Origin of the sequence: Pseudaquabacterium terrae (assembly GCF_013266755.1) — a bacterium.
Taxonomy (GTDB): Bacteria; Pseudomonadota; Gammaproteobacteria; order Burkholderiales; family Burkholderiaceae_C; genus Pseudaquabacterium; species Pseudaquabacterium terrae.
Genome location: NZ_JABRWJ010000002.1, coordinates 396,361 through 507,112 on the forward strand (window position 1 = coordinate 396,361; position 110,752 = coordinate 507,112).

Annotated in this window: 104 protein-coding genes and 1 pseudogene (2 of these 105 running past the window's edge); 67 read left to right on the forward strand and 38 right to left on the reverse strand. The window is 70.1% G+C overall.

Translation table 11 applies throughout. The features are described from left to right. Positions 1-1,752 carry the 3' portion of a diguanylate cyclase domain-containing protein gene (locus HLB44_RS06910; RefSeq protein WP_173121817.1) on the forward strand. 693 nt of this gene lie to the left of the window's left edge, so 1,752 of the gene's 2,445 nt are visible here — the last part of the coding sequence; the start codon falls outside the window, past its left edge; its stop codon occupies positions 1,750-1,752. Here HLB44_RS06910 and glmU read toward each other — a convergent pair. After that, positions 1,736-3,121 carry a bifunctional UDP-N-acetylglucosamine diphosphorylase/glucosamine-1-phosphate N-acetyltransferase GlmU gene (gene glmU / locus HLB44_RS06915; protein ID WP_173121818.1) on the reverse strand — a complete coding sequence of 462 codons (1,386 nt, stop codon included), beginning with the start codon at positions 3,119-3,121 and terminating at the stop codon, positions 1,736-1,738. The two genes, HLB44_RS06910 and glmU, sit on opposite strands and share 17 nt — an antisense overlap. A 13-nt stretch (positions 3,122-3,134) precedes the next feature. Here glmU and HLB44_RS06920 point away from each other — a divergent pair, with 13 nt between their 5' ends. Then, positions 3,135-3,992, forward strand: coding sequence for a DUF6279 family lipoprotein (locus HLB44_RS06920; RefSeq protein WP_173121819.1), 858 nt, complete (start codon positions 3,135-3,137; stop codon positions 3,990-3,992). Positions 3,993-4,031: 39 nt separating this feature from the next. Here the strand turns inward: HLB44_RS06920 and HLB44_RS06925 are convergent, their stop codons facing one another. From HLB44_RS06925 to HLB44_RS06940, 4 genes are all read right to left on the reverse strand, one after another. Beyond that, complete coding sequence (locus tag HLB44_RS06925) at positions 4,032-4,643, reverse strand: DUF4136 domain-containing protein (protein WP_173121820.1); 612 nt, start codon at positions 4,641-4,643, stop codon at positions 4,032-4,034. Positions 4,644-4,675: 32 nt separating this feature from the next. Continuing rightward, a complete protein-coding gene (gene ttcA, locus HLB44_RS06930; RefSeq protein WP_173121821.1) occupies positions 4,676-5,605 on the reverse strand; it encodes a tRNA 2-thiocytidine(32) synthetase TtcA in 930 nt (309 codons plus the stop codon). An 85-nt stretch (positions 5,606-5,690) separates the two neighbouring features. Continuing rightward, a complete protein-coding gene (locus tag HLB44_RS06935; RefSeq protein ID WP_173121822.1) occupies positions 5,691-6,089 on the reverse strand; it encodes a dihydroneopterin aldolase in 399 nt (132 codons plus the stop codon). Position 6,090: 1 nt separating this feature from the next. Beyond that, a complete protein-coding gene (locus tag HLB44_RS06940; protein WP_173121823.1) occupies positions 6,091-6,891 on the reverse strand; it encodes an SDR family oxidoreductase in 801 nt (266 codons plus the stop codon). 19 nt (positions 6,892-6,910) lie between these two features. Here HLB44_RS06940 and HLB44_RS06945 point away from each other — a divergent pair, with 19 nt between their 5' ends. Continuing rightward, positions 6,911-8,011 carry a class I SAM-dependent methyltransferase gene (locus HLB44_RS06945; protein WP_173121824.1) on the forward strand — a complete coding sequence of 367 codons (1,101 nt, stop codon included), beginning with the start codon at positions 6,911-6,913 and terminating at the stop codon, positions 8,009-8,011. Positions 8,012-8,027: 16 nt separating this feature from the next. Beyond that, complete coding sequence (locus HLB44_RS06950; RefSeq protein ID WP_173121825.1) at positions 8,028-8,219, forward strand: DUF2905 family protein; 192 nt, start codon at positions 8,028-8,030, stop codon at positions 8,217-8,219. Between the two features lie 4 nt (positions 8,220-8,223). Here HLB44_RS06950 and HLB44_RS06955 read toward each other — a convergent pair whose 3' ends face one another. From HLB44_RS06955 to HLB44_RS06975, 5 genes are all read right to left on the reverse strand, one after another. Beyond that, complete coding sequence (locus tag HLB44_RS06955) at positions 8,224-9,456, reverse strand: multifunctional CCA addition/repair protein (RefSeq protein WP_173121826.1); 1,233 nt, start codon at positions 9,454-9,456, stop codon at positions 8,224-8,226. Between the two features lie 12 nt (positions 9,457-9,468). Then, positions 9,469-10,368: a complex I NDUFA9 subunit family protein gene (locus HLB44_RS06960; RefSeq protein WP_173121827.1), complete on the reverse strand. Its 900-nt coding sequence runs from the start codon at positions 10,366-10,368 to the stop codon at positions 9,469-9,471. An 83-nt stretch (positions 10,369-10,451) separates the two neighbouring features. Next, positions 10,452-12,515, reverse strand: a complete 2,064-nt coding sequence (locus HLB44_RS06965) for a lytic transglycosylase domain-containing protein (RefSeq protein WP_173121828.1) — start codon at positions 12,513-12,515, stop codon at positions 10,452-10,454. Positions 12,516-12,617: 102 nt separating this feature from the next. Further along, complete coding sequence (locus HLB44_RS06970; RefSeq protein WP_173121829.1) at positions 12,618-13,304, reverse strand: glutathione S-transferase N-terminal domain-containing protein; 687 nt, start codon at positions 13,302-13,304, stop codon at positions 12,618-12,620. An 88-nt stretch (positions 13,305-13,392) separates the two neighbouring features. Continuing rightward, the gene (locus HLB44_RS06975) at positions 13,393-14,385 is read right to left on the reverse strand and encodes a LysR substrate-binding domain-containing protein (RefSeq protein WP_173121830.1); all 993 of its coding nucleotides are present in this window, start codon (positions 14,383-14,385) and stop codon (positions 13,393-13,395) included. A 123-nt stretch (positions 14,386-14,508) separates the two neighbouring features. Between HLB44_RS06975 and HLB44_RS38320 the strand changes: the two are divergent. Next, a pseudogene (locus tag HLB44_RS38320) lies at positions 14,509-14,691 on the forward strand (DUF2917 domain-containing protein); the annotation flags it as partial. A 62-nt stretch (positions 14,692-14,753) separates the two neighbouring features. Here HLB44_RS38320 and HLB44_RS06980 read toward each other — a convergent pair. Then, positions 14,754-15,194 carry a TfoX/Sxy family protein gene (locus HLB44_RS06980; RefSeq protein WP_173121831.1) on the reverse strand — a complete coding sequence of 147 codons (441 nt, stop codon included), beginning with the start codon at positions 15,192-15,194 and terminating at the stop codon, positions 14,754-14,756. Between the two features lie 42 nt (positions 15,195-15,236). On the opposite strand from HLB44_RS06980, the gene HLB44_RS06985 reads away from it, so the two are divergent. Beyond that, the gene (locus HLB44_RS06985) at positions 15,237-15,836 is read left to right on the forward strand and encodes a 5-formyltetrahydrofolate cyclo-ligase (protein ID WP_173121832.1); all 600 of its coding nucleotides are present in this window, start codon (positions 15,237-15,239) and stop codon (positions 15,834-15,836) included. A 7-nt stretch (positions 15,837-15,843) separates the two neighbouring features. On the opposite strand, the gene HLB44_RS06990 is transcribed toward HLB44_RS06985, so the two are convergent. The 14 genes from HLB44_RS06990 to mpl form a co-directional block, all read right to left on the reverse strand. Next, positions 15,844-16,752: a carbohydrate kinase family protein gene (locus tag HLB44_RS06990; RefSeq protein ID WP_173121833.1), complete on the reverse strand. Its 909-nt coding sequence runs from the start codon at positions 16,750-16,752 to the stop codon at positions 15,844-15,846. Positions 16,753-16,793: 41 nt separating this feature from the next. After that, on the reverse strand, positions 16,794-17,717 hold the full coding sequence (locus HLB44_RS37070; protein WP_246312109.1) for a zinc-ribbon and DUF3426 domain-containing protein: 924 nt from the start codon (positions 17,715-17,717) through the stop codon (positions 16,794-16,796). A 7-nt stretch (positions 17,718-17,724) separates the two neighbouring features. Further along, positions 17,725-18,642 (reverse strand): 50S ribosomal protein L11 methyltransferase, encoded by a 918-nt coding sequence (gene prmA / locus HLB44_RS07000; protein WP_173121834.1) that lies wholly within the window; start codon positions 18,640-18,642, stop codon positions 17,725-17,727. Positions 18,643-18,660: 18 nt separating this feature from the next. Next, positions 18,661-20,010, reverse strand: coding sequence for an acetyl-CoA carboxylase biotin carboxylase subunit (gene accC, locus HLB44_RS07005; protein WP_173121835.1), 1,350 nt, complete (start codon positions 20,008-20,010; stop codon positions 18,661-18,663). 7 nt (positions 20,011-20,017) lie between these two features. Continuing rightward, complete coding sequence (gene accB, locus HLB44_RS07010; protein WP_173121836.1) at positions 20,018-20,482, reverse strand: acetyl-CoA carboxylase biotin carboxyl carrier protein; 465 nt, start codon at positions 20,480-20,482, stop codon at positions 20,018-20,020. A 205-nt stretch (positions 20,483-20,687) separates the two neighbouring features. After that, the gene (locus HLB44_RS07015) at positions 20,688-21,206 is read right to left on the reverse strand and encodes a TlpA family protein disulfide reductase (RefSeq protein WP_173121837.1); all 519 of its coding nucleotides are present in this window, start codon (positions 21,204-21,206) and stop codon (positions 20,688-20,690) included. After that, on the reverse strand, positions 21,203-21,799 hold the full coding sequence (locus HLB44_RS07020) for a hypothetical protein (RefSeq protein WP_173121838.1): 597 nt from the start codon (positions 21,797-21,799) through the stop codon (positions 21,203-21,205). The genes HLB44_RS07015 and HLB44_RS07020 overlap by 4 nt, the downstream gene beginning before the upstream one ends. Positions 21,800-21,839: 40 nt before the next feature. Next, the gene (gene mtgA, locus HLB44_RS07025) at positions 21,840-22,601 is read right to left on the reverse strand and encodes a monofunctional biosynthetic peptidoglycan transglycosylase (protein WP_173121839.1); all 762 of its coding nucleotides are present in this window, start codon (positions 22,599-22,601) and stop codon (positions 21,840-21,842) included. After that, positions 22,592-23,467 (reverse strand): shikimate dehydrogenase, encoded by an 876-nt coding sequence (aroE, locus tag HLB44_RS07030; protein WP_173121840.1) that lies wholly within the window; start codon positions 23,465-23,467, stop codon positions 22,592-22,594. The genes mtgA and aroE overlap by 10 nt, the downstream gene beginning before the upstream one ends. 14 nt (positions 23,468-23,481) lie before the next feature. Beyond that, a complete protein-coding gene (locus tag HLB44_RS07035) occupies positions 23,482-24,345 on the reverse strand; it encodes an energy transducer TonB (protein WP_173121841.1) in 864 nt (287 codons plus the stop codon). Between the two features lie 15 nt (positions 24,346-24,360). Further along, positions 24,361-26,409 carry a ribonuclease catalytic domain-containing protein gene (locus HLB44_RS07040; RefSeq protein WP_425500773.1) on the reverse strand — a complete coding sequence of 683 codons (2,049 nt, stop codon included), beginning with the start codon at positions 26,407-26,409 and terminating at the stop codon, positions 24,361-24,363. Then, complete coding sequence (locus HLB44_RS07045; protein ID WP_173121842.1) at positions 26,406-27,482, reverse strand: PLP-dependent cysteine synthase family protein; 1,077 nt, start codon at positions 27,480-27,482, stop codon at positions 26,406-26,408. Before HLB44_RS07045 ends, HLB44_RS07040 begins: the two co-directional genes overlap by 4 nt. Further along, a complete protein-coding gene (locus HLB44_RS07050; protein WP_173121843.1) occupies positions 27,479-28,057 on the reverse strand; it encodes a YqiA/YcfP family alpha/beta fold hydrolase in 579 nt (192 codons plus the stop codon). The genes HLB44_RS07045 and HLB44_RS07050 overlap by 4 nt, the downstream gene beginning before the upstream one ends. Next, complete coding sequence (mpl, locus tag HLB44_RS07055; RefSeq protein ID WP_173121844.1) at positions 28,057-29,430, reverse strand: UDP-N-acetylmuramate:L-alanyl-gamma-D-glutamyl-meso-diaminopimelate ligase; 1,374 nt, start codon at positions 29,428-29,430, stop codon at positions 28,057-28,059. The genes HLB44_RS07050 and mpl overlap by 1 nt, the downstream gene beginning before the upstream one ends. 34 nt (positions 29,431-29,464) lie before the next feature. Here mpl and HLB44_RS07060 point away from each other — a divergent pair, with 34 nt between their 5' ends. Both HLB44_RS07060 and HLB44_RS07065 read left to right on the forward strand, forming a co-directional pair. Next, on the forward strand, positions 29,465-29,881 hold the full coding sequence (locus HLB44_RS07060) for a hypothetical protein (protein WP_173121845.1): 417 nt from the start codon (positions 29,465-29,467) through the stop codon (positions 29,879-29,881). Between the two features lie 18 nt (positions 29,882-29,899). Continuing rightward, the gene (locus tag HLB44_RS07065; protein ID WP_173121846.1) at positions 29,900-30,370 is read left to right on the forward strand and encodes a DUF6152 family protein; all 471 of its coding nucleotides are present in this window, start codon (positions 29,900-29,902) and stop codon (positions 30,368-30,370) included. Here HLB44_RS07065 and HLB44_RS07070 read toward each other — a convergent pair whose 3' ends face one another. From HLB44_RS07070 to thiD, 3 genes are read right to left on the reverse strand one after another with little or no spacing between them, the layout of a single operon-like run. Further along, complete coding sequence (locus HLB44_RS07070; protein WP_173121847.1) at positions 30,371-31,204, reverse strand: D-hexose-6-phosphate mutarotase; 834 nt, start codon at positions 31,202-31,204, stop codon at positions 30,371-30,373. After that, the gene (gene hemL, locus HLB44_RS07075) at positions 31,201-32,502 is read right to left on the reverse strand and encodes a glutamate-1-semialdehyde 2,1-aminomutase (protein WP_343051244.1); all 1,302 of its coding nucleotides are present in this window, start codon (positions 32,500-32,502) and stop codon (positions 31,201-31,203) included. Before hemL ends, HLB44_RS07070 begins: the two co-directional genes overlap by 4 nt. Then, a complete protein-coding gene (gene thiD / locus HLB44_RS07080) occupies positions 32,492-33,451 on the reverse strand; it encodes a bifunctional hydroxymethylpyrimidine kinase/phosphomethylpyrimidine kinase (protein ID WP_246312110.1) in 960 nt (319 codons plus the stop codon). The genes hemL and thiD overlap by 11 nt, the downstream gene beginning before the upstream one ends. A 182-nt stretch (positions 33,452-33,633) precedes the next feature. On the opposite strand from thiD, the gene HLB44_RS07085 reads away from it, so the two are divergent. The 16 genes from HLB44_RS07085 (at position 33,634) to HLB44_RS07160 (ending at position 53,238) form a co-directional block, all read left to right on the forward strand. Further along, entirely contained in the window at positions 33,634-33,786 is a 153-nt protein-coding gene (locus HLB44_RS07085) for a rubredoxin (protein ID WP_173122248.1), read from the forward strand. 86 nt (positions 33,787-33,872) lie between these two features. After that, positions 33,873-34,271 (forward strand): response regulator, encoded by a 399-nt coding sequence (locus tag HLB44_RS07090; RefSeq protein WP_173122249.1) that lies wholly within the window; start codon positions 33,873-33,875, stop codon positions 34,269-34,271. Positions 34,272-34,310: 39 nt separating this feature from the next. Then, the gene (locus HLB44_RS07095; protein ID WP_173121849.1) at positions 34,311-34,676 is read left to right on the forward strand and encodes a response regulator; all 366 of its coding nucleotides are present in this window, start codon (positions 34,311-34,313) and stop codon (positions 34,674-34,676) included. Between the two features lie 16 nt (positions 34,677-34,692). Then, positions 34,693-35,220 carry a chemotaxis protein CheW gene (locus HLB44_RS07100; RefSeq protein WP_173121850.1) on the forward strand — a complete coding sequence of 176 codons (528 nt, stop codon included), beginning with the start codon at positions 34,693-34,695 and terminating at the stop codon, positions 35,218-35,220. 73 nt (positions 35,221-35,293) lie between these two features. Next, complete coding sequence (locus tag HLB44_RS07105; RefSeq protein ID WP_173121851.1) at positions 35,294-37,621, forward strand: methyl-accepting chemotaxis protein; 2,328 nt, start codon at positions 35,294-35,296, stop codon at positions 37,619-37,621. 22 nt (positions 37,622-37,643) lie between these two features. Beyond that, the gene (locus HLB44_RS07110; RefSeq protein WP_173121852.1) at positions 37,644-44,444 is read left to right on the forward strand and encodes a hybrid sensor histidine kinase/response regulator; all 6,801 of its coding nucleotides are present in this window, start codon (positions 37,644-37,646) and stop codon (positions 44,442-44,444) included. Positions 44,445-44,481: 37 nt separating this feature from the next. Continuing rightward, on the forward strand, positions 44,482-45,510 hold the full coding sequence (locus HLB44_RS07115) for a GGDEF domain-containing protein (protein ID WP_173121853.1): 1,029 nt from the start codon (positions 44,482-44,484) through the stop codon (positions 45,508-45,510). 141 nt (positions 45,511-45,651) lie between these two features. Continuing rightward, on the forward strand, positions 45,652-46,551 hold the full coding sequence (locus tag HLB44_RS07120; RefSeq protein WP_217283558.1) for an alpha/beta hydrolase family protein: 900 nt from the start codon (positions 45,652-45,654) through the stop codon (positions 46,549-46,551). A 51-nt stretch (positions 46,552-46,602) separates the two neighbouring features. Beyond that, on the forward strand, positions 46,603-47,181 hold the full coding sequence (locus HLB44_RS07125) for a YqgE/AlgH family protein (protein WP_173121855.1): 579 nt from the start codon (positions 46,603-46,605) through the stop codon (positions 47,179-47,181). Continuing rightward, positions 47,178-47,585: a Holliday junction resolvase RuvX gene (gene ruvX, locus HLB44_RS07130; RefSeq protein ID WP_173121856.1), complete on the forward strand. Its 408-nt coding sequence runs from the start codon at positions 47,178-47,180 to the stop codon at positions 47,583-47,585. Before HLB44_RS07125 ends, ruvX begins: the two co-directional genes overlap by 4 nt. Beyond that, on the forward strand, positions 47,582-48,088 hold the full coding sequence (pyrR, locus tag HLB44_RS07135; protein WP_173121857.1) for a bifunctional pyr operon transcriptional regulator/uracil phosphoribosyltransferase PyrR: 507 nt from the start codon (positions 47,582-47,584) through the stop codon (positions 48,086-48,088). The genes ruvX and pyrR overlap by 4 nt, the downstream gene beginning before the upstream one ends. Beyond that, on the forward strand, positions 48,088-49,050 hold the full coding sequence (locus HLB44_RS07140; RefSeq protein WP_173121858.1) for an aspartate carbamoyltransferase catalytic subunit: 963 nt from the start codon (positions 48,088-48,090) through the stop codon (positions 49,048-49,050). Before pyrR ends, HLB44_RS07140 begins: the two co-directional genes overlap by 1 nt. After that, positions 49,047-50,351: a dihydroorotase gene (locus tag HLB44_RS07145; protein ID WP_173121859.1), complete on the forward strand. Its 1,305-nt coding sequence runs from the start codon at positions 49,047-49,049 to the stop codon at positions 50,349-50,351. The genes HLB44_RS07140 and HLB44_RS07145 overlap by 4 nt, the downstream gene beginning before the upstream one ends. Before the next feature lie 12 nt (positions 50,352-50,363). Further along, positions 50,364-51,137: a lysophospholipid acyltransferase family protein gene (locus tag HLB44_RS07150; protein WP_173121860.1), complete on the forward strand. Its 774-nt coding sequence runs from the start codon at positions 50,364-50,366 to the stop codon at positions 51,135-51,137. Continuing rightward, positions 51,134-52,042 (forward strand): ribose-phosphate diphosphokinase, encoded by a 909-nt coding sequence (locus tag HLB44_RS07155; RefSeq protein ID WP_173121861.1) that lies wholly within the window; start codon positions 51,134-51,136, stop codon positions 52,040-52,042. The genes HLB44_RS07150 and HLB44_RS07155 overlap by 4 nt, the downstream gene beginning before the upstream one ends. A gap of 62 nt (positions 52,043-52,104) precedes the next feature. Beyond that, on the forward strand, positions 52,105-53,238 hold the full coding sequence (locus tag HLB44_RS07160) for an HD-GYP domain-containing protein (protein ID WP_173121862.1): 1,134 nt from the start codon (positions 52,105-52,107) through the stop codon (positions 53,236-53,238). A 6-nt stretch (positions 53,239-53,244) separates the two neighbouring features. Here the strand turns inward: HLB44_RS07160 and gpmA are convergent, their stop codons facing one another. Then, positions 53,245-53,988, reverse strand: coding sequence for a 2,3-diphosphoglycerate-dependent phosphoglycerate mutase (gene gpmA / locus HLB44_RS07165; protein WP_173121863.1), 744 nt, complete (start codon positions 53,986-53,988; stop codon positions 53,245-53,247). Positions 53,989-54,066: 78 nt separating this feature from the next. Between gpmA and HLB44_RS07170 the strand changes: the two genes are divergently transcribed. The 4 genes from HLB44_RS07170 (at position 54,067) to HLB44_RS07185 (ending at position 56,479) form a co-directional block, all read left to right on the forward strand. Continuing rightward, positions 54,067-54,474, forward strand: a complete 408-nt coding sequence (locus tag HLB44_RS07170; protein WP_173121864.1) for a rhodanese-like domain-containing protein — start codon at positions 54,067-54,069, stop codon at positions 54,472-54,474. Positions 54,475-54,570: 96 nt separating this feature from the next. Beyond that, positions 54,571-54,831, forward strand: coding sequence for a glutaredoxin 3 (gene grxC / locus HLB44_RS07175; protein WP_173121865.1), 261 nt, complete (start codon positions 54,571-54,573; stop codon positions 54,829-54,831). Between the two features lie 87 nt (positions 54,832-54,918). Continuing rightward, positions 54,919-55,389, forward strand: coding sequence for a protein-export chaperone SecB (secB, locus tag HLB44_RS07180; protein ID WP_173121866.1), 471 nt, complete (start codon positions 54,919-54,921; stop codon positions 55,387-55,389). An 82-nt stretch (positions 55,390-55,471) separates the two neighbouring features. Then, positions 55,472-56,479 (forward strand): NAD(P)H-dependent glycerol-3-phosphate dehydrogenase, encoded by a 1,008-nt coding sequence (locus HLB44_RS07185; RefSeq protein ID WP_173121867.1) that lies wholly within the window; start codon positions 55,472-55,474, stop codon positions 56,477-56,479. Here HLB44_RS07185 and HLB44_RS07190 read toward each other — a convergent pair. Together HLB44_RS07190 and HLB44_RS07195 are read right to left on the reverse strand one after the other, a co-directional pair. Continuing rightward, on the reverse strand, positions 56,461-56,931 hold the full coding sequence (locus HLB44_RS07190; RefSeq protein WP_173121868.1) for a tRNA (cytidine(34)-2'-O)-methyltransferase: 471 nt from the start codon (positions 56,929-56,931) through the stop codon (positions 56,461-56,463). The two genes, HLB44_RS07185 and HLB44_RS07190, sit on opposite strands and share 19 nt — an antisense overlap. A 19-nt stretch (positions 56,932-56,950) precedes the next feature. Further along, positions 56,951-57,688, reverse strand: a complete 738-nt coding sequence (locus tag HLB44_RS07195; protein WP_173121869.1) for a ComF family protein — start codon at positions 57,686-57,688, stop codon at positions 56,951-56,953. A 23-nt stretch (positions 57,689-57,711) separates the two neighbouring features. Between HLB44_RS07195 and HLB44_RS07200 the strand changes: the two genes are divergently transcribed. The 8 genes from HLB44_RS07200 to HLB44_RS07230 all read left to right on the forward strand — a co-directional run bounded on the left by HLB44_RS07200 (position 57,712) and on the right by HLB44_RS07230 (position 64,077). Then, positions 57,712-58,617 carry a class I SAM-dependent methyltransferase gene (locus tag HLB44_RS07200; protein WP_173121870.1) on the forward strand — a complete coding sequence of 302 codons (906 nt, stop codon included), beginning with the start codon at positions 57,712-57,714 and terminating at the stop codon, positions 58,615-58,617. Between the two features lie 100 nt (positions 58,618-58,717). Then, positions 58,718-59,299 (forward strand): DUF2244 domain-containing protein, encoded by a 582-nt coding sequence (locus HLB44_RS07205; RefSeq protein ID WP_173121871.1) that lies wholly within the window; start codon positions 58,718-58,720, stop codon positions 59,297-59,299. A 53-nt stretch (positions 59,300-59,352) separates the two neighbouring features. Beyond that, entirely contained in the window at positions 59,353-60,477 is a 1,125-nt protein-coding gene (gene coxB, locus HLB44_RS07210) for a cytochrome c oxidase subunit II (RefSeq protein ID WP_246312148.1), read from the forward strand. 34 nt (positions 60,478-60,511) lie between these two features. Continuing rightward, on the forward strand, positions 60,512-62,146 hold the full coding sequence (ctaD, locus tag HLB44_RS07215) for a cytochrome c oxidase subunit I (RefSeq protein WP_173121873.1): 1,635 nt from the start codon (positions 60,512-60,514) through the stop codon (positions 62,144-62,146). Positions 62,147-62,158: 12 nt separating this feature from the next. After that, positions 62,159-62,281 carry a cytochrome oxidase small assembly protein gene (locus HLB44_RS36730; protein ID WP_217283559.1) on the forward strand — a complete coding sequence of 41 codons (123 nt, stop codon included), beginning with the start codon at positions 62,159-62,161 and terminating at the stop codon, positions 62,279-62,281. A 35-nt stretch (positions 62,282-62,316) separates the two neighbouring features. Then, positions 62,317-62,907, forward strand: a complete 591-nt coding sequence (locus tag HLB44_RS07220) for a cytochrome c oxidase assembly protein (protein WP_173121874.1) — start codon at positions 62,317-62,319, stop codon at positions 62,905-62,907. A gap of 8 nt (positions 62,908-62,915) precedes the next feature. Then, on the forward strand, positions 62,916-63,146 hold the full coding sequence (locus HLB44_RS07225; protein WP_173121875.1) for a DUF2970 domain-containing protein: 231 nt from the start codon (positions 62,916-62,918) through the stop codon (positions 63,144-63,146). Between the two features lie 46 nt (positions 63,147-63,192). After that, positions 63,193-64,077, forward strand: a complete 885-nt coding sequence (locus HLB44_RS07230; RefSeq protein ID WP_173121876.1) for a cytochrome c oxidase subunit 3 — start codon at positions 63,193-63,195, stop codon at positions 64,075-64,077. A 79-nt stretch (positions 64,078-64,156) separates the two neighbouring features. Here HLB44_RS07230 and HLB44_RS07235 read toward each other — a convergent pair whose 3' ends face one another. Next, positions 64,157-64,378, reverse strand: coding sequence for a DUF2909 domain-containing protein (locus HLB44_RS07235; RefSeq protein WP_173121877.1), 222 nt, complete (start codon positions 64,376-64,378; stop codon positions 64,157-64,159). A gap of 30 nt (positions 64,379-64,408) precedes the next feature. On the opposite strand from HLB44_RS07235, the gene HLB44_RS07240 reads away from it, so the two are divergent. Genes HLB44_RS07240 through HLB44_RS07260 form a run of 5 tightly spaced genes read left to right on the forward strand, consistent with a single transcriptional unit; the run spans position 64,409 to position 68,343 of the window. Continuing rightward, positions 64,409-65,137 (forward strand): SURF1 family protein, encoded by a 729-nt coding sequence (locus HLB44_RS07240; protein WP_173121878.1) that lies wholly within the window; start codon positions 64,409-64,411, stop codon positions 65,135-65,137. Next, positions 65,094-65,792 carry a hypothetical protein gene (locus HLB44_RS07245; protein ID WP_173121879.1) on the forward strand — a complete coding sequence of 233 codons (699 nt, stop codon included), beginning with the start codon at positions 65,094-65,096 and terminating at the stop codon, positions 65,790-65,792. Before HLB44_RS07240 ends, HLB44_RS07245 begins: the two co-directional genes overlap by 44 nt. Before the next feature lie 6 nt (positions 65,793-65,798). Further along, complete coding sequence (locus tag HLB44_RS07250; RefSeq protein WP_173121880.1) at positions 65,799-66,824, forward strand: COX15/CtaA family protein; 1,026 nt, start codon at positions 65,799-65,801, stop codon at positions 66,822-66,824. 17 nt (positions 66,825-66,841) lie between these two features. Beyond that, the gene (cyoE, locus tag HLB44_RS07255) at positions 66,842-67,747 is read left to right on the forward strand and encodes a heme o synthase (RefSeq protein WP_173121881.1); all 906 of its coding nucleotides are present in this window, start codon (positions 66,842-66,844) and stop codon (positions 67,745-67,747) included. Then, positions 67,744-68,343, forward strand: a complete 600-nt coding sequence (locus HLB44_RS07260) for an SCO family protein (protein WP_173121882.1) — start codon at positions 67,744-67,746, stop codon at positions 68,341-68,343. Before cyoE ends, HLB44_RS07260 begins: the two co-directional genes overlap by 4 nt. A gap of 51 nt (positions 68,344-68,394) precedes the next feature. Here the strand turns inward: HLB44_RS07260 and rpoH are convergent, their stop codons facing one another. From rpoH to ychF, 3 genes are all read right to left on the reverse strand, one after another. Then, positions 68,395-69,318 carry an RNA polymerase sigma factor RpoH gene (rpoH, locus tag HLB44_RS07265; protein ID WP_173122250.1) on the reverse strand — a complete coding sequence of 308 codons (924 nt, stop codon included), beginning with the start codon at positions 69,316-69,318 and terminating at the stop codon, positions 68,395-68,397. Between the two features lie 144 nt (positions 69,319-69,462). Continuing rightward, on the reverse strand, positions 69,463-72,645 hold the full coding sequence (locus tag HLB44_RS07270) for a CHASE domain-containing protein (protein ID WP_246312111.1): 3,183 nt from the start codon (positions 72,643-72,645) through the stop codon (positions 69,463-69,465). Between the two features lie 75 nt (positions 72,646-72,720). Then, on the reverse strand, positions 72,721-73,815 hold the full coding sequence (ychF, locus tag HLB44_RS07275) for a redox-regulated ATPase YchF (protein WP_173121884.1): 1,095 nt from the start codon (positions 73,813-73,815) through the stop codon (positions 72,721-72,723). Positions 73,816-73,907: 92 nt separating this feature from the next. On the opposite strand from ychF, the gene HLB44_RS07280 reads away from it, so the two are divergent. Genes HLB44_RS07280 through HLB44_RS07305 form a run of 6 tightly spaced genes read left to right on the forward strand, consistent with a single transcriptional unit; the run spans position 73,908 to position 80,022 of the window. Continuing rightward, positions 73,908-75,014: an FAD-dependent monooxygenase gene (locus tag HLB44_RS07280; protein WP_173121885.1), complete on the forward strand. Its 1,107-nt coding sequence runs from the start codon at positions 73,908-73,910 to the stop codon at positions 75,012-75,014. A gap of 9 nt (positions 75,015-75,023) precedes the next feature. Further along, on the forward strand, positions 75,024-75,758 hold the full coding sequence (locus HLB44_RS07285; RefSeq protein WP_173121886.1) for a DsbC family protein: 735 nt from the start codon (positions 75,024-75,026) through the stop codon (positions 75,756-75,758). 48 nt (positions 75,759-75,806) lie between these two features. After that, the gene (locus HLB44_RS07290) at positions 75,807-76,259 is read left to right on the forward strand and encodes a DUF3429 domain-containing protein (RefSeq protein ID WP_173121887.1); all 453 of its coding nucleotides are present in this window, start codon (positions 75,807-75,809) and stop codon (positions 76,257-76,259) included. Positions 76,260-76,262: 3 nt separating this feature from the next. Further along, on the forward strand, positions 76,263-77,993 hold the full coding sequence (locus tag HLB44_RS07295) for a M61 family metallopeptidase (RefSeq protein ID WP_173121888.1): 1,731 nt from the start codon (positions 76,263-76,265) through the stop codon (positions 77,991-77,993). After that, positions 77,986-79,191 (forward strand): DUF3108 domain-containing protein, encoded by a 1,206-nt coding sequence (locus HLB44_RS07300; RefSeq protein ID WP_173121889.1) that lies wholly within the window; start codon positions 77,986-77,988, stop codon positions 79,189-79,191. Before HLB44_RS07295 ends, HLB44_RS07300 begins: the two co-directional genes overlap by 8 nt. A 42-nt stretch (positions 79,192-79,233) precedes the next feature. Further along, positions 79,234-80,022 carry an enoyl-CoA hydratase gene (locus HLB44_RS07305; RefSeq protein WP_173121890.1) on the forward strand — a complete coding sequence of 263 codons (789 nt, stop codon included), beginning with the start codon at positions 79,234-79,236 and terminating at the stop codon, positions 80,020-80,022. Positions 80,023-80,032: 10 nt separating this feature from the next. Here the strand turns inward: HLB44_RS07305 and HLB44_RS07310 are convergent, their stop codons facing one another. Then, a complete protein-coding gene (locus tag HLB44_RS07310; protein WP_173121891.1) occupies positions 80,033-80,584 on the reverse strand; it encodes a pyridoxamine 5'-phosphate oxidase family protein in 552 nt (183 codons plus the stop codon). Beyond that, complete coding sequence (gene lysS, locus HLB44_RS07315; RefSeq protein WP_173121892.1) at positions 80,581-82,095, reverse strand: lysine--tRNA ligase; 1,515 nt, start codon at positions 82,093-82,095, stop codon at positions 80,581-80,583. Before lysS ends, HLB44_RS07310 begins: the two co-directional genes overlap by 4 nt. Between lysS and HLB44_RS07320 the strand changes: the two genes are divergently transcribed. Genes HLB44_RS07320 through HLB44_RS07375 form a run of 12 tightly spaced genes read left to right on the forward strand, consistent with a single transcriptional unit; the run spans position 82,094 to position 94,071 of the window. Then, the gene (locus HLB44_RS07320; protein ID WP_246312112.1) at positions 82,094-82,753 is read left to right on the forward strand and encodes a Uma2 family endonuclease; all 660 of its coding nucleotides are present in this window, start codon (positions 82,094-82,096) and stop codon (positions 82,751-82,753) included. The two genes, lysS and HLB44_RS07320, sit on opposite strands and share 2 nt — an antisense overlap. 42 nt (positions 82,754-82,795) lie before the next feature. Beyond that, positions 82,796-83,857: a Gfo/Idh/MocA family protein gene (locus HLB44_RS07325; protein ID WP_173121893.1), complete on the forward strand. Its 1,062-nt coding sequence runs from the start codon at positions 82,796-82,798 to the stop codon at positions 83,855-83,857. Between the two features lie 7 nt (positions 83,858-83,864). Beyond that, positions 83,865-84,458 carry an acyltransferase gene (locus tag HLB44_RS07330; protein ID WP_173121894.1) on the forward strand — a complete coding sequence of 198 codons (594 nt, stop codon included), beginning with the start codon at positions 83,865-83,867 and terminating at the stop codon, positions 84,456-84,458. Then, entirely contained in the window at positions 84,440-85,555 is a 1,116-nt protein-coding gene (locus tag HLB44_RS07335) for a DegT/DnrJ/EryC1/StrS family aminotransferase (protein ID WP_173121895.1), read from the forward strand. Before HLB44_RS07330 ends, HLB44_RS07335 begins: the two co-directional genes overlap by 19 nt. 6 nt (positions 85,556-85,561) lie before the next feature. Further along, the gene (locus HLB44_RS07340; protein ID WP_173121896.1) at positions 85,562-86,791 is read left to right on the forward strand and encodes an oligosaccharide flippase family protein; all 1,230 of its coding nucleotides are present in this window, start codon (positions 85,562-85,564) and stop codon (positions 86,789-86,791) included. After that, the gene (locus HLB44_RS07345) at positions 86,791-87,381 is read left to right on the forward strand and encodes an acyltransferase (protein WP_173122252.1); all 591 of its coding nucleotides are present in this window, start codon (positions 86,791-86,793) and stop codon (positions 87,379-87,381) included. Before HLB44_RS07340 ends, HLB44_RS07345 begins: the two co-directional genes overlap by 1 nt. After that, positions 87,378-88,478, forward strand: coding sequence for a glycosyltransferase (locus tag HLB44_RS07350; protein WP_173121897.1), 1,101 nt, complete (start codon positions 87,378-87,380; stop codon positions 88,476-88,478). The genes HLB44_RS07345 and HLB44_RS07350 overlap by 4 nt, the downstream gene beginning before the upstream one ends. After that, positions 88,475-89,692 carry a glycosyltransferase family 4 protein gene (locus HLB44_RS07355; protein WP_173121898.1) on the forward strand — a complete coding sequence of 406 codons (1,218 nt, stop codon included), beginning with the start codon at positions 88,475-88,477 and terminating at the stop codon, positions 89,690-89,692. Before HLB44_RS07350 ends, HLB44_RS07355 begins: the two co-directional genes overlap by 4 nt. Then, complete coding sequence (locus HLB44_RS07360) at positions 89,689-90,381, forward strand: class I SAM-dependent methyltransferase (protein WP_173121899.1); 693 nt, start codon at positions 89,689-89,691, stop codon at positions 90,379-90,381. Before HLB44_RS07355 ends, HLB44_RS07360 begins: the two co-directional genes overlap by 4 nt. Beyond that, positions 90,378-91,544 carry a DegT/DnrJ/EryC1/StrS family aminotransferase gene (locus HLB44_RS07365; protein WP_173121900.1) on the forward strand — a complete coding sequence of 389 codons (1,167 nt, stop codon included), beginning with the start codon at positions 90,378-90,380 and terminating at the stop codon, positions 91,542-91,544. The genes HLB44_RS07360 and HLB44_RS07365 overlap by 4 nt, the downstream gene beginning before the upstream one ends. 8 nt (positions 91,545-91,552) lie before the next feature. After that, positions 91,553-92,149 (forward strand): sugar transferase, encoded by a 597-nt coding sequence (locus HLB44_RS07370; protein WP_173121901.1) that lies wholly within the window; start codon positions 91,553-91,555, stop codon positions 92,147-92,149. Further along, the gene (locus tag HLB44_RS07375) at positions 92,146-94,071 is read left to right on the forward strand and encodes an SDR family NAD(P)-dependent oxidoreductase (protein WP_173121902.1); all 1,926 of its coding nucleotides are present in this window, start codon (positions 92,146-92,148) and stop codon (positions 94,069-94,071) included. The genes HLB44_RS07370 and HLB44_RS07375 overlap by 4 nt, the downstream gene beginning before the upstream one ends. 21 nt (positions 94,072-94,092) lie before the next feature. Here the strand turns inward: HLB44_RS07375 and HLB44_RS07380 are convergent, their stop codons facing one another. Continuing rightward, positions 94,093-94,875 (reverse strand): Crp/Fnr family transcriptional regulator, encoded by a 783-nt coding sequence (locus tag HLB44_RS07380; RefSeq protein ID WP_173121903.1) that lies wholly within the window; start codon positions 94,873-94,875, stop codon positions 94,093-94,095. Between the two features lie 53 nt (positions 94,876-94,928). Here HLB44_RS07380 and HLB44_RS07385 point away from each other — a divergent pair, with 53 nt between their 5' ends. The 8 genes from HLB44_RS07385 to HLB44_RS07420 form a co-directional block, all read left to right on the forward strand. Further along, positions 94,929-96,257 (forward strand): FecR family protein, encoded by a 1,329-nt coding sequence (locus tag HLB44_RS07385; RefSeq protein WP_173121904.1) that lies wholly within the window; start codon positions 94,929-94,931, stop codon positions 96,255-96,257. Positions 96,258-96,387: 130 nt separating this feature from the next. Then, positions 96,388-98,442 (forward strand): CHASE2 domain-containing protein, encoded by a 2,055-nt coding sequence (locus HLB44_RS07390; protein ID WP_281375129.1) that lies wholly within the window; start codon positions 96,388-96,390, stop codon positions 98,440-98,442. Positions 98,443-98,495: 53 nt separating this feature from the next. Continuing rightward, positions 98,496-99,875, forward strand: a complete 1,380-nt coding sequence (locus HLB44_RS07395) for a hypothetical protein (protein WP_173121906.1) — start codon at positions 98,496-98,498, stop codon at positions 99,873-99,875. A 380-nt stretch (positions 99,876-100,255) separates the two neighbouring features. Next, a complete protein-coding gene (locus HLB44_RS07400) occupies positions 100,256-105,019 on the forward strand; it encodes a beta strand repeat-containing protein (RefSeq protein WP_173121907.1) in 4,764 nt (1,587 codons plus the stop codon). A gap of 221 nt (positions 105,020-105,240) precedes the next feature. Beyond that, entirely contained in the window at positions 105,241-105,894 is a 654-nt protein-coding gene (locus HLB44_RS07405; protein WP_173121908.1) for a hypothetical protein, read from the forward strand. Beyond that, positions 105,891-107,696 carry a type I secretion system permease/ATPase gene (locus HLB44_RS07410; RefSeq protein ID WP_173121909.1) on the forward strand — a complete coding sequence of 602 codons (1,806 nt, stop codon included), beginning with the start codon at positions 105,891-105,893 and terminating at the stop codon, positions 107,694-107,696. Before HLB44_RS07405 ends, HLB44_RS07410 begins: the two co-directional genes overlap by 4 nt. Further along, on the forward strand, positions 107,693-109,474 hold the full coding sequence (locus tag HLB44_RS07415) for a type I secretion system permease/ATPase (protein ID WP_173121910.1): 1,782 nt from the start codon (positions 107,693-107,695) through the stop codon (positions 109,472-109,474). The genes HLB44_RS07410 and HLB44_RS07415 overlap by 4 nt, the downstream gene beginning before the upstream one ends. After that, positions 109,471-110,752, forward strand: the 5' portion of a protein-coding gene (locus HLB44_RS07420; RefSeq protein WP_173121911.1) for an HlyD family type I secretion periplasmic adaptor subunit. Its footprint extends 83 nt past the window's final position; only the first 1,282 of its 1,365 coding nucleotides appear in the window; its start codon is at positions 109,471-109,473; the stop codon falls past the right edge of the window. The genes HLB44_RS07415 and HLB44_RS07420 overlap by 4 nt, the downstream gene beginning before the upstream one ends.

Genomic DNA, 110,752 nt, shown 5'->3' on the forward strand with positions numbered 1-110,752 from the left:
GGCCATCCGTTCGGTGCCTTCGTGCTGATCAGCGACATCACGCGGCACCGCGAGGCCGAGGCGGCCGTGCGCGAGAGCGAAGAGCGCATGGCCAAGTTCATGCAGGCCAGCGTCGAGGGCATCGTGTTCCACCACGCCGGCCTGATCACCGACCTGAATGCGCCGATGGCCGCGCTGGTCGGCGGCACGCGCGAGCAATTGCTCGGCCGCCATGTGCTCGACTTCATCGCCCCGCGCCAGCTGGCCCGCGTGCAGCAGGTGATGGCGCAGGGTGCCGAGCTGAGCTACGAGACCGAGATCGTCGACCTGCAGGGCCGCGCCATCCCGGTCGAGTTCATCGTGCGCACGCTGCAGCGTGGCGACGACCAGCTGCGCATGACCATCGTGCGCGACCTGCGCGACCGCCAGGCGGCGCAGGAACGCATCCGCCAGCTGGCGCACCACGACACCTTGACCGGCCTGCTGAACCGCGGCGCCTTCGTCGAGCGGCTGGAAGCAGAGCTTGCGCATCCGCCGGCCGACGGCCGGCCGATCGCGCTGCTGTTCATCGATCTCGATCACTTCAAGCGCATCAACGATTCGCTGGGCCATGGTGCAGGAGACGCGCTGTTGCGCGCGGTCGGCGCGCGCATCGCCGATGCGCTGCCGCCGCAGGGTGCGGCGGGTCGCTTCGGCGGCGATGAATTCGTCGTGCTGCTGCCCGGCGTCGCCGACCGCCGTGAGGCGGCGCTCGCCGCCGAGCGGCTGCGCGCCGCGGTGCAGGCGCCGGTGCACTTCGGCGGCCGCCAGCTCGCGGTGACGCCGACCGTCGGCGTGGCGCTGTTCCCCGAGCACGGTCGCGACGCCGACACGCTGCTGCGCCATGCCGACGCGGCGCTCTACGCCGGCAAGGCCGCCGGGCGCGACGCCGTCACGGTGTTCGAGCCGGCGCTGGGCGTGGCGATCGACGAGGGATTGCGCCTCGAAGCCGAGCTCGCCGCGGCGCTGGAGCGCGGTGAGTTCGAGCTGCGCCTGCAGCCGCGCCTGGCCGCCGCCGATGGCCGGCCGGCGGCGATCGAGGCGCTGCTGTGCTGGCGCCATCCGCAGCGCGGGCTGCTCGCGCCGGCAGCGTTCGCCGGCCGCGTCGCGCAGCCGCGACTGCTGCAGCCACTGGCGGCGTGGGCGCTGCGCGAGGCGCTGCGCGTGCAGCGCGGCTGGCGCGACGCCGGTCATCCGGCGCTGCCGGTGCTGCTGTCGCTGGCCAGCCTGCAGCTCGATGGACCCGCGCTGCTGGCCGCGCTCGGCGAGGCCCTGGCGGCGCAGGCGCCGGCGCACGGCGCGCTGCTGCTGGCGCTCGACGAACGCCAGTGCGCCGACGAGGGTGCGCGGCTGCCGCGGCTGCTGGCCGGCCTGCAGCGTCTGGGTGTCGCGGTGCTGCTCGAAGGGCTCGGCCGCGGCGGCCTGGCGCTGACGCGGCTGCGCGAGCTGCCGCTCGCCGGCTGGAGCCTGGACCCCACGCTGATCGATGCGCTGCCCGACGACGCGGCCGCCGCTGCCGTCGTGCGTTCGCTGATCGGCCTGGCGCACGGCCTCGGCCGCTGCGTCGCCGCCACCGGCGTGCACGCCGCCGCGCAGCGCGACTGGCTGATCGCTGCCGGCTGCACGCAGCTGCAGGGTGATGCGGTCGAGCCGGCGCTGGCGCCGGCGGCGCTGATGCAGTGGCTCGCCGCGGGCGCCGCCGATGCGGCGCTGCCGGCTACTTCTTCGCCTTGACCGGCCGCGTCCAGCCCGCAATGCTGACCTGGCGCGCACGCGCCACCGTCAACTGGCCGGGCGGCGTGTCCTTGCTGACCGTGCTGCCGCCGCCGACCGTGGCGCCGTCGCCGATCGTCACCGGCGCGACCAGCACGCAGTTCGAGCCGATGTGCACGTCGTTGCCGATCACCGTGCGGTGCTTGTTGGCGCCGTCGTAGTTCGCGGTGATGCTGCCGGCGCCGTAGTTGACGCGCTCGCCGACCGTCGCATCGCCGAGGTAGGCGAGGTGGTTGGCCTTCGCACCCCTGCCCAGCGTCGAATTCTTGACCTCGACGAAGTTGCCGATGTGCACCTCGGCGCCCAGCGCGGCCCCCGGGCGCAGCCGCGCGTACGGGCCGACCAGCGCACCGTCGCCGACGCTCGCGCCTTCGATGTGGGTGAACGGATGGATCACCGCCCCGGCGCCGATCGTCGCGTCGCGGATCACGCAGTGCGCGCCGATGCGGGCACCGTCGCCGATCACGATGCGGCCTTCGAAGACGCAGCCGACGTCGATCTCCACGTCCTGGCCCGGCTCGAGCGTGCCGCGCAGGTCGAAGCGCGCCGGGTCGGCCAGGCGCACGCCGGCTTCCATCAGCGCCTCGGCCTGGCGGCGCTGCAGGCGGCGTTCCAGGTCCGCGAGCTGCACCGGGCTGTTGACGCCGAGCACTTCGGTCTCGTCGTGGGCCGATATCGCGATCACCGGCACGCCGTCGGCCACCGCCAGCGCGACGATGTCGGTCAGGTAGTACTCGCGCTGCGCGTTGTCGTTGGTCAGCGCCATGACCCAGCGCTTCAGCAGCGCCGTCGGCGCGGCCATCAGGCCGGTGTTGACCTCGTTGATCGTGCGCTGCTCGGGGCTGGCGTCCTTGTGCTCGACGATGCCGAGCACGCGTGCGCCGCCATCGGCACTGCGCAGGATGCGGCCGTAGCCGGTGGGGTCGTCAAGTGTCAGCGTGAGCACGGCGAGGCAGCTGCCGGCACAGGCGTCGACCAACGCGCGCGCGGTCGCCGGCTCGATCAGCGGCACGTCGCCGTAGAGGATCAGCGTGGTGTCCTCGGCGCCGGGCGCGGCCGCCAGGTGCGGCACGGTGAGCTGCATCGCATGGCCGGTGCCGAGCTGCGGCTCCTGCCGAACGCAGATCGCGCCGCTGCCGGCGATCGACTGCTCGACGTCGGCCGCACCATGGCCCGTGACCACCAGACTGCGGGCTTCGCCCAAGGCGGCCGCAGTGTCCAGCACATGTTGCAGCAAGGTTCGGCCTGCCAGCCGATGCAACACTTTGGGCAGCCGCGACTTCATGCGGGTACCCTTGCCGGCAGCCATGATGACGATGTCGAGTGCCATGAGATCGAGTGTGTTGTCGCGTATCGGGACCTGGATTATCGCGACGCTGCTGTTGCTGCTCGGCGGCTGCAGCGCGCTGCGGCTGGGTTATGCCCAGGGCCCCGTGCTGGCCTACTGGTGGCTGGACGGCTACGTCGACTTCAGCGGCGAGCAGACGCCGCTGGCCAAGGCCGCGCTGGCCGACTGGTTCGCCTGGCACCGCCAGACGCAACTGCCGGAATACGCCACCTGGCTCGCCAGCCTGCAGTCGATGACGACCGAGGCGGCGACGCCGCAGGCGATGTGCCAGATCACCGAGGGTGCGCAGCGCCGCATGGAAATGGCCTATGCACACGCCGTGCCGGCGATGGCCGAGATCCTGCGCAGCTTCACGCCGGCGCAGCTCGATCACCTGGCGAAGCGCTACGCGCGCAAGAACCAGGAAGTCCAGCGCGACTACCTGCAGCCCGATCCGGCCGAGCGTGCCGAGGCCAACTTGAAGCGCACCGTCGAGCGCGCCGAGATGCTCTACGGCGCGCTCGACGAATCGCAGCGCCGGCTGCTCGCCGCCGGGCTGGCGGCGTCACCTTTCGATGCGCAGCGCTGGCTCGACGAGCGGCGCGCGCGCCAGCAGGAGATCGTGCGCAGCCTGCGCGCACTGCTGGCCGAGCGCGCCGAGCCGGCCGCCTTCCAGGCGGCGCTGCGCCGCCTCGCCGCCGACGCGGTGAATTCGCCGCGTGCCGACTACCGCGCCTATCGCCAGCGCTTGCTCGATGCCAACTGCGCGCTCGCCGCGCAGCTGCACAACAGCATGAAGCCGGCGCAGCGCCAGCACGGCGCCGACAAGCTCAAGGGCTGGGAAGAAGACTTCCGCGCGCTGGCGAACGACTGAGCCCGGCGCGCTGCCCTCCCGCAGCGTCGACAGGCCCGATCAGGACAAGGGCACCGTGACGCGGCGCGGATTGACCACGCCGACGGCCGGGAAGTCGTACAGCGCCGCATCGAACAGCGGCTTCAGCAGCGATTCGACGCTGCCGTAGTTGCCTTCGCTGCTGGCCCGCGCTTCGTACAGCGGCTTGCCGCTGACGCGGTCGCGGATCAAGAGCGCAACCTCGCGGTCGTAGCGCGGCGATTCGTAGCGCCAGCTCGCGCCGAGCGACCAGTACGGCCCGCGCCACGGACCATGCCGCCAGCGGCCGAAGCCCCCGTGCCACCACAGCGGGTCGTCCCAGGGCGAGCGGTCGGTGCGCGTGATGCGGGCGCCGAGCTGCACCAGCACGTCGGGCTCGGCATTGCCCGCGACCGGGCGGAAACCGTGCTTCTGCAGCGCCAGGCCTGCCGCGCCCTCGAGATGCTGCTGGACCTCCGGACTCTGCTGCTGCGATGGCAGCCGCTCGAAGGCGAAGCTCGCGCCGCGCCGCGCCGCCGGCCATTCGCCGAAGGTCGATACCTCCGCCGAGACCTGGTTCATCGCCGCGCAACCGCCGAGCCACAGGGCCGGGCCGCCGATCGCGGCACCGACGATCATCGAACGTCGTTTCATCGCTGATGCTCCTCGAAACGCATGCGGCCCGTTCAGCCATCGAGCGCGAGGCGCACGACCGCAGCAGCGCCCTGCGGCGTCGCGCAGTCCTCGTCCTCGTCGAAGGCCTTGTCGCCCGCGGGGTCGGCCACGCCTGTCGGTCTGATCGTGGCGAACGGGAACAGGTTCCGATCCATCATGTGGGACAGCGTGATGTGGCCCATCGCGTTGAACATGTTGTCGATGCGGCCGGGGTACTGGCGCTCCCAGTCGCGGATCATCTTCTTGACCTGCACGCGCTGCAGGTTGTCCTGGCTGCCGCACAGCGTGCACGGGATGATCGGGAACTGCCGGTGCTCGGCCCAGCGCTCGAGGTCGTCTTCAGCGACATAGGCCAGCGGCCGGATCACCGTGTGGCGGCCGTCGTCGCTGACCAGCTTCGGCGGCATGCCCTTCATGCGGCCGCCGAAGAACATGTTCATCAGCAGCGTGACCACCATGTCGTCGCGGTGATGGCCGAGCGCGATCTTCGTCGCGCCGAGCTCCGAGGCCACGCGGTACAGGATGCCGCGCCGCAGCCGCGAACACAGCGAGCACATCGTCTTGCCCTCGGGCACCAGCCGCTTGACGACCGAGTAGGTGTCCTGCGCCTCGATGTGGAAGGGCACGCCGCGCTGCGCCAGGTACTCGGGCAGCACGTGCTCGGGAAAGCCGGGCTGCTTCTGGTCGAGGTTGACCGCGACGATGTCGAAGCGGATCGGCGCTCGCAGGCGCAGCGACATCAGGAGGTCGAGCAGCGCGTAGCTGTCCTTGCCGCCGGACAGGCAGACCATCACCTTGTCGCCGTCCTCGACCATGTTGAAGTCGCCGATGGCCTGGCCCACCAGCCGGTGCAGCCGCTTGCTGAGCTTGTTGGCCTCGAAGGCCTGCTTCTTCGCGGCCTTGTCGTCGGCCACGATGCCGGTGTCGACGACGCTGTTCATTGGGTAACCTCCGTGCTTCGCACTGCGGTGCGAGCCCCACGGCCCGTCAGGGCCCCTTCGGGTCCGGGAACGGCCGGGCGGTGTCTCATGCGCGCTCCTTCATGCCGAAGACTTCGCAGCCGACCGCTTCGCAATCGGGATAGACGTCGGGCTTCTCGGTCGACACCCGCGCCGCCCGAACGCTGGGGTGGGCGAGCATCAGCTTCAGCACGTCGTCGGCCAACGTCTCCTGCAGGTGCACGTGGCCTTGCTGCACACGCTGCGCGATCGAACGGCGGATGAAGTCGTAGTCGAGCACCTCTTCGAGCTGGTCGTGCCGCGGCGTCGACACCGCCAAGGGCACGTAGAGGTCGACATTGATCAGCACGCGCTGCTCGCCCTTCTTCTCGAAGTCGTGCACGCCGATGTTGATCCACACCTCGTAGTCGCGCAGGAACAGCCGCCGGCAGTCCATCAGGCTGGGGTTGGTGAGCAGGGACTGCATGTCAGCTTTCGTTCTTCTGGGACAGGAACATCACGTCGCGGGGTTGCGGCAGCAGGTGCTGGCCGCCGTCGACCAGCAGCGTGGTGCCGGTGATCGCCGGCGATTCGAGGATGAAGCGCACCGCGCGCGCCACGTCTTCCGGCGTCGACGAACGCTCGAGCGGCGTCATGCGGTGCGAGCGCGCGAACTCATCGGCCGACATGCTGCCCGACAGCAGCGTGACGCCCGGCGACACGCCGCAGACGCGCAGCACGGGCGCCAGCGCCTGCGCGAGCATCGTCGTCGCTGCCTCGAGCGCGGCCTTCGACAGCGTGTACGACAGGTAGTCCGGGTTCGGGTTGGCCAGCTTCTGGTCGAGCAGGTTGACCACGCAGCCGCGGTTGTCGGTGCCGCGCTCGCACAGGTGCTCGTGCAGCGCGCGCGCCAGCAGGATTGCCGGCGCGGTGTTGGCGCGCCAGTGGTGCTCCATCGCCGAGACGGTGAAGCTGGCGACGTCGTCGTACTCGAACAGCGAGGCGTTGTTCACCACCGCGTCGAGCCGGCCGCAGCGCAGCAGCACGGCGGGCACCAGCGCTTCGCAATCGGCTGAGTCGGCGAGGTTGGCCTGGAACACCTCGGCGCGCGCGCCGGCGGCCTCGGCCTCGGCGGCAGTGGCGTCGGCATCGGCGCGCGAGCTGCGGCAATGCAGGGCGATGTCCCAGCCGGACTCGGCCAGCGCCAGCACGATCGCGCGGCCGATGCGGCGCGCGCCGCCGGTGACCAGCACGACCGGGCGGGAAGAGGTTGCGGTGGGCTTCGGCATGCTTCCTACAATGCCACGGATGGACGCGGCGAGCGAACCCGACAGTGTATCCAGCCGACTTCGCCTGCTGCTGCGCGAAGCCATCCTCGCCGCCGGCGGCTGGCTGCCGTTCGACCGCTACATGGCCATCGCGCTCTACGAACCGGGCCTCGGCTACTACGCGCACGGCTCGCCGAAGTTCGGCACGATGCCGGCCTCGGGCAGCGACTTCGTCACCGCGCCCGAGCTCTCGCCGCACTTCGGCCGCGCGCTGGCGGTGCAGTTGCGGCAGGCGCTGCAGGCCGGCGAGGCGACGACGGTCTACGAGTTCGGTGCCGGCTCGGGCGCGCTCGCCGAGCAACTGCTCGAGGCCCTCGGTGCCGCGGTCGAGCGCTATCGGATCGTCGACCTCTCCGGCTCGCTGCGCGCTCGCCAGGCCGCGCGGCTGCAACGTTTCGGCGATCGGGTGCAGTGGCTCGACCGCCTGCCCGACGCGATGCACGGTGTCGTGATCGGCAACGAAGTGCTCGACGCGATGCCGGTGCAGCTGCTGCACTGGGACGGCGACGCCTGGCTCGAGCGCGGCGTGGTGATGAAGCAGGGCGCCTTCGCCTGGGCCGACCGCGCCAGCGCGCTGCATCCGCCGCTCGACGGTCCGTTCGTGCCGGGCACCATCACCGAGATCCACCCGCAGGCCGAAGCCTTCGTGCGCAGCGTGGCCGACCGGCTGCAGCGCGGCGCCGCTTTCTTCATCGACTACGGCTTTCCCGAGGCCGAGTACTACCACCCGCAGCGCCATGGCGGCACGCTGATGTGCCACCGCGGCCACCGCGCCGACAGCGATCCGCTGCAGGACCCCGGCAGCAAGGACATCACTGCGCACGTCAACTTCACCGGCATCGCGCTCGCCGGCCAGGAGGCCGGGCTCGAGGTGCTGGGCTACACCTCGCAGGCGCGCTTCCTGCTCAACTGCGGGCTGCTGCCGCTGCTCGAAAGTGCGACGATCGCCGAACGCGCGATGGCCCAGAAGCTGATCACCGAGCACGAGATGGGCGAGCTGTTCAAGGTCATCGGTTTTGCGAAGGGCTGCAGCTTCGATGCGCTGGGCTTCGCCTCCGGCGACCGCAGCCACCGCCTCTGAACGAAGGGTTGCGCGCATGCGCTGGCTGATCGTCTTCCTGCTCGCCTCGCTGGTCTTCAGCGGGTTGCGCGGTTGGCTGCAGAAGATCGGCCTCGGCCGGCTGCCGGGCGACTTCGAGCTGCGGATTCGCGGCCGTGCGATCTACGTGCCGCTGGCGTCGAGCCTGCTGCTGAGCCTGCTGGCGATGTTGATCGGCGCGCTGATCTGAACGCTCATTGCGCGAGGCCGCGGTCGCGCAGAGCCTGCGCCCGCGCCTGCGCGATCGCGGCACCGATGGCCGGGCCCTGCTGACCCGGTTCGGCCGCTGCCGCCGCGACGGCCGCGGTGTCGATCGCCCGCGCCGCCTGCAGCGCCGCCCACAGCCGCGGCCGCGGCGGGTAGGCCTCATCCTCGCGACCGAGCCGGCCGCGCGCATCGCACTCGCAGGCCAGCAGCAGGCCGGCGAAACGATCGGGCCGGCGCCAGGCATCGCAGCGGTCGAACAGGCGCACCAGCGCCGTCGCGTTCAGGCTGTCGCTGCGGTGGATGTTCCCGTGCTCGCGCGCCGCCAGCTCGGCCAGCTCGCGGCAGTCGACCGGCACGCGCCAGCGTTCGCAGACCTGCTGCGCCAGCTCGACGCTGCGTGTCTCGTGTGCGATGTGGCGCGGCAGCGCTTCAGCCGGCGTCGTGCCCTTGCCGAGGTCGTGGCACAGGCAGCCGAAGCGCACCGGCAGGGTGGCATCGAGCCGTGCGCACATGCGCAGCACCAGCAGCAGGTGCGCGCCGGTGTCGATCTCGGGGTGATGGGCCTCGGGCTGCGGCACGCCCCACAGCCGGTCGACCTCGGGCAGCAGCCGCGCCAGCGCGCCGCACTCGCGCAGCACCAGCAGCATGCGGTCGGGGCGCGCTTCCATCAGCCCGCGCGAGAGCTCCTGCCAGACCCGCTCGGGCACCAGCGCGTCGACCTCGCCGGCCTCGACCATGCGGCGGCACAAGGCGGTCGTCTCCGGCGCGACGCTGAACTCGGTGAATCGCGCCGCCAGCCGCGCCAGGCGCAGCAGCCGCACCGGGTCGTCGGCGAAGGCCTCGGAGACATGGCGCAGCACGCGCTGCTCGATGTCACGCCGGCCCCCGTGGGGATCGATCAGCTCGCCGCTGTCGGGATCCTCGGCGATCGCGTTGATCGTCAGGTCGCGGCGCGCCAGGTCCTGCTCCAGCGTGACCTCGGGTGCGGCCTGGAACTGGAACCCGTGGTAGCCGCGGCCGGATTTGCGCTCGGTGCGCGCCAGCGCGTACTCCTCGTGCGTCTGCGGATGCAGGAAGACCGGGAAGTCGCGGCCGACCGGCATGTAGCCGAGGGCCAGCATCGCTTCGGGCGTGCTGCCGACGACCACCCAGTCGTGGTCGTTGACCGGCAGGCCGAGCAAGCGGTCACGCACCGCACCGCCAACGACATAAGCTTTCATGCGCGGCGGCTGCTAACGCGCAAAGTGCGCGCCCAGGATGTCGATCGTCGCCGGCCGCAGGCCGAGCTCGGCGAGCCCCGGAAGCGCGCCGCTGGCAACGTTCGGCACGCGCATCGACAGCAGGTTGTCGGCCGACATCAGCGGCGTGCCGGGCAACAACGCCATCAGCGCCGCCTGCACGCGGCCGATCGCCTCGGGCAGCGGCAGCACCGGTCGTTCGCAGCCGGCCAGGCGCCCGACGTGCTGCACGATCTGCTTCAGGCTCAGCACCTCGGGTCCGGCGATCTCGACGATGCCGCCCGCCGGGGCCGGCCGGTCGACGCTGGCGACGATGGCGCGCGCGACATCGCTGACCCACACCGGCTGGAACAGCGCATCGGCGCCGGCCAGCGGCAGCACCGGAAACAGCCGCTGCAGGCGCACGAACAGGTTCGTGAAGCGGTCCTCGGCGCCGAAGATCACCGACGGGCGCACGATCGTCACGTCGAGACCGCTGTCGCGCCAGACCGCTTCACCGGCGGCCTTGCTGCGCAGGTAGGCCGACGGTGCATCGGTCGCGACGCCGAGCGCGCTGACATGCACGACGCGCTGCACGCCGGCGGCGCGGCAGGCGGCCGCCAGCTTGCGCGGCAGCGCCACATGCACCTGCTCGAACGCCTGCGCAGTGCCGTGCAGGATCGCGACCAGGTGGATCAGCGTGTCGGCGCCATCGAACACGGCCGCCAGCTGCTGCGGCTCGTGCACGTTGCAGCGCACCAGCTCGACCGTCGGCAGCATGCGGATCACGTTGCCCCGCGGCAGCTGGCGCGTCGGCACGACGATGGCGGTGCCGGCATCGCGCTCGAACAGGCGCTCGCAGACGACGCGGCCGACGAAGCCGGTGCCTCCGGTGACGACGATGCGCCGGGCCATCAGCCGGCGCCGGGCCGTTCCCAAGGCGGCTGAACGCCCCTCGGGGGCCGCGAACGTAGTGAGCTAGGGGCTGACATCTCTCATCAGGGCAGCTCGCCGTTGACCGGCGTGGTGCTGTCCCGGGGACCGATCGGCGGGCCGAGGCGGGCCTTCAGCACCGCCGGCTGTCGGGTCAGCAACGCGGCATACAACGCGCTGTTGGCGAGCACCTTCTTGACGTAGTCGCGCGTCTCGTTGAACGGCACGTTCTCGGCCCAGGCCGCGGCTTCGAGCGACGGGCCCTCGCGCCAGCGCCGCGGCCGCCCAGGGCCGGCGTTGTAGGCGGCGGCGGCCAGCGGCATCGAGCCGGAGAGGTCGTCGAGCACCATCTTCAGGTAGCGCGTGCCGAGCTTCAGGTTCAGCGCCGGCTCGTACAGCTGCTCGATGCGCGCCGGGTTGAAGTCGATGCCGATCTTCTTCGCGACCCAGCGCGCAGTGTTCGGCATCAGCTGCATCAGTCCCGACGCACCGGCGTGCGAGCGCAGCGTCGCCATGAAGCGGGTCTCCTGGCGGATCAGGCCGAAGACGAAGGCCGGCTCGAGTCCGGCGGCGGTGGCGGCCTGGTGGATCTCGTTCGAATACGGCATCGGGTAGCGCGACGCCAGGTCGAACTCGGTGCGCGTGCGATCGCTGGTGTTGATGCACAGCTGCCAGTCGGCGACCTCGCAGGCCCAGCGCGCGGCGGCCAGCAGCTCGCGATCCCCGAGGCCGCGCAGCGTGAAGTTCCATTCGCGCCGGGCCTCGTCGCGCAGCCCGAGCGTGGCCAGGTGCATCGAACGCACGAAGCCGGGTGTCGCGCGCGTGGTCTCGCGTTCGGCCGGCGTCGTCGGCGCGGCCGACGCGGGCAGCTGCAGCGGTTGGCCCAGGTCTTCCATCGCCAGCTGGCCATAGAAGTGCAGCGGGCTGGCCAGCTCTTCGAGCGCGCGCTTCGCCTCGGCGCGTTGTGGATCGCCGTCGCCCCCTTCGCGGGCAGTGCCCGCCAGCGCGCGCGCCTTCCAGTAGGCCCAGGCGGGGTCGGTCAGCGTCGAGGGCGCCATCGCGGCGATCGGCTTCAGCACCAGCGTCCAGCGGTCGCGCGCCTGCGGCGCACGCAGCGCGGCGCGGGCGCCCCAGACGAGGGTCTCCTCGCTCCAGCCGGGCTGCGCGGCTTCGGCCGCCGGCAGCAGCGACCAGGCGCGCCGGTAGTGCGCGACGGCATCGGTCGAGAGCTTGAACGCCGCTTGCCGGCCGGTGAAGGCCCAGCCCCAGGCGGCCTGCGACGGCGTGAAGCCGTGCTGGCGGCGATCCTCGAGCAGGCCGGCGGCCACGTCGGCATCGTTCTGCGCCACGCGCATCAGCGCCAGCAGCCGCAGCTCCTGGCGCTGACGGTTCGACGGTGCAGGACGGCGCAGGTAGTGCAGCGGGTTGTCGAGCGCCTCGCCGAGCTCCTTGGCGTCGAGCTTGTCGAACAGACCGACCGCGACCTTCGCGGCCGCCGGCCGGTTGGCCTCGACCGCCAGCCGAGCCTTGCGCCAGACATCGTCGGCGCCGAGGCGCTTGGCCTCGAACAGCGTCGCGGCCAGCGTCTGGCAGCCGTCGTCGAGCTCGCGCTGGGCGAACCAGGCCGCGCGTGCGGCGTCGCGCACGTCGCGGCCGGCCTGGTGCTCGGTCAGCAGCCACCAGCACGTGACCTCGCGGTCGTCGTTCATCTTGAAGCGCGGGTAGTCGCGCGCGATGGCCGCCCAGTCGCGACGCCGCCCGAGCTCGAGCAGCCAGTCGTTGCGCAGCCGGTCTTCGAGGTAACTGCCGGGCCAGCGCGCGTGGAAGGCCTCGATCTCGTCGGCGCGCACTTCGTACAGGCGGTTCAGCAGCTCCCAGTATTCGACCCAGCTGGCGAGCGGGTGCTGCGCCGCCTGCACCGCGGCGCGCGCGGCGGCCAGGCGCTGGCGGTCGCGCTTGCGCAATGCTTCGCGGGCTTCGACGACCGTGTCGTCGGCCGCGCTGCGGGCGTTGGCCGCTGCGTTCGCTGGTTGGGGGGAGGGGGCGGCATGCGGACCGCCGCAGGCCAGCACGCTGCAGGCGAGCAGCAGCGTGCGAAGGGAGGAGAAGAGTGAAAGGCGGCCGGGCATCACGGGGGCGAGGCGCGCGGCGGCGGCCTCGCAAAGACACTGTAACGCAGGGGCCGCGCGCGGCGCCGACCGGATCGATGCGCGCGGCGCCGCTTTTCGCGCCTAGTCGCGGCTGCTGCGGTACGGTTCCTCGAAGTCGAGGAATTCCTTTTCGGCGAGCGCGTCGCGCACCCAGGCCGCCATGCCGGGATTCGTGTACTGGCGCTCGATGTAGGCCTCGATCGCCGCGGGCACCGGCAGCGCATAAGTGCGCAGCCGCGCGCAGATCGGCGCGAAGTAGGCATCGGCGATGCTGAAGCCGCCGAAAAGGTAGGGGCCGCCGCTGGCCTCGAGCGCCTCGGTCCACATCGCGACGATGCGGGCCAGGTCGGTGCCGACGGCCGGCTGCTCGGCGAGCACCTTGGCGCCGATCTGCGGCAGCGCGGCTTCGATGTTCATCGGGCAGGCGCTGCGCAGCGCGCCGAAGCCCGAGTGCATCTCGGCGCACAGGCTGCGCGCGCGGGCACGCTGCAGGCGGTCGGCCGGCCAGAGCGGGCGCTCGGGAAACTTGTCGGCCAGGTATTCGGCGATGGCCAGCGTGTCCCAGACCGCGAAGCCGTCGTCGACGAGCAGCGGCACGCGCGCGGTCGGCGACAGCCTGGAGATCGCCTGCTTGAAGCGCGAATCGGGCGTGAAGCCGTCGAAGCGCAGCATCACCTCCTCGAAGGGCAGCTCGAATTGGGTCATCAGCACCCACGGGCGCATCGACCAGGACGAGTAGTTCTTGTTGCCGACGTAAAGCTGCATCACGCGGATTCTCCTGATTCCTCGAAAGCCCTCCTCGGGCGGGTCAACGATCGTAGGGGCTCGGCGGGCGATGTGGTGTGCAAGTGCCGCATCAATCCGATGCGCCGGGCGCATCGGCGGCCGTGCCGGGCTGTTCGGCGATCGCCGCCCGCGTGCGCGCCGCCTCGTCGCGTACCCAGTCGGCGAAGGCGCGCAGCGCCGGACGCATGCGCGCCTGCGGCAGCAGGATCAGCCAGTAGCAGGTCTCGCCGGGAATGCGCGCGGCCGGGCCGAAGGGCTCGACCAGCTCGCCGCGCTCGACCAGGTCGTGCACCAGCGGCAGGCGCGCCAGCGCGACGCCCTGGCCGGCGACGGCGCCCTGCACCTGCTGGTGGGTGTAGTTCAGATAGACCCAGCGCCGCGGCTCGAGCTGCGGCTGGCCATGCAGCTTGAGCCAGCGGCGCCAGCTCAGGAAGGCGGCGCTCGGGCGGTGATCATCCTCCTCGAGCAGCGCGTGGGCGGCCAGGTCGGCCGGCGCGGCCAGCGGCGGCGCGCGGCCGCTGCGGCCCTGCTCCAGCAGCCAGGGGCTGGCCATCGGCGACAGCGTTTCGCCGAACATCAGCTCGGCGTGCGGCGGCACGTTGCGCTGGAAGTCGTAGCGCAGCACCAGGTCGACTTCAGGATCGTCGAGCTCGACCAGCTTGTCGGAAGCCGACAGCCGGATGTCGATGTCCGGATGCAGCTGCTGGAAGTGGGTCAGCCGCGGCATCAGCCACAGCGTGGCAAAGGAGGCGAAGGTCGAGACGTTGACGTGCTCGCGGCCGCGCTGCACGCGCAGCTGGCGCACCGTGCGGTCGATGCGTTCGAGCGCCGGCACCACCGCCTGCTGCAGCGCGATGCCGGCGGTCGTCAGCTCGACGCGGCGCGTGCCGCGGTTGAACAGGCTCCCACCGAGCTCTTGCTCGAGCGATTTGATCTGCCGGCTGACGGCCGACTGCGTCAGGTACAGCTCGTCGGCCGCGGCGCTGAAGGACAGGCGCCGGGCCACCGCTTCGAAGGCCCGCAGGCCATCCAGCGAGAGCGGGCGCCGCGGCGGAGTATTCATGCCTGAAACGCATCAATGAGGTGGAGGGATTGCATTGGACCACAGAGGTTCGAATGCCGATCATTGCGGGTAACTACTGAGGAGTACGCAATGAGCAAGCTGCATCAATCGACGAGCTGGCAGATGTTGGACCGGACGCCGCGCCGGCTGCGCCTGGATGCCGCGACGCGGCTGCAGACTCAGCGTGACGGCTGGCTGGCGGTGCACGAAGGCCGGGTCTGGATCACGCGCGACGGCGGTGGGCTGGACCACGTGCTGCAGCCGGGCGAGCGCTTCTGGCTGCGCGCCGGCGACGGCCTGGTGATCGAGCCCTGGCGGCGTGGCGAGATGAGCTGCCTCGGCTGGCAACTGCCGGCGCAGGCCCCGGCTCAGCGCTTGGCGGCCCGACCGGCCTTGCGCGCCGACGCCGGCTTCAGCGCTGCCGCTTGGGGCGCCGTGGCGCGGGCCTTGCGCGGCGCGGCCGAACGTTTGCTGGCCGCCGCCCGCAGCGCCGATGCGATGGCCAGCCGTGCCCAGGGCAGCATCAGGGCCGGTGACTCCATGGCTTCCTGCGGCGCGCTCCAGTAAGCCATCACGATGCGCTGCCCGTCGCGGGTGGCGTAGTCGAAGGGCACGCAGCCGGCGGCGCGAAAGACCTCGCGCGTCGGCTCGTCGGTGCGCAGGTACAACGTGTCGGCGATCAGCAGCGCGACGAACTGGTCGTCGACGTACAGCCCGTGGCCGCCGAACATCCGGCGCGCCCGGCTCGGTCCGGCGGCGCCGAGCAGTTCGAGGCAATGGGTGACGAATTCAGCGTCGGAAGCGGTCATCGCATCAGTGTGCCGGCCGCGCCGACGCCGCACAATCGGCGGATGGATACGCCCCTCGGCTTCAGCCTCGAACCGTCGCGCGACAAGGCGCAGCTGCGCAAGCAGCTCCAGGCCGAGCGCCAGTCGATGCACGACCGCCACCAGCGCGCGGTGCACCTGCAGGAGGTGCTGCGGGTCTGGCTGGTGTCGCGCTTCGAGCAGACCATCGGCGCCTACTGGCCGATCAAGGGTGAGTTCGATGCGCTGCCGGCGCTGTTTCGCTGGACCGAGGCCGATCCGGCGCGGCGCATCGGGCTGCCGGTGATCAACCGCGAGACCAAGCAACTGCGCTTTCACGTCTGGTTCCCGGGCTGCCCGATGGAAGAGGACGCCTACGGCATCCCGAAGCCCAAGGACACCGAGGCCTTCGAGCCGGCGCTGTTGCTGGTGCCCTGCGTCGGTTTCGGGCCGAAGGGTGTGCGGCTGGGTTACGGCGGCGGCTTCTATGACCGCACGCTGGCGGCGCTGCAGCCACGGCCAGTGACGGTCGGCGTCGGTTACGCCCACGGCTTCATCCCCTGGCTCGAGGGTGAGCCGCACGACGTGCCGCTCGACGCCATGCTGACCGAGGACGGCGTGGTCTGGCAGAAGGACCGCGCTTAAGCCGCGCTCAAGCGTCGGTGGCGTCCGGCACCGGGTGGTTCTGGCCGCCGCGGTGGCTGATCTTCAGTGCGCCGACGCGGTTGCCGAGGCGAATGCAGCGCTCCAGCGTCCAGCCCTTCGCCAGCCCGAACAGCAACGCGCCGCGGAAGGCGTCGCCGCAGCCGGTCGGGTCGACGATCTCGCCGGCTTGCACACCGGGAATGTGCTGGCGCTCGCCGTCCTGCCACAGCTCGCTGCCCTCGGCGCCGAGCGTGACGACGACGCCGGCGATCTGCGGCTGGCGCGACAGCTCGGCCAGCGTGGTACCCATGCGCTCGCACAGCATGCGGCCCTCGTAGTCGTTGACGGCGATCCAGCGCGCCAGCGTGACGAAGCGCTGCAGCTCGGCGCCATCGAACATCGGCAGCTGCTGGCCCGGATCGAAGATGAACGGGATGCCGGCGGTGGCGAGCTGCTCGGCATGGCTGAGCATGGCGTCGCGGCCGTCCGGCGCGATGATCGCCAGCTGGATGTCGCTGCGATCGCGCGGCACCACTGTTTCATGCGCCTGCTGCATCGCACCCGGGTGGAAGGCGGTGATCTGGTTGTTGTCGAGGTCGGTGATGATGATCGCCTGCGCGGTGTAGGCGTCGGCCGAGCGCAGCACCAGCGAGGTGTCGCAGCCCCACGAGGCGAAGCGCTCGAGGTATTCGCCGCCGTCGTTGCCGAGCGCGGCCATCACCAGCGGCGCACCGCCGAGCTTGTGCAGCGTGTAGGCGATGTTGCCGGCGCAGCCGCCGAACTCGCGCCGCAGCGTAGGCACCAGGAACGAGACGTTCAGGATGTGCACCTGGTCGGGCAGGATCTGCTGCGCGAAGCGGCCAGGGAAGTTGGTGATCGTGTCGAAGGCCAGCGAGCCGGAGATCAGGACGGACATGGTGCAGCGGGCCGGGGCACGGCCAGGTTCGTTGGCGAAAGTCAGGGGTAGAAGAGCTCGACGGTGTAGCCGCTGACGCGGCGTTCACCGGTCGACAGCAGGGCCTGCAGCGGCAGCTCGGCGCCGGCATCGATCACCGGCGGCAGGCCGAGCTCCGCGGCCAGCAGCACTTTACGAGCGACCAGCTTGCCGCTGCCGTCGGTCAGCGACAGGTCGACCGCGGGTGCCGCCAGCGCGGTGTCGCCGCGGTTGTGCAGCACCACCGACAAGCGGTACAGCGCCGCGCTTTCCAGCCGCGTCAGGCCGCTGGAGTCGACCGACAGCCGGTCGATGCGCTTCAGCGGCTCGATGCTGCAGCCGGTGACGGCGCAGCCCGCCGCCAGCAGCGGGCGCATGCCCGGCAGGTGCGCGGCCAGCAGGTCGCGGCCGGCCAGCGCCAACTGGGCGAGCAATGCGACCGCCAGCAGCAGTGACAGCGTTGCGAGGCCGGCGCGCACCGGGGTGCGGCGCCACAACGCCGCGCGGTCGGCGGCGCGCACGAAGCGGGGGGCTTCGACGCTCGGAGCGGGTACCGCTGGCGGCGGTGGCGCCCCCGACTCGTCCGGCGCCGACTCGCTGCTGAACGAGACGATCGCTGCCGGCAGGTCGTCGTCCTCGAGCATCGACTCGGTCACCGGACCGGTGGCCGGGAAGCTGGTGGTCGGCGCGGAGTTGTCGGTGAGCGTGCTGGAGAAGTCGTCCTCCGCATGACCGCGCGATGCGGCCGGCGCCTGCCAGCCGGCATCGGCCTGCTCGGCGGCGGCATGCTCGACGGCCGGTTCGCCGTCGAGCTCGCACAGGTTCTCGAGCGCGTTGAACACCGCCGAGCAGCGGCCGCAGCGCACCCAGCCTTCGGAGATCTTCAATTGATCCTGGACGACACGGAACACCGTGCCGCACTCCGTGCAGCGAGTCGCCAGGCTCATGCGGGAATCATGCCACGCCGCTGGCGTGGTCTTTTCGCGCGGTCATCAGGATCCAGCCGTCTTCGCTGTCGCTCACTTCGAGCGCTAGCCACGGGGCGTAGGCGGCCTTCAGCTCGTCGGCCTGGCGTTCCAGGATGCCGGCGAGCACCAGGTCGCCGCCGGCGGCGACGTGCCCGCACAGCAGCGGCGCGAGCAGCTTCAGCGGTGTCGCCAGGATGTTGGCGAGCACCAATGGGTACGCGCCGGATGCCGCCTCGGGCCGGCCGGCGTTCAACGTGACGCCGTTGGCGGCGGCGTTCGCCTGCGTCGACTCGACCGCCGCGTCGTCGATGTCGACCGCGTCGACGCCTCGAGCGCCGTGCAGCGCGGCGCCGATCGCCAGGATGCCGGAGCCGCAGCCGTAGTCCAGCACGCGCGCCCACCCTGGGGATGTGCCCGCGGCGTGGCGGGCAATCCAGCGCAGGCACATGCGCGTCGTCGGGTGCGTGCCGGTGCCGAAAGCGAGTCCCGGGTCGAGGCGAATGACACGTTCTGCGGCCGCCGGCGCTTCATGCCAGCTCGGCACGATCCAGAACGTCGGCGTGATCTCGACCGGCGCGAACTGCGATTGCGTCAGCCGCACCCAGTCCTGCTCGGCGACCTCGCGCAGCGCCGCGACCTTCAGCCCGGTCGACCAGTCCTGCGCCAGCAGCAGCGTCACCGCCTCGGTGGCGGCGGCTTCGGTCTCGAACAGCGCCGTCAGCGTCGAATGTTCCCAGCCCGGACGGGGCGCCGGCAGGCCGGGCTCGCCGAACAAGGCCTGCTCGGCCGCGGTGCCGGCATCGGCATCCTCGACCGAGACCGACAACGCGTCGAGCTCGTCGGCGAGCGCCTCGGAGACCGTCTCGACCAGCGCCTCGGGGACGTGCAGGACCAGCTCGTGCATCGCAGGCTCCGGTGCCGGTCAGCGTTTGTGGCGGCCGAGCCAGCCTTCGAGGTAGTGGATGCTGGTGCCGCCCTCGATGAACTTGGCGTCGACCATCAGCTCGCGGTGCAGCGGGATGTTGGTCTGGATGCCCTCGACGACGCACTCCGACAAGGCGGTGCGCATGCGCGCCAGCGCCTGCTCGCGCGTGTCGCCGTGCACGATGATCTTGCCGATCATCGAGTCGTAGTTCGGCGGCACGAGGTAGTTCGTGTAGGCGTGCGAATCGACGCGCACGCCCGGGCCGCCCGGCATGTGCCACATCACGATGCGGCCCGGCGACGGCGTGAACTTGTAGGGGTCCTCGGCGTTGACCCGGCACTCGATCGCGTGGCCGCGCAGCTCGATGTTGCGCTGGGCGAACGGCAGCCGCTCGCCGGCGGCGATGCGGATCTGCATCTGCACGATGTCGATGCCGGTGACCCATTCGGTCACCGGGTGCTCGACCTGCACGCGCGTGTTCATCTCGATGAAATAGAACTCGCCGTTCTCGAACAGGAACTCGAAGGTCCCGGCGCCGCGGTAGCCGATCTTCTTGCAGGCGGCGGCGCAGCGCTCGCCGATCTTCTCGATGACGCGGCGCGGCACGCCCGGCGCCGGCGCTTCCTCGATGATCTTCTGGTGGCGGCGCTGCATCGAGCAATCGCGCTCGCCGAGCCAGACCGCGTTCTTGTGCTGGTCGGCCAGGATCTGGATCTCGATGTGGCGCGGGTTCTCGAGGAACTTCTCCATGTACACGGCCGGGTTGCCGAAGGCGGCGCCCGCCTCGCTGCGCGTGGTCTGCACCGCGTGCAGCAGAGCCGCCTCGGTGTGCACGACGCGCATGCCCCGGCCACCGCCGCCGCCCGCGGCCTTGATGATCACCGGATAACCGACCGCCCGCGCCGTCTGCACGATCACCTTCGGATCGTCGGGCAGAGCGCCTTCCGAGCCCGGCACGCAGGGCACGCCGGACTTGATCATCGCCTGCTTGGCGGCGACCTTGTCGCCCATGATGCGGATCGACTCGGGCGTCGGGCCGATGAAGGTGAAGCCGCTCTTCTCGACGCGCTCGGCGAAGTCGGCGTTTTCGGACAGGAAGCCGTAGCCGGGATGGATCGCCTCGGCGTCGGTGACCTCGGCGGTCGAGATGATCGCCGGCATGTTCAGGTAGCTCTGGCCCGATGGCGGCGGGCCGATGCAGACCGCCTCGTCGGCGAGCTTGACGTACTTGGCCTCGCGGTCGGCCTCGGAATAGACGACGACCGACTTGATGCCCATCTCGCGGCAGGCGCGCTGAATCCGAAGTGCGATTTCACCTCGGTTGGCAATGAGAATCTTCTTGAACATCGGCCGGTCACTCGATCACGAAGAGCGGCTGGCCGAACTCGACCGCCTGGCCGTTCTCGACCAGGACCTTGGTGATCGTGCCGGCGTGGTCGGTCTCGATCTCGTTCATGATCTTCATCGCCTCGATGATGCAGATCGGCTCGCCTTCCTTGACCTGCTGGCCGACGTCGGCCAACGGCTTGGCGCCCGGGCTGGAGGCGCGGTAGAAGGTGCCGACCATCGGCGACTTGACGATGTGACCGGTCTCGACCGGCGCGGCAGGGGCCGCCGGTGCAGCGGCGGCGCCGGCGGCGACCGGCTGCTGCGGCGCCGGCATGGCGTGCATCATCATCGGGGCGGCCGAGTGCATCACCTGGGGCCGTGCGTCGGCCTTGACGATGCGCACCTTGCCGTCGGCCTCGGTGATCTCGAGCTCGGAAATATTCGACTCGGAGACCAGGTCGATCAAGGTCTTCAGCTTGCGCAGGTCCATACGACGCACTCCAGTTCTTCGGGTTTCTTGCCGGCTGCAGAATGGGATCTGCGTTCAACGGCTGCGAAAGGCGCGCGATTGTGGCACAACGTGCCGACGGCGCGGCAATCCCTGCGATGAATTCTTCGCAACGGCCTTATCCGCACACTTCGAATCTTTTGACGGATTTTGCCGGCTCGTTGTCCGACAAAGAGGCTGAATCGCGTCAGAGCTTACGCGACCACGACTGCAGCTCGTCGTAGCTGGTCTCGCCCATCTTGCGCTGCGCAATGGTGCCCTTGGGGCTGATCATCACGGTGAACGGCAAGGCGCCCTGCAGGTTGCCGAGCTGATGCACCAGGTCGGTCCCGTCGAGGCCGCCGAGGCCGATCGGGAAGCCGATCTTGACGCGGCCGAGGAACTCGCGCACCGGTTTCGGACCGTCGATCGCGACGCCGATGACCTGGCCTTGCCGCTTCGAGAAGTCGCGGTAGAAGCGATCGATCTCGGGCATTTCGCGCAGGCAGGGCGCGCACCATGTGGCCCAGAAGTTGATCAACAGCGGCTTGCCGCGCAGCGAGGCCATCGCCAGCTCGCCCCCTTCGGGGCGCTCGAAGCGCATCAGCCACATCGCCGCCAGCGGATCGCCGGCATCGGCCTGGCGGTGCCACCACGCGAAGCCCGCGCCGCCGAGCGCGGCGGCCCCGGCGACGGCGCCGGTCAGGATCTGGCGGCGCCGGGTCATGTCGCGCCCTCGGTAAGGCGGCGGCGCAGCGCTTCGGTATCGCCGCGCCAGCTGCGGCCCTGCGCATCCGGCTTCAGAGCGCCGCGCAGCGCGTCGTGATCGAGCACCGTCAGGTGCAGCGTCACGTGGTCGGCCAGCGCTTGCGAGCGCACGGTAACGATCAACACCGTCGCTTCGCCGCCATGGCCGTCGGGCCGCGTTGCGCTGTCGTAGTCGATGCCGCGATTGATCAGCGCGATCTCCGCCGACTTGGCGTCGTCGCAGTACAACTCGAGCTGAACCGCCGACAGCCGTGTCGCGGTGCCGCGCCAGACGGCGCCGGCCACGTGCGGCCGGAATTCGGCCAGGCGCTCCATCCAGCCCAGCGCCAGCTCGCGCAGCGCGCGCAGCTCGGCCGGCTGGGTGTCGGCGCAGAACAGCGCCAGGTGGGCACGCACTTCGTCTTCCACGGCTTCGTTGCTCGGCAGGAGCGTGGGCCGGTTCTGGCCGAGCGCGCGGGCGGCCTTGCGCTTCGCGGCGCCGTACTCCATGCCTTCCTCGACCACCAGGCGGGCGGCGGAAGCGGCGATCTCGGCGGTCATCGGGGCAGCCATGTGTTGAATTGTAGGAAGTGCTGGCTGGCCGACGGGCAGACTACGGCAATTCGACTGCCGGCATGCGCGCCACGATGGTCGCCGCGCGGCCTTGCACATAACCCGAGCCGGGGTTCTTCTCGAAGCGTTTCGGCGCCGGCAGCATCACCGCCAGGCGCGCCGCGGCATAGGTGTCGAGCCGGCTGGGATCGGTGCGGAAGTAGTGGCGCGCCGCGGCGTGGGCGCCGAACAGGCCCTCGCCCCACTCGACGCTGTTCAGATAGATCTCGAGGATGCGGCGCTTCGTCAGCAGCGTTTCGAGCGCGAAGGTCAGCACCAGCTCCTGCGTCTTGCGTGCGAGCGTGCGCTCGCCGGACAGGAACAGGTTCTTCGCCAGCTGCTGGCTGATCGTCGAGCCGCCGATCACCTTCGGCGGCCGCCGCGCGGCCTTCGATTGCGGCGCCGCCGCGGCGATGCGCTGCGCGCGCGTTTCGTTGCGGACATTCTTGTCCCAGGCCTTCTCGATCGCATCCCACTCGATGCCGCTGTGCTCGGCGAAGCCGGCGTCCTCGCTGGCGATCACCGCGCGCTTCAGGTTCGCCGACAGGCGCTCGTCGTCGACCCATTGCTGGCTCCACTCGATGCGCTGCTTCTCGACCAGCAGGCGCCACACTTCGCTGCGCTGGAAGGTCGTCGATTGCGGGGCGATCAGCGTCATCAACGCGATGCGCAGCACGAAGTACAGCTGCAGTGCGACGGCGCACAGCAGCAGCAGCGCGAGCGGCCGCAGCAGCGCCCGCAGGGCCGGCGACTTCAGCTGCATGTCGCCGCCAGGCGCGCCGCCAGCGCCGCGAGCACCGGCGCCGTCTGCGGCCGCACGCCACGCCACAGCCAGAAGGCCTCGGCCGCCTGCTCGACCAGCATGCCCAGGCCGTCGCGCCCGCGCGCGTCATGGGCGGTGGCCCAGGCCAGGAAGGGCGCGGCGGCCGGGCCGTACATCATGTCCAGCGCCAGCGCGCCCGGGGCCAGCGTCTGCGCCGTGACCGGCACCGCGGCGCCGGCCAGGCTGCTGGCGCTGCTGTTGAGCAGCACGCCGTAGTGCTCGCCGCAGTCGGCCAGGCCGCGCGCTTCGAGCCCGACGCCGCGCTGCTCGGCGAGCGCGCGGTGGCGTTCGACCAGCACCACGGCGCGCTCGGCGGTGCGGTTGGCGACGACGACCAGCGCCGGCCCGGCTTCGATCAACGGGCCCAGCACGCCCGCCGCCGCGCCGCCGGCGCCGACCAGCAGCACGCGCTGGCCGGCGAGCGCGATACCTGCGCCGTGCTCGATGTCGCGCACCAGGCCGATGCCGTCGCTGTTGTCGGCGAACCAGCCGTCGGCATCGAAGCGCAGAACGTTGGCCGCTTGCGCCAGCGCTGCGCGCGCGGACAGATGGCGCGCCAGTGCCGGCGCCTCGAACTTGAAGGGCACGGTGATGTTGCAGCCGCGCGCCGGGCCGACGCCGGCGGCCGGGTCGGCACTGGCGATGAAGGCGCGCACCGTGGCCTCGAATTCGCCGGGCGGGCATTCGATGCGCCCGTAGGCGATCGGCTGGCCGGTCTGGCGCGCGAACTCGGCGTGAATGAAGGGCGATTGGCTGTGGGCCACCGGGTGGCCGAGCACGGCATAACGATCGACAGGCGTGGGCATCTCGGATGACGTGCTCAGGGTGACGCGCTCAGGCTGGTTTCGAGCCCGTCTTCACGGGTGAAGCGAAAGCGCGAGGTGACGACGATCTGGTCGGCCTGCTGGCGCATCGGCTTGCTGAACGGGCCATACGGTGCTGCGCCGTGCACGATCGCGACGGCGCGTTTGTCGAGCACGCGGTTGCCCGATCCGAGCACCACCTCGGCCTCGATCACCCGGCCGCGCGCGTCGACGGTGACGTTCATCGTCAGCTCGCCGTAGAGCTTCTTGCCGCGGTACTCGGGGAAGTCGCGCGTGCCGCGCTCCTCGATGCGGCGGCGCAGCTGGTCGTAGTACAGCGCGTAGACCTCTTCGCGCGTCGCCGGGCTGATGTAGCGCTTCTTCGGCCGCGCGTTCTCGTCGTTGATGCGCTTCTCGATCTCGGCCAGCAGCTTCAGCAGCTGGCGCCGGCGCTCGTCCTGGTCGCGGTCCTTCGGCGTGCCGGACTCGCGCTGCGGATCGGGCGGTGGCAGCATCGCGACCTCGCGCCGCACCTGGGCCAGCAACTGCTGCTGCTGCTCCTGCAGCGTGTCGACGCGGCGGCGCGCGTCTTCGCTGGCATCGCCGATCTCGACCTGCGCGGTCGCCGGCAGCGGCGAGGTCGCCCGACCCTGCGCGGCGTCGCCGCCGCCGGCGAGCGACGCCTGCGCGATCGCCGCGGCCTTGGCCGGCAGGTCGTCCGAGCGCGCGTTGACCAGCACGACGTCGAGCGGCGTGTCGCGGAAGACGCGCTCGAATTGCTCCGGATCGACGAAACGCAGCGTCAGCAGCCCGGCATGCACGGCGACCGAGAACAGCAGCGCGACCTGCAGCGTCGACAAGTGCAGCAGCCGCAGCTTCATCGCCGCCGGGCCTGGTCAGGAAGCGCTGTCGGCGGCCGGGGCGACCGGCTCGCCAACGGATCCGGCGTCGGCGACATCGATCGCCAGGGCCAGCGGCGCCGCGGCTTCGGCTTCCTCGTCGACGTCTTCCTCGGCTTCTCCGGCCACCGGCAGCGGCGCGTCGAGGCGCGTCACCAGCGTCGCATGCACGTCGAGCGTCAGCAGGTCGATGCCGGTGATGCGCACACGCACATGCGTGCCGCGCGGCAGCGCGTCGCAGCCGAGCGCCTTGAAGACCAGCGGCAGCGTGTCGGCGCGCACCAGCCCGTCCTTCAGCGCCGCGGCGTCGAGCTCAGCCACCGCGTTCTGCTCCAGCCAGCGCAGCGCCCAGTAGCGCTCGATGCCGTGCTGGAAGTCGTTGTACGCGCTGTAGGCGGCATCGAAGGACGAGATCACCGAGAACAGCGTCGCGTCCTTGGGCTTGAACGGCGCGGCCAGTGCGGCGGTGCGGCCATGGCGCGCGGCGGCGACGATCTGCCACTGGTTGACGAGGTCGACGTAACGCCGCAGCGGCGAGGTGGCCCAGGTGTACTGCGCCACGCCCATGCCGGCGTGTGGCGCCGGCTTGATGCCCATGCGCACCTTGATGCCGGGCGCCAGGCTGGCCTGGCTGCGGTAGATGCCGGGCACGCCGCAATCGGCGAGCAGGCCGCCCCAGTGGCTGTTGGCGAGGATCATCGCCTCGGAGACGATCAGGTCCAGCGGCGCGCCGCGGCGGCGCTCGGTGATCTGCACCGTTTCGTCGCCGCTCGGCTCGCCCTGCGACCCGCTGAGCCGGTAGTTGTAGTCCGGGCGGTTGAAGTTCTCCGGCTTGCCGCGCACCACCTCGCGCTGCGCCTTCAGGTGGCGGGCGAGGCGGAAGGCGAAGGCGAGCTCCGGCGCAAATGCGTAGTCGGCCGGTGCCTCGCCTTGCAGCGCCGCTTCGGTGATCACCGCATCGAGCTGGTCATGGCGCAGGTTCGCGGCGATCGGCACGCGCTCGATGCGCGTCTCGTTGCCGCGCAGTTCGAGCGTGGCTTCGTCGTAGCTGAAATACACGCTGACGGCAGGACAGTCGCGCCCCTCGATCAGCGTGTAGGCCTGCACGACCTCGTCGGGCAGCATCGTCAGCTTCCAGCCCGGCATGTAGACCGTCGACAGCCGCTCGCGGGCGAGCTTGTCGAGCGGCGAGTCGGGCGTGATCGCCAGGCCCGGTGCCGCGATGTGCACGCCGAAGGTGACGGTGCCGGAGCCGAGGCCACGCACCGACAGCGCATCGTCGATCTCGGTGGTTTGCGAATCGTCGATCGAGAAGGCCTGCACGTCGGCGCGCGGCAGGTCGTCCTTGATGGCCGGCGCGGCCAGTGCCGGGAAGCCGGTGCCCTTCGGGAACTGCTCGAACAGGAAGCGGCGCCAGTGGAACTGGTAGGGCGAGCTGATCGCGCCGGCGGACTTCAGCAGCTCCAGCGGCGCGCGCTGCGCGCGGCGAGCGGCCTCGACGACTGCCTTGTACTCGGGCCCGTTCTTGTCGGGCTTGAACAGGATGCGGTAGAGCTGCTCCTGCACCGGCGCCGGGCAGCGGCCGCCGATCAGCTCGTCGGCCCAGCCGTCGATCTGCGCGGCAAGCTGCTTCTTGCGCTCGAGCGCCAGCAGCGCGGCCTTGACGATCTCCTCGGGCGCCTTCTTGAAGCGGCCCTTGCCGGCGCGGCGGAAGTAATGCGGCGCTTCGAACAGGCGAAACAGCGCCGCGGCCTGCTGCTCCGGGCCGGCCTTGGCATCGAAATAGTCGCGCGCCAGGTCGTCGAAGCCGAACTCGCCCTCGGGCGCGAATTCCCACGCCAGGTCGAGGTCGATGTCGCCGGCCAGCGCCTGCGCGCGACTCATCAACTCCGCCGGCTGCGGCTTGTCGAAGCGCAGCAGCACATTGGTGGATTTCACTTTGACGCGCTTGCCGGAGTCGAGCTCGATCTGCATCGAGGCATCGGTATCGGACATCACGCGGCCGGCGAGAAACTTGCCGGCATCATCGAACAGGGCGTAGCTCACTCGGCGGATTGTCCCATCGCGGCGTGGTGCGCCGATTCGATGCCGGCGTCGCCCGGGCCGTCGAGTCCATTGGCCGCGCGCCAGCCGGCATCGAAGGCGGTGTCGGCATACCGCTCGCCGGCATCGCAGATCAGCGTGACGATGCTGCCGCGCTCGCCCCGCGCGGCCATCTCGCGCGCCAGGTGCAGCACGCCGGCGAAGTTGGTGCCGGTCGAGGGCCCGACGCGGCGGCCGAGCCGCGCCGACAGGTCGAGCGCCGCGGCAAAACTGGCCGCATCGGGCACGCGCAGCATGCGGTCGATCACCGACGGCAGGAACGAGGGCTCGACGCGCGGCCGGCCGATGCCTTCGATGCGCCCGCGCTGCCCGTGCGCCAAGTCGTCGCGGCCCTGCGCAAAGGCGTCGAAGAAGACCGAGCGCTCGGGGTCGACGACTGCCAGCTCGGTGGTCGCCAGCGCATCGCGGCGGTAGCGGATGTAGCGGCCGATGGTGGCCGAGGTGCCGCCGGTGCCGGCGCCGACGACGATCCAGCGCGGCAGCGGATGCAGCTCCTCGCGCAGCTGCGCGAAGATGCTCTCGGCGATGTTGTTGTTGCCGCGCCAGTCGGTCGCCCGCTCGGCGTTGGTGAACTGGTCCATGTAATGGCCGCGTCTCTCGCGTGCCAGCGCCTCGGCCGCGGCGTAGACCTGCGGCGCTTCGACTTCCAGGCACTGGCCGCCGAAGAAGGCGATCTCCTCGAGCTTGCGGCGCGCGGTGTTCTGCGGCACCACGGCGACGAAGGGCAGGCCGAGCAGGCGCGCGAAGTACGCCTCGCTGATCGCCGTCGAGCCCGACGAGGCCTCGACGATCGTCGTCTGCGGGCCGATGTGGCCGTTGCACAGGCCGTAGAGGAACAGCGAGCGCGCGAGCCGGTGCTTCAGGCTGCCCGACGGGTGCGTCGACTCGTCCTTCAGGTAGACGTCGACGCCCGGCGCCTCGGGCAGGGTGAGCGGCACCAGGTGCGTGTCGGCCGAGCGGCGGGCATCGGCTTCGATGCGGCGCAGCGCCTCGGCGACCCAGGCACGAGCGGTCATGAGAGCTCCAGTCGTTCGAGCAGCCACGGCAGGTGCTGCTCGAAATCCGACAACGCGTGGTCGCTGCCGTCGAGCAGGCGGATCGCCGCGCCGGGGTAGCGGGCGCACATCTCGCGCCAGTCGAGCACCTCGTCGCCTTTGGCGATCAGCGCCGCGTAGCGTTCCGGCCGGGTGATCGCGGCGGGCGTCAGCGCGCGCAGCTCGTCGACGTATTCGGCGCGGAACAGGAAGTGTTCCTCGGGCTGGTGGAATTGCGTCTGCTCGCCGATGTATGCGGCGAGGTCACGCGCCGGATCGATGGCGGGATTCAGCAGCAGCGCCCGGCAGCCGACGGCCTCGGCCAGCACGGTGGCGTAGAAGCCGCCGAGTGAGCTGCCGATCACCGCGCTGTGCTCGACCGGCCACCCGGCGACCGCTTCGCGGATCAGTGCCCAGGCCGCCGCCGGCGAGGGCGGCAATTGCGGGCAGTGCCACTGCACGTCCCGCCGATGCCGCTGCAGCCACGCGTGCAGCAGACGCGCCTTGAACGACGACGGCGACGAGCGGAAGCCGTGCAGGTACAGCAGATGGTTCATCAAAGTGCCAGCGCCGCCAGCAGCTTCGCGTGGATGCCGCCGAAGCCGCCGTTGCTCATCACCAGCACGTGATCGCCGGGCTTCGCGGCGCGGGTGATCGCCGTGACGAGCTTGTCGACCGAGTCCGCCACCAGCGCCTGCTGGCCCAGCGGCGCGAGCGCCTCGCCGGCATCCCAGCCGTAGTCGCCTTGCAGGCAGAAGCTCAGGTCGGCTTCTTCCAGCGCCCACGGCAGCTGCGCCTTCATCGCCCCCAGCTTCATCGTGTTGCTGCGCGGCTCGAAGGCGACGAGGATGCGCGCCCCGCCGACCTTGCGCCGCAGGCCGTCGAGCGTCGTGCGCATCGCCGTCGGGTGGTGGGCGAAGTCGTCGTAGACCTTGATGCCGCGCGCTTCACCGCGCAGCTCCATGCGCCGGCGCACGTTCTCGAAGCGGCTCAAGGCCGCGGCGGCAACGTCGGGCGCCACGCCGGCATGCTCGGCCGCGCCGATCGCCGCCAGCGCGTTGAGCTGGTTGTGCTCGCCGAGCAACGGCCATTCGACGCGGCCGATCTTGAGACTCCCGCGCAGCACGTCGAAGGCATGCGGCTCGCCGCGCGCGCGCAAGGCGCCGGGCTCCTCCTTGCGCGCACCGAAGCGCTGCACCTCGCTCCAGCAGCCGCGTGCCAGCACGCGGGCCAGCGCCTCGTCGCGCACGTTGACCACCAGCCGGCCGCTCGCCGGCACCGTGCGCACCAGGTGATGGAACTGCGTCTCGATCGCGCCCAGGTCCGGGAAGATGTCGGCGTGGTCGTACTCGAGGTTGTTGAGGATCGCGGTGCGCGGCCGGTAGTGCACGAACTTGCTGCGCTTGTCGAAGAACGCGGTGTCGTACTCGTCGGCCTCGATGACGAAGTAGCGGCCTGTGCCTGCGCGGGCTTCGTCGGAACCCAGCCGCGCCGAGACGCCGAAGTTCTGCGGCACGCCGCCGACCAGGAAGCCCGGCTGCAGGCCGGCCGCCTCGAGGATCCAGGCGAGCATCGCCGTCGTAGTGGTCTTGCCGTGCGTGCCGGCGACCGCCAGCACATGGCGCCCGGCGAGCACCTCGTCGGCCAGCCACTGCGGACCGCTGGTGTAGCGCGCACCGGCGTCGAGGATGGCTTCGATCAGCGGGTTGCCGCGCGTGCCGACGTTGCCGATCACGAACAGGTCGGGCTTCAACGCCAGCTGGTCCGGCGTGTAGCCCTCGAGCAGGTCGATGCCGAGCGCGCGCAGCTGCTCGCTCATCGGCGGGTAGACGTTGGCATCGCAGCCGGTGACCCGGTGGCCCGCTTCGCGTGCGATCGCCGCCAGGCCACCCATGAAGGTGCCGCAGATGCCGAGGATGTGGATGTGCATAGGGCGCAAATTCTAGGAGGCGACAATTCGAGGCATGGCTTGGATCGTGTCGCACCCGTGGGTCTATCCGATGCTCGAGGTGCTGCACATCGTCGGCATCGCGCTGCTGGTGGGCAACCTGGTGCTGCTGGAGGTGCGCGTCTGGGGCATCGGCGGTGCGCTGCCGATCGAGCCGCTGGCGCGGCTGGCGCTGCTGATCGCGCTGGCGGGCTTCGGGCTCGTCGCGGCGAGCGGGCTGACGATGTTCGCCGGCCAGCCGCAGGAGCTGCTCGCCAACCGCGTGTTCGTCATCAAGATGGGCCTCGTGATGCTGGGCGGTGCGAATGCGGCGGTGTTCCATGCCCGCCATGGCCTGCAACGGCTCGACCGCATCGCCAAGCTGCAGACTGCACTGTCGCTGGGGCTTTGGATCGTGGTCATCATGCTCGGTCGCTGGATCGCCTATCGCTGACTGCACGGGAGACCTCACATGCAACGTCGTTCACTGCTGATCGCCACCGCCGCGTCCCTCGCGGCTTCGCGAGCCTTCGCACACCACGGCTGGAGCAGCTTCGACCAGTCGAAGCCGATCTACCTGGCCGGCCAGGCCGCGAAGGTGGCCTGGCGCAATCCGCACGTCGAGATCGACCTCGAACTGGCGGCGGACTTGAAACTGCCGGCCGATCTGGCCCAGCGCGTGGTGCCTGCGCAGTCGGCGCCCGTCGACGGCCCGCAGCTGTTGAGGGCCGCCAGCGTGCCCAAGCGCAAGGACCGGCGCTGGGAAATCGAGTTCGCGCCGCTGACGCGCATGCAGGCCTGGGCCGTGCCCGAGATCAAGGTCGGCGACAAGCTCGAGGTGCTGGGCTTCACGTTTCCGAACGAGCAGGGCGAGGCGATCCTGCGCGTCGAGTACCTGTGGCTCGGCGGCAAGACCTACGGCCTGCGGTCCTCCCCGGCCTGACTAGGCTTCGAAGGCCTGGCGGCCGACCCATTCGCTGCCGGGCGCAAGTTTCACCGGGCGGCCGATGCAGGCCGCTTCGACGCACAGCATCTCGAGCCAGCCGTCGTCGGATAGGTCGGCGAGCGCCGCTGCCTTCTGCGGCCCCGGGTTCCAGACCACGACGTCGTCGAAGCCTTCCTGCTCGATGCGCATGCGGCCGAACGCGGTGGACAGCGACAGGGGCTCTCGAGCGTCGAAGTAGATGCGGTCGATCTCACCCACGAAGCCCTGCGGGTCGATCTCCTGGCGTTGCTCCTGGCCGGTCAGGCTGTCGACGTAACGCGTGCCGTAGAGACCCGACAGCCGCGCGCGCAGCACATCGTCGCAGCGCAGGTAGGTGTGCAGCGCGGCGGTGAAGCTGAACGGCGCGTCACCTGTGTTGTCGACCGCCAGCTCGACGTCCAGGCGCAGGCCGGACAGGCTCAGGCTCAGCTCGGCCTCGAAACGGTGGGGCCAGAGCGCGCGGGTGGTCTCGTCGTCCGTCAGGCGCAGCACGCCGGTCACCGCGCCGGCGCGCTGATGACCCTCGACCCATTGCCAGGCCATCGTGCGGGCGAAGCCATGACGCGGCAGCGTGCCGCGCCGCTCGAACTGCGGAAAGATCACCGGGATGCCACCGCGAACGGCTTGGCCCGGGCCGGCCACGGCCTGCGGCGACAGGTACAGCCGCTCGATGTCGCCGGCCGGGATCCACGACACGATCTGCCCGCCGTGCAGCAGCACCGTGGCTTGCGCACCATCGCTGCCGCGCAGCCGCATCGCCGGCTGCCCCAACACCTGCACCGGCTCGATCATGCGGCGAAGGCTTCGCGGGCAGCGGCGATCGTCGCGGCGATGTCGTCGGCGGTGTGTGCGGCGCTGACGAAGCCGGCTTCATACAGCGCTGGCGCCAGGTAGACACCGCGGTCGAGCATCGCGTGGAAGAAGCGGTTGAAGCGCGCCTTGTCGGTGGCCATCACCGCGTTGTAGTGCTGCGGCAGCTCGGCTGCGAAGAAGAAGCCGAACATGCCGCCTTCGCTGTCGACGGCCAGCGGCACGTCGGCGGCGCGGGCGGCTTGCTGCAGGCCGTCGACCAGGCTGCGCGTGCGCGCGGCGAGCGCGGCGAAGAAGCCGGGCTTGGCGATTTCCGTCAGCGTCGCCAGGCCGCAGGCGGTGGCCACCGGATTGCCAGACAGCGTGCCGGCCTGGTAGACGGCGCCGAGCGGTGCCAGGTGCTGCATGATGGCCTTGCTGGTGCCGAAGGCGGCCAGCGGCATGCCGCCGCCGATGACCTTGCCGAAGACGCTGATGTCCGGTGCGAAGCCGGGGATCGCCGCGGCGTACACGCTTTGCGCGCCGCCGAGCGCGACGCGGAAGCCGGTCATCACCTCGTCGAACACCAGCAGCGCGCCGTGCTGCGTGCACAGCTCGCGCAGGCGTTTCATGAACGGCATCGCGGCGCGCACGAAGTTCATGTTGCCGGCGATCGGCTCGATCATCACGCAGGCCAGCGCCGCGCCGTGCTGCGCGAAGGCCGCTTCGAGCTGCTCGATGTTGTTGTACTCGAGCACCAGCGTGTGCTGCACGACCTCCGGCGGCACGCCGGCGGAGGTCGGATGGCCGAAGGTGGCCAGGCCCGAACCGGCCTTGACCAGCAGCGCATCGGCATGGCCGTGGTAGCAGCCTTCGAACTTGATCAGCTTGGAGCGCCCGGTCGCGCCGCGCGCGAGGCGGATCGCGCTCATCGCCGCTTCGGTACCCGAGCTGACCAGGCGCACCTGTTCGATGCCCGGCACGAGGTCGACGATGGTCTCGGCGAGCTGAATCTCGCGCTCGGTCGGCGCCCCGAAGCTCAGGCCTTCGGTCACCGCGCGCTGCACCGCTTCGAGCACGGCCGGGTGGCCATGGCCGAGGATCATCGGGCCCCAGGAGCCGATGTAGTCGATGTAGCGCTTGTCCTCGGCGTCCCACATGAACGCGCCTGCGGCGCGCGTGATGAAGCGCGGCGTGCCGCCGACGGCGCGAAAGGCGCGCACCGGGGAGTTGACGCCACCGGGGATCACGCGCTGCGCGCGTTCGAACAGTTGTTCGTTGGTCAGCCGATCAGTGGACACGGCGCTGCGCTCCCTTGCCCTTCGGCTCCGGCGTTTCGGCGGCCGGCGCTTCGGCCTCGGCGCCTTCTTCGGCACCTTCCTCGGCCGGCGGCAGCGCCCAGAAGAACCGATCCGGCAGCACGCCACCCATGCCCGGGCGGAAGCCGGCATCGAGGCTCTGGTCCATGAAGGCCAGCGCCTCGCCGACGGCGGCCTGCAGCTCGCTGCCGGCGGCCAGCAGCGCGGCCAGCGCGGCCGACAAGGTGTCGCCGGCGCCGACGAAGCTGGTCTCGAACATCTCGAACTTCTCGCCGGTCAGCGCGCCTTGCGGCGACGCGAGCACGTTGTCGATGTACTGCTCGGTGCCCTTGGCGGCGAGCATGATGCCGGTCACCAGCACGTAGCGCGTGCCGCGTTCGCCGGCGGCCACCGCCAGCTCGCGCGCGGAGGCCGGGCGCTCGTTGTCCCAGTCGGGCAGCAAGAAGTCGGTCAGCGTCTTGTGGTTGCCGACCAGCACTTCGGTGGCCGGCAGGATCAGCTCGCGGAAGGCTTCGAGATAGGGTTGCGCCACATCGTCCTCGAGCCAGCCGAGGTTCGGCAGGTAGGCGACCGCCGGGATCTCGGGATAGTCCGACAGGATCTCGGCCACCGCACTGACACCTTCGGCACTGCCCAGGAAGCCGACCTTCCAGCCCGAGACGGTGATGTCTTCGAGCACCGTGCGGGCCTGCTCGACGAGCACGTCGGGGTCGAGCGCATGCTGGTCGAAGATCTCGGCCGAATCGCGCATCAGCACGCTGGTGGTGATCGGCAGCGCATGCGCGCCCATCGCCGCCAGCGTCGCCACATCGCACGCCAGGCCGCCGGCGCCCGAGGCGTCGGCGGCGTTGAAGCACATCACGCAAGCCGGTGCCGGCGCGTCTTGCGGGGCTTCGGTGGGGGAGTCGCCGGCGGGCGCTTCTGGGTTCATGGAGTGCTTGTCAGTGATTCCCCGGGGTCGGGCGTGCAGGCTTCACACCGACCTCGAGAATGAATTGAAGAATGTGGTGCATGTGCCTACGAGCCCTTGTCTTTTGGCGAACCCCCGTGGCTACAATGCCCGCTTCATTGTAGTGACCCCACCCCTTCACCGTGACCGAATCGCGCACCTGGATGTGCCTCATCTGCGGCTGGATATACGACGAAGCAGCCGGCGATCCCGAACACGGCATCCCTCCTGGCACCACCTGGAACGCGGTCCCGATGAACTGGACCTGTCCCGAATGCGGTGCGCGCAAGGAGGATTTCGAGATGGTGCAGATCTGAGCGGCGCTGCCGATAACCAGTGAGCATCACCTCCGTTTGGAAGCGAGGAGACCGAGGTGGAGATTCCAGTTCCTGAGCTCGCGCCGATGGGGACCCGGGTGCTGGTCATCGACGACAGCAACACGATCCGCCGTTCGGCCGAGATCTTCCTGCGCCAGGGCGGGCACGAGGTCGTGCTGGCCGAGGACGGCTTCGACGCGCTGGCCAAGGTCAATGACCACGATCCGCAACTGATCTTCTGCGACATCCTGATGCCCCGTCTCGACGGCTACCAGACCTGCGCGATCATCAAGCGCAATCCGCGTTTCGCGCACGTGCCGGTGATCATGCTGTCGTCCAAGGATGGGTTGTTCGACAAGGCGCGCGGGCGCATGGTCGGGTCCGAAGACTACCTGACCAAGCCCTTCACGAAGGAGCAGCTGCTGCGCGCGGTGCAGCAGTTCGGCCGCGCTGCGGCGGCGTCTGCGCATCATTCACAATCATGAGGGCCCGCGCCGCGTGGCTGACGCGGGGGGAGTGCTGACATGCCCGTACAAAAGATCCTGCTGGTCGACGATTCGAAGACCGAGCTTCACTTCCTGTCGGAGCTGCTGACCAAGCGCGGTTACACCGTGCGCACCGCCGAGAGCGGTGAAGAAGCGATGCGCCGCCTGGCCGAGGAGAAGCCCGACCTGATCCTGATGGACGTGGTGATGCCGGGGCAGAACGGCTTCCAGCTGACCCGCACGATCACCCGCGATCCGCGTTTCACGGACGTGCCGGTGATCATGTGCACCAGCAAGAACCAAGAGACCGATCGGGTCTGGGGCATGCGCCAGGGCGCGAAAGACTATGTGGTCAAGCCGGTGGTGGCGGACGAGCTGATCGCCAAGATCAAGCAGTTCGACTGACCGCCGCCTTCAGCCCATGGCCAACAAGGAAGCCCTGCGCGAACTGCAAGCCCGCCTGGCCGAGCGCATGCAAGCCGTGCGCACCGAGCAGCCCGGCGTGTCCTGGCTGGCGGTCGATTGTGCGGGGCAGGGCATGTTGTTTCCGCTGCGCCAGGCCGGCGAGATCTTCGACGTCAGCCACGTGCTGCCGGTGCCGCACACGCAGCGCTGGATGGTCGGCGTCGCGAACCTGCGCGGCGGGCTCTATGCCGTGGTCGACCTGGCCGGCTTCCTGGGCTTGCGCGATGCGCCGCCCGAAGGGCCGGCGCGCGAGCAGACGCGGCTGGTGGCGCTGAATGCCTCGCTGGGCATGAATTGCGCGCTGATGGTCGACCGGCTCGAAGGTCTGCGGCACGCCGCCGACATGCGCCGCGAGGACGGTGACGCGAGCGAGCGTCCCGCGTTTGCATCGGCCCGCTGGGCCGATGCCGGCGGCAAGGTGTGGCAGGAAATCGGTCTCGCCGAGCTGGCGGGGCAACAGCAGTTTCTGGGCATCGCCGGCTGATTCCAAGCCGGCACGCCGCTGAAAGCCGATTCAGGATCGATCGGCCTCGCGGCAAGAACGAAGAGGAAGCGTCATGGGCTTGCTGGACAAACTCAAGGGCATGGGCCGGGGCAAGGCGGACCACGCGCCCGGTGATTTCGATGAGCTGCAGGCCGACGCGGAGGGCGAAGAAGTCAATCCTTCGACGATGTCCGGCGCGCAAGGCCATGTCACGCTCGACATGAACGCGCTGCCGACGGTCGGTGACTCGTCGATCATCTCGGAGGCCACGCCGTCCGAGCTGGCGCCCGAATTCGGCGAGTCGCGGCTGCACGCCGCCGGCGTCGCGGCGGCCGGGGCCGGCGCGGTGGCGCTGCCGCTGATCGGCAACCGCACGCCGGCCGAGCAGCAGCGCATCCTGGTCGGCTCGATCATCGCCGGCGCCGTGATCCTGGCGCTGTCGGTCGGCTGGGCGCTGCGCAGCGCGAACCAGAACGCGGCGCAGGTGGGTGCCACCGGCCAGGCGCTGATGCAGTCGCAGCGGCTCGCGAAGGCGGTCTCGCAGGCGATGATCGGCAGTGCGCAGGCCTTCCCGGAAGTGAAGGAATCGGCCACCGTGCTGGCCAAGAACCTGCGGGCGCTGAAGAACGGCGATGCCGACCTGCCGCCGGTGCCCGGCGTCGTGCAGGAGTCGGTCGACCCGCTGCTGCCGCTGGTCGACCGCGCAGAGAAAAGCGCCAACCACGTGTTGAGCCAGCAGAAGACGCTGACGCAGGTGGGTGAGGCGCTGCGCGCAATCAACCGCCAGTCGTCCGACCTGCTCGAGACGGCCGAGACGGTGTCGTCGCTGAAGCTGCAGCAGAACGCCTCGGCGGCCGAGCTGTCGGCGGTCGGCCAGCTGGTGATGCTGACGCAGCGCATCGGCAAGAGCGCGAATGAGTTCCTGACGATGGAAGGGGTCAGTCCCGAGGCGGTGTTCCTGCTCGGCAAGGACTTGAACTCCTTCCGCGAGATCGCCGAGGGGCTGTCGAATGGCAATCCCGAGCTGCGGCTGCCCGGCACCAAGGACCCGCAGACCAAGGAACGCCTGCAGCTGCTGATCAAGCAGTACGAAGACACCCGCACGCAGGCCAGCGCGATCCTCGGCAACCTGCAGGGCCTGGTGACAGCGCGCGAAGCGCAGGTCGCCGTGGTGCAGGACAGCGAGCCGCTGCGCAAGGGCCTCGAAGCGGTGCAGGAGCGCCTGGCCAAGGAAGGCGGCTTCACCGCGCTGCACTTCCTGGGCATGCTGATCGGCGTCGCCTTGCTGATGGTCGGCGGCTGGGGCTTCCTGCGTCTGTACGTGCAGGGCAAGGCCCAGCAGACGCTGCAGGCTGAAGCGCAGCGCCAGGAGGCCGAGCGCCAGGAGCAGGAAGCCAAGCGCGTCAACGACGCGAACCAGGCCGCCATTCTTCGGTTGATGAACGAGCTGCAGGCGGTTGCCGAGGGCGATTTGACACAGCAGGCGACGGTGACCGAAGACATCACCGGCGCGATCGCCGACTCGGTGAACTACACGGTGGAAGAGCTGCGCACGCTGGTGTCGCAGGTGCAAGGCACGGTGGGCCGCGTGACCGAGACGACGCAGCAGGTCGAAGCCACGTCGACCGAGCTGCTCGCCGCCTCCGACGAGCAGCTGCGCGAGATCCGCGAGACCGGCGAGTCGGTGCTGCAGATGGCGGCCCGAATCAACGACGTGTCGGCGCAGGCGCAGCATTCGGCACAGGTCGCGCGGCGCTCGCTGGAAGCGGCCGAAACCGGCCTCAACGCGGTGCAGAACTCGATCGGCGGCATGAACTCGATCCGCGACCAGATCCAGGAAACCTCGAAGCGCATCAAGCGGCTCGGCGAATCGTCGCAGGAGATCGGCGAAATCACCGAGCTGATTTCCGACATTACCGAGCAGACGAACGTGCTGGCGCTGAACGCCGCCATCCAGGCGGCCTCCGCCGGTGAAGCGGGGCGCGGCTTCTCGGTGGTGGCCGAAGAAGTGCAGCGGCTGGCCGAACGCTCGGCCGACGCGACGCGCCAGATCTCGGCGCTGGTGAAGACCATTCAGACCGATACGCAGGATGCGGTGGCCGCCATGGCGCGCTCGACGCAGGGCGTGGTCGAAGGGGCGCGGCTGTCCGATGCGGCCGGTTCGGCGCTCGGTGATATCGACCGTGTGACGCGGCAGCTCGCCGAGCTGATCGAACAGATCTCGTCGCAGGCGTCGAGCGAAGCCGAGTCGGCCAACATCGTCGCCAGCAACATCCAGCACATCTTCGCGGTGACCGAGCAGACCGGCGAGGGTACGCGCTCGACGGCCCAGATGGTGCGCGAGCTGTCCCGGTCGGCCGAAGAGCTGAAACAGTCGGTGGCCCGCTTCAAGATCGCCTGATCCCCACCCGGTGCAGCGCACGATGGCCACGACGAACGAACCCGGCATGAACGACGACTTGAGCACCCTGGCCTGGGTGTACGACGAGTTGCGCCGCTCGCTCGACAACGCCCACAAGGCGTTGTACCGCTACCTGAAGGAATCCGAGGCGCTCGGCAACTCCGATGTCGACAGCGTCGACCCGGCGGTGCTGCGGCAGGCGCGCACGCTGGTGCACCAGAGCGTCGGTGCGCTCGAACTGGTCGGCCTGGGCGTCGCGGCCCAGCCGCTGCGGGCGGCCGAGACCGCGATCCAGCGTTTGGCCGCACGGCCGAAGCTGATCACGCTCGCCGCCGTGCGCACGATCGAGCAGGGCTCGTTCGCGGTGCTCGACTTCCTCGCGCGGCGGCTCGCCGGCAAGGGCGTGTCGCCGCTGCTGATGTTCCCGCAGTACCGCGCCCTGCAGGAGCTGGCCGGCGCCAGCCGCGTGCACCCGGCGGACCTCTGGGGCCGCGAATGGGAATGGCATCAGCTGGCGAAGGACACTGCTGCCGAACCGCGCCAGGCCGATCTTGAGCTGATGACGCGCGTCGAGGCCGAGCTGCTGCCGCTGATGCGCGGCCCGGCGCCGGCGGCGGCGACGCGCATGAGCGAGCTGTTCGCCGGCATGGCCGCCGGCGCCAGCGAGGCGCGCACGGTGACGTTGTGGCAGCTCGCGGCCGCGTTCTTCGAAGCCCATGGCGACGGGCTGCTGCCGGCCGATGTCTACGGCAAGCGCGTCGCGTCGCGGCTGCTCGCGCAGCTGCGCGCCGGCCCGCAGGCGGACGCGTCCGACCGGCTGGCGCAGGACCTGCTCTTCTTCTGCGCGCAGGCCGCGACCAGCGGCGACAAGCCCGCCGGCCCGCGCCTGACGGCGGTGCGCAGCGCGTTCGGTCTCGCCGACGAGCCGCCGGTCGACTACCAGTCGGCACGCCTCGGCCGCTTCGATCCGGCGTGGATCGTGCAGGCGCGCAAACGCGTCGCTGCGGCGAAGGAATGCTGGTCGGCGGTCGCTGCCGGCGAGCTGCAGCGCCTGAGCGGCCTGACCGAGCCGTTCACGCTGGTCGGCGATTCGCTGCAGCGGCTGTATCCCGACGGCGAGACGCTCGCCGCGGCGCTGCAGGGCGCAGCCGCCCAGACGCTGCAATCCGGTGCCGAGCCCCCCGCCGAGCTGGCGATGGAAGTCGCGACCGCGCTGCTGTACATCGATGCCTCGCTCGAGGACGCCGATTTCGACCATCCCGACATGGCGCTGCGCGTCAGCCGGCTGGCCCAGCGCATGGAAGACGTGCGCGCCGGCCGCGACCCGGGCGCGCTCGACCGCTGGATGGAGGAGCTGTACCGCCGCGTCTCCGATCGCCAGACGATGGGCAGCGTGGTGCAGGAGCTGCGGGCGTCGCTGTCCGAGATCGAGAAGCAGATCGACCAGTACTTCCGCAATCCGGTGCAGCGCGAGCTGCTGTTCCCGGTGCCGGCGCAGCTGTCGGCAATGCGCGGCGTGCTGTCGGTGCTCGGCATGGACCAGGCGTCGCAGGCCGTGCTGCGCATGCGCGACGATGTCGACGAGCTGGCCAACACCGAGGTCGATGCGGCCCGCGCGGCCGAGGTCGGCAGCTTCGACCGGCTGGCCGACAACCTGGGCGCACTGAGCTTCCTGATCGACATGGTCAGCGTGCAACCGCAGCTGGCCAAGTCGCTGTTCCGCTTCGATCCGGCGACCGGCAACCTGAGCGCGGTGATCTCGCGTGCCGAACGCAGCAGCGGTTTCGCCGACCTCGACGCCGCGGCCGACGACGCCCCGGTGCTGGTCGAGCAGGCGCAGTCGCTGGCGTCGGTCGGCGCGCTGCCGGACGTCGACCCGCATCAGCTGACACGCGAGCTCGAGCGGCTGTCGCAGCAGGCCCGTGCCGCCGATCAGCCGGCGCTGGCCGAAGTGGCCAGCCGCGCACATTCGACGATGGCCCACGCGGCGGAGGCCGATCCGGCGTCGATCGACGCGGCGCGCCACCAGGCGCTGGCCTCGATCAACGACTTCGTCGCCGCGACGACGATCGCCGCACCGCTGGAGGTCGAACCGTCGCGTCCGGTGCCGCCGCCGAGCCCGCCGACGGCGCCCGGCGAGACCGGCCTCGAAGAAGACGCCGAGATGCGCGAGATCTTCCTCGAGGAAGCGCACGAGGTCATCGACAACGCCCAGGCCGCGCTGGCCGAGCTCAACGACAAGCCCGACGACGCTGCCGCGCTGACGACGGTGCGCCGTGCCTTCCATACGCTCAAGGGCAGCTCGCGCATGGTGGGTCTGCGCGAATTCGGCGAAGCCGGCTGGGCCTGCGAGCAGCTGTACAACGCACGCCTGGCCGACAGCGCCGCGGCCGATGGCGACCTGCGCGGCTTCACCGCCGAGGTGCTCGACCACTTCGAGCAGTGGGTCGACGCGATCGAGCAGCGCCGCGACGGCGGCTTCCGGCACCAGCCGGTCAGCCACAGCGCCGACACGCTGCGGCTGGAAGGCCGCTGGCTGCCGCTGGCGGCGAGCCTGGCAGCCGCCGCAGCGCCGGCTGCCGACGAGGTGGTGCCTGCCGCCGACGTGGTCGAAGTGATCGAGATCGTCGAACCGGCGAGCGAACCGGCCGACGAGGTCGCGCTCACGCTGCCGCTGACCGAAGCGGCGCCCGAGGTCGTTCCGCAGATCGAGGTCGTGGAGACGATCGAGCTCGGCTTGCCCGAGCTGGAGACTCCGTTCGACGGCCCGGCCGTGGCCGAACCGCTGCCGACGGCCGATGCCGAAGCGACGCTGGCGTTGCGATCCGACGACCTGCTCAGGCTGGACCTGGATGCCGAGCAAACGCTGGCGCTGCCTGCAGCCGAGCAGACACTGCCGCTGGGCGCCGAGCAGACGCTCGCGCTGAGTGCGGAGCAGACGCTCGCGCTGAACGCCGAGCAGACCCTCGCGCTGCAACCCGAAGAAACCTTGCGGCTGAGCGCCGAAGAGACGCTCGCCTTGCGGTCGCCAGCGGCAGCCGAAGACGAGCCGCCGGCGCCGACGACGGCCGATCGCGCCTCGGCGTGGCCGCCGCTCGACACCGTGGTGCCGGACTTGCCGGCCGCGTCGGACCTCGATCTGGGTTTGCCGCCGCTGGAGCCCGCGGCACCGGCTGCCGAGACCCTGCCCGCAGGCGACACGCTGGAGCCGGAATTCGAGCTCAAGCTGCCGGAGTCGATCGAGCTGGATCCCGTCGCAGCCGTCGAACCGGCCGACACGCTGTTGATCGACCTGTCGGACGAGGTCGAGCCGCTGCCGCCGATCCTCGACGACGCTGCCGTCGACGCGCCAGTGGCTGCGGTGGATGTCGCCGACGTCGTCGACGAGGCCACCGATGCACTCGACGAGTTGCTGGTGCCGGCCGCGCTGGCCGAGACCATCGAGCCGCTCGATGGCACCGATGTGCCGACCGAGGCCGTGGCCCCCGAGCTCGTCGAGCCGGCCCCGGAGGTCGATTCCGAGCTGCTCGCGCCGGACGCGATCGAGGCGCTCGGCGTGCCGGTCGAGCCGCCGGCGACCGTCGACGCTGCCGAGGCACTCGAAGATGTCCCGGTGGTCGATGTGCAGGCCGAAGCCGAAGCCGAAACCGAAACCGCTGCCGAAGCAGAAGCAGAAGCCGAAGCCGAAGCCGAAGCCGAAGCCGAAGCCGAAGCCGAAGCCGAAGCCGCCGCGCCGACCGAACCCGGCGCCCTCGAAGACGAGGCCGAGCAGGTCAAGGTCATCGGCGAGCTGCGCATCGGCATCCCGCTGTTCAACATCTACCTGAACGAAGCCGACGAGCTGTCGCGCCGGCTGTCGACCGAGCTTGCCGAGTGGACGCACGAGCAGCAGCGCCCGGTCGGCTCCACCGCCGTCGCGCTGGCGCATTCGCTGGCCGGCAGCTCGGCGACGGTCGGTTATGCCGAGCTGTCGGCGCTCGCCCGCTCGCTCGAACATGCGTTGATGCGCTCGAACGATCGTGGCCAGGGCCGTGGTGCCGAGGCGCAGGTCTTCGCCGAGACGGCGGAGGAGATCCGCCGCCTGCTGCACCAATTTGCCGCCGGCTTCCTGCGCGCGCCGGAGGCCGAGCTGGCCGACCGGCTGTACCAGATCGAGCACGCAGTCCCCGAGGCGCCGCTGGAGATCGAGCCGGCCGACGAGGTCGCTCCGGCGATCGACATCGACGCGCCGACGACGCTGATGGGCGAGCTCGGCCAGCCGGCGCTGATGCCCTTCGCGCCGCTGCCCGAAGCCGCCGCGCGGCCGGCGCCGGTGCGCGTCGACGCGCTCGATTCCGACGAGGACATCGACGAGGTCGATGCGATCGACGCTGAGCTGTTCCCGATCTTCGAGGAAGAAGGCCTCGAGCTGATCCCGCAGTTGCAGGCCCGCCTGCGCGACTGGGCGCGTCGTCCCGGCGAGCCGTCGGCCGCGTCGGCCTGCATGCGCACGCTGCACACCCTCAAGGGCGGGGCGCGCCTGGCCGGTGCGATGCGCCTGGGCGAAATGGCCCACCGCCTCGAAACCGCGATCGAGCATCTGCTCGCCGCGCAGCACGTTCATGCCGACGACATCGAGCCGCTGGTGGCGCGGGCCGATGCGATGGAAGCGCACTTCGATGCGCTGCGTCGCGGCGGCGGCGTGGTGCCTTCGGCGCACGTCGTGCATGAGCCGTCGCGGGTCGATGCGGTCGATTCCGGGCTCGAGCCGGTGCTCGAGCTCGACGCCGACTCGACGCTCGAATCGACCCTCGAGTCGACGCTCGACATGCCGCTCGGCGAAGCGCTCGAAGCGCCGCCGGAGCCGGTTGCGCCGGCGCCCCCACCGCGTGCGCCGCAGCCGCCGACCACCGCGCCTCGCGTCATCGACTGGAGCCGTTTCGAGCGCGGTGCGTCGTCCACCGCCGAGCCCGAAACCCGCCCCGGCGCGGCCACCCAGGTCGCAGCCGTGCGCGTACGCGCACCGCTGCTCGACCGGCTGGTCAACCACGCCGGCGAGGTCAGCATCACGCGGGCGCGCATCGAATCCGACGTCGGGCAGATCAAGGGCGCGCTCGGCGACCTGACCGACAACCTCGAACGCCTGCGCCGCCAGCTGCGCGACATCGAGTTGCAGGCCGAGTCGCAGATCGCCACGCGGATGGAAGCCGCGCGCGCCGCCGCGCTGGAATTCGATCCGCTGGAGATGGACCGCTTCACGCGCTTCCAGGAAATCACCCGCATGATGGCCGAGTCGGTCAACGACGTCGCCACCGTGCAGCGCGGCCTGCAGCGCACGCTGCAGTCGGCCGAGGACGAGCTGGCGACCCAGGCCCGGCTGACGCGCGACCTGCAGGACGACCTGCTGCGCACGCGCATGGTCGAGTTCGAGGGCCTGTCCGAGCGCCTGTACCGCGTCGTTCGCCAGGCGGCGAAGGAAACCGGCAAGCAGGTGCGGCTGGACATCGTCGGCGGCTCGATCGAAATCGACCGCGGCGTGCTCGACCGGATGACCGGTGCGTTCGAACACCTGCTGCGCAACAGCGTCGCGCACGGCATCGAGCTGCCGGCCGAGCGCCAGGCGCGCGGCAAGGAGCCGGCCGGCACGATCACCGTCTCGGTGACGCAGGAAGGCAACGAAGTCGGCGTCGACTTCCGCGACGATGGCGCCGGCCTGAACCTGCCGCGCATCCATGAGAAGGCCGTCGCGATGGGCTTGCTGGCTGCCGACGCGCAGCCGACTGAAGGCGAGATCGCCGCGACGATCTTCCATGCCGGGTTCTCGACCGCCGAGCAGGTCACCGGCCTCGCCGGCCGCGGCGTCGGCATGGACGTGGTGCGGGCCGACGTCAACGCGATGGGCGGCCGCATCGAGACCGCCACCGCCGCCGGCCAGGGCACCAGCTTCCGGTTGGTGCTGCCGCTGACCACTGCGGTCACGCAAGTGGTGATGCTGCGCTGCGCCGACCTGACGGTTGCCGTGCCGTCGACGCTGATCGAGATCGTGCGCCGCTTGCCGGCGGCCGAGCTGCCGGTGTGTTACCAGTCCGGCCACTACCCGTTCAGCGGCCACGATCTGCCGTTCTTCTGGCTCGGCGCACTGCTGCAGGGCACGCCGCTGGGCGTGGCGACGGGCCGCAGCGTGGCGATCATCGTCATCCGCAGTGCGGCGCAGCGCATCGCGCTGCACGTCGACGAAGTGATCGGCAACCAGGAAGTGGTCGTCAAGCACCTCGGACCGCAGTTGTCGCGCCTGCCGGGCCTGACCGGCATGACGCTGCTGCCGTCCGGCGCGCCGGCGCTGATCTACAACCCGGTCGCGCTGGCGGCGCTGTATGCCGGCAGTGCACGCGCGGCCACGCTCGCGGCGCTCGAAGCCGCGCGCCGCGGTGCCGAGCAGGTCACGCAGGAAGCCGAAGCCGAGCAGGCGCCGCTGGTGCTGGTGGTCGACGATTCGCTGACCGTGCGCCGCGTCACCCAGCGCCTGCTGCTGCGCGAGGGTTATCGCGTGACGCTGGCCAAGGACGGCCTCGACGGCCTCGAGAAGCTGGCCGACGAACTGCCCAGCGTGGTCCTGACTGACATCGAGATGCCGCGCATGGACGGCTTCGACCTGGTGCGCAACATGCGCGTCGACGCGCGGCTGGCCGGGCTGCCGGTGATCATGATCACCTCGCGCATCGCCCAGAAGCACCGCGACTATGCGGCCGAGCTCGGTGTGAACCATTACCTCGGCAAACCGTTTGCCGAGGATGAACTGCTGGGCCTGGTGGCAAACTACACGCGCCGGGTAGCGCCCGTCTAGCCGACGGCAGACGCGGCGCCCAGGTTTTCCAAGGCCCATGTCCAAGGTAGTCGACCATCTTGCCGAGCTGACCGGCTTTCGCGACCGCGACGTGCTGGACACCACGCTCGCCGGCGCGCTGCGCGACCTGCTCGAGCCGCAGCGCGTCGCGATCCACCGCTGCGTCGGCGAGGAGTCGAGCCGGCGCTGGCTGACGCGGGCCCGGCTGGCCGCGGACGAGGCGGCGGCGACCGCCGATCCGCTGTGGGTCGAGTTCGACAGCCTGCCGCGGTTGGCCGAGTTTCCCGCGCGCGTGGCGGCGATCGATACCCACGAGCCGGTCAACGTTCCCGGCACGCCGCACGTCACGATCTTCCCGCTGTTCACCGACCGTGACGTTGCCGGCGTCGTCGAGCTCGAATCGGTGGCGCCGCTGGATGTCGACCAGCTGCGCCTGGTCGTCAGCATCCTGCGCATCTACCGCAATTTCCAGAGCCTGCTCGATTACTCCGAGCGCGACACGCTGACCGGCCTGCTGAACCGCAAGACCTTCGACGAGGCGTTCTACAAGCTGTCGAGCCAGCCGGCCGAGGACAACACGGCCCCGGCGGGTGAACGACGCGTCCGGGCCAGCACGCAGGCGCACTTCATCGGCGTGCTCGACATCGACCACTTCAAGTCGGTCAACGACCGCTACGGCCACCTGATCGGCGATGAAGTGCTGCTGCTGCTGTCACGCCTGATGCGCTCGTGCTTCCGCTACCACGACCGCCTCTATCGCTTCGGCGGCGAGGAGTTCGTCGTGATGATGCGCTGCGCCAGCGATGCCGACGCCGGCCGCGCATTCGAACGGCTGCGCGCCAGCGTCGCCAGCTACCAGTTTCCGCAGGTCGGCAACATCACCGTCTCGGTCGGCTACACCGTGCTGAAGCCGGGCGACACACCGAGCTCGGCCTTCGAGCGCGCGGACAAGGCGGTCTACTGGGCCAAGACGCACGGCCGCAATCAGGTCTGCAGCCATGCCGACCTGATCGCCCGCGGCGAGCTCGCCGACGACTCGAAGGTCGGCGACGTCGAACTTTTCTGAGGCTGCCCGGCTCTGACGGCGATGCTCAGGCGCCGCCTCCTCCCGCTCGCTCTCGTCGTGCCGCTCGTCGGCACGTTTTTCTGTTCGGTGCGCGCCGGCGAGACGCCGCTCGCGCCAGAGCCGCCCCCGCCCGCGCCGGCGGTGATCGAAGTAGCGCCGCTGGCCGGCTTCTCGACCCGCGACTTCGACTGGGTCGACGCGCCGCGCCAGCGCAAGGTACCGGTGCGGCTGTACCTGCCGGACAGCGCGGCCGCCGGCAAGGCGGTGCCGCTGATCGTCTTCTCGCACGGCATCGGCGGCTCGCGCCAGGGCTACAGCTACCTCGGCCGCTTCTGGGCCAGCCGCGGCTACGCCAGCCTGCACCTGCAGCACGTCGGCAGCGATCGCGGCGTCTGGCAGGGCAATGTCTTCAATGTCGTCGGCCGCCTGCAGGCCGCGGCTCAGGAGGGCGAGGCGCTGGCGCGGGTGCACGACCTGCGCTTCGCGCTCGACCAGCTGCTCGGCGGCGAACTGGCCGCGCACATCGACGCCGAGCGCATCGTCGCCGCCGGCCATTCGTACGGCGCGAACACGACGCTGCTGGCCGTCGGCGCGCGCGTCGAGCGCGACGGCCAGCCGATCGCGCTGCGCGATGCGCGGCTGAAGGCGGCGATCGTCATCTCGGCGCCGCCGTTCTACGGCGAATCGTCGGTGCAGCGCATCCTCGGCGCGATCGAGGTGCCGAGCCTGCACGTCACGGCCACCGACGACGTGATCCGCGTGCCGGGCTACTACTCGCCGGCCGAGGACCGGCTGGCGGTCTACGAGGCGACCGGCGGCCCGCGCAAGACGCTGGCGGTCTTCGCAGGCGGCTCGCACAGCATCTTCACCGACCGCGGCGGCACCGGCGGCACGGTGCTGAACCCGCAGGTGAAGCAGGCGACGCAGGCCTTGTCGCTGGCCTTCCTGCGCAGCGTCTTCGACGGTGACGCCGCCGCGCTGGCGCAATGGCCGCAGCAGTTCGGCAGCCTGGTCTCGCGCTACAAGCATCCCGGACCCTGAGGCTGCCGCGGCGGACGCCCGCGCGATAGCGCCGGTCATAGAATGCGCAGCATGTCGTCCGACCGGATCAACCTGACCAACCAGTTCCTGATCGCCATGCCCGGCATGGCCGACGACACCTTCGCCGGTTCGGTTGTTTACCTGTGCGAGCACACCGAAAAAGGCGCGCTCGGGCTGGTGATCAACAAGCCGATCGACATCAAGCTGAAGAACCTGTTCGAGCGCATCGAGCTGAGCCTCGATTCCCCCGAGCTCGCCGAGCAGCCGGTGTTCTTCGGTGGCCCGGTGCAGACCGAACGCGGCTTCGTGCTGCACGAGCGCCTGGGCGACGCCGAGCGGCCGTACAACTCGACGCTGTCGATCCCCGGCGGGCTGGAAATGACGACCAGCAAGGACGTGCTCGAAGCGCTGTCGCAAGGCGCCGGACCGAAGAAGCTGCTGGTGACGCTGGGCTACAGCGGCTGGGGCGCCGGCCAGCTCGAGGACGAGATCGGCCGCAACGGCTGGATCACCGTCGACGCGCAGCGCGAGATCATCTTCGACACGCCGATCGAGCAGCGTTACGACCGCGCGCTGTCCTTGCTGGGCATCGATCCGCGCATGCTGAGCCAGGAGGCCGGGCACGCATGAGTGGTGGCGCTGCAATCGAGCGCCCGCTGTCGTTCCTGGCTTTCGATTTCGGCACGCAGCGCGTCGGCGTCGCCACCGGCAACACGCTGCTCGGCCAGGCCAGCGCCATGACGACGATTGCCGAAACCGGTGCTGCGCGCTTCAACCGCATCGGTGCCCTGATCGCCGAGTGGCAGCCGGCGGCGCTGGTCGTCGGCGTGCCCTACCACCCGGACGGTGCGCCGCACGACAATACGCGCCGCGCGCAGCGCTTCGCCCGCCAACTGCACGGCCGCTTCGGCCTGCCGGTGCACGAGGTCGACGAGCGCTACTCGACGACCGAAGCCGCGCGCGACGGCGGCCCCGATGTCGATGCCGCGTCTGCGGCCGTGATCCTCGACCAATACCTTCGAGACCTGCGATGAGCACCCTGACCCTCGATGCCGAGGCGCTGTACGCCGAGCTGCGCGCCGGCGTGCGCGGCCTGTGGCGGCCGGAGATGAGCCTGCTGGGCATCTGGTCCGGCGGCGCCTGGCTCGCCGAGCGCCTGCAGGCCGACTTGCAGCTGCCGGGCAAACCCGGCGTGATCTCCAGCACGCTGCACCGCGACGACTTCGGCGAGCGCGGGCTCGCCTCCGGTGTCGACCCGACGAAGATCCCGTTCGCCGTCGACGGTGCGCACATCCTGCTGCTCGACGACGTGCTCTACACCGGCCGCACCATCCGCGCGGTGCTCAACGAGCTGTTCGACTTCGGCCGCCCGGCCAGCGTGACGCTGGCGGTGCTGGTCGACCGCGGCAGCCGCGAGCTGCCGATCCAGCCCGCCTTCGCCGCCGCCAAGGTCGTGCTGCCGGCCGAGCAGCGGCTGTCGCTGGCCCGCGCCGACGACGGGCGCTTCGCGTTCTCCGTTCGAGCAAAGCAAGACTGATGCTGCACAAACGCAATCCGCAGCTCAACCCGCACGGCGAGCTGATCCACCTGCTGTCGATCGAGGGCCTGCCGCGCGAAGTGCTCGTGCACATCCTCGACACCGCCGGCACCTTCCTGTCGGTCAACGAGCGCGAGGTCAAGAAGGTGCCGCTGCTGCGCGGCAAGAGCGTCTTCAACCTGTTCTTCGAGAACTCGACGCGCACCCGCACGACCTTCGAGATCGCCGCCAAACGCCTGTCGGCCGACGTCATCAACCTCGACATCGCACGCTCGTCGACCGCCAAGGGCGAGAGCCTGCTCGACACGATCGCCAACCTGTCGGCGATGCATGCCGACATGTTCGTCGTGCGCCACGGCGAATCGGGCGCGCCCTACCTGATCTCGCAGCACTGCGCGCCGCACGTGCACGTCGTCAACGCCGGCGACGGCCGCCATGCGCACCCGACCCAAGGGCTGCTCGACATGTACACGATCCGCCACTTCAAACGCGACTTCCGGCAGCTGTCGGTGGCCATCGTCGGCGACATCGTGCACTCGCGCGTCGCGCGCTCGGACATCCATGCGCTGACGATCCTCGGCGTGCCCGACATCCGCGCGGTCGGCCCGAAGACGCTGGTGCCGGGCGACCTTCAAGGCATGGGCGTGCGCGTCTGCCACGACATGGCCGAAGGCGTGCGCGATGCCGACGTGATCATCATGCTCAGGCTGCAGAACGAACGCATGAGCGGCGCGCTGCTGCCCTCGGCCGGCGAGTTCTTCAAGAACTACGGCCTCACCGACGACAAGCTCGCGCTCGCCAAGCCCGATGCGATCGTCATGCATCCAGGGCCCATCAACCGCGGCGTCGAGATCGACTCGTCGGTCGCCGACGGCACGCACAGCGTGATCCTGCCGCAGGTCACCTTCGGCATCGCGGTGCGCATGGCGGTGATGTCGATCATCGCGGGCAACGAAGCATGAAGATCCTGATCAAGAACGGCCGGGTGATCGACCCCGCCTCGGGCCGCGACGAGACCACCGACCTGGCGATCGCCGCCGGCCGCATCGTGTCGATCGGCCGCATCGGCGCCGACTTCGACGCCAGCCGGGTGATCGATGCCAGCGGCTGCGTCGTCGCGCCGGGTCTTGTCGACCTGGCCGCGCGGCTGCGCGAGCCGGGCCACGAGCACGAGGGCATGCTCGAGAGCGAGCTGAACGCCGCGGCGGCCGGCGGCGTGACCAGCCTCGTCTGCCCGCCCGACACCGACCCGACGCTCGACGAGCCGGGCCTGGTCGAGATGCTGAAGTTCCGCGCCCGCAAGCTGTCGTTGTGCCGGCTGTTCCCGCTCGGCGCGCTGACGCGCGGCCTCGAGGGCGCGGTGCTGACCGAGATGGCCGAGCTGACCGAGGCCGGCTGCGTCGGCTTCTCGCAGGCCGAGACGCCGGTGCGCGACACGCTGGTGCTGATGCGCGCGCTGCAGTACGCGTCGACCTTCGGCTACAGCGTTTGGTTGCGGCCGCAGGACGCCTGGCTCGGCCAGGGCGTCGCGGCCAGCGGCGCGGTGGCGACCCGGCTCGGGCTGGCCGGCGTGCCGGTGGCCGCCGAGACGATCGCGCTGCAGACGATCATCGAGCTGCAGCGCATCACCGGCGCGCGCGTGCACCTGTGCCGGCTGTCGAGCGCCGCCGGCGTCGCGCTGGTGCGGGCCGCGAAGGCGGAGGGGCTGCCGCTCACCGCCGACGTCAGCATCAACTCGCTGCACCTGACCGATGTCGACATCGGCTACTTCAATTCGGCGATGCGGCTGACGCCGCCGCTGCGCCAGGGCGCCGACCGCGACGCGCTGCGCGCCGCGCTGGCCGACGGCACGCTCGATGCGCTGGTCTCCGACCACACGCCGGTCGACGAGGATGCCAAGCATCTGCCGTTCGCCGAGGCCGAGCCCGGCGCGACCGGCCTCGAGCTGCTGCTGAGCCTGGCGCTGAAGTGGGGCGACGAGGCCGGCCTCGCGCTGCCGGCGACCTTGGCACGCGTGACCAGCGAGCCGGTGCGCGTGCTCGGTGACGCGCTGGGCTCGCTGGCCTCGAGCGCCGGCCGGCTGATCGAAGGTGGCGTCGGCGACGTCTGCATCTTCGATCCGGACCAGACCTGGACCGTCGTGCCGCCCTCGCTGCGCAGCCAGGGCCGGCACACGCCGTTCAACTTCGCGGCCACCGGCATGGCCTTGCCGGGCCGCGTGCGCGCGACGCTGGTCGCCGGCACCGTGGCCTTCGAGGCCTGATCCGGCACGGCGATGGCGACCTGGGGACGGCGGCTGCGCGCCGCAGGGCGCCTCGTGCGCGTCGCGATGCATGTCGGCCACGGCATGGCCATCGTTGCGCTGCGCTGGCGCACGCTCGATGCCGCCGGCCGTCAGGCGCGCATCGGCTGGTGGGCCGCCAAGCTGCTGCGCCTGCTCGGCCTGCAGCCGGTGGTCGAAGGCGGCGTGCGCAGCGGCGCGGTGCTGCTGCTGGCCAACCACGTCTCGTGGCTCGACATCCTGGCGATCCACGCCGCCTGCCCGCGTGCGCGCTTCGTCTCGAAAGCCGACGTGCGCCAGTGGCCGCTGCTGGGCTGGCTGGTCGGCGCGGTCGGCACGCTGTTCATCGAGCGTGAGCGCAAGCGCGATGCGCTGCGCGTCGTGCACCAGATGGCGGCTGCGCTGGAGCGCGGTGACGCGGTGGCCGTCTTTCCCGAAGGCACGACCGGCGACGGCGCGGCGCTGCTGCCCTTCCATGCCAACCTGCTGCAGGCGGCAATCGCCACCGGCGTGCCGGCGCAGCCGCTGGTGCTGCGCTACGCCGCACCGGGCGAGCGCTTCAGTCCGGTGGTGGCCTGGCTCGGCGAGACCACGCTGATTGACAGCCTGTGGTCGGTGGCCTGCGCCGACGGCCTGCAGGTGCACATCCGCGCGCTGCCGCCCCTCGGCACCCGCCACGCCGACCGGCGCGCGCTGGCTCTTCACGTCCGCACGCTGATCGACCAGGCGCTGCACCCCGATCACAATGCGTCGCAGGAGATGCGATGAGTCCTGCGCTGCTGTTGGCCTTCGACGATGAGTGGCGTCTCGCGCAGGCCCTGGCCGCCGCGCTGGCGCTGCCGCTCGAGCGCATCGAGCGCCATCGTTTCCCCGACGGCGAGCTCAAGCTCACGCTGCCGCCCGCGCTACCCGAGAGCGTGCTGCTGCTGCGCGGCCTGCACCAGCCGAATCACAAGCTGGTCGAGATCCTGATCGCCGCGCCGGCGGCCCGCGAGCTCGGCGCGCGCAGCGTGCTGCTGGTCAGCCCGTACCTCGCCTACATGCGCCAGGACATCGCCTTCACGCCCGGCGAAGCGGTCAGCCAGCGTCACATTGCCGGCTTGCTGGCGCGCGAAGTGGACGCTCTGGTGACGATCGACCCGCACCTGCATCGCATCCAATCGCTCGACGACGTGATGCCCGGCTGCCGCGCCGTCTCGGTCACCGCGGCGCGCGCGCTCGGCGCCTGGGTGCAGCGCGAGGTGCCGCAGGCGCTGCTGTTGGGTCCCGACGAGGAGGCGCTGCAGTGGGTCGCCGAAGCCGGCCGCGCGTTCGGGCTGGACTACGCCACTTGCCACAAGCAGCGCCGCGGCGATCGCGACGTGCATGTCACGCTCCCGCCCACGCTGCCGCTCGCCGGCCGCGCCATCGTGCTGATGGACGACGTGGCCAGCACCGGCCGCACGCTGATCGAGGCCACGCTGGCCTGCCTGGCGGCTGGAGCGGCCAGCGTCGACGTCGCGGTCACGCATGCGCTGTTCGTCGGCGATGCCTATGCGCAGCTGCGCGCTTCCGGCGTGCGCCATGTCTGGGCCAGCGACGCCGTGCCGCACGAATCCGCGGTGATCCCGGTCGCGCCGCTGCTGGCCGACGCGGTGCGCGGCCTCGCAGCGGGTACGGGTAGCACCGGCTAGGCGAACGCTGACTTCGCCCTTACAGTGGGCGCGCCGTTGGGACGGCGAAGGAGCGCACGGAATTGGCGTCGCAACTCCTCAGGCTGGTGTCCAGCCAGTTGAAGGTGGGCGCAGCGCTGCCATTCGGAGTCCGCGACGAGCACGGCAAGCTGCTGCTGGCGCGCGGCCAGGTCATCGACAACGAGCAGCAGCTCGCGGCGCTGATGGCACGCGGCCTGTATGCCGACCAGGAAGAGGTCAAAGCCTACAAGGAAGGCCGCAGCAAGGAGGCCGACAACGCCGGTGGTCGCCGCCGCACGCTGTTCGATCTGTGGGAACAGTCCGCCTGGCATCTTGACCGTTTGCTCAAGAGCATCGACGAACCCGATTTCCCGGCTCGCTGCGACGAGTTCGCGACGCTGCAGATGGACCTGGTGCAGCGCGACGTCGACATCGCGATCTTCCTGTCGGTGCGCCAGGACCCGCGCCGCCTGCCGCTGTACGGCCTGACGCATGCGCTGAACACGGCGCTGGTCTGCCAGCTGATGGGCCAGCGCGTCGGCTGGGAACCCGGCGCGGTGCGCAGCCTGGTCAAGGCGGCGCTGACGATGAACCTCACCATCAGCGAGCTGCAGGGCCGCATCGCGACGATGGGGCGCATCACCGATCCGCAGCGCGAGCAGGTGCGCGCGCATCCGCAGGCCGCGGCCGACAAGCTGCGCGCCGCCGGCGTCGACGATCCGCGCTGGCTCGAGGCGGTGCAGCAACACCACGAGCGCAAGGGTCCCGGCGGTTACCCGCAGCAGCTCACGAACATCGCCGAAACGGCGATCGCTCTGCGCATGGCCGATGTTTTCATCGCCAAGATCAGCGCCCGCACGGATCGCCCAGCGCTGTCGATCCAGGACGCGGCGCGGCAGATGTTCGCTGAAGCCGGCGGCAGCCCGCTGGCCTCGGCGATCATCAAGGAGTACGGCATCTTTCCGCCCGGCAACGTGGTGCAGCTCGTCTCCGGCGAACAGGCAGTGGTGATCCGCCGCGGCGGCACCGCGCTGACGCCGCTGGCCGCGGCGATCACCGACAAGTCCGGCACGCCCACCGTCACGACGATGCGCCGCGACACCGGCCAGCCGGGTTATGCGATCAAGGGTGCGGTGACCGACACCTCGCTGGTGCAGCGGGTGCCGCCGGAGCGCTTGTACGGGCTGGCCGAATAACGCCGATCAAGCGCGGCCCTGGTTGGCGACCGCCGCCGCGGCCCGCGCGACGGCTTCCGGGTCGCCGAGGTATTCGCGGCGGATCGGCTTCAGATCGGCATCAAGCTCGTAGACCAGCGGCACGCCGTTCGGAATGTTCAGGCCGACGATGTCGGCATCGCTGATGCCGTCGAGGTACTTCACCAGCGCGCGGATCGAGTTGCCGTGGGCCGAGATCAGCAGCCGCTGGCCGCTGCGGATCGCCGGCGCGAGCACCTCGTTCCAGCACGGCAGCACGCGTTCGACGGTGTCCTTCAGGCACTCGGTCAGCGGGATCTGCTCGGGCGCGAGCTGCGCGTAGCGCGGGTCCTGGCGCTGGCCGCGCGGGTCGCCCGGGTCGAGTGCCGGCGGCGGCGTGTCGTAGCTGCGGCGCCAGACCAGCACCTGTTCGTCACCGTACTCGCGCGCCATGTCGGCCTTGTTCAGCCCCTGCAGCGCGCCGTAGTGGCGCTCGTTCAATCGCCAGTCGTTGACGATCGGCAGCCAGGTGCGGTCGAGCTCCTCGAGCGCGTGCCACAGCGTCCAGATCGCACGCTTGAGCACCGAGGTGTAGCAGACGTCGAATTCGAAGCCCGCGGCCTTCAGCAGCCGGCCGCCTTCCTGCGCCTGCGCGACGCCGGTGGGCGTCAGCCCGACGTCGGTCCAGCCGGTGAAGCGGTTCTCGAGATTCCAGGTCGATTCACCATGGCGGATCAGCACGAGCTTGTACATGAGGGCGGTTCGAAGGCGACGGCAAAGGGGCGAATTCTATAATCCAGCCCCTTTCGAGACGCCTGCCGACTGACGCCCGTGAAATTCATCATCGATAACTGGATGCTCATCCTGCTGGCCGCCACCTCGGGTGGCCTGCTGCTGTGGCAGACGCTGCAGAAGAGCCAGATGGGCGCCGTCGGCACCGCCGAAGCGGTGCGGCTGATCAACCGCGAAAAAGGCGTGCTGGTCGATGTCAGCGAGCCGGCCGAGTACGCCGCCGGCCATGCGGCCGGTGCGCGCCACATCCCGTTCGCCTCGCTCGAGGGCTCGAAGGACCTGCCGTCGAACAAGACGCTGCCGGTGCTGCTGATGTGCCCCACCGGCGCGCGCGCCAGCCGCGCCGCCGGGCAGCTGCGCAAGGCCGGCTACGAGAAGGCCGTCGCCGTCGCCGGCGGCCTGAATGCCTGGCGCGAAGCCAACCTGCCGGTCCAGAAGGGCGCCTGAAGCTTTTGGCCCGAAGTCGGGCATGACCGAGCTTCTGCAGGGAAATCCGGACCTCGGGACAATTGCGCATCGCCACTGATCGCCCAAGTTGTCCCGATGAATGCCGTCCGCATGTACACCACGCAGGTCTGTCCGTACTGCATCCGCGCCAAGGCGCTGCTCAAGCAGCGCGGCGTCGAGCGGATCGACGAGGTGCGGGTTGACCTGAACCCGTCCGAGCGCGACCGCATGATCGAGCTGACCGGGCGCCGCACGGTGCCGCAGATCTTCATCGGCGACACCCATGTGGGCGGCTGTGACGACCTGATGCAGCTCGACCGCAACGGCGGGCTGGTGCCGCTGCTGAAGCAGGCCTGAGAGCGATAATCCGCGCCGCAGCCAGCCCGCCCCGACAGAGACGGTGGCGGGCTTTTCCATTTCCTACACGACCAAGCAACGCTCATCATGGCCGACCAAGACGCAACCCCGGTGTTCCAGATCCAGCGCATGTACCTGAAGGATCTGTCGCTCGAGCAGCCGAACTCGCCGCAGATCCTGCTCGAGCAGCAGCAGCCGCAGGTCGACATCAACCTGGCGATGGCCGCCGGCGGGATCGCCGAGGGTGTCTACGAGGTCACCGTGACCGCCACGGTGACGACCAAGCTGGTCGACCGCACGCTGTTCCTGATCGAGGCCAAGCAGGCCGGCATCTTCGAGATCCGCAACGTGCCCGAGGACCAGCTGCAGGGCATCCTCAGCATCGTCTGCCCGCAGATGATCTACCCCTACCTGCGCGCGATCGTGTCGGACGTCTGCACCCGTGCCGGCTTCCCGCCGATCATGCTGACCGAGGTCAATTTCCAGGCGATGTTCGAGGCCCAGCAGGCGCAGGCGCAGAACGGCAATGGCAGCGGCGTGCTGAGCAGCGCGAACTGAAGATGGCCCCCAAGCTCACTGCGTTCGCTGCCCCCCGTGGGGGCGCAGCGCCCTTGGGGCGGCCCGGCGGGCGCTGACGCCGATGCGCATCAGCGTGCTCGGCGCCGGGGCCTGGGGCACGGCGCTTGCCGTCGCCGCGGCGGCCCGCCACGATGAGGTGATGTTGTGGGCACGTGACCCGGCTCAGGCCGTCGCGCTGCGTGCCACCGGCTGCAACCAACGCTACCTGCCCGAGGTGCTGCTGCCGGCGGCGCTGTCGGTGGTCGACGACTATGCGCTGGCCCTGGCGCACGCCGGCGACGACGGCCTGCTGGTGATCGCCACGCCGATGGCCGGCCTGCGCGAGCAGCTGTTGCGGCTGCCGGCGGCGGCCAGCGTCGTGTGGTTGTGCAAGGGCTTCGAGAGCACGACAGGTGCACTCGGCCACGAGATCGCGCGCGAGTTGCGGCCGCAGGCGCACGCCGGCGTGCTGTCGGGTCCGAGCTTCGCGCTCGAGGTGGCGCGCGGGCAGCCGACCGCGCTGGTCGCGGCCAGCGCCGACGAAGCGCTCACCACGCTCGCCGTGCAGGCCTTTCACAGCGAGAGCCTGCGCGTCTACACGTCGACCGATGCGATCGGTGTCGAGGTCGGCGGCGCGGTCAAGAACGTGCTGGCGATCGCCACTGGCATCGCCGATGGCCTCGGGCTCGGGCTCAATGCGCGCGCGGCGCTGGTCACCCGCGGCCTGGCCGAGATGACGCGCCTCGGGCTGGCGCTGGGCGCCAAGGCCGAGACCTTCATGGGCTTGTCGGGCCTGGGCGACCTGGTGCTGACTGCCACCGGCGACCTGTCGCGCAACCGCAAGGTCGGCCTGCTGCTGGCCGCGGGCGAACCGCTGCCGCAGATCCTCGCGCGGCTCGGCCACGTCGCCGAGGGCGTGCCCACCGCGCCGACGGTGCAGGCGCGGGCGCGCTCGCTCGGCGTCGAGATGCCGATCACCGATGCGGTCGTTGCCGTGCTCGACGGCCGGCTGGCGCCGGCGCAGGCCCTGCGCCAGCTGATGGGCCGCGAAGCCCGCCCCGAGACCGAGGATCAGTCCCCGCCCGCGTAGCCCTGCTGACGCCAGGCCTCGAACACCACCACCGCGACGGTGTTGCTCAGGTTCAGGCTGCGCTGGCCGGCGCGCATCGGCAGGCGCACGCGCTGCTCGGGTGCGAAGTCCGCGAGCACCTCGTCGGCCAAGCCGGCGGTCTCGCTGCCGAACACCAGCCAGTCGCCCGGTTGCCAGGCCATGGTCGCGAAGCGTCCGGTGCCGCGCGTGCTGAACGCGAAGCGGCGGCCGCCGTCGGCGCGCTGCGCCTCGCGCAGCGCGGACCAGTCGGCATGACGGTGCACCGCGGCGTACTCGTGGTAGTCGAGCCCGGCGCGTCGCAGCAGCTTGTCTTCCATCGCGAAGCCGAGCGGTTCGACCAGGTGCAGCGTGCACCCCGTGTTGGCGGCCAGGCGGATCACGTTGCCGGTGTTCGGCGGGATCTCCGGGTGCACAAGGACGATGTGGAACATGGCAGCGCGATTGTCGATGTCAGTCGTGGGGATCGGGCGTGCGCGCGACCACCCACACGTCGACGCTCGCCGCGCCCGCCTGGCGCAGCACCTCGGCGGCCGCGGCCACGGTGGCGCCGGTGGTCAACACGTCGTCGACGAGCGCGATGCGGCGCCCGTGCAGCGTTGCCACGCGCGACGGCTCGATCCACATCGCATCGCGCAGGTTCGCCGCCCGTTCGCGGCGCGACAGGCCGACCTGGTGCGCGGTGTCGCGCAGCCGCAGCAGCGCATCGGCCCGGGCGGCAAGCCCGCAGCCGCGCGCCACACGGCGCGCGATCTCCCACGCCTGGTGGTGGCCGCGCTCGGCCAGCCGCGCGGCGCTCAGCGGCACCGGCAGCACGAGGTCGACCCGCAGTCCATCGGCTCGTTCGACGGCCGTCTGCAGCGCCAGCGCGAGGGCCGGCGCCAGCTCGACCTGGGCGTGGAACTTGAATGCCGTGATCAGCCGGTCCCACGGAAAGCCGTAGTCGCCGGCGCACAGGCAGCGTTCGAAGGGTGGCGGCTCGCGCAGGCAATCGGCGCAGCGTGCCACGGCAAGGCCGAGACGGCGGGCGCAGCTGCCGCAACGGGGGACCGGCGCGCTGAAGCGCTGCAGGCAATCGGCGCACAGCGCCTGCGTCGTCCAGCCGCGGCACAGCGGGCATTGACGCGGCCAGCCCGGCCGGCCGCTGGACGCGGCGGCCGGCGCGCTGCGCGGCCGCGGAGTCGACGACATCGGCTCAATATACTGCCCGCCCTATGCCCGAATCGCCGCGTACCGACGCCCGCGCCGTGGCGCGGGTGCTCGATCGCCTGGCGCGTGCGGACGGTGCGCCGTGGCTGCACCAGGAAGTCGCGCGGCGCATGGCCGAGCGCGTGCCGCTGATCCGCCAGCCGCCCGCGCAGTGGCTCGACTGGTGGGGCTTTCTTGGCGGCAGCGCGCCGGCCGTGGCGCAGGTGCTGCCGGCGGCGCAGCGGCGCGTCGTCGAGCCGACCGCAGCCCTCGCCGAGCGCAGCCGCCAGGCGCAGCGCGTGCGCGGCTGGCGGCGCTGGCTGCCGGCGGGAGCCCTGCCGCCGGTCTGGCGGGAGCACGAGGCACCGCCGCAATCGGCGCCGATGCTGTGGGCCAACATGGTGCTGCACTGGTCGCCGCAGCCGCAGGCGCTGCTGGCGCGCTGGCATGCGGCGCTCGCGCCCGACGGCTTCCTGATGTTCTCGACGCTCGGGCCCAATACCTTGAGTGAGCTGCGGGCGCTGTACGCCGACTGCGGCTGGCCGGCGCCGCATCCGCCGTTCACCGACATGCACGACATCGGCGACCAGCTGGTGCACGGCGGCTTCGCCGATCCGGTGATGGACCAGGAGACGTTGACGCTGAGCTGGTCCTCGCCCGAGGTGCTGCTGGCCGAGCTGCGCAGCCTGGGCGGCCACATCGGCCTCGAGCGCACGGCCGGCTTGCGCACACCGCGCTGGCATGCGCAGCTGAAACGCAAGCTCGCCGAGCGCGCCGATGCGAACGGCCGCATCGCGCTGCGCTTCGAGCTCGTCTACGGCCACGCCTTCAAGGCCGCACCGAAGCCGGCCCCGGGCGCGCCGGTGGCGATTCCGCTCGACGATCTGCGCGCGTCGTTGCGCGCACACCGCAAGGGGCCGGCCGAGTCGTAGCCGTTGGTTAGAATCCCGCGGTTCAGCCGCCCTCGGGCATCGATCCGCAGATCCGGCTGCACGACCAAAAGCAGCACCGCTGCGCGCCTTCTTCCCAGCCATGACCGCCACCCTCGCTCCCAGCCCCTGGCCTGCGCCGCCTGCAGCCCGCCCCAATGGCGGTGAAGGCGGCTGGCGCTTCGGCCGGCGCGGCAGCGCGGCCGACAGCTGGTCGTGGGACCTGCGCCGCAATTGTTCGATCTCGCCGCGGCAGCTGCTGTCGGCCTATGGCCTGCTGTGCGCGATCGCGCTGACCATCGCGCTCGGTTTCTGGAGCCAGGGCGTGCCCTCGGTGCTGCTGTTCGCCGGCATCGAGCTGCTGGCGGTCGGTGCGGCGATGCTGGTGATGGCCCGCCATGCCGGCGATCGCGAATTGATCACGCTGGCCGGCCGCGAGATGGCGGTCGAGCAGTACGTCGGGCCGCGGGTGGAATGCACGCGCCTGCGCGCCGACTGGGTGCGCGTCGAGCCGGCGGCAGGTGCCGGCTCGCTGGTGGAGTTGTCGGGCGAGGGGCGTTGCGTGCGGATCGGTCGCCATGTGCGGCCCGAGCTGCGCGACGAACTGGCCGAGGAGCTGCGCCGTGCGCTGCGCTTGTCGCAGGCGGGCGGCGAACGGGATTGGGATCAGGAACTTCAAGCATGACGATGAACACGACAAAGACGCTTTGCCATCGCATCGCCGGCGCCGGAATCGGCATGGCGACCCTGCTGGCGGCCCAGGCTGCGCAGGCTGCCGCCGCGGCGGGTGACCTGCCCGGCGGGCCGAAGAACAACCAGCTCGACCTGCACGATCCGGTGACGCGCATCGCGTCGGACATCCAGGTGCTGCACTACTTCATGCTGGTGGTGTGCGTCGTGATCTTCGTCGCCGTCTTCGGCGTGATGTTCTATTCGATCTTCAAGCACCGCAAGTCGCGCGGCGCGAAGCCGGCGAACTTCCATGAAAGCGTGATCGTCGAGATCGCCTGGACCATCGTGCCGTTCGCGATCGTCATCGTGATGGGCATGGCCGCGACGCGCACCGTCGTCGCGATGAAGGACACCAGCAACGCCGACCTGACGATCAAGACCACCGGCTACCAGTGGAAGTGGGGCTACGACTACCTCAAGGGCGAGGGCGAGGGCATCGGCTTCATGTCGACGCTGGACGTCTCGCAGCGCCTGCTGTCCGACCAGGCCAAGCCGGCCGGCGACAACTACCTGCTGAAGGTCGACAACCCGCTGGTGGTGCCGGTCAACAAGAAGATCCGCATCATCACCACCGCCAACGACGTGATCCACGCCTGGATGGTGCCGGCCTTCGCCGTCAAGCAGGACGCGATCCCCGGCTTCGTGCGCGATGCCTGGTTCCGCGCCGAGAAGACCGGCGACTTCTACGGCCAGTGCGTCGAGCTGTGCGGCAAGGAGCACGCCTACATGCCGATCCACGTCAAGGTCGTCTCGCAGGCCGAGTACACCGCCTGGGTCGACAGCAAGAAGAAGGAAATCGCCGCCAAGGCCGACGATCCGAGCAAGACCTGGACGCTCGACGAGCTGATCACCCGCGGCCAGAAGGTCTATGCCGCGAACTGCGCGGTCTGCCACAAGCCCGATGGTTCGGGCGCCGGCCCGATCAAGGCCCTCGACGGTTCGGCCGTGGTGAAGGACGCCGACAAGCTGAAGGAAATCGGCATCGTGCTGAACGGCAAGGGCGGCATGCCGGCCTGGAAGACGCTGTCCGACACCGAGCTCGCCGCGGTCATCAGCTACACGAAGAACGCCTGGTCGAACAAGACCAACCAGATCGTTCAGCCGGCCGACGTCGTCGCTGCGCGCAAGTAATTCCAAAGCAAAAGATCGCTGAAAGGCCCCGCCAATGAGCGCCGTCCTCCCGCCTCACGCCGCGCACGACCACGACCACGCGCACGACCATCACGACCACCACGCGCCGCACGGCTGGCGCCGCTGGCTGTTCGCGACGAACCACAAGGACATCGGCACGATGTACCTGCTGTTCTCGTTCGCGATGCTGATGATCGGCGGCGTGCTCGCGCTGTGCATCCGCGCCGAGCTGTTCCAGCCCGGCCTGCAGTTCTTCAACCCGGAGCTGTTCAACTCGTTCACCACGATGCACGGGCTGATCATGGTCTTCGGCGCGATCATGCCGGCCTTCGTCGGCTTCGCGAACTGGATGATCCCGCTGCAGATCGGCGCGTCGGACATGGCTTTCGCGCGCATGAACAACCTGAGCTTCTGGCTGCTGATCCCGGCAGCGACGATGCTCGTGGCCTCGTTCTTCATGCCCGGCGGCGCGCCGGCGGCCGGCTGGACGCTCTATGCGCCGCTGACGCTGCAGATGGGCCCGTCGATGGACGCCGGCATCTTCGCGATGCACATCATGGGCGCGTCGTCGATCATGGGCTCGATCAACATCATCGTCACGATCCTGAACATGCGCGCGCCCGGCATGACGCTGATGAAGATGCCGCTGTTCGCCTGGACCTGGCTGATCACCGCCTACCTGCTGATCGCGGTGATGCCGGTGCTCGCCGGCGCGATCACGATGACGCTGACCGACCGCCACTTCGGCACCAGCTTCTTCAGCCCGGCCGGCGGCGGCGACCCGGTGATGTACCAGCACATCTTCTGGTTCTTCGGCCACCCCGAGGTCTACATCATGATCCTGCCGGCGTTCGGGATCGTCAGCGCGATCATCCCGGCCTTCGCCCGCAAGCGCCTGTTCGGCTACACGTCGATGGTCTACGCCACGGCCTCGATCGCCATCCTGTCGTTCATCGTGTGGGCGCACCACATGTACGTCACCGGCATGCCGGTGACGGGGCAGCTGTTCTTCATGTACGCGACGATGCTGATCGCGGTGCCCACCGGCGTGAAGATCTTCAACTGGATCGCCACGATGTGGCGCGGCTCGATGACCTTCGAGACGCCGATGCTGTTCGCGATCGGCTTCCTGTTCGTCTTCACGATGGGCGGTTTCACCGGGCTGATCCTGGCGATGGCGCCGATCGACATCCAGCTGCAGGACACCTACTACGTCGTCGCCCACTTCCACTACGTGCTGGTCGCCGGCTCGCTGTACGCGCTGTTTGCCGGCGTCTACTACTGGGGCCCGAAGTGGACCGGCGTGATGTACAGCGAAGTGCGCGGCAAGATCCACTTCTGGGGCTCGTTGATCTTCTTCAACGTGACCTTCTTCCCGATGCACTTCCTGGGTCTGGCCGGCATGCCGCGCCGCTATGCCGACTACCCGCTGCAGTTCACCGATTTCAACGCACTGGCCACGATCGGCGCCTTCGGCTTCGGCCTGATGCAGGTCTACTTCTTCCTGTTCGTCTGCGTGCCGATGATGCGCGGCAAGGGTGAGCCGGCACCGCAGAAGCCGTGGGAAGCCGCCGAAGGCCTGGAGTGGGAGATCCCGTCGCCGGCGCCGTTCCACACCTTCGAGACGCCGCCCAAGCTCGACGCGACGGCGACCAAGGTGATCGGCTAAAGGCACATGACCATGGCGACGACGCCCACCGACGCGCAACGCAAGGCGAACCGCCGCCTGGCGTGGGCGCTGGCATCGGCTGCGCTGGTGTTCGGTCTCGGCTTCATCGCCAAGATCGTGCTGCTCGGCCGCTGACGCGGCGGCCGCCGACACACAAAGGACGCGTCACCATGCCGTCGCCGAAGCCGGGCCTGCTGCACCGCGACAACCGTCGCATGCTGGGCAAGCTCGCCGTCGTCGCGGTGGCGATGTTCGGCTTCGCGTATGCGCTGGTGCCGCTGTACTACACGATCTGCGAGGCGCTCGGCATCAACGTGCTGTCGGTGAGCGAACGGCTGACGTCGTCGGGGCTGACCGGCGCGCGCGAGCGCAAGGCCAGCACGCAGGTCGACTACTCGCGCAAGATCACGATCGAGTTCGACGCCAACGCGCGCGGGCCCTGGGATTTCAAGCCGGCGCAGCGCTCGGTCAGCGTGCACCCGGGCGAGCTGACGACGGTGATGTACGAGTTCACGAACGTGCAGAACCGGACGATGGCCGCCCAGGCGATCCCGAGTTATGCGCCGATGCAGGCCTCGTCGCACTTCAACAAGCTCGAGTGCTTCTGCTTCAACGAGTACGTGCTTCAAGCCGGCGAGCGCAAGCAGTGGCCGGTGGTCTTCTACGTCGACCCGAAGCTGCCGAAGGACGTCACGACGATCACGCTGTCGTACACCTTCTTCGAGGTCAGCGGCAAGGTCGCGGCGGGGAAGGATTCGTGAGCGCCGCCATGAGCGAGGACCTGAAGAACGCCGCCGCCCGCAAGGGTTCGTTCCTGCAGACGATCCGCGCGGTGGCCTGGTCGTTCTTCGGCGTGCGCCGCTCGGCCGACTACGAGCAGGACGTCGAGAAGCTGAATCCGGTGCACGTGATCATCGCCGGCATCATCGGCGCGCTGGTCTTCATCGGCGCGCTGGTGCTGCTGGTGCGTTGGGTCGTGGGCAGCGGCGTGGCCGGCTAGGCCGCCGCTGGCGAAGAGAGTTATTGGTTTCGAGGAGAGCACAAAGATGTCCGCAGCAACGCCGCAGGGCGTGACCCCTTACTACTTCGTGCCGAGCCCGTCGCGGCATCCGGCGATGGCCGCGTTCGGCCTGTTCCTCGTCATCCTCGGCGCCGGCCAGTGGATCAACGGCGCGGACTGGGGCAAGTGGTCGCTGGCCGCCGGCCTGCTGGTCTGGCTGTCGACGCTGTACTTCTGGTTCCGCGACGCGATCGGCGAGAGCGAGAGCGGGCTGTACTCCGAGCGCGTCGATGCCTCGTACCGCTGGAGCATGAGCTGGTTCATCTTCTCCGAGGTGATGTTCTTCGCGGCCTTCTTCGGCGCGCTCTACTGGGCGCGGGTGTTCGCGATCCCGATGCTCGGCGACCTCGACCACCAGGTGCTGTGGCCCGACTTCAGGGCCGTCTGGCCGAGCGTTTCGCCGGGCGCCACCGCCTCGCCGGCGGACATCGTCGAGCCCTTCCGCATCATGGGCCCGTGGCCGATCCCGACGATCAACACCTGCATCCTGCTGACCTCCGGCGCGACGCTGACGATCGCCCACCATGCGGTGATCGCCAACGAGCGCTCGAAGGCCATCCTCTGGATGTGGATCACCGTGGCGCTGGGCATCACCTTCGTTGGCTTCCAGGCCTACGAATACATCCACGCCTACCGCGACCTGAACCTGAAGCTGAGCTCGGGCATCTATGGCTCGACCTTTTTCCTGCTGACCGGCTTCCACGGCTTCCACGTCTTCGTCGGCATGCTGATGCTGGTGTTCATCACGCTGCGGCTGATGAAGGGCCACTTCACGCCGGAGCGTCACTTCGGCTTCGAAGGCGCCGCGTGGTACTGGCACTTCGTCGACGTGGTGTGGCTGGGCCTGTACTTCCTGGTCTACTGGCTCTGATTGGCACGCCGGTCCGCCGCACACAAACGCCGCCGCGGGCGGCGTTTGTCATTCGGCCTCGGCCGCCTCAGCGCCCGCCTCAGCGCCCGATAGGCACGCCCGACGGCCGGATCCAGCCCATGTGCCAGGACAGCAGGATGAGCAGGAACAGTGCGATCGACAGCCCGACCCGCAATGCCAGCGCCCACGCCATGCGCGCGTCGCGGCCGCCGGCGCCGGGCTTCCTGCGCAGCATCAGCACGCCGGCACTGGCCAGCGCGACCAGCACCAGCACCAGCATCACCACCATGACCGTCTTCATCGGCGCCGATTATCGGCGGCGCTCCGGCGCATGACGGCCGCCTGGCGCGAGCAGGCGATCGTCTTCGTCGCCGCGGTCGCCGCCTGTGCCGGCACGGCGCGGCTCGGGCTGTGGCAGCTCGACCGGGCGGCGCAGAAGAAGGCGATCGCCGAGGCGATCCGCACGCGCGGCGCGCTGCCGCCGCTGCCGCAGGCGGAGCTGGCGCGCGATGCGGCCACGGCCGCCGCGCAGCACCACCGGCCGGTGCTGCTGCGCGGCCGCTGGCTGGCGCAGCACACCATCGCGCTCGACAACCGGCAGATGGACGGCCGGCCCGGCTTCTTCATGCTGACGCCGCTCGAGCTCGCACCCGGCGACGTGGTGCTGGTGCAGCGCGGCTGGCTGCCGCGCGACTTCCAGGAGCGCACGCGCCTGCCCGCCGTGCCGACGCCCGAGGGCGAGGTGCGCGTCCTCGGGCGCATCGCCGCGCCGCCGTCGGCGCTCTTCGCGCTGGGCGAGGGCGAGCGCGGGCCGATCCGGCAGAATCTGGTGCTCGACGATTTTTCCCGCGAGACCCGGCTGGCCTTCAGGCCGCTGTCGGTCCAGCAACTCGATGAACCGTCGGCGCCTCCCGAGCCGCTGCAGCGCCGCTGGTCGCAGCCGGTGCTCGATACCGGCAAGCACCATGGTTATGCCTTCCAGTGGTTCGCGCTCAGTGCGCTGATCGCAGGTCTTTATGTCTGGCTCCAAATCATCCGCCCCCGACGCGCCCGGCGCTGAGCCGCTCGGCCTGACCGTGCACGGCCTGCCGACGCCCGCGCTGCCGGCCGACGCGCAGCAGCGCCGTGGCCGCCTCAAGATGCTGCTGATCCTGGGGGTCTGCGCGCTGCCGGTGCTGGCCAGCTACTTCATGGTCTACATCGTCGGCGCCACCGGCGTGACGACGAACTACTCGGCGCTGATCCAGCCCAGCGCCGCGCTGCCGCCGGTCGACGCGCGGCTGCCCGATGGCCGGTCGCTGGCGCTGCCCAGCCTGAAGGGCCAGTGGCTGCTGGTGGTGGTCGGCAGCGGCGCCTGCGATGCGGCCTGCGAGCAGCGGCTGTACCTGCAGCGCCAGTTGCGCGAGATGACCGGCCGCGAGCGTGATCGCATCGACAAGCTCTGGCTGGTGATCGACGACGCGCCGATCGCCGCGCCGCTGCAGGCGGCGCTCGCCGCGGCGCCGGCGACGTTGGTGCTGCGGCTGCCGCGCGCGACGGTCGCGGCCTGGCTGAAGCCGGCCGCAGGACAGGCGCTCGAGGACCACCTCTACGTCGTCGATCCGATGGGCGAATGGATGATGCGCGCGCCGCCGCAGCCCGAGCCGGCGAAGCTCAAGCGCGACCTCGACCGGCTGCTGCGCGCGTCGGCGAGCTGGGACCAGGCAGGGCGCTGAAATCTCATGGGCACCGCTTCGCGTCTCGCGGCCTTGACGGCGTTGACGCTGTTCCTGACCTTCGACCTGATCGTCTTCGGTGCCTTCACGCGCCTGACCGACTCCGGTCTCGGCTGCCCCGACTGGCCCGGCTGCTACGGGCAAGCCAGTCCGCTCGGTGCGCGCGCGGCGATCGCCGATGCGCAGGCGGCGATGCCCACCGGCCCGGTGACCTGGACCAAGGCCTGGATCGAGATGATCCATCGCTACCTGGCGATGGGGGTCGGCCTGCTGATCGTCATTGCCGCGGTCGGCGGCTGGTGGAAGAGGGCGACGCTGCCGCACTCGCCCTGGTGGCCGACGCTGACGCTCGCCTGGGTCATCGTGCAGGGGCTGTTCGGCAAGTACACGGTGACCTTGAAGCTGTACCCGGCGATCGTCACCTTGCACCTGATGGGCGGCCTGGTGCTGCTGCTGCTGCTGGTGCTGCAGCACGAGTCGTTCCGCGACCGTCCGCTCGCCGGTCGCCTGCCGCGCAGCGCGATCGGCGCGACGCTGGCCATCGTGCTGCTGCAGGCGGCGCTCGGCGGCTGGGTCAGCAGCAACTATGCGGTGCTCGCCTGCCGCGGCTTCCCCGAATGCAACGGCGACTGGTGGCCGCGCATGGACCTGGCGCACGGTTTCACGCTGCTGCGCGAGCTCGGTCGCGCCGGCCACGGCGGCTTCCTGCCCTTCGACGCGCTGGTCGCGATCCACATGGCGCACCGGCTGGGCGCGCTGCTGGCGACCGCGGCACTGCTCGGGCTGATCGTCGGATTGCTGCGCGACGGTGGGGTCCCCACGCGGCGCTTCGCGATCGTGCTCGGCGGCTTGCTGGCGCTGCAGCTGGCGTCGGGGCTGTCGAACGTCGTGCTCGACTGGCCGATCCTCGCCGCGCTCGGCCACAGCGCCGGCGCCGCGGCGCTGGTCGGCACGCTGGGGGCGCTGTGGGCACGCTGGTCGCCGCTGCCGCGCGGCGCCACTGCACCGAGTGCGGGCTGGCGCGCTGCCTAGAATCGGCCCCTCCTGCGATGACCCAGACCCTCGCCACCGCCGTCCGGCCCGCCTCGCGCTGGTCCCAGTACATGGCGCTCACGAAGCCCCGTGTGGTGCAGCTCATCGTCTTCTGCGCGGTGATCGGCATGCTGCTGGCCGTGCCCGGGGTTCCTGAGCTGCGCACCGCACTCGCGGCGACCGCCGGCATCTGGCTGGTGGCCAGCGCCGCCGCGGCCTTCAACTGCCTGGTCGAGCAGCGCATCGATCAGAAGATGGCGCGCACCGCGTGGCGGCCGACCGCGAAGGGCGAGCTCAGCAGCACGCAGGCGCTGGTGTTCTCGATGCTGCTCGGCAGCGCCGGCAGCGCGCTGCTGTACGTCTGGGTCAACCCGCTGACGATGTGGCTGACCTTTGCCACCTTCGTCGGCTACGCCATCGTCTACACCGTGGTCCTGAAGCCGCTGACGCCGCAGAACATCGTCATCGGCGGGGCCTCCGGCGCGATGCCGCCGGTGCTCGGCTGGGCGGCGATGCGCGGCGAGGTCGGCCCCGAGGCGCTGGTGATGTGCCTGATCATTTTCCTGTGGACGCCGCCGCACTTCTGGGCGCTCGCGCTGTACCGCGTCGAGGACTACCGCCGCTCCGGGCTGCCGATGCTGCCGGTGACGCATGGCAGCGAATTCACGCGGCTGAACGTGCTGCTGTACACGCTGGTGTTGTTCGCCGCGACGCTGCTGCCCTTCGTCATCGGCATGAGCGGCTGGCTGTACCTGGCCGCCGCGGTGATGCTCGGCGGCTGGTTCATTGCCTATGCATTCCAGCTCTGGCGCCAGTACAGCGATGCACTGGCGCGCCGCACCTTTCGCTTCTCGATCCTGCACCTGGCGCTGCTGTTCGCTGCACTGCTGGTCGACCACTACCTGATGCCATGGCTCACATGAACCCGAAACGCCGGCGCTGCCTGCAAGCCGCGCTGCTGGCCGCGACCGTCGCTGCCGTCGGCTGCGATGCCAACAAGCCGCCTTTCAAGGCGATCGACATCACCGGTGCCGACTACGCGCGCACGCTGGCCTTGAGCGACCCGAACGGCCAGCCGCGCACGCTGGCCGATTTCAAGGGCAAGGTCACCGTCGTCTTCTTCGGCTACACGCAGTGCCCCGACGTCTGCCCGACGACGATGGCCGAGCTGGCGGAGGTCAAGCGCGCGCTGGGTGCCGACGGTGCCAAGGTGCAGGGCATCTTCGTCACCATCGACCCCGAGCGCGACTCGCCCGAGCTGCTGAAGGCCTACGTCGGCAACTTCGGCCCCGATTTCGTCGGCCTGCGCGGCACGCCCGATCAGCTCAAGGCGACCGCCAAGGAGTTCAAGGTCTTCTACGCCAAGGTGCCGGGCAAGACCGAGGGCAGCTACACGATGGACCACACCGCCGGCTCCTACGTGTTCGACACGCAGGGCCGCGTGCGCCTGTTCACCCGCTACGGCAGCGGCAGCAAGGCGCTGGTCGATGACCTGAAGCTGCTGCTGGCCGAGGCCTGAAAGACAAAACGCCGACCCGCAGGTCGGCGTTGTTGCCGGGAAGGTGAACCGTCAGGCGTTCGCTTCCATCGCCTTGCGCATCTTCTTCATCGCCGCGACCTCGATCTGGCGGATGCGCTCGGCGCTGACGCCGAATTCTGCCGCCAGCTCGTGCAGCGTCTTGCCGCCGCTCGAGTCGTCGTTGACCTGCAGCCAGCGCTCCTCGACGATGCGGCGGCTGCGCGGATCGAGCGCCGCCAGCGCCTGCGTCAGGCCATCGCTCGACAGCGCATCGCGGCGGCGCGCTTCCAGCACCTGCGTCGGCTCGCCGGAGTCGTCGGCCAGGTAGGCGATCGGCGCGTAGCTCTCTTCGCTGTCGTCGGTCTGCGGCTCGAGCGCGATGTCGCCGCCGGACAGGCGGGTCTCCATCTCGATGACTTCGGCCGGCTTGACGTTCAGGTCCTGCGCGATGCGCTCGATCTCCGACGCCGACAGCGTGTTGCGGTGCGACTGCTCGTCGCTGGCGCCGCTCTTCAGGCTCTGCTTCATCGAGCGCAGGTTGAAGAACAGCTTGCGCTGCGCCTTGGTCGTCGCCAGCTTGACCATGCGCCAGTTGCGCAGGATGTATTCGTGGATCTCGGCCTTGATCCAGTGCAGCGCATAACTGACCAGCCGGACGCCTTGCTCGGGGTCGAAGCGCTTGACGGCCTTCATCAGGCCGACGTTGCCTTCCTGGATCAGGTCACCCTGGGGCAGGCCGTAACCCAGGTACTGGCGCGACACCGACACGACCAGCCGCAGGTGCGACAGCACCAGGCGCCCGGCGGCCTCCAGGTCGCCTTCGTCGCGCAGGCGGCGTGCGTACTGGCTCTCGTCCTCCTGCGACAGCATCGGCAGGCGGTTGACGGCGGTGATGTACGCATCCAGGTTGCCCAGCGAAGGCACCAGGGCCCACGGATCGCGAACGGACAAGGTGGTGTTGGCGGACAGGTTCATGGAAATATGGGACAAGCCGAAAGCTCGTTGAGTTCCCCGGAATATTAGCACTCCCCGCAGAGGAGTGCTAAACACCCAGCTTGCGCGGCTTGAAACGCCGCAAGCATCGCCACCAAACGATTTATTAGGTAGTAAACGCTAACATCACCCGAATCGGGTATCGACCTCTTCGAGCAGGCCGTCGACCAGCGCCAGGAAGCTGGCCAGGTTCAGCGGCTTTGTCAGGTAGTGCACGGCGCCGGCGGAAATCGCCTCGTTGACCCGCGACGGCGTCGCGTCGGCCGACACCACGACGATCGGGACGCCGCCGGTGTGCAGGTCGCGCTTCAGGTGGCGCAGCAGCTCCAGCCCATCGATGTCCGGCAGGTGCATGTCGAGCAGGATCAGGTCGGGCGGCTCGGCGCGGATCGCCGCCAGGCCGTCGAGTCCGGTCATCGAGACGCGCATCGACACCTGCGGGCGCTGCGCCAGGATGCCGCGCATGACCTCGGCATTGGTCTCGTTGTCCTCGACGTAGTGCACGCGGCGCTGGCGGTAGGGCGCGGCCAGCGCGTCGAGCTCGTCCTCACCGGTGTCGTCGGGCACGTCCAGCGCCGCCGACGGCAGGCTCAGCACGAAGGTCGATCCCATCCCGGGCCGGCTGTGCGCCTGCAGGCTGCCGCCCATCAGCTCGGCGAGCCGCCGGCTGATGACCAGGCCGATGCCGGTGCCTTCGATGTTGCTGTGCTCGCGGCCGAGCCGGTTGAAGGGCTGGAACAGCTCGGCCACCTGGGTCTCGCTCAGGCCCTGGCCGGTGTCGCTGACGCGGATCTCGGTCTGCCCGCCGGCGCCCGGGCCGGTGTCGATCTCGACGCGGCCGCGCTCGACGTTGTACTTGATGGCGTTCGACAGCAGGTTCGTCAGCACCTGCTTCAGCCGCGTCGGGTCGGCCTGCACGGTGCGCGCGGCCGGGTCGACATGCTCGCGCAGCACGATGCCGCGGCGCCCGGCCGAGGGTTCGACCATCGCGACGCACAGCCGCAACAACGGCGCCAGGTCGACCGCGGTCGCCTCCAGCCGCAGCGTGCCGGCCTCGATGCGCGACAGGTCCAGCGTGTCGTTGATCATGTCCAGCAGGTGCCAGCCGGCATGCTGGATCTGCGTCGTCCACTCGGTCTGGTGCGCCGACAGCGGCGGCTGGCGGTCCAGCTCGAGCAGCTGCGCGAAGCCGAGCATCGCGTTCAGCGGCGTGCGCAGCTCGTGGCTCATGCGCGACAGGAACTCGCTCTTCGCCTGGTTGGCCGATTCGGCAAGCTGGCGCCGGCGTTCGGCGTCCTGCAACTGCAGCCGTTCGGTGATGTCCTCGACCACCGCCACCAGGCGCTGCGGCTGGCCGGTGCCGTCGCGCAGCACGCTCAGCGTCATCTGCACCCACAGCAGCAGGCCGTCGCGGTGCAGCAGGCGCTTGCGGCGGGTCGGCGAGCCGGCGTCGCTGCGGGCGTCGCCGCGGATCAGGTTGACCAGCAGCTCGGCGTCCTCGGCGCGGTCCTCGGGGTGCGTGAACTCGGCCAGCGTGCGGCCGGTCAGCGCATCGGCCTTGTAGCCGAGCATGTCGCGGAACTTCGGATTGGCCTCGCGCACGCGGCCAGCCAGGTCGGCGTAGACGATGCCGATCGGCGCGTGGTCGAGGATGTTGCGCAGGCGCTGCTCGCTTTCGCGCAGCGCCTGGTCGCTGCGGGCGCGTTCGGCCATCTCGCGCTGCAGCTCGGCGGTGCGCTGCGTCACCGCATGCTCGATGCGCCGGGTGCGGCCGGTGACGGTCAGCAGCAGGGCCGCGAGCATCGCCGTCGACAGCAGGCCGACGGTCGAGAACAACCACGCCGACAGCGGCCCGGCCTCGGCGAAATCACCGGCCGCGGCCGACAGCCGCAGCTGCCAGCGCCGGCCGCCGATCGCCAGGTCGCGGCTCGACGAGAACGGCGCGGCGGCGGCCGCTTCGCAGCCGCTCGGGCCGGACAGCCGCACGCGTGGCGCGGCCGGATCGGCGTCGATCAGGCACCAGCGCAGGGTGCCTGGCTGCTCGCGCATCGCCGCAGCGATCGACTGGTCCATGCGCAGCGTCACGAAGACCACGCCGCGCAGCGCCGCGCTGCGCTCGCTCGGCGCCGGCTCGCCGCGGTAGAGCGCGCGGTACAGCACGACACCGGTCTGGTCGCCGATCTCCTGCGTCAAGCGGAAGCCGGCCGAGGCGGCGGGCTCGTCGTTGACCACCGCGCGGTTGACCGCCTCGCGCACCGCGGGAATCGACAGCGTGTTGACGCCGAAGGCGCCGGCATTGCGCTCGAACGGCTCGACGAAACGGATCACCAGCGCGTGTGCATCCTGCGCCGAGATCGGCTCGCCGCCGCGCTCGCGGCGCTCGAAGATGCGGATCGGCCGGCCGTCCTGCGCGGCCACCTGCTGCTCGAAGCGCGCGAAGTCGCCGCGCGCGACATGCTGGCTGAAGCCGATCGCCTGCAGGCGCACCGGCAGCTTCAACCACGGCTCGGCGGCGCGCTGCATCTCGTCGCGCGAGACGTCGCCGGAAGCGATGAACAGCCCGTGAATCGCCTCCAGCGCAAACAGGGCGTGCTGCAGCTGGTTCACCGCTGACTCGGCCGCCGCGGCCGCGGCGCGCTCGAACGCCGTGCGGTTGCGCAGCTCTTCGAGGCGGGCGACCTGCGCCGTCGCCAGCGCCAGCAGGCCGGTCGCCGCCAGCAGCGGCAGCGCCAGCGCCACGCGGCGCGGCGCCCAGTCGCTGCGCGGCTGGCCGATCAGCGTCAGCGCGATCGGCGCGCCGATCAGCACGCCCAGCGCATCACCCGCCCACCACGTCCACCAGGTGTAGGCGCGGGCCTCGGAGGGCACCACGCCGGCCAGGCTGAGCGCGAGGGTGGCGATGCTCGCGTTCGCCAGGCAGGCCACCAGCGCGCCGAACAGGCAGAAGGTCAGCACGTCGCGCGGATCGGCCAGCGCACGCGAGCGCACGCGGCTGCGCACCAGCCAGTCGCCGAGCGCCGCCTGCGCGCCCGCGCCGAGTGCGATCACCGTCGCCAGGCCGAGCGCGGTGCTCGTCGGCAGGCTGCGCGGCGCCGCCAGCAGCGCGTTGACGATGAAGGAGCCGAGCACGACGCCGGGCAGCGCGCGCCGTCCGTAGACCAGCACCGCGGCCAGCGCGATGCCGGCGGAGGGGTAGATCGGGGCCGCATACCCCGGCGGAATCGCCAGCAGCAGCGCCAGCTGCCCGGCCGCGGCGTAGGCGACCGCCGTCAGCACGGCGGGCAGCAAGACCCCGAGCAGCGCAGTCATCGACATCGCTTGTCGGGCGCCGTCGGAACGCGCCCCCTCGCGAGGGAGACTACCACCACCCGTGGACGCGCCGGGTTAGACGTTGAAGAGGAAGTTCATCACGTCGCCGTCCTTGACGACGTATTCCTTGCCCTCGGCGCGCATGCGGCCGGCGTCCTTCGCGCCCTGCTCGCCGCCATGGCCGATGAAGTCGTCGTAGGCGATCGTCTGCGCGCGGATGAAGCCGCGCTCGAAGTCGGTGTGGATCACGCCGGCGGCCTGCGGTGCGGTGTCGCCGACGTGGATCGTCCAGGCGCGCACCTCCTTGACCCCGGCGGTGAAGTAGGTCTGCAGGCCGAGCAGCTTGAAGGCCGCGCGGATCAGCCGGTTCAGCCCCGGCTCGTCCTGGCCCATCTCGGCCAGGAACATCGTCTTGTCCTCGTCGGCCATGTCGGCCAGCTCGGCCTCGGTCTTGGCGCAGATCGCCACCACCGGTGCGTTCTGCTTCTCGGCGTACTCGCGCAGGCGGTCGAGGAAGGGGTTGTTCTCGAAACCGTCCTCGGCGACGTTGCCGACGAACATCGCCGGCTTCGCGGTGATCAGGCACAGCGGCTTGAGCACCACCTGCTCTTCCTTGCTGAACGCGATGCTGCGCACCGGCTGGGCCTGGTCGAGCGCGATCTGGCACTTCTTCAGCACGTCGACGATGCGCTGCGCTTCCTTGTCGCCGCCGGCCTTGGCCACCTTGGTGTAGCGCACCAGGCCCTTCTCGACGGTGCTCAGGTCGGCCAGGCACAGCTCGGTCTGGATCACCTCGATGTCGGAGACCGGGTCGACCTTGCCGGCGACGTGGATCACGTTCTCGTCCTCGAAGCAGCGCACCACGTTGACGATCGCGTCGGTCTCGCGGATGTGCGACAGGAACTGGTTGCCCAGGCCCTCGCCCTTGCTCGCGCCGGCAACCAGGCCGGCGATGTCGACGAACTCGACGATCGCCGGCACGACGCGCTCGGGCTTGACGATCTCGGCCAGCGCCGTCAGCCGCGGGTCGGGCAGCTCGACCACGCCGACGTTGGGCTCGATGGTGCAGAACGGGTAGTTCTCGGCGGCAATGCCGGCCTTGGTCAGCGCGTTGAAGAGGGTGGACTTGCCGACGTTGGGCAGGCCCACGATGCCGCATTGCAGGCTCATGGAGGGCTTTCGGGGCTGGCTCGGGTGCGGCCAAAAGCGGGCAATTTTAGGCGTCGCCGGGCGCTGCGCGGCCGCTTCCTACAATCCGCCGGATGGATTCCGTCGACGTCAGCATCCGCGGCAGCGGCCCGGTGGCCTTCAGCCTCGGCCTGGCGCTGGCGCGCCAGGGCCTGCGCGTCGCGCTGCCGCAGGTGCCGCCGCTGGCCGCGGCCGGCGACCTGCGCGCCTACGCACTCAACGCCGCGGCGCGCGCGCTGCTGTCGTCGCTGCGCGTCTGGGACGCGCTGCCGGCGGACGCGGTGACGCCGGTCTACGACATGCACGTCGAGGGGGACGGCGCCGGCGGCGCGCTCGATTTCTCGTCCTGGCAGCAAGGCGTCGAGGCCCTGGCCTGGATCGTCGACGCCGCCGAGCTGGAACGCGCGCTGCACACCGCGGCCCGCTTCGCACCGCACCTGGCGCTGGACAGCGGCGAGGTGCGGGCGACCCTGACGGTGCTGGCCGAGGGCAAGGATTCGGCAGCGCGCGAGGCGCTCGGCGTGGCCTTCGAGCGCCATGCCTACGGCCAGATCGCCGTCGCCGCACGGTTGCGCGCCGACCGGCCGCATGGCGGCGTCGCGCGCCAGTGGTTTCGATCGCCGGACGTGCTGGCGCTGCTGCCGCTGGACCGGCCGCAGCGCGAGTCGAGTTACGCGCTGGTCTGGTCGCTGCCCGCCGAGCGGGCGCGTGCGCTGCTCGACGCCGACGATGCGGCCTTCGAACAGGCGCTGGCCGAGGCCAGCGGCGGCGCGGCCGGAACGCTGCAGCTGGCCGGCGCGCGCGCCGGCTGGCCGCTGGCGATCGCCCGTGCCGAACGGCTGTGCGGTCCCGGTTGGGTGCTGGTCGGCGATGCGGCGCATGTGGTGCATCCGCTGGCCGGCCAGGGCTTGAACCTCGGCCTCGGTGACGTCGCGGCGCTGGCACGCGTGCTCGCCGAGCGCGAGCCCTGGCGCAGCCTCGGCGACGAGGTGCTGCTGCGGCGCTATGCACGCGAGCGTGCCTTGCCGACGCGGGCGATGGCGCAGCTGACCGACGGCCTGCTGCACCTGTTTGCGCAGCCGCAGCCCCTGGTGCGGGAACTTCGCAACCGGGGCATGACTCTGCTCAATCACTTCGCACCGCTGAAGCGGCTGCTCACCAGTCGGGCGCTGGACGCCTGAAGGATCCCGATGAAGAACCCCCAGACGATGCGGCGCGCCGCCGCCTTCGCCGCCGCCACGCTGATCGCCGGCACCGCGGCGGCCGACGAGGCCGCGATCCGCAAGGCGCTCGCTGAACGCCTGCCGAACATGCCGAAGATCGACGAGGTCAGCAAGTCGCCGATCCCCGGGCTCTACGAAGTGCGCATGGGCACCGAGATCGTCTACGCCGATGAGAACGGCCAGTACGTGATCCAGGGTGCGCTGATCGACACCAAGACGCGCACCGACCTGACGCAGGCGCGCATCGACAAGCTCACCGCCTTCGACTTCGGCGCACTGCCGCTGAAGGATGCGGTGCTCGTCAAGCAGGGCAGCGGCGCGCGCAAGCTGGTGATCTTCGCCGATCCGAACTGCGGCTACTGCAAGCGCATCGAGCGTGACCTGCTGACCTTGAAGGACGTCTCGATCTACACCTACCTGTACCCGATCCTCGGACCGGATTCGAGCACCAAGTCGCGCGACATCTGGTGTGCGAAGGACAACGCCAAGGCCTGGCGCGCGTGGATGCTGGACAACGTCGCGCCGCCGAAGGCCGCCGCGGACTGCGACGTCGCAGCGCTCGACCGCAACGTGAAGCTGGGCCAGAAGCACCGCGTCACCGGCACGCCGGCAGTGGTTTTCGAGGATGGCAGCCGCGCGCCCGGCGCGGTGCCGGCAGCGCAGATCGAATCGCGCATCCAGGCGGCGGCCAAGAAGGGCTGATCGTCCGGGCGGCCCACGGCGGCCGGCGCCGGCCACAATGCGCGCACCATGTCCGCCGCCTTGACCGCCGCCTCGCCGCCTGCCTTGTCGCCCGTCGCGCTGCGGCTCGGTCACTTCGGGCTGCTGCCCTTCGTGCTCGGCGCGGCGCTGATCTGGCTGGTGCATCCGCCCGCGCTGCCCTACGTCGCGCAGGGGCTGTCGTCGTATGCCGCGCTGGTGCTCGCGCTGCTGGGCGGCGTGCACTGGGGCATCGGTTTCGCGCAGACCGCGCCGCCGCCCTCGCTGTTCGCCTGGGGCAGCGTGCCGGCGCCGCTGGCCTGGGTCGCGGTGATGATGCCGGCGCGCTCGGGTCTCGTGCTTGCCGGCGTGCTGCTGGTGGCCTGCTACCTGATCGACCGCAAGGTCTACGCGCGCCACGGCCTCGGCCGCTGGCTGACGCTGCGCTTCCGCCTGTCGGCGGTCGCCGCCCTCAGTTGTTTCCTCGGTGCCGCCGGCGCCTGAACCATGATCAGCTACCGCATCGACGTCGACGATCCGCACCTGCATCTCTACCGCGTCACGCTGACCGTCGCGCAGCCGGCGGCCGAGCAGCGGCTTTCGCTGCCGGTGTGGATCCCGGGCAGCTACATGGTGCGTGAATTCGGCCGTCATCTGTCCCGCCTCGAGGCCCGGCAGGGGCGGCGCGCGCTGGCGCTGGAACAGCTCGACAAGACCACCTGGCTGGCACGCTGCAGCGGCCGCGCGGCGCTGACGGTGAGCTACCGCGTCTACGCGTTCGACACGTCCGTGCGCACCGCCTTCCTCGATGCGCGGCGCGGCTTCTTCAACGGCACCAGCGTGTGCCTGCGCGCCGAAGGCTGCGAGCAGCAGCCGCACCGGCTGCAGCTCGGCAAGCTGCCGGCGGGCTGGGATGTGGCAACCGCGCTGCGTGCGCTCGGCCCGCGCAGCTACGAGGCCGACGGCTACGACGAGCTGGTCGACCACCCGGTCGAGCTGGGCACGTTCTGGCGCGGTCGCTTCGAGGCCTGCGGCGTGCCGCATGAATTCGTCGTCGCCGGCGCCTGGCCGGGCTTCGACGGCGAGCGGCTGCTGGCCGATACGCAGCGCATCTGCGAGCAGCAGATCCGCTTCTGGCATCCCGGCAAGAACCCCAAGCCGCCGTTCGATCGCTACGTCTTCATGCTCAATGCCGTCGAGGACGGCTACGGCGGCCTCGAGCACCGCGCCAGCACCGCGCTGATCTGCAACCGGCGCGACCTGCCGCGCCAGCGCATGGAAGGCCTGCCCGACGGCTACGTCACCTTGCTCGGGCTGATCAGCCACGAGTACTTCCACACCTGGAACGTCAAGCGGCTCAAGCCCGCTGAATTCGAGCGTTATGACTACACGCGCGAGAACTACACGCGGCTGCTGTGGTTCTTCGAAGGCTTCACCTCGTACTACGACGACCTGCTGCTGTTGCGCGCCGGGCTGATCGATGGCGCGCGCTACCTGAAGCTGCTGGCCAAGGCGGCGAACGCCGTCGCCGGCACGCCGGGGCGGCAGGTGCAGAGCGTCGCCGACGCGAGCTTCGACGCCTGGGTCAAGTACTACCGCGGCGACGAGAACACGCCGAACGCGACGATCAGCTACTACGTCAAGGGCTCGCTGATCGGCCTGGCGCTCGACCTGCGATTGCGCGAGCTCGGCGGCTCGCTCGACGGCGTGATGCGCCGGCTGTGGAAGGGCTCGGAGGGCGGTCCGATCGCCGAGGCCGACATCGCCGCGGCGCTGCAGGCCGAAAGCGGGCGCAGCTTCGAGCCCGAGCTCGCCGCGTGGGTGCACGGCACCGAGGATCTGCCGTTGGCCGAGCTGCTGCCGACGGTGGGCATCACGCTGCGCAACGAACGCGCCGGCTTCGCGCCGTCGCTCGGCTTGAGGCTGTCCGAAGGGCCGGTGACCGGCGTGATCGTCAAGTCGGTGCTGGCCGGCAGCGCAGCGGCCGCGGCGGGCCTGTCGGCCGGCGACGAGCTGCTCGCCGCGGACGGCTGGCGCATCCGGCGTCTCGACGATGCGCTGAACTGGATCGACCGCACGCGGCCCTTCGAGCTGCTGCTGGTGCGCGACCAGCGGTTGCAGACGCTGCGGATCACCCCGCCGCCCACCGCCGCGTTGACCGACACCCACGCCTGGCAGCTCGACGACAAGCCGTCGCGCGCGGTGCTGGCGCGGCGCCGCAGCTGGTTCGATGGCTGACATCCCGCGCGTCGGCACGCCCGGGCATCCGCTGCTCGGCCGCCGCGCGGGCTGGGGGCTGCTGGCGGTCGTGACGCTGCTGCACTTGCTGGCGGCCGACGAGCTGGTCAGCGATCGATTCGGCGACGGCGATGCGTCGCGCGCGATGGCGCGCATCGAGGTGGCCTTCGTGCGCGAGCTGGCGCAGGCGGCACCGCCCGAGGTCGCGCCGCCGGTGCGGGCGAAGCCGGCCGAGCGGGCGCTGCCGCCGGTGGCCGAACGCCCGCAGGCACCGGCGTCCGCGCCGGCCGCGGTCGTGCCCGAGCCGCTGCCCGCGAGCGCGGTGCCCGAACCGGCGCCCGCAAGCGCGGTGGCGGCGGCTTCGGAGCCGGCACCCGAGGCCGCACCACCGCCCACCGAGCCGCCACGCAGCGTCGCCAGCGCGGACCCACCGCCCTCCGTGGCGGCCTCGGAGCCGGCAGTGGCGGCTGCCGTGGCCGCGGCGCCCAGCGCTGCCAGCACAGCGGCGGCCAATACCGCGGCGTTCGACTGGCCGCCGTCGACCCGCCTGAGCTACACCGTCGACGGCTACTTCCGCGGTCCGTTGCCGGGCGAGGCGCAGGTCGAATGGCTGCGTTCCGGCTCGCGCTACCAGGTGCACCTGAAGGTCTCCGTCGGTGGCGGGGCGATGAAGCGCCGTGCCTCCAGCGAAGGCGAGTTGACCGAGCGCGGCCTGCAGCCGCGGCGCTTCGAAGGCGAGCAGGGTGGACTGTTCGGGCGCGGCCGGCGCTGGAGCCAGCAGTTCGGCGCCGAGCGCATCGCGCTGCACGACGGCAGCGAGATCGACACGCTGCCCGGCGTGCAGGACGAGGCCAGCCAGTTCGTGCAGCTGACCTGGCTCTTCACGACGCAGCCGCAGCTGCTGCAGGTTGGCCGCTCGATCGAGATCCCGCTGATGATCAATCGCCGGCTCGACCGCTGGATCTACGACATCAAGGAGCAGCAGACGCTGCACCTGCCCTTCGGCGACGTGCCGGCCTACTACATCAAGCCGCGCCGCGACGCGCGCCCGGGCACGATGGTCGCCGAGGTGTGGATCGCGCCGACGCTGCAGTACCTGCCGGCGCGCATCCTGATCCGGCAGGACGAATCGACCTATGCCGACATGACGCTCGACCGCGCGCCCTTGCAGGCCGGCGGCGAGCCGGTGCGGCGCTGAGCGCTCGGGATTTCAGCGCCCGGTCTTGCGGTAGATTGCGCCATGGACACCCAATACATCCTGATCGACACGCGCGGCGACGGCCCGCGCCGCACCGGCCTGATCACGCTGAACCGGCCCAAGCAGCTCAATGCGCTGAACGATGGCCTGATGGACGAGCTCGGCGCGGCGCTGAAGGCCTTCGATGCCGACGAGGCCATCGGCTGCATCGTCATCACCGGCAGCGAGAAGGCTTTCGCCGCCGGCGCCGACATCGGCGCGATGGCGCAGTTCAACTACATGGACGCGTACAAGGGCGACTACATCACCCGCAACTGGGAGCAGATCCGCGGCGTGCGCAAGCCGGTGATCGCCGCGGTCGCGGGCTTCGCGCTCGGCGGCGGCTGCGAGCTGGCGATGATGTGCGACATCCTCATCGCCGCCGACAGCGCGAAGTTCGGCCAGCCCGAGATCAAGCTCGGCGTGATCCCCGGTGCCGGCGGCACGCAGCGGCTGCCGCGGGCGGTCGGCAAAGCCAAGGCGATGGACCTGGTGCTGACGGCGCGCATGATGGACGCGGCCGAGGCCGAGCGCGCGGGGCTGGTGTCCCGAGTGGTGCCGGCGGATCGGCTGCTCGACGAGGCGCTGGCCGCCGCCGAGGCGATCAATGCCTTGAGCGGACCGAGCGTGATGATGGCCAAGGACTGCGTCAATCGCGCTTTCGAGTCGAGCCTGAGCGATGGCGTCAGCTACGAACGGCGGCTCTTTCACGCGCTGTTCGCCACCGAGGACCAGAAGGAAGGCATGGACGCCTTCGTCAACAAGCGCAAGCCGGCGTTCAAGCACCGCTGAAGGCGGTTGGTCAGGGGGCAACCCAGCGCGCGCCCTCGGCGTCGATCAGCGCGCGGCGATGCAGCCCGTCATCGTGCAGCTCGAGCCAGTCCAGCCGTTCGACGCGGGCAGTCACCAGCGCGAAGTGGCCCTCGTGTGTGGGCTCCGGCAGCGGCGCTTGCAGCGCCTGGCCCGGCGCCAGCGGCGACAGGTAGTCCAGCGCCGCAGGTGTGGCTTTCAGCTGCTGCCAGCGCGCCGCGACCTCCGCTCCGTCGACAGCGATGTAAAAGCGGCAGCGCAGCCGCAGCTGCCAGCGCAGCGCGCGCGACCACAGCAGCAGCGTGCCCAGCGGATGCGCCGCGAGTTGCGCCACCTTGGGCGAGCGCGCGTCGGTGTAGAAGATCAGCGAGCGCTCGGCCGGCCGGGACTCGCGGAGCACGACGTGGCGCAGGTCCGCAGCGTCGCCGTCGACGGTGGCCAGCGCCATCAGGCGCCAGGCATGGCCGGGCTCGGTCGCCGCACGTTCCAGCTCAGCCCAGCACGCCGCGTCGATCTCTTGCAGCGTGCGGGGGCTGGTGCTCACGCTTCGCGACGCAGCGCCGGAAACAAGATCACATCCCGAATGCTCGGACTGTCGGTCAGCAGCATCACCAGCCGGTCGAGGCCGACGCCGCAGCCACCGGTCGGCGGCATGCCGTACTCGAGCGCGCGGATGAAGTCGGCGTCGTAGAACATCGCCTCCTCGTCGCCGGCTTCCTTGTTCGCCACCTGGGCGCGGAAGCGCGCCGCCTGGTCCTCGGCATCGTTGAGCTCGGAGAAGCCGTTGGCGTACTCGCGGCCGGTGATGAAGAGCTCGAAGCGTTCGGTGACCTTCGGGTTGCTGTCCGACGCGCGCGCCAGCGGCGACACCTCGACGGGATAGTCGACGATGAAGGTCGGCTGCCAGAGCTTCTCCTCGACCACCGCCTCGAACAGGCCGAACTGCAGCTCGGCCAGGCCCCAGTGCGCGGGCACGTCCTCGCCGGCGGCGCGGATCTTCGTGCTCAGCACCTCGACATCGGTCGACTCGGCGTCGCTCAAGCCGGCATGCACGACCAGCGATTCGCGCACCGACAGCCGCGTGAACGGCTTGTCCAGCTCGACCGGCTTGCCGGCGTAGGTCAGGCTCGCCGAGCCGGTGGCGATCCGGGCGGCGTGGCGCAGCAGCGCCTCGGTGAAGTCCATCAGGTCGTGGTAGTTCCAGTACGCCGCGTAGAACTCCATCATCGTGAATTCGGGGTTGTGCCGAACCGAGATGCCTTCGTTGCGGAAGCTGCGGTTGATCTCGAACACGCGCTCGAAGCCGCCGACGATCAGCCGCTTCAGGTACAGCTCCGGCGCGATGCGCAGGAACATCTCCTGGTCGAGCGCGTTGTGGTGCGTCTTGAACGGCTTGGCGTTCGCGCCGCCGGGGATCGGATGCAGCATCGGCGTCTCGACCTCGAGGAAGCCGTGCTCGACCATGAAGCTGCGGATCGAGCTGACCGCCTTGCTGCGCGCAACGAAACGCGCGCGCGCCGACTCGTCGGTGATCAGGTCGGCGTAACGCTGGCGGTACTTCATCTCCTGGTCGGCCATGCCGTGGAACTTGTCCGGCAGGGGCCGCAGGCTCTTCGTCAGCAGGCGCAGCGTCGTGACCTGCACCGTCAGCTCGCCGGTGCGCGTCTTGAACAGCGTGCCCTCGGCGCCGACGATGTCGCCCAGGTCGTAGTGCTTGAAGGCCTCGTACGCCTCGTCGCCGAGCGCGTCCTTGGTGACCCGAAGCTGGATCCGGCCCTGCGTCTTGCCGACGCTGCCGTCCTGCAAGGTCGCGAAGCTGGCCTTGCCCATCAGGCGCTTGAGCATCATGCGGCCGGCAATTGCGACCTGCACGCCCTGCGGCTCGAGCTCTTCGTTCTCCAGCTCGCCGTACTTCTGCTGCAGCTCGGCGGCATGGTGCCGGGGCTTGAAGTCGTTCGGGAAGGCGACGCCACGCTGGCGGATCGCCGCCAGTTTCTCGCGACGCTCGGCGATCAGCTTGTTGTCGTCGTCGGGGGGCAGGGCGTCGTGGGTCATGGCGCAGCGGGGGCGTCTTGGGGAAACCGCGGATTGTAGGCAGGGCCACTCGGGCGGCTCGGGTTCGGTCAGAATCGCCGTTCAGGAGGTATTCGCCATGGGCGTTGCGCTGCAGAAGCTGTCGTTGGCCGACTTCCTGGCGTGGGAAAACGCGCAGGTCGAGAAGCACGAGTACTACCGCGGCGAGGTGTTCGCCATGGTGGGTGGGCGGCGCAGTCACGGCCGAGTCATGTTGAACCTTGCCCGTCAGCTGATGAATCGCCTGGACGGATCGCCGTGCCAGGTCTTCGCGGACTCGATGAAGGTGCAGGTCGGGGACGATGCCATCCTGTATCCGGACATCTTCGTCACCTGCGACAAGGCCGACCTCGCCACCGACCAGATCTTTCGCGCGCCGACGCTGGTCATCGAAGTGCTGTCGCCGAGCACGCAGGCGTGCGACCGCAGCCAGAAGTTCGCGCTCTACCGCCGCATCGCAACGCTGCAGGAGTACGTGCTGGTCGATCCGGAAACGCGCCGCATCGAAGCCTTTCGCCGCACCGCGGACAACCAATGGCTCTTCGTTGACATGAGCGGCGACGAGGCGATGGTCGCGGCGAGCATCGACTGCAGCGTACCGCTCGCCGAGGTCTTCGCCGGCGTCGACCCGGCCGAATGAGGGCGGACGCTGGCGGATAATCCGCGGCTCGCCGCGCCGCCCATGCACCCGCCTCCGCTTCCCGTCACCGACCGCAAAGTCCGCTTCGCGCTGGCCGGCTGCGGCCGCATCGCGGCCAACCACATCGCGGCGATCGAGCGGCATGCCGAGCGGGCCGAGCTGGTCGCCGTCTGCGACACCGACGGTGCCGCGCTGGCCACCGCCGCCCAGCGCAGCGGCGCCAAGCCGTTCAGCAGCTACGCCGCGATGCTCGCCGGCAGCGACGCCGATTGCGTCGTGCTGACGACCCCCAGCGGCCTGCATCCGCAGCAGACGATCGACGCGGCCGCCGCGCGCCGCCACGTGATGACCGAGAAGCCGATGGCCACGCGCTGGGCCGACGGGCTGGCGATGGTCAAGGCCTGCGACGACGCCGGCGTGCGCCTCTTCGTCGTCAAGCAGAACCGCCGCAACCGCACGCTGCAGCTGCTGCGCGAGGCGCTGCAGCTGGGCCGCTTCGGCCGCGTCTACATGGTTACCGTCAACGTGTTCTGGTCGCGGCCGCAGAGTTACTACGACTCGGCCGCGTGGCGCGGCACCTGGGAATTCGACGGCGGCGCGTTCATGAACCAGGCCAGCCACTACATCGACCTGCTCGACTGGCTGATCGGCCCGGTCGAGAGCGTGATGGCCTACACCGGCACGCTGGCGCGCAACATCGAGGTCGAGGACACCGGCGTCGCGGCGCTGAAGTGGCGCAACGGCGCGATGGGCTCGGTCAACGTGACGATGCTCGCGCATCCGAAGAATTTCGAAGGCTCGATCACCGTGCTCGGCGAGAAGGGCACCGTGCGCATCGGCGGCGTCGCGGTCAACAAGATCGAGCACTGGGAGTTCGCCGACGCGCATCCGATGGATGCGCAGCTCGACGAGGCGAGCTACCAGACCAGCTCGGTCTACGGCTTCGGCCACCCGCTGTACTACGACAACGTGATCGGCACGCTGCAAGGTGCCTGCGAGCCCGAGACCGACGGCCGCGAAGGGCTGAAGTCGCTCGAGCTGCTGATCGCGATGTACCGCTCCGCGCGCGACGGCAAGCGCATCAACCTGCCCCTCGAATACTGACCTGACAATGCCGGCCCATGTGAGCGTCCATCCCAGCGCGATCGTCGACGACGGCGCCCAGCTCGGCGACGGTTGCCACGTCTGGCATTTCGCGCACATCAGCGCGGGCGCGCGCATCGGCCGCGGCTGCTCGTTCGGGCAGGGGGTGTACGTCGGCAATGACGTCGTGGTCGGCGACAACGTCAAGGTGCAGAACAACGTCTCGGTCTACGACGCGGTGACGCTGGAAGACGACGTGTTCTGCGGCCCGAGCATGGTGTTCACCAACGTGCACAACCCGCGCTCGGCGGTGTCGCGCAAGTCCGAGTACCGCCGCACGCTGGTCCGGCGCGGTGCCACGCTCGGCGCCAACTGCACCATCGTCTGCGGCACGACGGTCGGCGAATATGCCTTTGTCGGCGCTGGTGCGGTGGTCAGCCGCGACGTGCCGGCATTCGCGCTGGTGGTCGGCGTGCCGGCGCGGCGCATCGGCTGGATGAGCCGGCATGGCGAGCGGCTGGACCTATCTCCCAAAGGCAGCGGCGAGGCGACCTGCCCCGCCACCGGCGAACGCTACCGCCTCGAAGGCGACACCTTGACCCTATGCAGTTCACCGACCTGAAGTCGCAGTACGCGGCGCTGAAGACCAGCATCGATGCGCGCATCCAGCGCGTGCTCGACCACGGCCAGTACATCATGGGCCCGGAGGTCGCCGAGATGGAGGCCGCGCTCGCCCGGCTGACCGGCGCGAAGCATTGCATCGCCGTCGCCAGCGGTACCGAGGCGCTGCTGATCGCGCTGATGGCGCTGGACATCCGGCCCGGCGACGAGGTGATCACGACGCCGTTCACCTTCGCGGCCACCGCCGAGATGATCGTGCTGGCCGGCGCCCGGCCGGTCTTCGTCGACATCGAGCCCGACACCTGCAACCTCGATGCGCGCCTGATCGAGGCGGCGATCACGCCGCGCACGCGGGCCATCATGCCGGTCAGCCTCTATGGCCAGGTGGCCGACATGGCCGAGATCAATGCGGTTGCCGCCGCCCACGGGCTGGCGGTGATCGAAGACGCCGCGCAGAGCTTCGGCGCGTCGTACCAGGGCGGCCGGAGCTGCAACCTGTCGACCTTCGGTGCGACCAGCTTCTTCCCGAGCAAGCCGCTGGGCTGTTATGGCGATGGCGGCGCGCTGTTCACGAGCGACGACCAGCTCGCGCAGGCCTGCCGCGAGATCCGCGTGCACGGGCAGAGCGGGCGTTACCACCACACGCGCCTCGGCGTCGGCGGGCGCATGGACACGCTGCAGTGCGCGGTGGTGCTCGGCAAGCTCGAACGTTTCGACTGGGAAATCGAACGCCGGCTGGCGCTCGGCGCGCGTTATGCGCAACTGATCGACGCGCGCGGGCTGCCGCTGCAACGCCTGGCCGTGCGGCCGGACCGCGATTGCGTGTGGGCGCAGTACACCGTGCTGATCGATGACCGAGCGCGCGCGCAGCAGGCCTTGCAGGCCGCGGGCATTCCGACGGCCGTGCACTACCCGAAGCCGTTGCACCATCAGCCGGCCTACGCCGTGGGGCAGGACCCCGCCGCCTGCCCGCACAGCGTGCGCGCCGCGCAGCGTGTGCTGAGCCTGCCGATGAGCGCCGACCTGAGCGAGGCCGACCAGGACCGCGTCGTCGCCGCGCTGGCCGCGGCGCTGGCCACCGCCTCGTCGCCTGCCTGACCCAGCATGGCATCGGCCGGCCTGCTGCGAGCGACGCTGACGCTCCTGACCGGCGGTGCGCTCGCGCAGGCCTTGCCGCTGCTGCTCGGGCCCTGGCTCGCGCGGCTGTACAGCCCCCAGGAGTTCGGCATCTACCACCTGTTCGCCGCGGTCGCCGCGAACCTCGCGGTGATCGGCTGTGCGCGCTACGAATTCGCGCTGCCGCTGGCCGCCGACGCGCGCGAGGCCGATGCGCTGCGGCTGCTGTGCCTGGCGCTGCTGGCCGCGGTGACGCTGCTGTCGGCGGTCGTTGCGGCCTGGTGGGCCTGGAGCAGCGCGGTGACGTGGCCGCTGTGGCTGCCGCTGGCGGTGGCCGCGCTCGGCGTCCTGTCGCTCGCCACGCTGTGGGCGACGCGCCAGCAGCGCTTCCATGCGCTGGCCGGTGCACGCGTGCTGCAGCACGGCGGCGGCGCCGCCGCGCAGGTCGCCGCGGGCCTGGCGCAGGGCGGCCTGCACGGGCTGATTGCCGCGCCGATTGCCGCGGCGCTGGCGGCGTTCGCGTTGCTGAGGCTGCCGCTGGGCCGCGGCGTTTCGACCACGACCGCCGACTTGCAGGCCGCCGCGCGCCGCCACCGCGAGTTCCCGCTGCTGAACACGCCGCATGCCTTCCTCGGTGCACTGCAGGACACCGTGACGATGGCGCTGATCACCGCGCAGCTCGGCGCGGCCGCCGGCGGCGCCTGGGGCCTGGCACTGCGCTACCTGAAAGCGCCGGCGACGCTGGTCGGCGGCGCGTTGTCGCAGGCGCTGTATCCGCGGCTGGCCTCCGCGGGGATCGCCGGCGGCATCACCGTCGAAGCGCGCGCGACGGTGCGCCGGGCAATGCTGGCGCTGGCAGCGATCGCCGCGCCGCTGGTGGCGCTGCTGTGGGTGCTCGGGCCGGACCTCTTCGCCTGGGCCTTCGGCGAGCGCTGGCGCGAGGCCGGCGAGCTCGCGCGCGCGCTGGCGCTGTACATCGGCGTGCACTTCGTCGCGTCGCCGCTGGCGGTGGTCACGATGGCCTGGGGCGCGCAGGCCTGGGCGCTGCGGCTCGCGCTGGTCGGCCAGGCGGCCTTCCTCTTGGCGCTGGCGCTCGGCCTGCAGTTCGGCAGCCTGGCCGCGGCCGGCTGGGCCGTGTCGATCGTCACGGCCGCGTACTTCGGCTGGTACTTCTTCAAGCTCGCCACCTGGCCGGTGGTGCGCGAGGAGGCCGCATGATGCGCGCTTGGGTCAATCGGCTGCGGCGGCACCTGGCCCGCTGGCTGTGGCACCGCATCCTGTTCGGCGAGTCATCGCAGGGCCGCTGGCTGCCGAGCACCCGCATCGCGCCGTCGACCTGCATCGAGCACGAAGAACGCCTGCGGCTCGCCGACCACGTCTACATCGGCCCGTTCAACTTCATCGAAGCCAGCGCCGGCGTCGAGATCGGCGAGGGCGTGCAGATCACGCACCACGCCAGCATCGTCACGCACAGCTCGCACCGCGCGCAGCGCCTGCTCGGCCGCCGCTTCGTCGACTGGGACGGCGACCGGCCGGGCTGGATCGCGGCGCCGGTGGTCATCGGCGCCTACAGCTTCATCGGCCCGCACAGCCTGCTCGAAGCCGGCACGCGGCTCGGCCGCGGCAGCGTCGTGCGCGCCGGCAGCGTCGTGCGCGGCGAGTTCCCGGATTTCGCGGTGCTCGCCGGCAACCCGGCGCAGGTGGTCGGCGACGCGCGCGCGGCCGACCGGCGCTGGCTCGAACGCCATCCCGAGCTGCTGGCGCACTACGAAGCGTGGGCCGGGAAGCTGCCGGGGGCGCCCCAATGAAGCTCGTGCTGATCGGCGACGGCGAAAGCCCGCACCTCGTCAAGTGGGCGCGCGCGCTCGAGCCGCGGCTGGAGCTGTACGCCGCCTCGTCGCGCGGCTTTGCGCCGGCGCTCGCCGAGCTGCTGCCGCCCGAGCGCCGCCTGGCGCTGAACACGCGGCCGAACTTCGCCGGCGGCAACACGGCGGTGCTGCGCAGCCTGCCGCGGCTGGGCGATTGGCTGAAGACGCTGCAGCCCGACTGGCTGCACGCCCACTACCTGACCTCGCACGGCACGTTGGCCGTGGCGGCGAAACGGGTCTGGGGTCTGCAGGCGCGCATCGCCGGCTCGGCCTGGGGCTCGGACATCCTCGTCGCCCCCGATCGCAGCGTCGCGCTGCGCTGGCTGACGCGGCGCGTGCTGCGCGCGTGCACGCTGTGCACCAGCGATTCGCTGCACATGGCCGAGCGCATGCGCGCGCTCGGTGCGCGCGAGGTGATGAGCTTCCCGTTCGGGCTCGAGACCTTGCCGCCGCCGCCCGGCAACAAGTCCGAGCGCCTGTTCTTCGCCAACCGCGGCCTGGAGCCGATCTACGCGCCCGATCGCGTGCTCGCCGCGTTCACGACGATCGCGCGCGACTGGCCCGATGCCGAGCTGGTGCTGGCCAACGACGGCTCGCTGCGCCCGGCGCTGGAGCAGTGGGTGCAAGGCTCCGAGATCGCCGGCCGCGTGCGCTTCGTCGGCCGGCTCGATGCGGACGCCCAAGCGCGCTGGTACGCGAACGCACGCTGGTACTTCAGCCTGCCGCACTCCGATTCGGTCTCGGTCTCGGTGCTGGAGGCGATGGCCTACGGCTGCGTGCCGATCCTGTCGGACCTGCCGGCCAACCGCGAGCTGGTCAACGACGGCGACAACGGCCTGATCCTCGCCGACGGCCGGCTGCCCGATGCCGCCGAGCTGCACGGCATCGCCGTGCGCGCCGACCGCATCGCGCTGGCCAACCACGGCTGGGTCGCGCGGCAGGCGATGTTCGAGCCGGCGGTCGAGCGTTTCGTCGCGCGGCTGCATGCGCTGCAGGCGGGGCACGGGCTGCGGCGCCCGCGGGGATCGGTGGCTTGAACATCCTGCTGCTGAACCACTACGCCGGCCACCCGTCGCTCGGCATGGAGTACCGGCCGTACTACCTGGCGCGCGAATGGGTGCGGCTCGGCCACCGGGTGCAGATCGTCGCCGCGTCGCACAGCCATGTGCGCACGCACCAGCCCGCGCCGGGCGACCAGCTGCTCGACGGCATCCGCTACCGCTGGCTGCCGACGCCGGCCTACCAGGGCAACGGGTTCGGCCGCGCGTGGAACATCTTCCGCTTCCTGTGGCCGCTGTGGCGCGATGCACGCGCGCTGGTCGACGAGTTCCGGCCCGACGTGGTGATCGCGTCGAGCACCTACCCGATGGACATCTGGGTCGCGCGCCGCATCGCGCGGCTGGCGCAGGCGACGCTGGTCTTCGAGGTGCACGACCTGTGGCCGCTGTCGCCGATCGAGCTGTCGGGCATGTCGCCGAAGCATCCGTTCATGCTGCTGTGCCAGGCCGCCGAATCCAGCGCCTACCGGCATGCCGACCGCGTCGTCTCGATGCTGCCGGTGGTGCACGACTACATGGCCTCGCGCGGGCTCGACCTGAAGCGCCTGGCGATCGTGCCGAACGGCATCACGCTCGACGAGTGGCAGGGCACGCCGGCGCCGCTGCGCGAAGACGTCGCCGCGGCGATTGCGCTGCAGCGCGCCGCCGGCCGCACGGTGGTCGGCTACGCGGGCTCGATGGGGCTGCCGAATGCGCTCGACGTGCTGCTCGATGCCGCAAAGCGGCTGCGCGGCGAGCCGATCGCGCTGATGCTGGTCGGCGACGGGCTGGAGCGCGAGCGCCTGGTGCAGCGCATCGCCGAGGAAGGCCTGACGAATGTGCAGTGGCTGCCGCCGATTCCAAAGGCGCAGGTGCCGAGCCTGCTCGCGCTGATCGACATCGCCTACATCGGCTGGCAGCGGGTGCCGATCTACCGCTTCGGCATCGCGCCGAACAAGCTGATGGACTACATGATGGCTTCGCTGCCGGTGCTGCACTCGGTGGCCGCCGGCAACGACCCGGTGGCCGAGAGCGGCTGCGGCTTCACTGTCGCGCCGCAATCTCCGCAAGAAGTCGCCGATGGCCTGAAGCGCCTGGCCGCCGTGCCGCCGGCCGAGCGCCGCGCCATGGGTGAACGTGGCCGCGCCTTCGTGATGGCGCACCACACCTATCCGGTGCTGGCCGAGCGCTTCCTGCAGGCGGTGCGGCGATGAGTGATGAGCCGAACGCGGTGGTCGAGCGCTACGCGCGCCGCGCGGCGCCCGATCGCTACAGCCTGCTGCAGCCCGATGTCTGGCAGACGGTGCAGGAGCGGCAGCGCCGCATGCTTCGCCTGTTCGCGCGGCTCGGCTGGCACGACCTGGCGCGGCTGCGCGCGCTCGAGGTCGGCTGCGGCGCCGGGGGCAACCTGCTGGAGCTGCTGCGGCTGGGCCTGCAGCCCGAGCACCTGGCCGGCATCGAGCTGCTGCCGGATCGTTTCGCGCTCGCGCGCCGCGTGCTGCCTGCGACGGTCACGCTGTGGCAGGGCGATGCGAGCGCGCTGCCGATCGAGCCTGCCAGCCGCGACCTCGTGCTGCAGTCGACTGTTTTTTCGTCGTTGCTCGACGAAACCTTCCAGCAGCGTCTCGCCGAACGCATGTGGCGCTGGGTCGCGCCCGGCGGCGGCGTGCTGTGGTACGACTTCACCATCGACAATCCGCGCAATCCGGATGTGCGCGGCGTGCCGCTGACGCGCATCCGGGCGCTGTTTCCGGACGCCCGGATGTCGCATTGGCGCGTGACGCTGGCGCCGCCGCTGGCGCGCGCGGTCTGTCGCCTGCATCCTGCCCTCTATCCCGTCTTCAACACCTTGCCGCTGCTGCGCACCCACGTGCTGGCCTGGCTTCAGAAACCCGCTCCATGACTGCTGCTGCACCGTTCCTGCCGTTCGCGGCGCCCGAGATCGGCGACGAAGAAATCGCCGAGGTGATCGACACGCTGAAGACCGGCTGGATCACGACCGGCCCGAAGGCCAAACGCTTCGAGGCCGACTTCGCGGAATTCCTCGGTGACACGACGCTGCACTGCATCGCGGTGAACTCCGCCACCGCCGGCCTGCACCTGGCGCTCGAAGCGCTAGGCATCGGCCCCGGCGACGAGGTGATCACGACGACGCACACCTTCACCGCCACCGCCGAGGTCGTGCGCTACCTCGGTGCCGACGTCAGGCTCGTCGACATCGATCCCGCAACGCTGAACATCGACCCCGCATTGGTCGAGGCGGCGATCACGCCGGCGACCAAGGCGATCATCCCGGTGCACTATGCGGGCCTCGCCGCCGACATGCCCGCGCTGCTGGCGATCGCCCGGCGCCACGGCCTGAAGCTCGTCGAGGACGCCGCGCATGCGCTGCCGACGACCTGCGCCGGTGAGCTCATCGGCACGCTGGCGAGCGATGCCACCGTCTTCAGCTTCTATGCCAACAAGACGATCACCACCGGCGAGGGCGGCATGCTGGTGACGCGCGACGCCGCGCTGGCGCAGCGCGCCAAGGTGATGCGCCTGCACGGCATGAGCCGGGATGCTTTCGACCGCTTCACCGCCACGGTGCCGAGCTGGTACTACGAGGTCATCGCGCCCGGCTTCAAGTACAACCTGACCGACATCGCCGCGGCGCTTGGCATCCACCAGCTGAAGAAGGCCCGGCGCTTCCAGCAGCGGCGCACGCAGATCGCGCACGCGTATGCCGCGGCGTTCGCGGCGCTGCCGTTGACGTGCGCGCCGATGGCGCCGGCGGGCGAGCTGCATGCGTGGCATCTGTATCCGGTGCAGCTCGGGGACGACGCCGGCATCAGCCGCGAGCGTTTCATCGAGAAGCTGTTCGCGCTCGGCATCGGCTGCAGCGTGCACTACATCCCGCTGCACCAGCAGCCGTACTGGCGCGATCGCTATCAGCTGAAAGCAGCGGATTTCCCCCACAGCCAGCGCGCCTACGAGCGCATGGCGAGTCTGCCGATCTACTCGCGCATGAGCGACGACGACGTCGAGCGGGTGATCGCGTCGGTGAAGGCCGTGTTGCAGGGCTGATCAAACGCATGGGCAAGCGGCTGTTCGACATCGTGGTGTCTGCGCTGGCGCTGGCCCTGCTGTCGCCGCTGCTGCTGCTGATCGCGCTGGCGATCCGCCTCGACTCCGCGGGCCCGGTGTTCTTCCGCCAGCAGCGCATCGGCCGCCACGGCCGGCCGTTTCGCATCCACAAGTTCCGCACGATGGTCGCCGACGCGCCCGAGCGCGGGCCGGCCGTGACGGTCGGCCGCGATCCGCGCATCACGCGCATCGGTCACCGGCTGCGCGACGCCCGGCTCGACGAGCTGCCGCAGCTGATCGACGTGCTCAAGGGCGACATGAGCCTGGTCGGCCCGCGCCCCGAGGTGCCTCGCTACGTCGCGCACTATCCGGCGGCGCTGCGCGAGCGTGTGCTCGCGGTGCGCCCCGGCATCACCGATCCGGCGTCGCTGGAGCACCTGGACGAGGCCGCGCTGCTCGATGCCGCCGCCGACCCCGAGCGCGAGTACATCGAGGTGATCCTGCCGAAGAAGCTCGCCGCGCAAGCCGCGTATGCTGCGCGCGCCACGCTCTTGTCCGACTTCGGCGTGCTGCTGCGCACCGTGCGCCTGCTGATCTCCCGATGACCCTCCCGGCCGACCCCAGCGATCCCTCCAGCGACCCCGCCAGCGACGCCGAGCGCGACCTGTCGTTCTGGTTGCGGCTCGACCGCGCGCTCGCCATGCTGCGGCCGCAGCGCGTGCCGCTGTCGATGCTGATCGATGGCGGGGTCGTCGTGCTGGCCTGGAACGTGACGTACCTGTTCCGCCTCGGCTTCGAGCGCTGGCTCAGCGCACGGCCGAGCTACGACGGCTGGGTGCTGCTCGGCATCGTCATCGCCTACCTCGCCGCGTTCGCCGCGCTGCGTGTGCCGCAGGGCATGTGGCGCTTCGCGGGCTTCGGCGACATCAAGCGCCTGGCGCTGGCCTGCGTCATCGCCGGCCTGGGCGCGGCGGTGATCGTGCTGATGCTGCAGCTGACGGCGGTGCCGCGCGCGGTGCTGGCGCTGCACCCGGTCGTCACGCTGATGGGGCTGGCGCTGGCGCGGCTGGCCTACCGCATGTTGTACGAGCACGCGCGCTCGCGCATCACCGGCAGCGACGCCGAGGTCAAGCGCGCGATCGTGATGGGCGCCGGCGAAGCGGCGCGGCGGCTGATCGCCGGCATCCAGCACCAGGGCTGGCTGGTGCTCGGGCTGCTCGACGACGACCCGACGAAGCAGGGCGCGCGCATCGCCGGCGTGCCGGTGCTGGGGCCGCTGGAGGCGGTGCGCGACAAGGCGGTGCGCGGCGCCGCGACGCACATCGTCGTCGCGATGCCGGCGGCGCGCGGCGCGCAGCGGCGGCGCGCGTTCGAGCTCGCCGCGACGGCCGGGCTGCCGGTGCTGACGGTGCCGTCCTCCGCCGAGCTGCACACCGGCCGCGCAGCGATCGAGCGCGTGCGCGACATCGAGCCCGACGACCTGCTCGGCCGCGAGCCGGTGCAGCTGGACGAAGCCGGCATCGCCGAGGCGCTGTCGGGCAAGACGGTGCTGGTCACCGGCGCCGGCGGCTCGATCGGCAGCGAGCTGTGCCGGCAGCTGGCGATGTACGGCCCGGCGCGGCTCGTGCTCGTCGAGCAGAGCGAATTCAACCTCTACACGATCGAGCAGGCGCTGTCGGCACAGTTCCCGCAGCTGCCGCTGGTGCGGCTGGTCGGCGACGTCAAGGATTACGAGACGCTGCGCGCCCTCTTCGCGCACTGGCGGCCGCAGGTGATCTTCCACGCGGCGGCCTACAAGCACGTGCCGCTGATGGAGGAACACAACGCCTTCGCCGCGCTGGCCAACAATACGCTGGGCACCTATCACGCCGCCAGAGCGGCCGGCGAATGCGGCGCCGAGCGCTTCGTGCTGATCTCGACCGACAAGGCGGTCAACCCGACCAACGTGATGGGCGCGAGCAAGCGCGCGGCCGAGCGTGTGGTGTCGGCGCTGGCCAAGCAGTACGCCGGCACGCGCTTCATCGCGGTGCGCTTCGGCAACGTGCTCGGCTCCAGCGGCAGCGTGATCCCGAAGTTCAAGGAGCAGATCGCGCAGGGCGGGCCGGTGACGGTGACGCACCCGGACATCATTCGCTACTTCATGACGATCCCCGAGGCCGCGCGCCTGGTGCTGCAGGCCGCGGCGATCGGTGAGAGCGGCCAGGTGCTGGTGCTCGACATGGGCGAGCCGGTCAAGATCGTCGACCTGGCGCGCGACATGATCCGGCTGTCGGGCCATGCGGTCGACGAGATCGCCATCGTCTACTCGGGCCTGCGCCCGGGCGAGAAGCTCTACGAGGAGCTGCTCGCCGACGCCGACACGACGCTGCCGACGCCGGTGGCGCGACTGAGGCTGGCGCAACTGCGTGACGAGGATGCCGGCGCGGTCCTGGCATGGGTGCAGGCGATCCGGGCCGACCAGCGGCTCGACGACGATGCGGTGCGCGCGCTGCTGCGCGCCGTGGTGCCGGAGTACCGGCCGGCGTGAGCCGGCACAGCCACGTGGCGCTCAGCCCTTGGCCGGCGCCACCTTGCCGTCGGCCGCCTGCTGCAGCGTGTCCGGCTGGTGCACGACGAGCTGGTTGCCGTCGCGGGCCAGCACCTTCAGCCCCTGCAGGAACTGCAGCGTGCGTGTCACCGTCTCGCGGCTGGTGTTCACCATGATCGCGATCTCCTGGTGCGTCGGCGGCATGATGATCACCAGGCGCCCGTCGCCGATCTTCTCGGCCAGCAGCGTGAGCTGCGCGCACACGCGCTGAAACGAGCTGGGCAGCGCCAGCACGGCGCGGTGGCTGGCCGTGCGCCGCATCCGGTCGGCCAGCCGGCCGGCCACGGCCTCCGCGCTGCGCGGGGTCGCGAACATCAGGTCGCGCGCGCGTTCGCGGTCGAGGAAGGTCAGGCGCGACGGGGCCACCGCGATGATGTATTCCGGCGCGGGTTGGCCGTCGATGACGGAAAGTTCGCCGAAGAAGTCACCGTCGCTGATGAATTCGAGGCCGACCTCGCGACCGTCGAGCGTAAAATTGACGACTTGCAGCCGTCCTTCGATCAGGAACCCGAGGCCGGCATCCGTCTCCCCGCGCTTGATGACGACCTGCCGACGTTCGACCCGGCGTTCGCTCATCACGGCGGACAGCTCCGCCACCTTTTCTGCAGGCAAGCGGTCGAACAGGCGCAGTCCCTGCAGTATCGGAATCAGGATCGGCATCGGAGCGCGGGTTGTACTTCGATAAAGCGGCGTCGCGTGTGATGCAGGACACATCGCGGTCTGCGCATCGCGTCGAAGATTCATTGTCCGTTATCGTGGCTGGCGCCTGTCCAGCCGCGCGGGTTGGAGGTAATCACATGATCAAGACCGCACTGAAAGCCAGCGGCCGCAGCGTTGCCGGCCTGGTGTCGGCCTTTACGGTCTGCGCCGTCGCGGCCGCCCAGCCGCAGGCCGTCGGCCATGTCAGCCTGGTGATCGGCGCCGCGCACGTGGTGCGGGCCGACGGTGCGCGCGAGTCCCTGCGCCGAGGCGCCTCGATCATGGTCGGCGACCGGCTCGAGACCACCGCCAACGGCCACGTCCATGTCCGCTTCGTCGACAACGGCGCGGTCAGCGTGCGGCCCGAGAGCGTGCTGGAGGTGCAGTCCTACAAGTACGACACGCAGAACCCGGCGCTCAACGAAGTGAAACTTCGCCTCGACCAGGGCACCAGCCGATCGATCTCCGGCGCCGCCACCGAGGCCGACAAGTCCCGTTTCCGCCTGAACACGCCGATCGCCGCGATCGGCGTGCGCGGCACCGACTTCATCGTCCAGAGCGACTTGAGCGGCGTGCGCGCAACGGTGGCCGACGGTGCCATCGTCATCGGTCCGCTGTCCGCGGACTGCACCACCGGCACGCTCGGTCCCTGCGCCGGCGAAGCAGCGCGCGTGCTCTCCGCCGGCATGGGCGGCCTGATGGCCGAGGTCCGCGCCGGCGAGAGCCGTACCCGCCTGGTGCCGGCCGCAGGCACCGTGCTGGCCACCGTCTCGGCCAAGCGCGACGAGGCCAACGGTCAGCGGCCGCAGGGTGAAACGCTGACCTATTCCGTCAACGACCGCACCGGTGCCGACCTGCTGACGATTGCCAGTGACCGCCGCATCCTCGACCCCAACCGGCCCGCCGACCTGACCGCGCAGCTGGTCTGGGGCCGCTGGACGGAGGGCGCGTCGCCCAACGACAAGATCGCGGTACCGGAATGGGCCGCCGCCGTCGGTCGCCACTACACCGGCATCGGCAACGGCGACATCGGTCTGTTCAGGGCCAACCAGACACAGCCCGGCAACATCCTGTCCGATTCGCTGAACGCTACCGCCGAGTTCAAGCTGACGCGCGCCTATGCCACCTATGAGCGGGGGGGCAAGTCCGAGATGGCCAGCGTCGACAACGGCACGTTGGTCATCGACTTCGCCCGGCGCAGTTTCTCCACTTTCTTGCCGCTGGCGTCGGCGTCGGGAGGCAGCGCCGAAGTGCGCGCCGGCGGCATCGTGCGCAGCAACGGCACGTTCGCGGTGCGGGACAGCGAGCAGCTCGTCGCCGGCGTCGTCTCCACCGATGGCAAGGAAGCGGGCTACCTGTTCGAGCGCAGCGCTGCCGGCGGCTGGTTCAAGGGACGCACGCTCTGGGGCGTGATCGGCGGGCGCTGAGTACCCGCCAGCGCCTGCGCCCACCACCCATCCCGGCAACCCGACCCACCCTGGCCCCATGTTCCCCCGCCTGCTGTCACCTTGGCAATTCCGCATCGCGGCGTTGCTGTTGGCGGCCGCGGCGGTGGCAATGGTTCAATGGCTGGCGCCCTCTGCACTGAGCCAGCTCGAGGCCATGGCCGGCGATGTCGCCTGGCGCACCGGCGCCACCCAACGGCCCGAGCGCCGGGTCGTCGTCGTCGACATCGACGAGGCGAGCCTGCGTGCGAACGGCCCGTGGCCGTGGCCGCGCACCGCGATGGCCGATCTGGCCGAGCGCCTCGCACGTGCCGGCGCGGCCGTGCAGGTGTACGACATCGGCTTCCCGGACCCCCGCCCAGGTGACGCAGCGCTGGCCGCCGCCTGGAGCCGCCGGCCGGTCGTGCTGGGTCAGCTGTTCTCACTGGACACGACGGTCACGCCGGAAGCGGGAACCATCGCCGGACGGCTGGCCGCCAGCGGCTGCCCGGAATTCGCCCCGAAGGGCCACGGTGCCTACGGAACGGCCGCCGAGCTGCTGACCGTGCGGCCCGCCGTCGGCCACATGACGCCGCGCATCGAGGGCGACGGCGTCGTGCGCCAGTTGCCGGCGCTGATCTGCCACCGCGGGGCGGCCTACTCGTCGCTGAGCCTGGCAGCGCTGTGGCGCCTTGCCCAGCCGGACCAGGACACCGAAGCGGCATCCGCGGATCCTGCGCTCGCGCCGGACTGGCAATGGCACGTCGCCGCCGAGCAGGGTGTCGGCACCAGCCCGCTGGCACCGGCCGCCTGGTTGAGCAGCCCCAGCTTCCCGGGGCTCGTGGTTCCGCTCGATGAACGCGGCAACCTCCGCGTGCCCTACCGTGTCGACCGCAAGGCCATTGCGTCGATCTCGGCAGCGAAGGTGCTTGCCGGCGACACCGATACGGCCCTGCTGAAAGGGGCCGTGGTGGTTGTCGGCGCCACCGCGTTCGGCGTCGGCGACGTCGTCGCGACGCCGCATGCGGCGGTCGCGGCCGGCCTGGAGGTCCATGTGCAGACCCTGGTCGGCCTGCTCGATCGCCGCATCCCGTACGAGCCGCGCATGGCGCGGCTGTTGCAAGTGCTGGCCGGGGTCGCGCTGGCCGGAATCTTGCTGCTGGTCGCCGTGCGGCCGGGTGGCCGCAATGCGCAACGCCTGCCGGCCGTCGGGCTGGCCCTGGCGCTGCTGGTCTGGCTGGCGTCCTCGGCGTCCCTGCTCGGTGCCGACCTCTGGCTGCCGTGGGCGCCGGTGGCGCTGTTCGTCCTGGCCGCCGCGGGCGCGCTGGCCATCGTCGAGCATGGCATCACGCTGCTGCAGCGCGAACGCCTGTCGGCCCACCTCGGCGCCTACCTGCCGCGACCGGTGGCCCAGCGCCTGATGAGCTCGGACCCGACGGGGCGCATCCAGGTTGAAGAGCGCGACGTCAGCGTGCTCGTGGCCGACATCCGCAACTTCTCCGCCTTCGCGGCACACCGCCCGGCCGAAGAGACCGTCGCGCTGCTGCACGCTTTCAGCTCGATCGCCGTCGATGTCGTCGAGCGGCACGGCGGGGTCGTCGAGCGCGTGGCCGGCGATTCGATCCTGGCGGTCTGGAACGCGTTCTCCCAGTGCGAAGCCCACCCCGAACAGGCGATGGCCGCCGCCCGGGAGCTGCTGAGCGCCACCCGGACCTTGTTGACCAGCAACCGCCTCGAGACCGATGGCGGATTGGTGCAACCCCTTGCGTTGGGGATTGGTCTGGAGAGCGGCACTGCTATCGTCGGCTCCTTCGGGCCGGCGCGGCGCCGCGCCCATGCGGCGCTCGGCGAGCCGGTCAGCATTGCTTCCCGCCTCCAGGAAATGACCATCGACCTGTCCGTGCCCATCCTGGCCGGGCCGCGGTTGGCCGCCGCGTTGCGCGCCGACAGCACCGAATCACTGGGTGAATATCTGCTCGAAGGCCTGGGTCGGCACTGCCGCATCTATGCCCCTGCCGGCTGGGCCGAACTGGTTCCGGTCGATCCGGGCTGGGCCACCGCGGCGACCGCGGGCGAGCGCCAGTCAGAATCGCGGGCATGGACCCGGTGGAACCATTCCGGCCTGATGTCGGCCGTGGCAGCCGGTCGGTCGTCTTCGCGCTCGAGATTCGGCCCGCGCAACGCGTGACAACGGGGGCGTCGGGTTCGTCCACCCGCTGGCGGTGGATTGTGGGATGTGCGTTGTCTGCGCTGGGCGCGGCACATGCGGCCGAAGCGCCGCCAAGCGTGGTGCGGCCGAACGAGCCGGCGACCGTCTGTGCACTGCTGGCGCCATCGCCGTGGCCCGCGACCACGGTCGAACGGCGCCTGCACCTGCGCCGCCTGGAGTCCGCCCAGGACCAATGCATCGGCCATGCCGGGTTTCTGGCAGTCCTCGGCGCCCTGTGGCTCGATGAGGGTGACGCTGAAACGGCCCGCGTGTGGCTGGAGCGTTCGTTGCTGCTCGAGCCCGACAACCTCGGTGCACTAGCCGACCATGCGCTGGCGCTGGCCGCGCTGGGCGAACCGGCCGCGCTGAAGGAACTGGCGTCGTCCTGGCGCAGCCGAAGCGATGTTCCACCCGCCCTGCTGCGACGCATCGAAAGCGCCGCCGGTGCCGGGACTGCTTTCCGGCTCGCCCGGGCGCGCCTGGGCGAGAACATGGACTGGCCGCGCTTTGCCGCACGGGGAGAGGCCTCGGTCCTCTTCGGCCATGACTCCAACCTCGCGGTCTCGCCGCGTCTGACCGAGCTGACGCTGACCCCGCCGGAGGGTGGTGACGTCGTGCTGCCGGTGATCAGCACGCCGCGCCGGGGCGCCGCCGTGCGTGCCGATCTGTCATGGCAGGCGGCGTGGGAACTGAGTCCGAACCGCATGGTGCGCACCGGACTCAACTTCGCCGCGCGCAACGCGCCGAGCGAGTCCAGCACCGACTGGTACCAGGCCCAGGCGGCGGCCAGCTTTACCCAGCGCTGGAACGGTTGGTCCGCATCGGTCCAGACCGACCTGTCGTGGTTCGGCGGTGCGCTGACCGAGCCCTATGCCCTCGGTCGGGCCCGCCTGGTGCTGGAGCAGCTGGGCGAGAGCTGCAGCCATGCCGCCCAATTCGAAACCGACGGCCGGCGCCAGCGCGACACCCGCAGCGCCGACAGCACCACCGTGCTGCTGGCCTGGCGCCTGCAATGCCGGCCGCTCGGTCGGCGCGACTGGCAGTGGTCGCTGGCGCTGCGCGGTGGCACCGATCGGCCGAATCACGACGGTCGCCCGGGTGGCGTACAGCGCAGCCTGGGCGGCGTGCTGCGGCTCGAACACCGGCCGGATCCGCTGACGACGATCGACCTGTCGATCGGCACGCTGCGGCTGGACGATCGCGAGGGCTACAGCACGTTGCTCGAGAACAACGCCGTGCGGCACCAAGCCCAGTCCTTCGTTTCGATGGAAGTCAGTCGTGCATTGCACACGTCATGGCTGCCGGGTGCCGAGTGGGTGGTGCAGCTCGGCCGCCATCGCCAGAGCAGCAACCTGGCGCTGTTCCGGCATGAAGGCACCACCGCCTACACGGGTTTGCGCTGGCCGTGGTGATCCGTTACCAGCCGGTTGTTGCTGCGGCACAACTCCGGACCCCTCAGAACCGACCCTCTGGGGGCTTCCGCCACCTTGAATGCGGGGAGGCCGGTGCAATAATCGCGCCGCTCGTCGAGCGGACACGGTCGTGCGCCTTGGAATGGGAGGTGGCGCCGATCGGTCGAAAAGAACCCGGTAGGCATGTGATGGCGATCACATGGCCGAGCCGGACCTCCCAGCAAACTGCAGCCCCATGATCAACAAGCTCGTCGTCCCTCGTTCGACTCAGCGCCGGCTTATGGCGCCGACGCTGATTCGAGTGTGGGCCGGTCGTTGATCATCCACCCTCGGTTTCTTTGCAAAGAAATCAATCTCTGAACTCATCAGGAGCGTACTGAATGGCTATCCCCAGCTTCTCATCTACCGTGGTCGCACGTGCCGCTGCGGCGCTTTACGGCATCCAACTCGGCAACGCCACCATGACGTCGGTGCTGGCTGAAGCCAACCTGGGCGGCGGCGGCATCGGCGCGCTGATCAACGGCGTGTACGCCCGCGACTTCGGCACGAAGTCCGCCCACGATGTGGCCGTGCTGGTCACCGCCAACCTGGGCATCACCGGCGCCGGCGTGACCGACGCTGTGGCCTACCTCGAGAACCTGCTGAACACCACGCCCGCCGCCGAGCGCGGCATGGCGATTGCCGACGCTGCTGCGCTGTTCTCCGGCCTGACCAGCGATGGCGTCTACGGCGCCGCTGCCTCCGCGTTCAACGGCCGCATCGCCTCGGCGGTGGCCTACGCGCAGACCGCTGGCACGATCGACCGTCCGTTCAATGCCGGCGCGAGCCTCGGCATGACCATGGGTCAGGACTTCCTGAGCGGCACCCCGGGCAACGATGTCATCCAAGCCCGTATCTTCAACAACAGCAACAGCTGGCAGTCTGGTGACTGGACCGACGGTGGCGCCGGCAACGACCGCATCGAAGCCGACATGGGCTCGTCGGCAGTCTTCTCGGTCACGCCGGAAACCACCGGCGTCGAGCAGATCGCTGTCCGCGCTCAATCGCATCAGACCGATTCCGGTGACAACAACGTTTCGAACTTCTCGCGCGTTCAGATCGATGCCGAGCGCATCGTCGGCGCCACGCGGTTCGAGTCGAACAACAGCCGCGCTGATCTCATCTTCGAAGACGTCCGGATCCTGCCGTCGCAGATCACCAAGGACATCACGATCGCCATGGTCGAAACCGACCCCGGCCATGTCGACTACGCGGTGTACTTCGACCAGTATTCGCTGAAGAACCAAGTCAGCAACACCTCGTCGATCAACCTGCAGATCATGGACACGGTTGCCGCCGCGGCCGGTCTGGCACCGCTGCTGAACAGCAACTACGGTGCGTTCACCTTCACGGTCACGATCGGTGGCGTTGCCCGCACCGTCACGCTGGGCTCGCAGGCGATCCAGGACGCGCAGACGTACGCTCAACTGGCTGCTGCCTTCCAGACTGCCCTGAACGCCGAATTCGGCGCCGGCGTCGCGACGGCCACCGTCGGTGACAACTTCACCGTGGTCGACCCCGCCTCGCGCATCGCGGTCACCGGTCAGAACATCGTGCTGACCACCAACACGCTGGCCACGTTCTCGACCCCCGCGGGCTCGGGCTGGCTGGCGGACGGCGTGGCTCCCCCGGCGTCGAACTTCTACACCAACTTCTTCACCGGCACGACCGCATCGGCCAGCCTGGTCACGTCGACGGTCATCCTCGACGACGTGGGTCGCGGCTCCACCGGCGGTGAGCTCGTCATCGGCGGCCTGTCGGTCGGCACGACGTCCTCGTCGCTGGGCGTTCAGCGCTTCGAAATCGAAGTGCGCGACAACAGCAAGCTGGAGTCGATCAACTCGACCAACAACACGCTGCGTGAAGTCACCATCGTCAACGGCGTGACGACCAGCAGCTCGCACGCCTACGTCCCGACCGTCCAGGACGCCGGCAACCTTACGGTGAACGGCAACGCCGGTGCCAACGGCGCCAACGTCAGCGGTTCCAGCGGTCGCGTCCCCGTCAGCACCATCACTGACGCGGCCACGGCTCCTGGCAATAACGCCATCAATGGCGTTCAAAGCACGACGAATGTCCTGGCTCCGATCACGACGTTCGGCTTCAGCGATGTTCGCCTGATTGACGCATCGACGATGCGCGGCAAGTTCGAGTTCACCGCCCAGGTGACCGCGTCCTCGCTCGCCAAGTACCTGAACCTGAAGGACATCCAGAGCAACCCGGCCGGCGACAACATCGCGTTCACCTACAACGGTGGCACGAACGACGACACGATGTGGGTGCGTCTCGATACAGGCTTTGCTGCCAGCCGCAACACCATCATGGTGGGTCGCGAGGACTTCACCTTCACGGCCAACGGCGGTACCGGCAATGACTGGATCAACGTCGCGCTGACGCCAACCCCCGGTGGCGACCAGGCCTGGTACACCAACCAGAAGCTGAACAAGAACCTCACGATCAACGGCGATGCGGGTGACGACGTCATCCGCAAGCCGGGTGCGGGTGATTTCATCATCAATGGCGGCACTGGCCTCGACACGGTCTACGCCGACAACTCCGGCACGCAGGCCATCGCGGCCGGCAACGCCAGCCTGGCCGGCGCGGTCTACACCGCGGCGGAAGCAGCAGAACTGGCTGCAGCGCTCGCGCTGGCCAACCTCGCCAACTCGACGAACGATGGTGCCGCTGTGGCGCCGCAGCCCGCCAACACCGGCAACCCGAATCCGCTGGGCCAGGCGGACACCACGGTCGCCGCGTTGAATACGCTGGACCTGTTCCTGCCGGTGACCTTCGTCGACCCGGCGGATGCCACGCTCCCGCTGGTGGTGTCGCATGCCAACCTGAAGACTCAGATCGACAACGCCTACGCGGCCGGCGCGCTGACCGTGGCGCAGCAGCAAGCGCTGTATGTTGCCTACAACGTGGCGAGCGCTGGCACGATCATTACGCCGGCAACGCTGGTGGCCCGACCCGACATCACCGACGAAGTGGCGGTGGCAGGCAACCTGACGGCTGCCGAGTTCGCGGCCGGCAATGCGGTGCTCGATGGGTACCTCGTGGCAGCAAGGGCCGCCGCGGCGACGGCCGATGCCGCCGACGCTCGGGTAGCCACTGAAGCAGGCCTGTTGAACGCCACGCAGCTCGCGGTGGTCAATGCGCAGCTTGCGGTCAATGGTGTCTTCAGCTGGGAAGCCGACGAGACCATCGCTGGCATCAACCTGAACGGCAACGGCACGGCGGTGGTCCTGAACGGGCTGACGGCGCTCCGGACCGCCCTGGTCCTTGGCGCCACCGACGCGGCTGTGCTCGCGGCGCTGGTGAACGCTCGTGACAACCAGATCATCACCGACGCGGAGGCAACGGCGCTGCTGAACGCCTCCATCTCTGGTGGCGCTGGCACGGTCGACGCGGCCGAGCTGTTCGCGATCCAGGTCATCCTGGAGCCGATGATCGCTACTGCAACGGCGCTCAACACGGCGGCCAACGACGCGTTGACCGCTGCGATCGCTGCCAATAACACGGCAGTGCGCACGGCAGCCGGTATCGTTGGTGCAGACCCGTTCACTGCGGCGGCGTCGGCTGTCGCCAATGACTTCGTTGGTTCGACCGAGGCTGCTGCGGCTGCCACGGCCGCGCAAACGGCTCTGACGGCGTTCAACAACGCCACGCTGAACCCGGCACTGGCGCTCCAGGCCGCCCTGGCCGCGCTGAAGAGCGCGATCGCAGTGGGCGTTTCGGACCTGAACGTGACCCTGCTCACCGCAGCCGCGGTGGCCGCAGGCACGATCACGGCTGGTGACAAGGTCGCCATCGACAACGCGTCGGGCGCGACCCCGACCGCGGCTGCCGACACGGTGAACCTGACCGAGAAGAACGCCACCGACGTCCTGATCACCGCGCTGCAGGTTGCGAACAACGCCGTGGTTGCCCAGGCTCAGCAGGAAGCCGCGACGCTGACCGCCATCCGCGACGCCACCGCATTCGCGTCAGCTCAGGCGCTGGCTGCTGCAAACGCAAGCCCGGGCGCCGGAACCGGCCCGTTCGACGCGACCAGCAGCCGGGCAGTGTGGGTGCTGAACACGGCCAGCCAGGCGGCGGTCTCGACCGCCCCGGGTACGCCGTACGTGCTCGCCGTCAACGACGAGCGCAATGTCTTTGACCTGAAGTCCGACGCGAACAACACCTACAACTTCTTCGCGGCACGGGTGACGGTGACGTTCAAGGACATCACCGCGAGCGTCGAGATCCCGAACACGGGCTTCCGCACCAGCGATCTGCAGATCAACCAGGCCATCAAGGACGCCATCAACAACAACGTGGTGCTGAACAAGCTGATCAGCGCCACGGATGGCCCCGCGAACACCCTGGTGATCACCTCGCTGATCGATGGCGTGATGTCGAACGCCAACTTCGGTGTGGCGCTGACGCTGCCGGCTCTGGCTGGCATCGTTGACGTCGCCGGTGCGGCTGCCGTCTACGGCACCGCCTCGACCGCTGAAGCTGTCCTGGCCGCCATGACGACGGCCCTGGCTGCGTTCAACACGAAGGGTGACTACGTCGACCAACTGGCTGAAACCGGTGCCTTCGGCGGCAACGCCCAGGTCACGGGCGCTGCCAGCGTCACGACCAGCGACAACACCATCACCCCGGGAGATGGCAACGACGTGACCGTGCTGGGTACGACGGTGGGTACGGATGCGCTGCTGTCGAGCAACGACCGCGTCGTGTTCGGTGCCAACTTCGGCAACGACACGGTCGTGCACTTCCAGGCGGGTGCGCAGACCACGGGTGGTGACGTGCTGGTGCTGGCGGCTCTGGGTGGCAGCATCCTGGGCACGGCGTTCAACGTCAACAACTCGATCAACGTCGCGAACGAGACGACGGCGAACGACACGGCTGCCGAGATTGCCGCGCTGTTTGCCGATTCGGCGACCGCTCAGACGCACGTCTACATCGCTGTCGACATCCTGACCAACATCGGCAAGGTGTACACCGTGTCCGATGCGGCAGGTACCGCCGCGGGCAACGTGACGGCCACCCTGGCCGGCACGATCGACCTGGCCGACACGCTGTGGAGCACGCTGACCGCCGACAACTTCGCCTGATCGAAGTAGCAACCCCCGCCGCAGGGCGGGGGTGCGCCGAGTGGCAACACCCGGCGCTGCAATGCAAAGCCGCGCTGCGAACCAGCGCGGCTTTTTTCATTCCATTCCCGCCCACGCTATCGCGGGCTAATTGGTGGCGTGAGCGGCCACCACGTCGCAATGGCCCCACGATCGTGGTCAAGTAAGAATGTTCATATAAGGACCTGCTACACTCGCGCCCCGTGAAGCCCCAGGTCGCACTGAACATTGCCCTCCATCCGGGCCAAACCGAACGGCTGATCCATTTGCAGCAGATGTTCGCCCAAGCCTGTAATCACCTTGCTCCCATCGTCCAGCAGACACGCTGCTGGAACCGCGTGGCCTTGCATCACATGGCCTATCGCGGGCTGAGAGAGCAGTTCCCGATGCTGGGCTCGCAGATGGCCTGCAATGCAATCTATTCCGTCTCGCGTACCTGCCGTGCGCTCTATCAGAACCCCAGCAGCCCGTATGCGCTGCACAAGCTCGGCAACGGCCCGCTGCCCCAGGTGCTGTTCCTGCCGCAGTCACCGGTGTACTTCGATCGCCACACGCTCAGCCTCAAGAACGGCCGTGCATCGATGTACACGCTCGACGGGCGCATCAAGTTCAACCTCGACCTCACCGAGGCCCAGGAGGCGCGCTTTCGCAGCTCGCGCCTGCGCGAGATCGTCATGAGCACGCAGGCTGCCGGCCTGGTGCTCACTTTCACCTTCGACGATCCGCAGGCCGACGACGCCGAGTTCGACCTTCGCAATGCCGACCTGCCCGAATACGTGCTCGTCACCGACAACACCCCGCCACCACCCGTCATGCCGCCGCTCTCGCTGACCCCCAACAAGGAGTCTCTCCAATGACTCAAGCGGCTCCTGGCCAGCCCGCCCCCGGGATCGTCCTCACCGTCATCCTGAAGCAGCGTGCCCACCTGCAACGCGCCATCTGGTACAGCCTGGTCATCGGCACGCTGCTGCTGCTGGTGCCGTCCTGGTACATGTTCGAGGTCTACGGCCGCGTGCTGAACAGCCGCAACACGACCACGCTGCTGTGGCTGCTGGTGATGGTGATGGGCGTGTACGTCGTCGTCGAAGTGCTCGACCTGGTGCGCTCGCGGGCGCTGCACGCGGTGGCCGAGGCCTTCAACAAGGTGCTGAAGGAACCCGTCTTCGACGCCGTGTTCCAGGCCAACCTGAAGAAGCAGCCCGGCGGCACGACCCAGCCCTTCAATGACCTGAAGGCGTTGCGCGACTTCATCGCATCCCCGTTCGTCACTGCCGTCCTGGACACCCCCGCTGCCGTGATCTGCCTGGTGCTGCTGTTCGCGCTCGGCTTCTGGCTGGGCGTGCTGGCGCTGATCGGTGCCGCCGTGCAGGTGTGGCTGATCTGGCTGACCCAGCGCCGCACGATGCCGTTGCTGACGAATGCCAGCGTGGCCTCGATCGCAGCGCAGAACTACGCCTCGAATGCGCTGCGCAACGCGCAGGTCATCGAGTCGATGGGCATGCTCGGCCGCGTGCACGCCCAGTGGGTCAAGCGCCAGAACAAGTTCCTGGCCCGGCAGGCCGAAGCGTCCGATTACGCCGGCATCACGTCCGCCGTGGCCAAGATGCTGCAGGTGATGCAGGGATCGGTGCTGCTGGGCGGCGCCACCTGGGCGATGCTGCACAACAACCTGTGGGGCGGCGGCGGCATGGTGATCGTCGCCTCGATCCTGGGGGGACGCGCGTTGCAGCCGCTGGCGCAGCTGGTGGCTCAATGGCGCACCTTCGTGCAGGCCCGCGATGCCCAGCAGCGCATGAACAACCTGCTGGCCAACTTCGCGCCGCCGGAGCCGTCGATGCCCTTGCCCGCACCCGAGGGCAAGCTGGTGGTCGAAGACGTGCAGGCCGGCGCGCCGGGCAGCCCGCTGCGCATCCTGCACGGCGTGAAGTTCACGGCGATGCCCGGCGAGCTGACGCTCATCATCGGCCCGACGGCGTCCGGCAAGAGCACGCTCGCCCGCCTGCTGGTCGGCGTGTGGCCTTGCGCAGCCGGCAAGGTGCGCCTCGACGGCGCGGACGTGTACGCCTGGGACAAGCAGCAGCTGGGGCCGCACATGGGCTACCTGCCGCAGAACGTCGAGCTCTTCGACGGCACCGTGGCCGAGAACGTGGCGCGCTTCGGTGATGTCGACATGGACGCCGTGAAGGCCGCCATCGAAATCACCGGCATGCGTTCCACCATCGAAGCGCTGCCGGACGGCTACGAGACCCGCATCGGCGACGACGGCGCCGTGCTGTCGGGCGGCCAGCGCCAGCGGCTGGGCCTGGCGCGCGCGCTCTACGGAACCCCCAAGGTGCTGGTGCTCGACGAGCCCAACTCCAGCCTCGATGCCGCGGGCGACAAGAACCTGCTCGAACTGATCACCCGACTCAAGACCGCGGGAATGACCATCGTTGCCATCACGCACCGCAATACCCTGATGCCCGCCGTCGACAAGATCGTGCTGCTGCACGACGGCAAGGTGCTCGCCTTCGGCCCGCGCGACGAAGTGCTCGGAGCGCTGGCCAAGGCGAACGAGATGCGCGCTGCAGCGGCCGCCAAGCCGGCGGCGCCCGTGGCGGCGCCGGCCGGACCGTCCTTGACCGTCATGCCCATGGCGCAGCCGGGAGCGAAGGCATGAGCAACTCCAAGCAAACCGATGGCGTGAACGCGCCCGAGCTGAAGGCCATCCTGCTCGGCTTCCGCCGCGAAGTGGCGTGGGTGGCCGTCTTCGGCATCTTCTCCAACCTGATGATGCTGACGCCGACGCTGTACATGATGCAGGTCTTCGACCGCGTCATGCTCAGCAACAGCGAGTACACGCTGGCCGCGCTGTCGATGCTGGCGGTGGTGCTGTACCTGGTGATGGGTTTCGCCGACTGGGCGCGTTCGCGGCTGCTGGTGCGGGTCGGCACGCGTTTCGACACGCTGGCGCAGCGCCAGATCTTCCGCGCCAGCTTCGACGCCAAGCTGCGCAGCACCACGAGCGCGAACCCGCAGGCCCTGAACGACCTGACGCAGCTGCGCCAGTTCCTCACCGGCAACGGCATCTACGCGGCGGTGGACACGCCCTGGGTGCTGGTCTTCACCGCGGCGCTGTACCTCATCCACCCGTGGCTGGGCTACGCCGCCGCCGCCTTCGTGGTGCTGATGCTGGGCGTCGCAGTGATCGGCAGCCGAGTGATGGGGCCGCTGCAGGAGAAGGTGCAGGCCGCGCAAGTCGACAGCAACACCTACCTCGCCGGCAAGCTGCGCAATGCCGAGACGGTCGAGGCCTTCGGCATGCTGAAGCACTTTCGCCGCCGCTGGCTGTCGATCCACGATCGGCAGACCGAGGTGCAGTCGCGCGCCCAGGAAGCCACGCACCGCCTGCAGACCGTGACCAAGTTCGTGCAGTACGCGCAGCAGTCGCTCGTGCTCGCGCTCGGCGCGGTGCTCGCGATCAACGGCCAGATCAGCGCCGGCGCCATGCTGGCCTGCAATGCCTTGATGGGCAACGCGCTGCGGCCGATCGGCCTGGCCGCCGGCAGCTGGGGCCAGTTCATCGACGCGCGCGCCGCCTATCGCCGCATCAGCAAGCTGCTGCAAGAGCATCCGCCCCGCAATGACGGCGCCGACGAGGTGCCCGACCTGAAGGGTCAGGTCAGCCTGCGCGGCCTGGTGGCGAAGGCCGCCGGCCGCACGCAGCCGATCCTCAAGGGCATCGACCTGGAGTTCCGCGCCGGTGAGGTGGTGGCCATCGTCGGCCCCTCGGGCGCCGGCAAGTCCACGCTGGCGCGCTGCCTGATGGGCATCTGGCCCGACACCGAGGGCGAGGTTCTCATCGACGGCACGCCGCTGCAGCGCTGGCCGCGCGACGCGATCGGCGCCCGCATGGGCTACCTGCCGCAGGACATCGAGCTGTTCGAGGGCACGATCGAGGAGAACATCGCGCGCTTCGAGGACGGCCGGGACGAGGACGTCATCCAGGCCGCCAGACGCACCGGCATCCACGACATGGTGCTGCGCATGCCGCGCGGCTACGACACGCCGATGGGCGAGGCCGGCAACACTTTGTCGGGCGGCCAGCGGCAGCGCATCGGCCTGGCGCGCGCGATCTTCGGCGACCCCGCGGTGGTGGTGCTGGACGAACCCAACGCCAGCCTCGACGACGCCGGCGAAGCCGCGCTGGTGAGCGCCGTGCGCGACCTCAAGACCCGCGGCACCACCGTCTTCATGATCGTCCACCAGCAGAACCTGCTGGCCGTGGCCGACCGCGTGCTGTTCCTCGAGAACGGCCAGGTCACCCGTTTCGTGCCGCTGGTCGCGCAGAACCAGGCCAACGCCAACGCCGGCGGCGCCCAGTCGCCTTCCGCATCCTCGGCCGCTCCCGCTGGCCAGAACGAGATCGTGGCCCGCGCGGGCCCGAGCACACCATGAGCAACACCACTCCTTTGCGGCGGGTCCCTCCCGCATCCCCGGCCGACGTCACCGATGTCGACGATTCGGCGTTGAAGAGCGACACCCGGCCGGTCATCCGCCTCGGCTTCTGGGTGCTGATCGTCGGTTTCGGCCTGTTCCTGCTGTGGGCGGCGTTCGCGCCGCTCGACGAGGGAGTCTCCGCACCGGCCACGGTGTCCATCGAGACGCGGCGCAAGACGATCCAGCACATGATCGGCGGCGTCGTGCAGACGGTCACCGTCAAGGAAGGCCAGCAGGTCAAGGAGGGCGACGTGCTGATCACGCTCGACGATGCGACCGTCCGCGCCAACCACGAGGCCATTCGCCAGAACTACCTGTCGCAGCGGGCCCTCGAGAGCCGGCTGCTGTCGGAGATCGCGGGCGCCGGCACGATCAACTTCCACCCCGATCTGCGCGCGAGCAAGGATGCCATCGCGGCCCAGCACATGCTGGTGCAGCAGCAGCTGTTCAACTCCAGGCGCGCCGCCCAGCAGGCGGAGCTCGCCGCGGCCCGGCAGTCGATCGCCGGCACCGAGGGCCAGATCTCCGGCCTGCGGCTGATGCTCGACAGCCGCAAGGCCCAGGCCGGCATCCAGGACGAGCAGGTGAAGAACGTGCGCTCGCTGGCCAACGACGGCTTCGCGCCGCGCAACCAGGCGCTGCAGCTCGAACAGGCGCAGGCCGAGCTGCGCACCTCGATGGCCGACCTGCAGACCAACATCCAGCGGGCCCAGAGTTCGATCGCGGAACTGCGGCTGAAGATCGCGCAGCGCGAGCAGGAGTACCTGAAGGAAGTGTCGACGCAGCTGGCCGAAGTGCGGCGCGAGGTCCAGGCGAACCAGGAGAAGCTGGTCGCCATCGGCACCGACCTCGGCCGCATGCAGATCAAGTCGCCGGTGGCCGGCCAGGTGATCGGACTGCAGGTCGCCGGCCAGGGTGGCGTGGTGCAGCCCGGCCAGCACCTGATGGACATCGTGCCCCAGGGCGCGTCGCTGCTGCTCGACGCCAAGGTGCCGCCCCACATGATCGACCGCGTCAAGGTCGGCGAGATCGCCGAAGTGCGCTTCTCGACCTTCGCCGACGCGCCGCAGCTGGTGGTGCACGGCAAGATCGTCTCGCTGGCCGGCGACTCCATCAACGAGCAGGTCGGTGGCAACGTGCTCACCTACTACCTGGCCCGGGTCGCGATCACGCCGGAAGGCCAGAAGGCGCTCGGCAACCGCGTGCTGCAGCCGGGCATGGTGGCCGAAGTGCTGA

What these genes read in the sequence shown, in the direction of transcription:
- HLB44_RS07045 (WP_173121842.1), bottom strand. Translation starts at nt 27,482, where the DNA reads ATGACCGCTCGTGCCTGGGTCGCCGAGGCGCTGCGCCGCATCGAAGCC.
- ychF (WP_173121884.1), bottom strand. Translation starts at nt 73,815, where the DNA reads ATGAGCCTGCAATGCGGCATCGTGGGCCTGCCCAACGTCGGCAAGTCC.
- HLB44_RS07020 (WP_173121838.1), bottom strand. Translation starts at nt 21,799, where the DNA reads ATGGCTGCCCCGATGACCGCCGAGATCGCCGCTTCCGCCGCCCGCCTG.
- HLB44_RS07090 (WP_173122249.1), top strand. Translation starts at nt 33,873, where the DNA reads ATGGGGACCCGGGTGCTGGTCATCGACGACAGCAACACGATCCGCCGT.
- gpmA (WP_173121863.1), bottom strand. Translation starts at nt 53,988, where the DNA reads ATGTACAAGCTCGTGCTGATCCGCCATGGTGAATCGACCTGGAATCTC.
- thiD (WP_246312110.1), bottom strand. Translation starts at nt 33,451, where the DNA reads ATGAACCCAGAAGCGCCCGCCGGCGACTCCCCCACCGAAGCCCCGCAA.
- coxB (WP_246312148.1), top strand. Translation starts at nt 59,353, where the DNA reads ATGGCGACCCTGCTGGCGGCCCAGGCTGCGCAGGCTGCCGCCGCGGCG.
- HLB44_RS06965 (WP_173121828.1), bottom strand. Translation starts at nt 12,515, where the DNA reads ATGCCCGGCCGCCTTTCACTCTTCTCCTCCCTTCGCACGCTGCTGCTC.
- HLB44_RS07145 (WP_173121859.1), top strand. Translation starts at nt 49,047, where the DNA reads ATGAAGATCCTGATCAAGAACGGCCGGGTGATCGACCCCGCCTCGGGC.
- HLB44_RS07085 (WP_173122248.1), top strand. Translation starts at nt 33,634, where the DNA reads ATGTGCCTCATCTGCGGCTGGATATACGACGAAGCAGCCGGCGATCCC.
- lysS (WP_173121892.1), bottom strand. Translation starts at nt 82,095, where the DNA reads ATGACCCACGACGCCCTGCCCCCCGACGACGACAACAAGCTGATCGCC.
- HLB44_RS07200 (WP_173121870.1), top strand. Translation starts at nt 57,712, where the DNA reads ATGCCCGAATCGCCGCGTACCGACGCCCGCGCCGTGGCGCGGGTGCTC.
- HLB44_RS07060 (WP_173121845.1), top strand. Translation starts at nt 29,465, where the DNA reads ATGGCTTGGATCGTGTCGCACCCGTGGGTCTATCCGATGCTCGAGGTG.
- accB (WP_173121836.1), bottom strand. Translation starts at nt 20,482, where the DNA reads ATGGACCTGCGCAAGCTGAAGACCTTGATCGACCTGGTCTCCGAGTCG.
- HLB44_RS07320 (WP_246312112.1), top strand. Translation starts at nt 82,094, where the DNA reads ATGGCGCAGCGGGGGCGTCTTGGGGAAACCGCGGATTGTAGGCAGGGC.
- HLB44_RS07105 (WP_173121851.1), top strand. Translation starts at nt 35,294, where the DNA reads ATGGGCTTGCTGGACAAACTCAAGGGCATGGGCCGGGGCAAGGCGGAC.
- HLB44_RS07015 (WP_173121837.1), bottom strand. Translation starts at nt 21,206, where the DNA reads ATGACCCGGCGCCGCCAGATCCTGACCGGCGCCGTCGCCGGGGCCGCC.
- HLB44_RS06955 (WP_173121826.1), bottom strand. Translation starts at nt 9,456, where the DNA reads ATGAAAGCTTATGTCGTTGGCGGTGCGGTGCGTGACCGCTTGCTCGGC.
- HLB44_RS07115 (WP_173121853.1), top strand. Translation starts at nt 44,482, where the DNA reads ATGTCCAAGGTAGTCGACCATCTTGCCGAGCTGACCGGCTTTCGCGAC.
- rpoH (WP_173122250.1), bottom strand. Translation starts at nt 69,318, where the DNA reads ATGAACCTGTCCGCCAACACCACCTTGTCCGTTCGCGATCCGTGGGCC.
- HLB44_RS07375 (WP_173121902.1), top strand. Translation starts at nt 92,146, where the DNA reads ATGACCCTCCCGGCCGACCCCAGCGATCCCTCCAGCGACCCCGCCAGC.
- HLB44_RS07125 (WP_173121855.1), top strand. Translation starts at nt 46,603, where the DNA reads ATGTCGTCCGACCGGATCAACCTGACCAACCAGTTCCTGATCGCCATG.
- HLB44_RS07415 (WP_173121910.1), top strand. Translation starts at nt 107,693, where the DNA reads ATGAGCAACTCCAAGCAAACCGATGGCGTGAACGCGCCCGAGCTGAAG.
- ctaD (WP_173121873.1), top strand. Translation starts at nt 60,512, where the DNA reads ATGAGCGCCGTCCTCCCGCCTCACGCCGCGCACGACCACGACCACGCG.
- HLB44_RS07245 (WP_173121879.1), top strand. Translation starts at nt 65,094, where the DNA reads ATGTCTGGCTCCAAATCATCCGCCCCCGACGCGCCCGGCGCTGAGCCG.
- HLB44_RS07110 (WP_173121852.1), top strand. Translation starts at nt 37,644, where the DNA reads ATGGCCACGACGAACGAACCCGGCATGAACGACGACTTGAGCACCCTG.
- mpl (WP_173121844.1), bottom strand. Translation starts at nt 29,430, where the DNA reads ATGCACATCCACATCCTCGGCATCTGCGGCACCTTCATGGGTGGCCTG.
- HLB44_RS07360 (WP_173121899.1), top strand. Translation starts at nt 89,689, where the DNA reads ATGAGTGATGAGCCGAACGCGGTGGTCGAGCGCTACGCGCGCCGCGCG.
- HLB44_RS07065 (WP_173121846.1), top strand. Translation starts at nt 29,900, where the DNA reads ATGCAACGTCGTTCACTGCTGATCGCCACCGCCGCGTCCCTCGCGGCT.
- HLB44_RS07370 (WP_173121901.1), top strand. Translation starts at nt 91,553, where the DNA reads ATGGGCAAGCGGCTGTTCGACATCGTGGTGTCTGCGCTGGCGCTGGCC.
- HLB44_RS07095 (WP_173121849.1), top strand. Translation starts at nt 34,311, where the DNA reads ATGCCCGTACAAAAGATCCTGCTGGTCGACGATTCGAAGACCGAGCTT.
- HLB44_RS07410 (WP_173121909.1), top strand. Translation starts at nt 105,891, where the DNA reads ATGACTCAAGCGGCTCCTGGCCAGCCCGCCCCCGGGATCGTCCTCACC.
- pyrR (WP_173121857.1), top strand. Translation starts at nt 47,582, where the DNA reads ATGAGCACCCTGACCCTCGATGCCGAGGCGCTGTACGCCGAGCTGCGC.
- HLB44_RS07140 (WP_173121858.1), top strand. Translation starts at nt 48,088, where the DNA reads ATGCTGCACAAACGCAATCCGCAGCTCAACCCGCACGGCGAGCTGATC.
- HLB44_RS07280 (WP_173121885.1), top strand. Translation starts at nt 73,908, where the DNA reads ATGGATTCCGTCGACGTCAGCATCCGCGGCAGCGGCCCGGTGGCCTTC.
- HLB44_RS07235 (WP_173121877.1), bottom strand. Translation starts at nt 64,378, where the DNA reads ATGAAGACGGTCATGGTGGTGATGCTGGTGCTGGTGCTGGTCGCGCTG.
- HLB44_RS07385 (WP_173121904.1), top strand. Translation starts at nt 94,929, where the DNA reads ATGATCAAGACCGCACTGAAAGCCAGCGGCCGCAGCGTTGCCGGCCTG.
- HLB44_RS07190 (WP_173121868.1), bottom strand. Translation starts at nt 56,931, where the DNA reads ATGTTCCACATCGTCCTTGTGCACCCGGAGATCCCGCCGAACACCGGC.
- ttcA (WP_173121821.1), bottom strand. Translation starts at nt 5,605, where the DNA reads ATGAACAGCGTCGTCGACACCGGCATCGTGGCCGACGACAAGGCCGCG.
- HLB44_RS07365 (WP_173121900.1), top strand. Translation starts at nt 90,378, where the DNA reads ATGACTGCTGCTGCACCGTTCCTGCCGTTCGCGGCGCCCGAGATCGGC.
- prmA (WP_173121834.1), bottom strand. Translation starts at nt 18,642, where the DNA reads ATGCACGAGCTGGTCCTGCACGTCCCCGAGGCGCTGGTCGAGACGGTC.
- HLB44_RS07330 (WP_173121894.1), top strand. Translation starts at nt 83,865, where the DNA reads ATGCCGGCCCATGTGAGCGTCCATCCCAGCGCGATCGTCGACGACGGC.
- HLB44_RS07070 (WP_173121847.1), bottom strand. Translation starts at nt 31,204, where the DNA reads ATGATCGAGCCGGTGCAGGTGTTGGGGCAGCCGGCGATGCGGCTGCGC.
- HLB44_RS06990 (WP_173121833.1), bottom strand. Translation starts at nt 16,752, where the DNA reads ATGTCCGTCCTGATCTCCGGCTCGCTGGCCTTCGACACGATCACCAAC.
- HLB44_RS07380 (WP_173121903.1), bottom strand. Translation starts at nt 94,875, where the DNA reads ATGAATCTTCGACGCGATGCGCAGACCGCGATGTGTCCTGCATCACAC.
- HLB44_RS07230 (WP_173121876.1), top strand. Translation starts at nt 63,193, where the DNA reads ATGTCCGCAGCAACGCCGCAGGGCGTGACCCCTTACTACTTCGTGCCG.
- HLB44_RS07250 (WP_173121880.1), top strand. Translation starts at nt 65,799, where the DNA reads ATGGGCACCGCTTCGCGTCTCGCGGCCTTGACGGCGTTGACGCTGTTC.
- HLB44_RS06925 (WP_173121820.1), bottom strand. Translation starts at nt 4,643, where the DNA reads ATGAAACGACGTTCGATGATCGTCGGTGCCGCGATCGGCGGCCCGGCC.
- secB (WP_173121866.1), top strand. Translation starts at nt 54,919, where the DNA reads ATGGCCGACCAAGACGCAACCCCGGTGTTCCAGATCCAGCGCATGTAC.
- HLB44_RS07150 (WP_173121860.1), top strand. Translation starts at nt 50,364, where the DNA reads ATGGCGACCTGGGGACGGCGGCTGCGCGCCGCAGGGCGCCTCGTGCGC.
- cyoE (WP_173121881.1), top strand. Translation starts at nt 66,842, where the DNA reads ATGACCCAGACCCTCGCCACCGCCGTCCGGCCCGCCTCGCGCTGGTCC.
- HLB44_RS07195 (WP_173121869.1), bottom strand. Translation starts at nt 57,688, where the DNA reads ATGTCGTCGACTCCGCGGCCGCGCAGCGCGCCGGCCGCCGCGTCCAGC.
- HLB44_RS07305 (WP_173121890.1), top strand. Translation starts at nt 79,234, where the DNA reads ATGGACACCCAATACATCCTGATCGACACGCGCGGCGACGGCCCGCGC.
- HLB44_RS07240 (WP_173121878.1), top strand. Translation starts at nt 64,409, where the DNA reads ATGACGGCCGCCTGGCGCGAGCAGGCGATCGTCTTCGTCGCCGCGGTC.
- ruvX (WP_173121856.1), top strand. Translation starts at nt 47,178, where the DNA reads ATGAGTGGTGGCGCTGCAATCGAGCGCCCGCTGTCGTTCCTGGCTTTC.
- HLB44_RS07345 (WP_173122252.1), top strand. Translation starts at nt 86,791, where the DNA reads ATGCGCGCTTGGGTCAATCGGCTGCGGCGGCACCTGGCCCGCTGGCTG.
- HLB44_RS07035 (WP_173121841.1), bottom strand. Translation starts at nt 24,345, where the DNA reads ATGAAGCTGCGGCTGCTGCACTTGTCGACGCTGCAGGTCGCGCTGCTG.
- HLB44_RS07205 (WP_173121871.1), top strand. Translation starts at nt 58,718, where the DNA reads ATGACCGCCACCCTCGCTCCCAGCCCCTGGCCTGCGCCGCCTGCAGCC.
- HLB44_RS06975 (WP_173121830.1), bottom strand. Translation starts at nt 14,385, where the DNA reads ATGAATACTCCGCCGCGGCGCCCGCTCTCGCTGGATGGCCTGCGGGCC.
- HLB44_RS07295 (WP_173121888.1), top strand. Translation starts at nt 76,263, where the DNA reads ATGATCAGCTACCGCATCGACGTCGACGATCCGCACCTGCATCTCTAC.
- HLB44_RS07340 (WP_173121896.1), top strand. Translation starts at nt 85,562, where the DNA reads ATGGCATCGGCCGGCCTGCTGCGAGCGACGCTGACGCTCCTGACCGGC.
- HLB44_RS07335 (WP_173121895.1), top strand. Translation starts at nt 84,440, where the DNA reads ATGCAGTTCACCGACCTGAAGTCGCAGTACGCGGCGCTGAAGACCAGC.
- HLB44_RS06945 (WP_173121824.1), top strand. Translation starts at nt 6,911, where the DNA reads ATGGACGCGGCGAGCGAACCCGACAGTGTATCCAGCCGACTTCGCCTG.
- HLB44_RS07350 (WP_173121897.1), top strand. Translation starts at nt 87,378, where the DNA reads ATGAAGCTCGTGCTGATCGGCGACGGCGAAAGCCCGCACCTCGTCAAG.
- mtgA (WP_173121839.1), bottom strand. Translation starts at nt 22,601, where the DNA reads ATGCAGCTGAAGTCGCCGGCCCTGCGGGCGCTGCTGCGGCCGCTCGCG.
- HLB44_RS07390 (WP_281375129.1), top strand. Translation starts at nt 96,388, where the DNA reads ATGGTTCAATGGCTGGCGCCCTCTGCACTGAGCCAGCTCGAGGCCATG.
- glmU (WP_173121818.1), bottom strand. Translation starts at nt 3,121, where the DNA reads ATGGCACTCGACATCGTCATCATGGCTGCCGGCAAGGGTACCCGCATG.
- HLB44_RS07185 (WP_173121867.1), top strand. Translation starts at nt 55,472, where the DNA reads ATGCGCATCAGCGTGCTCGGCGCCGGGGCCTGGGGCACGGCGCTTGCC.
- accC (WP_173121835.1), bottom strand. Translation starts at nt 20,010, where the DNA reads ATGTTCAAGAAGATTCTCATTGCCAACCGAGGTGAAATCGCACTTCGG.
- HLB44_RS07285 (WP_173121886.1), top strand. Translation starts at nt 75,024, where the DNA reads ATGAAGAACCCCCAGACGATGCGGCGCGCCGCCGCCTTCGCCGCCGCC.
- HLB44_RS06985 (WP_173121832.1), top strand. Translation starts at nt 15,237, where the DNA reads ATGGATACGCCCCTCGGCTTCAGCCTCGAACCGTCGCGCGACAAGGCG.
- HLB44_RS06940 (WP_173121823.1), bottom strand. Translation starts at nt 6,891, where the DNA reads ATGCCGAAGCCCACCGCAACCTCTTCCCGCCCGGTCGTGCTGGTCACC.
- HLB44_RS07155 (WP_173121861.1), top strand. Translation starts at nt 51,134, where the DNA reads ATGAGTCCTGCGCTGCTGTTGGCCTTCGACGATGAGTGGCGTCTCGCG.
- HLB44_RS07325 (WP_173121893.1), top strand. Translation starts at nt 82,796, where the DNA reads ATGCACCCGCCTCCGCTTCCCGTCACCGACCGCAAAGTCCGCTTCGCG.
- HLB44_RS06950 (WP_173121825.1), top strand. Translation starts at nt 8,028, where the DNA reads ATGCGCTGGCTGATCGTCTTCCTGCTCGCCTCGCTGGTCTTCAGCGGG.
- HLB44_RS07050 (WP_173121843.1), bottom strand. Translation starts at nt 28,057, where the DNA reads ATGAACCATCTGCTGTACCTGCACGGCTTCCGCTCGTCGCCGTCGTCG.
- HLB44_RS07225 (WP_173121875.1), top strand. Translation starts at nt 62,916, where the DNA reads ATGAGCGAGGACCTGAAGAACGCCGCCGCCCGCAAGGGTTCGTTCCTG.
- HLB44_RS07290 (WP_173121887.1), top strand. Translation starts at nt 75,807, where the DNA reads ATGTCCGCCGCCTTGACCGCCGCCTCGCCGCCTGCCTTGTCGCCCGTC.
- HLB44_RS07400 (WP_173121907.1), top strand. Translation starts at nt 100,256, where the DNA reads ATGGCTATCCCCAGCTTCTCATCTACCGTGGTCGCACGTGCCGCTGCG.
- HLB44_RS07270 (WP_246312111.1), bottom strand. Translation starts at nt 72,645, where the DNA reads ATGACTGCGCTGCTCGGGGTCTTGCTGCCCGCCGTGCTGACGGCGGTC.
- HLB44_RS07260 (WP_173121882.1), top strand. Translation starts at nt 67,744, where the DNA reads ATGAACCCGAAACGCCGGCGCTGCCTGCAAGCCGCGCTGCTGGCCGCG.
- HLB44_RS07300 (WP_173121889.1), top strand. Translation starts at nt 77,986, where the DNA reads ATGGCTGACATCCCGCGCGTCGGCACGCCCGGGCATCCGCTGCTCGGC.
- grxC (WP_173121865.1), top strand. Translation starts at nt 54,571, where the DNA reads ATGAATGCCGTCCGCATGTACACCACGCAGGTCTGTCCGTACTGCATC.
- HLB44_RS37070 (WP_246312109.1), bottom strand. Translation starts at nt 17,717, where the DNA reads ATGAGCCTGGCGACTCGCTGCACGGAGTGCGGCACGGTGTTCCGTGTC.
- HLB44_RS06935 (WP_173121822.1), bottom strand. Translation starts at nt 6,089, where the DNA reads ATGCAGTCCCTGCTCACCAACCCCAGCCTGATGGACTGCCGGCGGCTG.
- aroE (WP_173121840.1), bottom strand. Translation starts at nt 23,467, where the DNA reads ATGCCCACGCCTGTCGATCGTTATGCCGTGCTCGGCCACCCGGTGGCC.
- HLB44_RS07220 (WP_173121874.1), top strand. Translation starts at nt 62,317, where the DNA reads ATGCCGTCGCCGAAGCCGGGCCTGCTGCACCGCGACAACCGTCGCATG.
- HLB44_RS06960 (WP_173121827.1), bottom strand. Translation starts at nt 10,368, where the DNA reads ATGGCCCGGCGCATCGTCGTCACCGGAGGCACCGGCTTCGTCGGCCGC.
- HLB44_RS06980 (WP_173121831.1), bottom strand. Translation starts at nt 15,194, where the DNA reads ATGACCGCTTCCGACGCTGAATTCGTCACCCATTGCCTCGAACTGCTC.
- HLB44_RS07100 (WP_173121850.1), top strand. Translation starts at nt 34,693, where the DNA reads ATGGCCAACAAGGAAGCCCTGCGCGAACTGCAAGCCCGCCTGGCCGAG.
- HLB44_RS36730 (WP_217283559.1), top strand. Translation starts at nt 62,159, where the DNA reads ATGGCGACGACGCCCACCGACGCGCAACGCAAGGCGAACCGCCGCCTG.